Origin of the sequence: Ruminococcus sp. 5_1_39BFAA (assembly GCF_964240875.1) — a bacterium.
Taxonomy (GTDB): Bacteria; Bacillota; Clostridia; order Lachnospirales; family Lachnospiraceae; genus Blautia_A.
On the sequence record NZ_CAXSVO010000008.1, the window covers coordinates 57,672 to 164,475 of the forward strand.

Consider the following 106,804-nt stretch of genomic DNA (forward strand, 5'->3'; position numbering starts at 1 on the left):
GAAAAGATGACAAAGGCGGAAAAAGAAAGCTTTTTGAAGCTTCTTGACAAAGAACCTCGCCGCTTTATTGCACAGGAGGTTATTGATTTTGAAGACCTGGAGATTTTTGACAACGGCGAAGTGGTTGCCAGAAAAGCAGACCTTCGTGCGTTTGTCTTAAGCGGGGACACCACCAGGGTATGGAAAAGCGGACTGACCAGATTTTCCAGAAATCCGGATTCGTTTATTGTAAACTCATCTCAGGGAGGAGGATTTAAAGACACATGGGTATTATCTCAGTAGAACAGACAGACAGGCTTTACTGGCTTGGAAGATATACAGAGCGTGTTTACACCACTATGCGGTTGTACTTTATTACATACGATACGCTCATTGACCAGATTGGAAAACAGTACGGGGAATTCTGCAGAAAGCTGGATATCCCGGAAATCTATACATCGCCGGAGGATTTCATCAGGCGGTATGCTTTTGACGAGACAGACTGCAATTCCATGATGAGCAATCTGATGCGCGCTTACGATAATGCCATTGTGCTCCGTGAAGAGATCGGCAGCGAATCTCTGGCCTATATCCAGCTTGCAATTTATGAGATGCAGAAAGCAGCGGAAAGCGAAGCTCCGCTCATGGAGTTCCAGCGCGTCCTGGATAACCTTATGGCATTCTGGGGAATCTGTGATGACCAGATTTTAAGCGAAAATGTAAGAAATATACTGAAGGTGGGAAAAAGGGTGGAGAGAATCGACCTTTACGGACGCCTTCACAGAGACAGAGAAGATTTAACAAGAGAAATTCACAGATTGACTGGACGAATCGACAGATGTAATTTAAAATACAGTCAGGAAGTCCTGGAGGATCTGAACAAGCTTGTAAAAGAAGAAAACCTGGACTATCCGAAAATCGTTTCGAGAGTGGAACAGATTCTGGAGGTATAGATTTTTGAGGTTGTGGAAACTGACATATGAACTGCAGGATGATTTTAGTTCTCCCGTAACAGGACATTCATACAGTCTTCGGCTATTTCCACGTGATATGATTTCACAGAAGGTTGAATCCTGCCAATGCGCAGTCTGCCCCTGTTCCGGTGAAAGCCGGGGCAGGGATTCTTTTGGGAATCCCATTCTTATAGGCTGCTGCCAGGAGCCTCATACCAGGTTCCAGGTAAAAATGCAGGCATTTGTCATGACAGAGGATACATTGGAGCCGGAAAAGCGGCAGGCATATCAACTGGGAATGTACCGTTATGAGACAGAGCTTACAAAAATGGGAGAATCATTGAAAAAATTTTATGATACGCTGCCGTTGCCTGATGAGAATACAGACGAATGGGCGAGAACGGAGAAGGTAATGGACATACTTTGGACGTCTTTTAGGTATGTAAGCGGCAGCACGGATTTTAATACGAAAGCGGAGGAAGCCTTTTCCCAGGGATGCGGGGTTTGCCAGGATTATGCCCATATCCTTCTGGCGCTTTTGCGCCGTGAAAGGATCACTGCCCGATATGTGGCTGGGGCAATTCCAGGGGAAGGACAGAGCCATGCGTGGATCGAGGTGTACCGTGAGGGCTTTTGGAAGGGTTTTGACCCGACTCATAACCGCATGACAAATGATGAGTATATCCGCTTTGCTGTAGGACGGGACGCAAGGGACTGCTGCCTTAGTCAGGGAATCTTTAAGGGCAGTGCTTCCCAGCTTCAGCAGATATATGTAAAAATGGAGGAATGTTGACTTGATAAAAACAGTAGCTTCCATTCCCCTTCCGGTTATGGAAAAATTGGAGATCCATAAAAATCGTTTGGAATCAGGGGATGGAGATAATAAAAAGAGAATCAGCATCGTCACCGGAATTCACGGAGATGAGCTGGAGGGACAATATGTATGCTTTGAGGTTTCCAGGAGGATCCAGGAGCACCCGGAATATTTAAACGGGATCGTGGATATTTACCCTGCCATGAATCCTCTTGGAATCGATTCCATCACAAGAGGAATCCCGGCCTTTGACCTGGATATGAACCGTGTTTTTCCTGGCAGCGGAGATGGTTCTATGACAGAGTACATGGCGTCAAAGATCATGGATGACCTTGTCGGTTCTGATCTTTGTATTGATATCCATGCCAGCAATATTTTCCTCACGGAGATTCCACAGGTGAGGATCAACGAGCTTCACAGGGATCAGCTTGTACCCATTGCAAAGGATCTGAACATTGATTTAATCTGGGTGCATTCCAACAGTACTGTTTTGGAATCTACTCTTGCATACAGCCTGAACAGCCGGAATACCCCCACTCTGGTGGTGGAAATGGGAGTTGGAATGCGCATTACAAAGTCTTATTGTGAGCAGCTTTCAGACGGCATTTTTCACGTAATGAAAAAAATGGGTATGTGGAGTGGTCCTGCCGTAGAGCCCAGAACTCCTATATTAGCAGAAAAGGAGGATGCGGTGGCCTTTCTCAATGCGCCGATCGCGGGTGTCTTCATCAGCCAGGCTAATCACGGAGATTATCTGAAGGAGGGCGATGCTATCGGCCTGATCGTGGATCCGCTGCAGGGTGCGATTCTGGAGCGTATGAAAGCACCGGTGGAGGGAATCCTGTTTACCATACGGGAATATCCCATGGTGGATGAAGGCTCTCTTATTGCAAGGATCTTAAAGGCAGGGTACCAGGAAGCGCCGGAAAGCTTTGCTGAAAAAAGGACCCGGGAGGGAGAGGAGGTTTCCCATGAGAACTGAGATCATATACGAAAGCCGCTCCCTGTACCGTGATAGTTTTCAGGTGAAGGCATATGTGTTTGGAACCGGAAAGAAGTCTTTGTGCGTGGTCGGCAACATGAGAGGAAACGAATATCAGCAGCTTTACACCTGCTCTCAGCTTATTCAGAGACTGAAAAAAGCGGAGCGGGAGGATATTCTGACGCCGGGCTGTGAGATCATGGTGATCCCTTCGGCAAATCCTTATTCCATGAACATTAAAAAGCGGTTCTGGCCCATTGACAACACAGACATAAACCGTATGTTTCCAGGCTACAGCGAGGGAGAAACAACCCAAAGGATCGCGGCAGGTATCTTTGATAAGATCCAGGGATATGAGTATGGAGTACACCTTGCTTCTAATTATATGACCGGAGAATTTATGCCTTATATTAATGTGATGACAACAGGGCTGGAGGATGTGGAGGCGGCGAAAAAGTTTGGCCTTCCCTATGTGGTCATCCGAAATTCCAGACCTTATGATACCACCACCCTGAATTATAACTGGCAGATCTGGGAGACAAAGGCGTTCAGCCTTTATACCACAGCTACGGAGCGTATCAACAAAGAGAGTGCATTGCGGGGCGTAAGAGCTGTTTTTTCTTTTATGTCATCTACAGGGCTTGTCCGCTGGAAAGACAAAGAGCAGAATGCTTCGAGGGTAGTGGATGATCATGATATCATTTCCGTCCGTTCTCCGGAGGCAGGGCTTTTTGAGCCTGTTGTCCGCGTGGAGCAGGAGGTGAGAAAGGGTGAGCTTCTTGCGGAAATCCTGAATCCTGTGGATGGGGAAGTGCGGGCACATATTTACGCGCCTGTCGACGGAACGGTATTTTTTATGGATTCCGGTCCGCTGATCTACGGTCACACAGCCGTGATAAAAATAATAGGGAAATGAATGGAATTTCCTTAATTTACACATAATACCTCCAGAAATTGAATCTGGAGGTATTATAATGGGCGAAAAAAGAGAGGAAGAAAAAAAGCAGGAGGAGCTGGAGCGGGAAGATAAGCAGAATGAACAGATCAAGGATATGGGTCAGGTGATCCTGGATGGCAATACAAAGAAATACAAGGTGGAGTTGCTTACCATTATCGGTGAGGTGGAGGGCCATGAATCAGCACCCTCCCACAGCAAGACGACAAAGTATGAGCATGTGCTCCCAAAGCTTGCCATGATAGAAGATGACTGCGAGGTGGATGGGCTTCTTATTCTTCTCAACACGGTAGGCGGAGATGTGGAAGCAGGCCTTGCCATTGCGGAAATGATCGCTTCCCTGAGTATTCCCACAGTTTCTCTTGTGCTGGGCGGGGGACATTCCATCGGAGTCCCCATGGCGGTTTCCGCGGACTATTCCTTTGTGGTTCCCAGCGCGACTATGGTCATTCATCCGGTGCGTTCAAACGGAATGATCATCGGTGTGGCACAGACCTACCGCAACATGGAAAAGATCCAGGACCGCATCACCACCTTTATTTCTGATCATTCCAATACAACACAGCAGCGTCTGGAGGAGCTGATGCTGGACACGACGCAGCTCGTTAAAGATGTAGGTACCATGCTGGAAGGAAGAGAGGCTGTGAAGGAGGGTCTGATCGATGAAGTCGGGGGAATGAAAGAGGCTCTTTCGAAGCTGTACAGCATGATCGATGAGCAAAAAAGGGAAAAATCCGGCGCAGGGAAAGAAAAAGAGGTTAAATAGCCTGGAACTAATAAATGGGCAAAACAAAATCTGCATTTTTTGCAGATTTTTGTTTTACTATCCGTGTTTTTTGTGCTATAGTTAATAAGAAAATAACAGGCGCATTCAGGTGTCAGTTAAAAGTTACTGTTCACTTCGTGACCAGTTACGTGAAAAATACATATCAGGAGGGAATTATGTATAAGATTCTGAAAGCAGAGAAGCTCTCTGCAAACGTTTTTCTTATGGACGTTGAAGCCCCGCGTGTTGCAAAACATTGTCTGCCGGGCCAGTTCGTAATCGTAAAGATGGATGAAGTGGGCGAAAGAATTCCGCTTACTATCTGCGACTATGATTCCGAAAAAGGAACCGTAACTATCGTTTTCCAGCCGGCTGGTGCATCTACCACAAAGATGGCAGAGTTAAAGGCAGGAGATTACTTTGAAGATTTTGTAGGTCCTTTGGGACAGCCGTCTGAGCTGGTACATGAGGACATTGAAGAGCTGAAAAAGAAACGCATCGTGTTTGTAGCCGGCGGTGTTGGTACAGCTCCTGTTTATCCGCAGGTGAAATGGCTTCATGAGCATGGCATTACAGCAGACGCTATCGTTGGTGCTAAGACAAAAGACCTCCTTATTCTGGAAGAGCAGATGAGCGAAGTCTGCAACCTGTATGTGACAACGGATGACGGTTCTTACGTAAGAAAAGGTATGGGTACCGATGTTCTCCGTGACCTTGTTCAGAATCAGGGAAAAGAATATGATGTCTGTATCGCCATCGGACCGATGATCATGATGAAGTTTGTATGTCTTCTGACAAAAGAACTGAATATTCCGACCATCGTCAGCATGAATCCGATCATGGTGGATGGAACAGGTATGTGCGGAGCCTGCCGTCTGATGGTTGGCGGTGAAGTAAAATTTGCCTGTGTTGACGGTCCGGAGTTTGACGGACATAAAGTAGATTTCGATCTGGCTATGAAGAGACAGCAGATGTATAAGACCGAAGAAGGCCGTGCAATGCTGAAGCTTCAGGAAGGCGACACACATCACGGCGGATGTGGACATTGCGGAGGTGACAAATAATGGCAGATATTGATGTTTTAAAGAAAGTGCCTGTCAGAGAGCAGGAGCCGGCAGTTCGTGCCACCAATTTCGAGGAAGTATGTCTTGGATATAACAAAGAAGAAGCGATGGATGAAGCATCCCGCTGCCTGAATTGTAAAAAAGCAAAATGCGTGGAGGGATGTCCGGTTTCCATTAATATCCCTGCATTTGTACATGAAGTAAAAGAAGGAAACTTTGAGAAAGCATACCAGATCATCAGCGAGTCCAGTGCACTTCCGGCAGTCTGCGGACGTGTCTGCCCGCAGGAAAGCCAGTGTGAAGGCGTTTGTATCCGCGGCAAGAAGGGCGAGGCTGTTTCCATCGGTAAGCTGGAGCGTTTCGTAGCAGACTGGGCAAAGGAAAACGGCATTAAGCCAACTCCTGCAGCACAGAAGAACGGACGCAAGGTAGCAGTGATCGGTTCCGGTCCTTCCGGACTTACCTGTGCCGGAGACCTGGCTAAGCTTGGCTACGATGTAACCATTTTTGAGGCGCTTCACAAAGCAGGCGGCGTTCTTGTATACGGTATCCCGGAATTCCGTCTTCCAAAGGACAAGGTTGTAGCTGCTGAGGTTGAGAATGTAAAATCACTTGGCGTTAAGATTGAGACAAACGTTATCATCGGCAAATCCGTGACCATCGATGAGCTTCTTACAGAAGAAGGCTTTGAGGCTGTATTCATCGGTTCCGGTGCAGGTCTTCCGATGTTCATGGGTATCCCGGGCGAGCAGGCAAACGGTGTGTTCTCCGCAAACGAGTACCTGACCAGAAATAACCTGATGAAAGCGTTCCGTGAGGACTATGATACCCCGATCGCACACGGCAAGAAGGTAGCGGTTGTAGGCGGCGGAAACGTTGCAATGGATGCAGCCAGAACAGCACTTCGTCTGGGCGCAGAGGTACATATCATCTACCGTCGTTCCGAGGCAGAGCTTCCGGCGAGAGCAGAGGAAGTTCATCACGCAAAAGAGGAAGGTGTGATCTTTGACCTTCTTTGCAACCCGGTAGAGATTCTTACTGATGAAAAAGACTGGGTAACCGGTATCAAGTGTATCCGTATGGAGCTTGGTGAGCCGGATGCTTCCGGAAGAAGACGTCCGGTTGAGATCCCCGGCTCTGAGTTTACCATTGACGTGGACACTGTGATCATGTCACTGGGAACCAGCCCGAACCCGCTTATTTCCTCCACCACGATCGGTCTGGATGTAAATAAGAGAAAATGTATCATTGCCGATGAGGAGTTTGGAAAGACCTCCAAAGAAGGTGTATACGCAGGCGGAGATGCTGTAACAGGAGCAGCGACCGTTATTCTCGCCATGGGCGCAGGAAAAGCCGGCGCACGCGGAATTGACGAGTACATCAAGGCAAAATATGCAGAATAATGTAACAACCTGTTACACGTTATAAAGATCAGCGGAACCGATGACTGTGAAAATCTCACATGTTCATCGGTTCTGTCGTATAAAAGTCCTGTTGGGAAAAGGACGATCAGGAGGAGAAGACGATGAAAAAGATGATCCGCAGGCTGCTCATTCTCATATGTTGTATGAGTCTGCTTTTTATTCCCCAGGAAACAAAAGCATCCGGAAACAGCGAATTGCGAAAATGGCAGACCATCAATGGAAAAAAATATTATTTTGATAAAAACGGCAAAAAACTGACGGGATGGCAGAAGATAGGGAAAAAATGGTACTGGTTTAATAAAAAAGGCGTCTACAGCGGTGTGACAAAGAAAAAGACCATTGTGCTGGATCCGGGTCACTCCGGCGTGGTAAAACCAGGAACAGAACCGCTGGGTCCCGGCTCCAGCCAGCAGAAAGCAAAGGATTCCGGCGGAACAGAAGGAATCGTGACAAAGGTGCCGGAGTATGCGCTGAATATGACCATTGCCAAAAAAGTTGCTACAGAGCTGGAAAGGCGTGGCTACCGTGTGATCCTGACACGTAAAAACAATAAAAAAGGTCTGAGCTGCAAAGCGCGGGCGGAGATTGCAAATACGGCAAAGGCGGACGCTTTTATCCGGATCCATGCCAATGGAAGCGACAACACCAGCATAACCGGTGCTATGACGATCTGTACTACATCCAACAGCCCCTTTGTGTCAAAGTCACTGTCAAAGAAGAGCAAAAAGCTTTCCCAGGTCCTGCTGGACTCCTATGTAAAGGCAACCGGTGCGAAAAAGGAATACGTTTGGGAGACAGACAGCATGAGCGGAAACAATTGGTGCAAGGTCCCATGTACGATCCTTGAGATGGGATATATGTCAAATCCGGGAGAAGACAGAAAGATGCAGAAAAAATCCTACCAGAAAAAAATAGTCCGGGGGATCGCAAACGGTATTGACGCGTACTTCGGGTATTGATCCTGCGGAATTTAGTTGTGCGGTTTGGGAATCCATGGTAAACTAAGCTTGGCTGATAACAGATGATATGCGCGGAATAGTAAAAGTGGGAAGGATCAAAGAAGCTTGAAATATATATATAAATACAGATATGTGTTGGCGGCAGTTGTGCTGGTACTCTGTGTTGCTTTTGAACTGAGCGGCTCCTCGATCGGGGCCTGGAATAAATATCTTGGAAATGTGGATGAAGAAAGCATGGAAAAGGATCTGTTGGGAACATACAGGGAGATCCGCAGCGATGAGTGGGCGTTGAATACACCCATGGCGTTTTCTCAGTATTACAATAGGGATGGAGAATTTCCATACTTCTCCAGTACACTGAGGGGGACGGATACCGATACTTTTATTGTATACGGGCAGCCGGTGAAAAGCTGGGAAGTGATATTCCGTCCTTTTCATTGGGGGTATTTATTCCTGTCCCCGGCCAAAGGACTTTCCTTTTTCTGGTGTGGGCGGTTGTTAGCCCTTTTGCTGGTGTCCTTTGAGTTTGGACTGTATCTGTTTCATAAAAGGAAATCCTATGCGGCAGTTTATGCCGTGCTGCTTTGCTTTTCGCCGGCAGTACAGTGGTGGTTTGCCATAAATGGTCTTGTGGAAATGCTTGTCATGGGACAGGCTGCACTGCTGATCGGAATTGCTTATCTCAGGACAGAGTCATACAAAAAGCGGGCTTGTCTGGTATTTCCGCTGGTTCTCTGTATGGGAGGCTATATTCTTACCTTTTATCCCTCCTGGCAGTTGCCCCTGGGATACGTGTATCTGGCGCTGCTCATCGGAATTGTGATTCGTGAGAACCGTCCCGGAATGCTGTCGTGGAAAAAGGACATTCCTATTTTGGCTCTGTTTTTGATACTGCTGGGAGCTGCCATGGGAAGCATTTTCCTGAAATCCTGGGACACGGTACAGACAGTGCTGAACACCGCATATCCTGGAAAACGTTCCTTCCATGGGGGAGATACGCTGAAAATTCTGCTGAATTGGGCCGGAAATATTATATTTCCATATAGAACTGCCAACCTGGGTATCTCAAATGTGTGTGAAGCTGCCAGTATGTTTTCGTTCTTTCCGCTGGGAATCCTGGCAGCTCTCTGGGTGCTGATAAAAGAAAGAAAAAAGGATCCTATGCTGATTTCGATTTTTGCAGGGACTGTGGTCATGAGCCTTTACTGTATCACTCCCTGGCCCTCGTGGCTGGCGAAAATCACGCTGTTTTCCATGAGCCAGTCAGAGCGGACCGTATTGGCTGCCGGACTTTTCAATCTGCTTCTGCTATTGTATGCGCTGCATATTTCGGAAAAGGCTATTCCGGTAAAATGGTGTCTCGCCTGTGCGGGATTTCTCAGTATTTTCAGTGTAGCATGGCTTAGCAGACAGTACCCGGATCTGTATACGGGAATTGCCGTACCGCTTATTTTCGGTATTTTTTTCACGGGATTTTTTCTTGGATCGGCTGCTTTGGGAAAGAAGGGTTGCAAATTTCTGGCAACTTATAGTATGATAATAGCTGTAGCCGGGGGGGGGGGGGTTATGGTGAATCCGCTGCATTCCGGTGCTGATGCAGTCCTTGAAAATCCGGTTACGCAGGCAATCCGTGAAACGGTACAGGAGGATCCTGAGAACGGCCTGTGGATCGTGGAGAATATGGGAAATCCATATATCAACCTTCCCATTGTGGCAGGGGCACCTACCATTAACTGCACCAATACGTATCCGGCTATAGAACGTTGGGAAAAAATCGATACAAAAGGAAAACGCCGGGATGTTTATAACCGGTATGCACATATTGAGATTGTCTTAAGCGGAAAGAAGAAGACTTCATTCAGAAATCCCACTGTGGACGGTATGTTGGTGAAGCTGGCGGTAAAAGATCTGGAGACTCTGGATGTAAAGCACATTTTTACGGACAGAGCTTTGGAAGAATACGAAACGGAGAACATTTCTTTCCGTGTCAGAAAACAGATCGGGACATTTTATATTTACGATGTGATATACGGATAAAGTGTCTGTGAGATACTTATGAGATTTTAGTACAAAGGAAAAGGAAACGAAACTATGTCAGTGTTGCATGCAATAATTTTGGGAATCATACAGGGAATCACAGAGTTTCTTCCTGTGAGCAGCTTTGGTCATCTGGCTGTTGTGGAGAATGCGATGGGAATCGAGCGCAGTACGGCGGTCCTGTTTGAAGCGCTTCTTCATGTGGGAACCCTTGCCGCAGTTTTTGTGGCATTTTGGAGTGATATCAGACGGATCGGGGAAGAGCTTGCGGGAATGATCATGGATCTGGTGGGAAATCTGAACATTTACCTGCACAACAAAAGAACAGGGGATAATCTCCATTACGCAAAAATTGTTTATGGTACCTATCGGAAGTTTGCAGCAGCTATGGTGGTTTCTTTTCTGCCCACGGCGATTCTTGGATATACCTCCAGACGCCTTGTGACAAAGGCTGCCATTTCTCCGCTCCTTCCGGGAGCCTGTATCCTGATCACAGGGATTTTCCTGCTTGTAACGGATCTGGGCAATATCGGGGGAAACAAAACGCCGAAGGAGGTTACCTACGACAGTGCCATGTGGATCGGCATCTGCCAGGGAATCGCTGTGTTCCCTGGAATCTCCAGAGCCGGAATGACGATCTGTGCAGGATTGCTCTGCGGCTACAGCCGGAAGTTTGCTGTAAAATATTCTTATATTGTAAGTATTCCGGCCATCATTGGTTCTTTATTCATGGAGCTTTCTCAGTTTACCTCGCCTAAAATGACAGTGGGACTGGGCTTTACTTATCTTCTGGGGATGATCGTGGCAGGAGTTGTAGGCTATTTTGCCGTACATTTATTCTTCCGGATCCTTCAGAGGACAAAATTACGTTACTTTGCATTTTACTGTTTCCTGGCAGGAGCACTGGCTCTGATCGGGAACTTTGCCTGACAGAAATCATAGAGGGGAGTCTTTTCATGGCAGCGTCGAAGACGACTAAAAAGAAAACTACAAATTCAAAAACGACAAATAAAAAAAAGACCGGGTCCAATGGCTTTCAGAATGAAATCATCCTGCTGGTGATCCTGGCGGCATCGGTGATTCTGCTGGTGAGCAATTTCGGTCTGGGAGGTTTTGTGGGAAGCGCGATCAGCCAGTTTTTCTTTGGCGTGATGGGGCTTATGGCATATGTTTTTCCCATTGTCCTGTTTATAGGAGCAGCCTTTCTGCTGTCCAACAGGGCCAATCCTCTGGCATATAAAAAGGCCGCTGCGCTGATCGTGTTTTTACTGGTTATGTGCGGTCTGCTGCAGCTTCTTACAGAAGGCTATGTAAGCAGCAATACTCTGATGGACTACTATAAGCTGTGTTCGGACTATCGTACAGGAGGAGGGATCATCGGAGGTGCCCTTTGCATCTCAACCACTTCAGCCTTTGGAACTGTTGGAGGCTATGTGATCATCATTCTGGTGCTTCTGGTGTGCCTGATCATCATTACCCAGAAGTCTTTTTTCGGTTTTATAAACAAAATCCTGGACTGGATCATCGCTATGGTAAAGGGCGGTCAGAAACGATATGAGGATGGACGTCCGGAGAGAGAGCTTAAAAAAGAACTGAAGAGCCAGCAGCGGCAGAAGGCGGCACAGGAACGCAGAGAAGAGCGGATACGGAAGCTTGAGGAGGCGCTGGAAGCAGAAGAAAAAGAGGAATCTGTTCCTGCTGCTCCCAAAAAGAAAAAGTCTTCCGCCAAACGAAAAGAAAGTCATTTTCTGGAAGGGACAGAACTTCTGACGAGTAGAAACGGGGAATCTAAAGAGCCTGAAGGAGATACCCTGACGATAGACACCAGGGATGGGGAAGAGGAGTCCCAGATGTCCTTTGCCATCCACAGGGAAGAGGCTCCTGCTGCGGATGCAGAGGAATCTATTGGAGGATATGGTGAAGCGGGAGCGGCGCAGGAGGCTGAAACGCCCCCTTTTGAGCCGGAGAAGGCCCACCGGCAGCCTTCTCGGAATCCAAAATCCTCGAAGCAGGAAATCGAAAGCGGAATTGTAAATATACAGCATGAGATCAATCAGCAGGGAGCTACTGTAAAAAAAGAGTATCAGTTTCCACCGCTGAAGCTTCTAAAGCGGGGAAGCGGAAAAGCACAGGGTGATTCGGATGCCCATTTGAAGAGGACAGCCCAGAAGCTTCAGGAAATCCTCTATAATTTCGGCGTGAACGCAACAGTCACCAACGTAAGCTGCGGGCCTACTGTTACCCGGTATGAGCTGCAGCCGGAAATGGGAGTCAAGGTCAGCAAGATCGTAGGTCTTTCCGATGATATTAAGCTGAATCTGGCGGCGGCTGATATCCGTATCGAGGCCCCGATTCCAGGCAAAGCGGCAGTGGGGATCGAAGTCCCAAATAAGGAAAACAGTCCGGTCATGCTTCGGGAGCTGATTCAGTCTCAGGAGTTTCAAAACGCAAAATCAAAGCTCTCCTTTGCAGCCGGAAAAGATATTGCCGGAAAACCGGTGGTGGCGGATATTGCAAAGATGCCCCATCTGTTGATAGCAGGAGCTACAGGCTCCGGTAAATCCGTGTGTATCAACACACTGATCATCAGCATTCTTTATAAGGCATCACCGGAGGAGGTTAAGCTGATCATGATCGACCCGAAGGTGGTGGAGCTGAGCGTGTACAACGGTATTCCACATCTGTTCATTCCGGTGGTTACAGATCCAAAGAAGGCGGCAGGGGCTTTAAACTGGGCTGTTTCCGAAATGAGTACCAGATACAATACTTTTGCGGAATACGGTGTGCGTAATCTGGAGGAATATAACAAAAAGATAGAGGGAATGCGCATTCCGGAAGGTGAGGAACGTCCTGAGAAGATGCCGCAGATCGTCATTATTGTGGACGAGCTTGCGGATCTTATGATGGTAGCTCCGGGTGAGGTGGAGGACGCAATCTGCCGTCTGGCACAGCTTGCCAGGGCTGCGGGTATCCATCTTGTTATCGCCACACAGAGACCGTCCGTTAATGTCATCACAGGATTGATCAAGGCAAATATGCCGTCCCGTATCGCGTTTGCTGTTTCCTCCGGTGTGGATTCCAGAACTATTCTGGATATGAATGGCGCAGAAAAGCTTCTTGGAAAGGGTGATATGCTTTTTTATCCCCAGGGCTATCAGAAGCCGGCCAGACTGCAGGGCGCTTTTGTTTCGGATGAGGAAGTCAGCAGCATTGTTGAGTTTCTGGCAAACAAAAATCCTGCGGCTGAATACAATACCCGGATCGAGGAGCAGGTGAATACGGCGGCATTTTCCGGTGGAGCATCGGGAAATGAGGAATACGACGTTTATTTTGAGGAAGCGGGCAAGTTTATCATTGAGAAGGAGCGTGCTTCCATCGGTATGCTTCAGCGTATGTTTAAGATCGGCTTTAACAGAGCGGCGCGCATTATGGATCAGCTCTGCGATGCCGGTGTGGTTGGCCCTGAGGAGGGGACAAAACCCAGAAAGGTGCTTATGACCATGGAGGAATTCAGCGCCTATGTAGAGGAAAACAGATAATAATGGATATGAAGGAGGAAATTGATATGGTAAAGCATATGGTATTATGGTCATTCAGAGAGGAGCTTTCTCAGGATGAGAGGAAGGCTGCAGCAGCAAAGATCAAGGAGGGACTGGAAGCGCTTGTGGGCGTGGTGCCGGGACTTTTAAGTGCAACTGTGGTTACGGAGCCGATCAGTTCAAGCACCCATGATCTGTGCCTGATCACAGAGCTGGACACGCCGGAATCCTTAAAGGCTTATGCAACCAATCCTGATCATGTAAAGGTCGCTACTTTTGTGAGAAGCGTTACCTGCAACCGTGCAGCTATGGATTTCGTGGAATAGGATTTTCTTTGTGTTATGGAAATCCGTATTCTATCTGTTGGGAAAATTAAAGAAAAGTATTTAAATGACGGCATTGCCGAGTATGCCAAGCGACTGGGAAGGTATTGTAAGCTGTCCTTTATCCAGGTTGCAGATGAAAAGACACCGGACAAGGCTTCTGATGCCCTCAATCGCCAGATCAGGCAGATTGAGGGTGAGAGGCTTTTAAAGCATATCCGGGAGCAGGATTATGTGATCGCACTTGCCATTGAGGGAAAAATGCTGGACTCCGTGGAACTGTCCGGCCTTCTTGCACGCCTTGGAGTGGAAGGAAAAAGCAGCATTGATTTTGTGATCGGAGGATCCCTTGGATTAAGTGAGGAGGTTCTGGCAAGGGCTGACTATAAGCTGAGCTTTTCCAGAATGACCTTTCCCCACCAGCTCATGCAGATGATCCTGCTGGAGCAGATCTATAGGGGATATCGTATTATGAACAACGAGCCGTATCACAAATAGAAACAGAAGAAAAGCGCTCTGTGCGAGGATGGGGCAAAAGAGAAAGGGTTAATAAAATGATACGAGAGATTCGAAAAATGATATTCTGTCCCATGTCCAAGGAGCATGAAGAAGATTATACTTTGTTGTGTGCCAGGCATGTTCTCCGCTATGATCCTGTTTTTCTGTGGCTGATCATATGCATACAGGTATATAATATTTTATATACATTACATTATACCAATGGGACACTGCATAGTGCTGCCAGCCGGGTTTATACTATACTTTATGTAATATTGCTGTCAGTGGCTGCTGCAGGTCTGCTTGTATGTAAGTACATGGGGAAGCGCCTGCCGGATTCATCCGGACGGATCATGGGGATGCAGTTCTTTTTTGGCCTTTTTCTGATGATATGGAGCGCTTGTGTGACCATTTATGATCAGCGGGTTTCCGATAATATCAGCGTCTATCTTATTACAACATTTACGGTTGCTGTATTGGTTTATATGACCCCTTTGCAGGCTTGCGTTGTGTTTTTGGGTGTACAGATTTTTCTCTGCCTGGGATTACCGGTATTTTGCGCAGAACCCATAGATATGTATGGCTCCAAGGTTAATACTACCATTATGAGCATTATATGTTTATCAATCTCTGCACGCCGTTATGTTTTAGACCGTAAAAGCTACCTGATGCAGGAGGAAATGAAAGACAAAAACCGAAAACTAAGCCATATTGCAAACCATGATGCTTTGACAGGTCTTTTGAACCGGAGAAGGCTTAATGAGAAAATGGACAGTCTCTATCAGCACTGTGCCGAAAAAAAGCTTGCAATGACTGTAATGATGTTAGATATAGATTCATTTAAAGATTATAATGATATTTACGGACATCAGCAGGGGGATGAATGCCTGCGGCGTATGGCATGGTGCCTGAACCAGGAGCTGGATCCGGAACATGAGTTTCTTTTTCGCTATGGTGGAGAGGAATTCCTTTATGTAGGAGCCGGTCTGTCTGGAAATGCACCAGCCGAAAAAGCAGAAAGATTTAATACAGTTATCCGCACCCTGATCATTGGCCCGTCTGAGCAGGATCCGCGAGGTATTACAGTCAGCATTGGCATTTATACCGGCTTTCCCGCTTTGGAGCAGGTGAAGGATAAAGAATGGATGAGTTACATTTCAGAAGCAGATAAAGCTCTATATAAGGCAAAAGCAACAGGTAAGGACAGATGGGTTGATTTTTCTGTGCAGTGATATGAGATTTGAGTAAAGAAGGTTTAGAATTATGAAAACAAAGTCAGCTTTGGTGACAGAAGCGCCGGGGCGCGCACTGTTCCTTTTTGCACTTCCCATGATCGTGGGAAATCTTTTTCAGCAATTTTACAATATGGCAGATTCCATCATTGTAGGAAATCTGGTAGGGGAGGATGCGCTGGCGGCAGTAGGCGCATCTTATTCTTTTACCACGGTGTTTATTATGATTGCCATCGGAGGCGGAATCGGAGCTTCCGTGCTTACCAGCCAGTACCTTGGAGCGGAACGGTATAAAGAAATGAAAAGCTCCGTATATACATTCCTTATTACTTTTTTCGCAGTCAGCATATTGCTGGCTGTTTTCGGGCTGATCGCCAATCCGGCTATTCTGCGGCTTCTAAAGACTCCCGACAATATCATGGGGGATGCGGTTTTATATTTGCAGATTTATTTTATGGGCCTTCCCTTTATGTTTATGTATAATATTCTTTCATCGGATTTTAATGCTTTGGGAAAATCCAATATTCCACTTGGGTTATTGATCTTTTCTTCCATCCTGAATATCATCATGGACCTGTGGATGGTAGGAGGTCTGAAGCTTGGAGTGGCTGGAGCTGCCATCGCCACGGTTATTGCACAAGGGATTTCCGCGGTTATTTCCCTGGTGATCCTTCTGCGTTTGATGAAAAACTATCCAACAGAGGGAAGGGCTCCTGTGTTTCGCAGAGACATGTTGTGGGCAGGCACGAAAATTGCCATTCCCTCCATTATACAGCAGTCTATTGTCAGTATCGGAATGCTGCTCACCCAGTCTGCAGTGAACCAGTTCGGGTCTTCTGCGCTGGCTGGCTTTTCCGCCGGATCAAGGCTGGAGTCCATATGTATTGTGCCTATGATCGCCACAGGAAATGCGGTATCTACCTTTACTGCACAGAATCTGGGAGCGGGAAAAACAGAGCGCGTCAGCAGAGGTTACAGAGCTTCCTATGGTATTATTATCGGTTTCGGTGCTGTACTGATACTGATTTCCCAACTGTTTTACAGGCCAGTTGTCTCAGCCTTTGTAAACGAAAGCAGTTCACCGGTGGCATTTCAGACAGGCACAGCATATTTTCGGTTCGTTGGGATCTTCTTTTCCTTCCTCGGGTTTAAAGCCATCACGGATGGCGTCTTGAGAGGGGCAGGAGATATGAAGGTATATATGATAGCCAATCTGGTCAATCTGGGAATCCGGGTGGCAGTGGCACAGCTCTGTTCGCCGATATGGGGAATTTCCATGATATGGTATGCGGTTCCCATGGGCTGGGGTGTGAATTATCTGATTTCCTGGTGCTGGTACAGAACAGGGCACTGGAAAAAGAAAGTATTAACAGCATGAGGAAAGAGAAATGGAAGAGAAAAACAGAATTTTGATCGTGGAAGATGATGCAGACATTAACAATCTGATCGCAGCAGTTTTAAAAAGAGAAAACTATGAAACGGTACAGTCCTTTTCTGGTACGGAGGCCCTTCTCAGGCTGGAAATGGAAGCCTTCCGTCTGGTCATCCTGGACCTTATGCTTCCGGGAATGAATGGGGAAACGCTGCTTGCAAATATCCGGGATAAAATGAAGAGTGAGGTACCTGTGCTGGTGCTTTCGGCAAAATCCTCCCTCTCAGATAAGGTTTCGCTTCTTACTTCCGGCGCTGACGATTACATGACAAAACCTTTTGAGCCGGAGGAGCTTGCAGCGCGTGTCTTTGCCTGCCTGCGCAGAGGAGAAAAGGGAGCGGGAACTGCTCCTAAAAATGAAAAAGACAGCCTTCAGTTTAAAAATCTTTGTCTTTTTCCGGAATCCAGAAAGGTGACCGTAAACGGAAAGGAGCTTACCCTGACACCACATGAGTATGAGATCTTACAGATCCTGATGCAGACGCCGGATAAGGTTTTTTCGAGAGAAGCCCTGTATGAGCAGGTATGGAAGGGCGGATATTACGGAGAGGACAATACGGTAAACGTACATGTGAGTAATCTGCGGAAGAAGATCAGCGCGGCGGATGCGGAGGAGGAATATATAAAAACTATCTGGGGAATCGGCTTTAAAATGGCATAATATACATCTTTATGATTTCTTTAAACTTTCTTGAGGACTTATTTAAGGGGCAGGTATTATATTATATCCTGTAATCAATGATACTCACGAAAGGAAAGGATAACAAAATGGAAGGCTATGTGACAGAGACAAGACAACTGACAAAGAACTACAAAAGCTTCTGTGCACTGAATAAAGTGAATGTTTCAATCAGACGGGGAGAAATCTACGGACTGATCGGTGATAATGGAGCCGGAAAATCAACCTTTTTAAAGCTTCTGGCAGGACAGATTTTTCCGTCAGCAGGAGAAATTGCCCTGTTTGGAAAAACTCTTCCCAGGGAAGTGAACGAGATGCGTACCCGTATGGGCGTTCTGATAGAAAATCCGGGCTTTTATCCTGATCTGTCTATTGAGAAAAATATGGAGTATTACAGGATCCAGAAGGGGATTCCTGGCAAAGAAGCAGTGGAAGAGGCTTTGGAGATTACAGGACTTCAACCATATAGAAAGAAGCTCTGCAAAACACTTTCTCTTGGTATGAAACAGCGCCTTGGGCTTGCCATTGCCCTGATTGGAGTACCGGAAGTATTGCTGCTGGATGAGCCCATCAATGGTTTAGACCCCAGCGGGATCATCGAAATGCGAAACATTCTTTTGAAATTAAACAGAGACAAAAACATCACCATCGTGGTTTCCAGCCATATTTTAAGCGAGCTGGAACAGATTGCCACCGTATACGGCTTTTTGAAAAACGGCGTGCTTCTGGAGCAGATTTCTGCAAAAGAACTTCATAAAAAGTGTGCGGATTATGTGGAGATCATGGTGTCGGAACCGGAACAGTATGTGGTATTGCTGGAAAGGGAAATGAATCACAGGGATTACCGGATCTTGCCGGATGGTCGGATCCATATCCTGAATGCAGGGAAGAATGCGGAGGATTACGGAGCTCTGGCCAGCAGCGCGGGAATCCGTATCCTGGAGCTGGCGAAAAAGCAGCAGTCCCTGGAAAGCTACTACATGAATCTGAAAAACGGAGGTGCCGAGAGATGTTAAATTATATGAGAAGTGAATGTTACCGAACCCTTAAAGGAAAGAATTTCTATTTCGCAACTGCAATCCTGTCAGGCCTGGTTCTGTTCCTGAACGTGGTCTTGACGATAGCATCACACAATATTCCAAATTTCCGGTATGGGAGCTTTCGGTTCTTTCTGAACATGTATACAGGGAGTATCTACTGTCTGGTGGTTCTGGGAGCGTGTATTGCAGGATGGCTTTTCTGGGATGACAGAAAAAACGGAGTTTTGAAGAATGTGGTATCCTATGGAATCAGCAGGGAAAAGATGTTCCTTGGAAAATGTATTGTTGCCTTTGGATTTACTTTTTTGATGCTGTGCATTGTTCTGGCAGTTTACGTGGGAAGCGCATATCTGCTCCGTCCGGATCCGGAATGGATTGCTTTACGAGAAATGCTGACCGGAACGGCGGCAGTTCTTCCTTCTGCAGCAGCTTCGCTTATTTTTGCAATCGTATTGGGAATCCTGTTTCAGAAGGACTTGACAGCAGTGATGATCTGGGCAGTTGTTTATTATGTGATTCCAATGGCATTGTTTTTTGTAGGATTAAAGGTTGAGTTTGTCAGAAAGATCGTAGAATGGATGCCATACGGATTTACACAGATGGATGCCATTGTGACCTATTCTGATTATTATTGCCTTTGGGATACCGCTGCCGGATTTTCCAGGTGCATCATCTCTGGTTTTGCAGGAATCGTAATCTTTCTGGCACTTGGTATCTGGAGGATCAGAAAGCAAGAATTTTAAGATAAAAAAGGAGGCGGAGCATGCTTTACATTATCATCATAATCTGTCTGGCAGGGGTGAGTCTGTATCTGGCATTTCGCCTTCTTGCTTTGTATAAAGCTATGGAAAAGGCGCAGAAGGAGCTTGAGGAAATTTCAGGGGAGCTATGTGAAAACAGGGTCGTAAAAGTGTCTGCGCCGGATAAAAGACTGGAAAAACTGCTGAAAGCAGTGAACGGGAATCTTATGGCGATCCGCCTGGAAAGACGCTCTTACATGCAAAATGAGAGAAAGCTGAAGGAGCAGATTGAGAACATCAGCCATGACCTGCGAACACCGCTCACGGCTATTCTGGGGTATCTGAAAATGATCGACACGAAGGAAATGGATGAGGAAAACAAGGAATTTCTGGAGATTGCCATAAAAAAATCCTACTCGCTCCAAAACCTGACTGCGCAGTTTTATGAGCTTTCCCGTGTGACCTCCAGCGACTTTAAGCTAAAGCTGGAATCGGTGGACGTGGGAAGGGTTTTAAAGGAAACTTGTCTGGAGCATTATACATTGCTGGAAAAAGAGGGACTTTCGGTAAGTCTTCCTGATTTCGGAAAGGAAACTACGGCAGTGGGAAATGCGGAAGCTTTCCGGCGCATTTTTTCCAATTTGATTCAGAATAGTATCCGTTATGCAAAAAGCGAGCTGATAATCAGTCTGAAGGAAAATATGCAGGAGAAAAAGCTTGTGGTTTCCTTTTCCAATGATATCTCTCCGGAACAGGAAATACAGGAACCGGACAGACTTTTTGAACGTTTCTATATGCAGGAGCAGTCCCGAAGCCATGCCGGCACAGGACTTGGCCTTACCATCAGCAAAACCCTGACTGAGCATATGCGCGGAACCATCCGCGCAGAGTATTCCGGCGGGGAAGAGAAGCGATTTCTTTCTGTCATTATGGAATTTCCACTTTAAATGAGTACAGAAACGTATTATAATCAGGAGAGAAAACACAAGAGGTGGCAGGATTGAAGGATTATATGGCCCCTATGGAGGGGATTACAAATCATATTTACCGCCGTGCGTATCACAGGTTTTATCATCCCATGGACAAGTATTTCACTCCGTTTATCTCAGCAAAGCCGAATAAGCGCCTTAGCTTTAAGGAAATCTGCGAGGTATCCGGGGAAACGAATGAGGGGCTTTGTGTAGTTCCTCAGATTCTGACCAACAACAGCGATGACTTTATCCAGACGGCTCTTCTGCTGAAAGAGGAGTTCGGACACAGAGAAGTAAATTTAAACCTTGGATGTCCTTCGGGAACCGTGACGGCAAAAGGAAAGGGAGCCGGTTTTTTAGGGGAGCCTGAGAAGCTGGATGCCTTTCTGGATGAGATTTATTCCAGACTGGATATGAAGATTTCCATCAAGACACGGATTGGTACCCACTATGAGGAGGATTGGGAATACCTCCTGAACATCTATGAAAAATATCCGGTCAGCGAGCTGATCATCCATCCCAGGATCCAAAAGGATATGTATAAAGGAAGGCCAAGACTTAAAGCATTTCAGAAGGCAGCCGAAAGGCTGTCCATTCCTGTTTGCTATAATGGAAATATCTTTTGCTCGCAGGATTATGAAAAACTGGTACTGCAGTTCCCGGATATGGAGCGGTTTATGTATGGAAGAGGATTAATCGCAAATCCCTGTCTGGTAAGTACGATCCGGAACAAGAAGCAGCCGGATAAAAGGACGCTTCGTGCCTTTTGTGACCAGATCTACGGGGATTATCAGGAGCTTCTTTCCGGGGAAAGAAATGTGCTTTTCCGCATGAAAGAGCTGTGGAACTACATGGCGCCAACTTTTACTAATTATGAAAAATATGCTAAGAAGATAAAAAAAGCCCAGCATCTGCGGGAATATGAGGCAGCAGTAGAAAGCCTTTTCTCACAGCAGGAACTGGATCCGGAAGCTGTACAGGGCGGAATATGAGTGGTGAAAAATTATGATGCTAGATATGGAAAAATTTGAGGAATTTATTGCGAATTATCCCATTTATGAATACAGACTGATCAGGACAGCGGACATTCATGGGGCGGAACGTGTCCGTACTATCTGCCGTGTGGAATGTGAGCGGTACGGAACCACCTGGGCATGCCCTCCGGCGGTGGGAAGCCTTGAGGAATGCGAAAAGAAGATAAAGAGCTATCCCGACGGCGTGTTTTTTTCCAGTGTTGCCGAGGTTTCAGACCTTCTGAATATGGAGGAAATGCTGTCCACCCGACATGCCCATGAACAGATCACAACAGAGATTGGAAAATTTCTGGAAGAGCAGGGATTTTCCATTTACATCCTTTCCACAGAGTCCTGTGATATCTGTGAGCGCTGTGCCTATCTGGACGGCAAACCATGCCGTCATCCGGAAAGAATGCACCCCTGTCTGGAAAGTCATGGAGTGGTAGCACATGAGCTTGTGGAGTCCGGGGAAATGGAATACAATTTGGGCGGAAATACAATTTTGTGGTTTTCTCTAATTCTGTTCCGCTGAGTCATAAAAAGTGTGCGCCTTGGCGCATAAAAAAATACCTCCCGCATAAATTAGTGATAAAGGCCGGGGGGATTTTTTTATGAAAAAAAGAAGAACCGGTAGGAAAAAAGCTTTGAAAAATGACAGACCCTCCGTCCGGGAAAATCTTGTAACAGCGTTGGAGGTTCCGGGAGATCTGGCTTACCAGGATACAATTGTTACCATCACCGGGCCCACCCAGGCTGTCATTGAAAACTACCGCTGTATCCTTTCCTATACCAGTGAAAAACTTGTGGTTCTCACAAAAAGAGGAAAGGTGACGCTCTGCGGAAAGCGCCTGGAAATTCCTTGCTATACGCCTGTTGAAATGCAGGTGCGCGGGCTTATTACCGGGATATTTCTGGAAAGACAGTGAGGTGGCATATGGAAAAATTCCTGAGATTTTTATCCGGATATGTTCACATTACCATAGAGGGAGAGCAGCTTGAACGTTTTTTAAATCTGTGCAGAGGAAGAGGGATTTCCATACGTCAGGTGAAATATGCAGGGGAGAACATGCTCACTGCCATCATATCGGTAGAAGATTTTTTTAAGCTGGGACCCATCAGGAGCAAAACCAGAGTACATATTCACATCCGGGAAAAGCATGGTCTGCCCTTCTTTTTTTTCCGAAATCAAAAAAGAAAAGCCTTTTTTGCCGGGGCCTTTGCCAGTATCTGCATTCTTGCAATCCTGTCCAGTCATATCTGGAATATCCATATACAGGGCAATGTGATCAATTCCACGCCGGAGATCCTTTCCTTTCTGGAAGGGGAGGGAATCACCCACGGGATATCCAAAAACAAGGTAAACTGTTCGGAGATAGCTGCTATGGTACGGAAAAAATACCCGGATATTACCTGGGTGTCGGCCAAAATGGAGGGAACCAGGCTGATCCTTACCGTACAGGAGGGTCAGACAAAGGAAGACATAAAAGAGACTGGGGAAGCCTGCAGTATAACTGCGGATATGGAAGGAGAAATCGTAAAGATGGTTACCAGAAGCGGGACTCCCCGGGTAAAGATAGGGGATGTTTGTCAACCTGGCGATATCCTGGTGCTGGGGCGTGTGGATATCACAAATGACAGCCAGGAAGTGGTGCGCCATGAGTATGTACATGCGGATGCTGATATTTATATCCGGCATGAGCTTGCCTACTATCAGGAGTTTCCGCTGTCATACCAAAAGGAAACGCCCACCGGAAAGGTGCAGACATCTTACTATCTGAAGGCGGGAGAATGGTACCTGGGAACAGGAGCAGAAGCCAGAAAAGGATACAAGACTGCAGTAGAGGAGATTCCCTGGCGCATTACGGAAAACTTTACCCTGCCATTTATTTGGGGTAAGGTCACACGGACACAGTATAAAACAGAAAAAGCAGTCTATTCGGAAGAAGAGGCTAAGGAGCTGGCTGTGAGGATGCTCTACAGGTATGAGGAAAAGCTGATGAAAACGGGGATAGAAATATCTGAGAACAAGGTAAAAATAGAAGTGAATGAAACATCATGCATCAGCCGGGGAAGTCTGACTGTGATCGAGAAAACGGGGAAAGAGACACCCGTAACGGTGGATGAGATTCCGGAGCCTGATTGACTGCCGCAAAGCAGATATAGAATCATTTTAAGATATCATTTGCTTAGCGGCAGCGAATGCGGCATAGGTGAAAACGTATTACCAGCGGGAATGCTTCACCCGCTTGTCCTTTTGTTCCCTGGCCTGCTCATCCTTCTCGAAGGCTTTTACAATATCCCTAACAATGCGGTTTCGCACTACATCCCGGTTATTCAGGGTAATGACGCTGACACCCTCAATGGGCTGCAGGATTTCTGCGCAATGCTGCAGGCCGGAGCTGGAATTTCTGGGCAGGTCGATCTGTGTGACATCACCTGTCAATATCATTTTGGAATCCTCGCCAAGTCTGGTAAGGGCCATTTTCAAGGTGGAAAGGGTGGCATTTTGGCTCTCATCCACAATGACGGCTGCATGGGAAAGGGTCCTGCCTCGCATGTAGGCAAGAGGCGCAATCTCTATAATGCCCCGCTCACGGTATTTATCAGCTCTGTCTTTTCCAAATACGTCATTGAGCGCATCGTATAAGGGTCTGAGATAAGGGTCCACCTTCTGGGCGAGATCACCCGGAAGAAAGCCCAGCCTTTCTTCGCCTGCTTCTATAGCAGGTCTGCTCATTATGATCTTTTCAATCTGGCTGTCCTTTAAAAGCTGTGCAGCGTAGGCAACAGCCATATACGTTTTTCCGGTACCAGCAGGTCCCATACAGATGGTAACAGTGCTTTCCTTCAAAGCATTTAAATACTTTCTTTGTCCGATGGTCTTGCAGCGTATCGGTCTGCCCTTATGGTCAAGGGTGATCTCATCCTTCATGGCATGGCGGATTTCCGTCAATTCTCCTGCACCAGCCTCGTCAATGAGCCTGTATACAGTATCTTCATTGATCTTCTGGCCGCTGCCGGCTAATTCCTGCATGGAATCTATCACATCCACAGCAGCGTTGATATTCATAAAGCTGTCACCGGAAATTTCGACTTTGTCTCCGCGGACATTTATCTGAACAGTCAGCTTATTTTCAATGATTTTCGAAAAGATATCCTGAACTCCGAAAACCTCCTGGATTTCTTCAATGGTATCAAATGGAACGGTTATGGATTGCAAAACAGTACCTCCTTATCATGTCGCAAAATCATCTTCTATTATATTTATTATTCGGCTTTTTTTCAAGCATTATATATGGAGATGGGAGAAAGGCGGTTACAGGGCTGCAGAAAAAATGTGCTATAAATAATAAAGTAAAAAATACACTTGCAAGCAGTCTTAAAATGATTTACTCTTATAGAGTAAGGAGGCTGAAAAATGGTATCAGTACAATATGAATGTGAGACGGATTTTGACCTGGGCCTGGACTGTGAGTCTCTTGCCAGAATGGTTGCGGAGAAGGTTCTGGAAATGGAAGCCTGCCCTTATGATGCACAGGTGAATCTGGTGTTGGTAGACAATGAGGAAATCAAGCGGGTAAATACGGAATTCAGAGGGATCGCGTCCGCAACGGATGTGCTTTCTTTTCCCATGATTCCGTTTGATACCCCGGCGGATTATTCGGCGGCAGAGGAGGACGAATCCTGCTTTGACCTGGATACGGATGAGCTGCTCCTTGGAGATATTATGATTTCTGCACCTCGTGCTGCTGCACAGGCGGAGGAATACGGGCACAGCGTGAAACGTGAGTTCTGTTTCCTTGTTGCGCACAGTATGCTTCACCTTCTGGGCTATGATCACATGGTTCCGGAGGAAGCAGAAGTAATGGAGGCAAAGCAGTCGGCTGCACTTGCGGAGCTTGGAATCAACAGGTAGGACAGCAGCGGCAGGTCGGGTATTCAATGAAAAATAACATACATCATAGAACAAACATGAGAAGGAGTACAAAAATGAAGAAAAAAATGTTGAAGTTTCTTACCGGAATTCTTGTTTCCTGCGCATTGGCAGGTTCAGCAGTGGCAGTCCATGCGGAGGGAGACCTGGTCGACATGGTGGCAAATGACGGCACAGGCACAGAAGGAAATATGGTAAAAAGCTATCTGACAGGCGAAAATGTACCGGAGAGCATCGGTCGGAGACGTCCGATCGCTTTTATGATGGGAAATGATATTAACGGAGCTCCTCAGAGCGGAATCGGAAATGCAGGGGTGGTCTATGAGGCTCCGGTGGAAGGCGGCATTACCCGTCTTATGAGTATTATCGAGGATTACGATTCTCTTGAAAAAATCGGTTCCATAAGAAGCTGCCGTGATTATTATCTCTACTATGCAAACGAATTTAATGCCATTTATTCTCATTATGGACAGGCAGCATACGCCCTTCCGTTTTTAGACCAGCATGTGATCGATAACCTGAACGGACTGAATCTTGGAAATACGTATTTCCGTACTTCGGACCGTCAGGCACCCCACAATGCCTATACAAACGCATCCTACCTGGCACAGGGCATTGCTTCTCTGGGCTACAGCCAGTCCTATAAACCGGAATACACAGGACATTATGTGTTTGCTGCGGACGGCACTGAGACAACACTGGATGCAGGAACAGCAGCCAATGTGGTGCATCTTGATAATTTTTCGGACAACCATCCCTGGTTTGAATATAATGCAGAGACAAAGAAATACAGCCGTTTCCAGTTTGGCGGTGCCCATGTGGACGAATTGACAGGTCAGCAGCTTACCTGCGACAATATTATCCTTCAGTATTCCGCCTACCAGCCATACGACCAGAACGGTTATCTGAATGTAGATACTATTTCCGGAGGTCAGGGCAAGTTCATCACCAGAGGTAAAGCTGTGGACATCCGCTGGGAAAAGGATGCCGTTTGGGGAGTGACTCATTACTATGATGCCAATGAGCAGGAAATTCAGTTAAATCCCGGAAAAACCTGGGTTGAGATCGTTCAGAATGATAAGATCGGTTCCGTAACTTACCAGTAACAGAAGCCGTATATTTCTAAGAATAACGCTGATACTAAGAGAAAAAGGAGCGATGGTCATGCGTAAATTTTTCTATGGTATCAGTGTTATTGTTTTTTTATGCCTTTTATCCCTGGGGTTTTACAGCTCCTATCTGCGGACAGACAGGCGAAATTCAGAATTCCCTTCCAGGCTGTCTGTGGAGGATATCACAGAGGGCGAGCTGGTAAATGCGTCAGGTGACAGCGATGATTATGGGCTTTTTTTCCTGAAGGATAAGGATGGGTTTGTATTGGTCTATGAAGGTGATCAGACTACCGTTTATGAGACGACTGGTATTGCGGTAAAATCCCTGCCGGAAAAGCTGTCACAAGAAATCAGACAGGGAAAATTCCTGAAAACCTATGAGGAGCTTTATAGTTTCCTGGAAAACTATTCAAGCTGAAAGTATGAAATTTTTCTGAAATTTAGTGCAGCGCCAAGAAAAAGCGTGGACGAGGGGCACAAAATGTTGTAAGATAGGGAAATGAAGTATAATGACAAACTGGAGTGGCTAAAATGATGAACTATCGGGAACAGTTGAAAGATAAAAAACGTGTTGTGATCAAAATCGGAAGTTCCTCCCTTGTGCATTCCCAGACCGGAAGACTGAACTTAGGCAAGCTGGAAGTGTTGGTGAGGGAGCTTGGCGATCTGCACAATCAGGGTAAGGATGTGGTTTTGGTATCCTCAGGAGCTATAGCAGTTGGTTCCGTGGCCCTGGGATTAAAGGAAAAACCAACCGACTTAAAGAAAAAGCAGGCATGTGCTTCTGTGGGACAGGCAAGGCTGATGATGATCTATCAGAAGCTTTTTTCAGAATATAATCAGATGGCAGGTCAGATCCTGATGACCAAAAACACTATGGTCAATAACGCCAACCGCAAAAATGCGGAGAATACCTTTAATGAACTGCTGGCTATGGGAGTCATTCCCATTGTAAATGAAAACGACTCCATTTCCACATATGAGATGCAGTCATTGGAGAAATTCGGCGACAACGATACTCTTTCTGCTGTGGTTGCAGCTTTGATCGGTGCAGATCTTTTGATCCTGATGTCTGATATCGACGGGCTCTATACGGATGACCCCAATACCAACCCGGATGCGGAATTTATCCGCACGGTTGACTGTCTGGACGAGAACCTTTTGAATATGGGAAAAGGCTCTACCGGAAGCAAGGTGGGCACAGGAGGAATGGCCACCAAGCTTACAGCCGCCAGGATTGCCACGGCTGCCGGAGTGGATATGGTCATTGCTAACGGGGCGGATTTTCATACGATCCACAAAATTGTCGAGGGAAATGATTGCGGAACCCTGTTCGTGGGACATAAGAAGGAACAGTTTTATCTGATCGATTACATAGAAAAGCTTTTATAAACTGCCATGTATGGGCAGCATTTACAGGAGGAAAACTTTTATGGAAGTCAGCAAAATTGACAGGATCAATGTTCTGGCACGAAAAGCAAAAAGCGAGGGTCTGACCGAGGCGGAAAAAAAGGAGCAGGCGGCGCTCAGAAAAGAATACATTGCAAGCGTAAGGATGAACCTGAGAACACAGCTTGACAATATTAATATCCAAGAGGAAGACGGAAGTATTACGAATCTGGGTGAAAAATATGGAAACAAAACAAGCCATTAGGAAACAGATTTTTGCTGCAAGGAAGACCTGTACGGATGAACAGGTAGAAAAATGGAGTAAAGAGATCACGGAAAAGGTGACAGCGCTCCCTGCTTTTAAAAGGGCGGAGAGGATACTGGCATATGCGGATTATAACCATGAGGTGATGACACGCTTTATCATTGAGGAGGCATGGAAAGCGGGTAAAGAGGTGGCTGTGCCAAAAGTAGAAGGTAAGGATATGGTATTTTACCTTTTGGAAGATTTTGACCAGCTTAAGCCAGGATATTTCGGGATTCCGGAGCCTGAAGGGGGAACTGCGGCTGACTGGGAGGAAGCCCTGATGATCATGCCGGGAGTGGCATTTGACAGGGAGAATCACAGGGTTGGCTATGGCGGCGGTTTTTACGATCGGTTTCTGGAAAAACATCCTCAGATCCAGAGGGTGGCAGTGGCATTTTCGTTTCAGATTGTACAGGAGGTGCCAGTGGAGCCTACGGATATTTTTCCGCAGATTATTGTGACGGAAACAGAAACCTTTTGCAGAAGGGAGGAAATATGATGAATGAGATGCTGGAAAGGCTGGGCGTACAGGCAAAGGAGGCTGAGATTGTCCTTCGAAATTTACATACGGACAAGAAGAATGAAGTCCTGAACGCAGTGGCAAAAAAACTGACGGAAACAGCGGATAAGCTTCTTGCAGCCAATGCTGTTGACGTGGAAAACGGCAGAAAGAACAACATGCCGGAAGGAATGATCGACCGTCTGATGCTCAGTGAAGCCAGAATTGAGGGAATGGCTGAGGGCCTTAGGCAGGTGGCTGAACTTGAGGATCCTATCGGCGAGATCACAGGTATGAAAAAGCGTCCCAATGGCTTGATGATAGGGCAGAAGAGAGTACCGCTGGGCGTGATCGGGATTATTTATGAAGCGCGTCCCAATGTAACGGCGGATGCTTTCGGACTCTGTTTTAAAACAGGAAATGCCGTGATCTTAAAAGGCGGCAGCGATGCCATTCATTCCAACACTGCCATTGTGGAATGTATCAGGGAAGCGCTGAAGGAAAATGGGGTGACAGAGGATGCTGTCCAGCTTATCACCGATACTTCCAGGGAGACGGCAGCAGAGTTCATGAAGCTGAACCGGTATGTGGATGTGCTGATCCCCCGCGGAGGCAAAGGGCTGATCAGTGCGGTAGTAAACCAGAGTACTATTCCGGTCATTGAGACTGGTACGGGTAACTGCCATATTTACGTGGATGAGACAGCAGACCTTCAGAATGCTGCAGATATTGTGATGAATGCAAAGACGCAGCGGGTGAGCGTGTGTAATGCCTGTGAATCCCTGCTGGTTCATGAGAAGGTAAAGGATGAATTTCTTCCTGTCCTGGCTGAGCGGCTGCGCACAAAAAATGTTGAGATGCGTGCTGACGAGGCAGCGAAAAAGCTGATCCCGGATGCTGTACCTGCTGCCGAGGAAGACTGGGGAACAGAGTATCTGGATTATATCCTTTCCATTAAGGTGGTAAAATCCGTGGAGGAAGCCATTGCTCATATTAACCGGTATAACACCGGACATTCCGAGGCCATACTTACAAACGATTATGCTCATGCACAGAAATTCCTGGATGAGGTGGATGCGGCAGCAGTCTATGTAAATGCTTCCACCCGTTTTACAGATGGGTTTGAGTTCGGATTCGGAGCAGAGATCGGCATCAGTACCCAAAAGCTTCATGCAAGGGGCCCCATGGGACTGCAGGCGCTGACTTCCACCAAATATATTATATACGGAAATGGACAAGTTCGTTCCTGATTTGATTTTTTAATACAGTTGTGCTATACTTATGAACAATGTTAATACTTTATGACGGGACTCATTGCGAGGAGGACTATAAATGAAAAAAAAGCAACTTTTAGCGTTATTAATGGCGGGAACCTTATCTATAGGGATGCCCGCTGCCGCATATGCAGAGGCCACAGCAGACGGAGCTGCAGTTGTGCAGGATGTGAACCAGGAAGGAGAGGCTCCTCAGGCTGAGGAAGCTGCGCCAGCCGAAGTAACCCCTGCAGAAGTTCCAGCCGAGGCTCCGGTTGAGGAGCCACAGCAGGAAGCCCCTGCAGAGACACCTACAGAAGCGCCTGTTGAGGATCCTGCAGCAGAGCAGCCAGTGGACACAGTACCAACTACTGATCCGGTACAGCCGATCCCAACAGAGCAGCCTGCTGCGGATACGGCAGATCTGTCAGACAGCTTTGGAGATGCTGAGGAGACAGAAAAGCAGGATGAAGACAAGGCGGATGATCCTGTTGCCAGCGCTTATACGATAAAGATCGTGGGTAAGGACGGTGTGCAGATCGGAGAGGATTATGCTTCTCTGGAGGCAGCGATCGCTGCTGCGCCGGAGGTTGAGGATCCCATAACTTCTGAGGTTACCCAGATTCTGGTAACAGGTATTGTTACATTGGATAAGACCATGGCAATCGGTGCGAAGAAGTCGATTTCTATTGCTGCAGGGGAGGCAGGCACAAGGATTGAGCGTGCCGCTGGCTTTGCCGGCGATATGTTTTCCGTAACAGACGGCGGAGCTTTCCAGTTTGGAAAAGGTGTGGCTGAGAGCGGAGATGTATATGATCTGACTGTTGACGGAGCAGCGTCAGCCGGTGATGGGACAAGCAGCACAGGATCTATTGTTTCCGTAGGTGCCGGAAGCTATTTCGGCATGTCGGATGGAATCACACTTACAGGCAGTATGACCGCATGTGCTGGTTCTGCAATTCGAAATGAAGGCGGAAGCCTTGGACTTTCCGGCGGAACCATTACCAATAACCAGTCAAGTCTTGAGGCAGAGGATGAAAATGGCGGTGGTGCCGTATACAGCACAGGCGAAGTGAGATTGGCCGGAAATATCAGAATCACCGGAAATTCTAATGATGGAAACAGCGAAACGGCTCCGGTGAATGTGGTATTAAATGGAGAAAATGCGAAGATTGTAGTGGTAGGAATCTTAGGAGAATCTGCTGATATAAGCGTTGCAGTTCATGATGCTGCTGCAGGCAGAACCATTTTAGGTACAGCGCCTGATGCAAATAACAGTTCCATGACAATTGAAGAAGTGAAAGCAAAGATAAGCATCAGCATTCCGGACGGTCTGAGTATCGGAGCCGATGGAACACTGGTATCAACTGTTACAGAAGCGCCTTTACCTTCCGGAACACCTACTGATACGCCTACTGGAACACCGACTGATACACCGACTCCTACACCAATTGAAGCTAAAATGGTTCTTACAGGAAAGAGCGCAACATGGGTGGAAACAGACCGCACTGCGGCAGTTGTAAAATTTTTGGGTGATAAGGACGGATACTATTATGTTACCTGGGGCAAGAGAGGTGCGGCTGCACCTGTATATGATGAATCGCTTGCAGTGAATCCGATGTATGCCAGACAGGAAGTTTCTGTGACAGTATCAGGACTTGCGGAAGACAGCAGCATTAATATTTATGTATTTGCAAAGGATACGAAAGGCGTCGCTGCTGAGGCACATAAGATTTTCCAGCTTCGCGATTCACAAAGACCTGCAAAAGAGCCAAGTGTAACCCCGAGCGTAACAACACGTGCACCATACACTCCAAAGGTATCTGAAAGCACTGTAAAAGGTCTCGAGGAGCCGCTGGCCTTCTATCCAGGCAAGACCTATTCCTTCTCTGTTATCGGAGCAGGTACTTCCAATACAGACCCTGTTAAGGGTGATGTGCAGTGGCGTCCTCTGTACTGGAGCAGCTATTCCAAGCCAACCAGCTCACAGAGACAGTCCATCGGTACCATTGGACATAAGTCCGGTATTTCGCGTGCAGCAACTTTTAACATGTACATCTTCTTCCAGAAGTATGTGTATGACGGAACACAGTGGCAGCCTACGGATGTAGTGGAATCTTATACATATAAGTTCCAGTCAAAGGCCATCACCTTTACTACCACACCGTCAGGAACCATTACGCCGACCATTACAAGTTCGGGCGGCTATGGCGGCGGAACCGGAGGCGGCGGTTACGGAAATGATGACGGTGATGGCGATTACAGCGATCCTGAAAACAGGACGGATGACGGCACAGATACAGGTGCAACCAGTACATCCTCCAATGCGGATACAGCGGATAATTCTCCGATCGCAACCATGATGATGCTGGCAAGCCTGTCCCTTCTGACAGGAGGCTACGTACTTGTGAGAAGACGTAAAAAAGCATAAATAGAGTTTTTAGAAAGAGACAGGTCTTTGGGCCTGTCTCTTTTCATATAATTACCCTGTGAGACAATAAGCTTATGAGAGCAGATAGGTAACATAATCGGAAAACAGGGGGAATTAGAAGTGACAAAAACAGATATATTTACCTACGAAAAAATCTACTATACCTTGTGGGAAACGGCACAGAGGTACAGCAGCTTCTGCCAGTTCCGGGTGATCGGGAACAGCCATGATGAGCGTATGATCCCTATGCTGGAGATAGGGCTCGGATCGGAGACCGTTTTCTGTCTTTCTGGTGTAGATGGTACGGAAGTGTTTACTCCGGGATTTATGGCTGAGATGGCAGTGGAATACTGCAGAGCCTACGAGTGCGGCTGGGAGCTGGATGATTTTTATGATGTAAAAAGGCTGCTTGACCGTGTGCGGCTTTGCATGATTCCCCTTTTGAACCCGGATGGCTATGAAATCTGCAAAAAGGGCTTTGGTGCAGTCAGAAATCCCATCTACCGCCAGATGCTCAGAATGCAGAGCATTCCAAGCAAAGAATTTTCCTATAACGCAAGGGGTATGGATATCCGGCGGAATTTTCCGACTGTATTTTATACACGGCAGCGGATCGGGCAGGAACCTGCCAGTGAGAATGAGACAAAGGCGCTGATCCGCATTTTTCAGGAGTACAAAAGCTGCGGGCTTCTTTCCTTTAGCCAAAGCGGCAAAAAAATCGTATATTACCGAAGCAGCCAGGGATATTCCCACAATCACAAAACCTACCGTTTGGCAAGGCATTTGCAGAAACGAGCCGATTATCAGATTGAAAAATCTCAGCCAAAGGAAGTGGAGAAACACAAAAGGCAGGGTGCCATGGGAACGCCCGAGCAGTTTTACCTGCAGACGATCCGGCAGCCTGCCTTTCGGATTGAATCGCCGGAGCTTTTCGGTGAGCAGGAAGATCTGGAGCCTGAACTGAAAAGCGCATATGAGGAGCTGCATCTGCTGCCCCTGGAATATATTTTTTCGCTGATAGAGTAATCAATAGAAGTGTTATTTCCTGGCTCCCTTGACGGACAGATAAAACAGGCAAAGACCCAGTAAAAATACAGGAATGAGAATTCCTACGCCTTTGTTTGCGTTGCCTGTGATCTGTGATACCATGCCTACTAATGTGGTACCAAGGAAGGAAGCGCCTTTGCCGCAAATGTCCATAATGCCGAAATATTCACCGGATTTTTCTGCCGGAATGAGTTTCGCAAAATGAGAACGGGACAAAGCCTGGATACCGCCCTGGAACATTCCTACAAACACTGCCAGGATCCAGAAATGAAGCTGGGTACTCATGAAAAGAGCAAACACTGCAATGCCGAAATATGCCAGGATACATACCATGATCAGCCGTTCTGTGGGGTATTTGGAAGAGAGAACCCCAAATATAATGGAGAACGGAAAGGCTACGATCTGGGTAGCAAGGAGGGCGAGCAGAAGGCCAGTAGTGTCCAGGCCAAGAGCTGTTCCGTATGCAGTTGCCATATCGATAATGGTATAAACACCGTCAATATAAAAGAAGTAAGCAATGAGAAACAAAAGAACTTTTTTGTCGTTTTTCATCCCCTTCAGGGTGTGACCAAGACGTCCGAAGCTCTTTTTCATAAATCCGCTTTCTAAATCCACATAATGAACCTGTTTGTAGCTTTTGATAAGAGGAAGCGTAACCCCTACCCACCATGCGGCAACGATGATAAAGGATATCATCATAGCTGTTTTCATGGAAATTCCAAGACCGTCAGCACCCAAAACGATTCCGAGACAGAATACGAAAGGAATACAGCTTCCAATATATCCCCATGCGTATCCCTGGGAGGAAACCTTATCCAGTCTGTCGGGAGTGGTGATGTCGTTTATCATGGAGTCGTAAAATACAAGACTGGAAGAATAGCCAATCTTGGCAATGATAAAGATTACAAGAAATACGATCCAGGAGGAGGCTGCGCCTAAGAGCAGACATCCCAGAGAACCTACTGCCAGAGAGACCATAAATATGGGCTTTTTAAAGTTTCTGGTATCGGCAAGAGTTCCAAATACAGGACCGATAAAGGCAACGATAAGGGTCACAATGGATGCGGCATATCCCCAGTAAGCCAGATAATCTGCGGAGGAGAGTCCTGCGCTTTCCGAGAGGTAATTAAAATAAATAGGAATAATGGTTGCCACCAGAAGTACGAATGCGGAATTACCCACATCGTATAGGATCCATGCCTTTTCAAGCTTTGTAAATTTCGTTTTCATACTTTTCCTTTCCCGAGTCCCCTCGAGGTATACAGCAGTTGGCTGTTTGGATTTGCAGCAGGTTTACAGGTTTTTCTTTTTGTATATAAAGCGCATGGCGATAAAGGTGCAGACCGCCAGGTATGCGAGGAGAATGATAAATCCTCTGTAGTCCACAGGCTCTCCGGCAGAAATCGCGCGGATCATGCCGCTGGAGGGCGAGAGGGGCAGGAGGGATACAATGGTTTTTAAAATACCGGGCATTTTATCCGTGGAAAAAAAGGTATTGCACATATACGCCATGGGCATGATGAAATAGTTCGAAAATCTGGGCACATCCGCATGGTTTTTTGCCAAAAAGGATACCACAACTCCGATGGCGGAAAAAACGGCTCCGTTTAAAAACATGATGAGAAAGGACAAGCCGTTGAAGATCAGTCCTGTTCCCAGAGGCATGGTGAGCAGCAGTATCACACAGCCTGCATACAGTCCGCGGAGACTTCCGGCAACGATCTGTCCCACAATAAACTGCCATAAGGGGGTTGGCGAGATCATTACCTGGTCAAAGGCTTTTTCGTAAAGGCGCTGAACATTCAGGCTCTGTGCAATGGCATTAAAGCTTCCGTTCATGGTGGTAAGAGCCACTACACCGGGAATCAGAAAGTTCAGGTACGGTTCTCCGTGTGATGTGGTCTGGATGCCAAAGCCGAACACGATCAGATACATTAAGGGTGCAACCATTGCAGCAAGGGTGATCTTATAAAAATCTCTTCGGAATTCCACCCATTTTTCCCATATAATTGTTATTATTCCCATGTCAAATCTCCAATCAGTCATTTTTCAGTATTTTTCAGGCAAGATGGTTTCCGGCAAACTCAATAAACACATCCTCAAGAGTCGTGTCACGGAGGGCCGATTTTTCCTGGATACCGCTGAGAAAGGCAATTGCTTCGCTGCGGTCATGGAAGTAATGGCTCCTGACTCCTTCCGAATGAAAAATATCAACAGCATATGCACCCAGCTTATCAATGAGATTTGCCGGAGAATCTATATCCTTTAATTTGCCGCGGTTCATCAGGGCAACCCTGTGACAGAGTGACTGTGCTTCCTCTATATAATGTGTGGTGAGCAGTATGGTAAGACCGCGTTCATTAAGCTGATGCAGAAGGTTCCACATCTGGCGGCGGGAAATAGCGTCCATACCGGCTGTAGGCTCATCCAGAAGTAGGATCTCCGGGTCAGTGAGAAGGGCACGGCAGACCATCAGCTTTCGTTTCATTCCTCCGGACAGCTTGCGGACACTTCTTTTCCGGTAATCGATAAGTCCGCAGAATTCCAGAAGCTCCTCTGATTTTTGCCGGATCTCCTTTCGGGACATATAATAAAGCCGTCCCTGATATTCCATGATCTCGTCCATATTCATATCCTGGCGCATAGAATATTCCTGAGTGATCACACTTAATTTGCGCTTCAGATCAGAGCGCTTTCTGCAAAGAACTTCCCCATCGATCAGGATCTCACCCGCTGTAGGCAGGAGAAGCGTGGACAAAAGGCTGATGGTGGTTGTTTTACCAGCGCCATTTGGCCCCAGCAGACCGAAAAACTCGCCAGTCTGGATGGTCAGGTCCAGAGAGTCCACAGCAGTAAAATCATCAAACTTTTTTGTAAGGTTTTTTATTTCAATCATATTTGAAAATGTCTCCTCGTAAATTCACTAAGTGTCCCTATTATATTACAAAGTTTCCTTAATTTCAATTCTTGACAGTAGTAATGATTTACATAGGAGCCGGAATATGCTAAAATGTACCGATGAAAAACGAATTAAAAAGGTGAGAACATGAAAAAACGATTTTTTCGCGGTACCGTAGCAGGGCTGGCGGCTGTCTGTATTTTCTGGCTGCCTGCAAATTGCTTTGCAGAGGAGCTGACAAAATACGGAATGCTGCCCATATATGGTATGGACATTGAAGATGGGGTTTATCCTGTACGGGTTCTTTACGGGGATGAAGCTGCTCAGGAGATCCAGGCGGAGCTGACTGTGAGAGACGGAGAAATGGAAGCAGAGGTTACATTTTCAGGAACAGATTTCGTCAGGGTATTCTGCGGCAGTGCAGAGGAAGCTTGGGATGCGGATATGTCCGAATACCTGGAGCCGGAGACAGGAGAGAACCAAAGCCAGATCTGTACGCTTCCGGTCCAGGCTCTTGACAAAGAATTATCTTATGCGGCGTTCCTTGACAGTGCTAATGACTGGGCAGACATTCCACTGGTTTTTGACGCATCCTCTCTTCCCGCTGAGGCGTTGAAGCTTTCTCTGCCGGATTATGATAAGATTGAGGCAGCGCTTACAGCCTACGAGGAAAATGAAGACGAAAATGAAGCAAAAGCAGAAGCTCAAAAGCCCTTTGATCCTGTATCTGTGGATATGGAGGACGGAGAGTATTCGATCCAGGTGGATCTGTTTGGAGGAAGCGGCAAAGCATATGTCAGCTCTCCTGCACTCCTTACAGTCCGGGCGGGAAAGGCGTACGCACGGTTGGAATGGAGCAGCGAGAATTATGATTATATGATCGTAGGCGGAGAGAAATATCTGCCTGTCAACGAAGAGGGAAATTCAGTTTTTGAGATTCCGATTGCCTTGATGGACAGTGATATGTATGTCATTGCGGATACTACGGCAATGGGGGCGCCCCATGAAGTGAATTATGTGCTGGTTTTTTATTCGGACACCATTGGGCCTAAATCCCAGATGCCTCAGGAGGCAGCAAAACGTGTGCTGGTCATCGCACTGATCATTATTGTCGGAGGGGGAATCTTGTCACATTATTGCAAGAAGCGGTATTGACAAAATATTAATTATGACTTAAAATTTATAAATAAAGAATAAAAGGGCACCTTTAGAGTGTCTTGCATGACAAAGAGGTCAAACAATTGGTTTGGCCCCTTTTTGTCAAGCTATAAATACGGCACAGGCGGATGTGCAGCGGAGGAAAACATGAAGGAACCGGTTATCGAAATGCGGAACATTACCAAGCGTTTTGGTGATGTGACAGCCAATGAAGACGTAAACCTTTCTCTTTATCCCGGAGAGATTCACGCTTTGCTTGGTGAGAACGGTGCAGGGAAAAGCACCCTGATGAATGTACTCACCGGAATCTATAAGCCCAACTCCGGAGAAATTTATTATCACGGAAAAAAAGTATCTATCAAATCCCCAAAACAAGCAGTAGATATGGGCATCGGTATGGTGCATCAGCATTTCCGGCTGATTCCTACCTTATCCGTTGCGGAAAATGTTTTTCTATATATGCCGAACTGTAAGGCGATCCTTCGCCAGAAGGAGATGGAGGAGGCTATTGCAGCCTGTTCCCGGGATTTCCATCTGGATGTGGACGCATCTGCGAAGGTTTGGCAGCTTTCGGTGGGCGAGCAGCAGAGAGTGGAGATCATTAAGCTTCTTTACCGCGGCGCTGACATTCTGATTCTGGATGAGCCTTCGGCAGTGCTGACATCACAGGAGGCAGGAGAAATGTTTAAGGTGCTCCGCAGGATGGCGGACAGCGGCAAATGTGTGATCATCATTTCCCACAAAATGAATGAGGTTATGCAGAATGCAGACAGGATCACCGTGTTAAAAGGCGGCCGGGTGGAGGACACCATGGAAGCAAAGGATGCTACGGTTGACCGTCTTACAAAGGCCGTTGTGGGAGATAGGGAATTTGTACCACAGATAAAAGAACGAAGCCGGGACTCACGGGGAACCGTGCTTAAGGTGGAACAGCTTTCTGTAAAGAATGATAAAGGGCTGACTGCCGTAAACGGCGTATCCTTTACCATCGGTGCAGGAGAGATCTTGGGAATCGCCGGTGTAGCGGGAAATGGGCAGAAAGAGCTTACGGAGGCCATTGCAGGGCTTCGAAAGGTGGAACAGGGAAAAGTCACGGTAAAGGGCGAGGAACTGACACACTTAAGCATCCGGAAGCATATTGATAAAGGCGTGTCGTTTATTCCTGAGGATCGCCTTTCCATGGGCCTTGTACCGGGACTGGATCTTACGGAAAATGTTGTTCTGAAGCATTACGGCTGGAAAAAATTCAGCCGTAAGGGAATTCTCCGGAAAAAGTCCATGAATGAGACTACGGAAGATTACATAAAGAAATATGACATTAAGACAGCTGGAATCCATTCCACAGTGGGACTGATGTCAGGCGGAAACCAGCAGAAGCTTCTGATCGCAAGAGAGGTAAACGGAAATCCTTCTCTCCTTGTTGCATCTTATCCGGTGCGCGGGCTTGATATCGGCGCAACGGAGGCAATCCACAGAATACTTCTGGAGGAAAGCAAAAAAGGTACCGCAATCCTGCTTGTTTCAGAGGAGCTGGATGAGATTTTCCAGATGGCGGACAGGATCGGCGTAATGTGTGACGGAAACATGATGGCTGTCCTTGACCGTGAGGATGCGGACTATGATACCATTGGAAGATTAATGTCAGGAGAAACATTATGAAAAAATTTCGATTAGAGAGAAAAGCAGGCAGCTCCGGTATTTCCGTCCTTTTGAACTCTGTTTTGTTCGTTTTGCTGGCGCTGGTGTTCTGTGCGTTTATTATTGCCGGAGTGGGCTTCAACCCACTGGAAGTATATGGGAAAATGTTCAGCAAAGCATTTTTGTCCGCAAGAGGTGTGCGTAAAGCCATTGAATCCGGGCTTCCTCTTATGCTTTGCGGACTTGGAGTATCTATTACCTTCCGTATGAATCTGAATAATATCGGAGCGGAGGGGCAATATGCGGTAGGAGCGATTTTCGGCGGCGTTTTTTCACTGTATGGTCCTAAAATCGAAGGGGTACCGGGAATTCTGATCCTGGCAGTCTGCTGTTTTATAGGAGGCGCAGTTTGGGCGCTTCTCTGTGCAGCTCCAAAGGCGTTCTGGGGTGTTGACGAGAGTATCACCACCCTGATGCTGAACTATGTGGCGCTGATCTTATTAAGCTATCTCTGCCTGGGACCCTGGAAGGCAAAGGGTCAGAATGTAGGGCAGACGGAGAAGATAGCGGAGGGACTTCAGATTCCGGAGATTGCGGGGCTTAAAGTGAGCATGGCATTTCCGTTTGTACTTATCGTGGCGCTGCTTATGTATTTCTTTTACAAATACACCACCAGCGGATATCAGATCAACGTGATCGGCAAAAGCCTGACTGCAGCCAGATATGCGGGTATGAACATCGAGAAAAACATTCTTCTTGTACTGGGACTGAGCGGCGGACTTGCAGGTCTTGCCGGGTTCGTGCAGTACGCAGGAATTACCGGAAGAATCCAGGAAAACATGCCCAATAATGCAGGTTATACGGCCATTGTTATTGCTTATCTGAGCCGTTTTAATCCCCTGGCTGTGATCCTTGTTTCGTTCCTGTTTGCCGGGCTGCAGAACAGCAGTGCAACGGTGCAGGTAATGGGCGTTCCGGCGCAGATTGCCACGATGATGCAGGGTGCGATCATGATCATTGTGATCGCAGGAGACTTTTTCCTGCGGTATAAGATCGTTCCGGCTAAAAAAGGAGGTAAGTCAAAATGAATTTAGTGATATCTCTTTTGTCGGGAGCTATTGTATATGCAGTTTCCGTTATGTATGCCGGTATCGGGGAAACCTTTTCCGAACGTGCCGGAATTATGAATCTCGGTGTGGAGGGCATTATGCTTATGGGTGCTGTTTCCGGTTATATTGCAGCGGTAAAAACCCATAATCTTCCTTTTTCCTTTCTTGTGGTGCTGTTGACTGGTGCGCTGTTTGGACTGATCTTTGCGTTTTTGACCGTAACTCTTCAGGCCGACCAGACAGTGTGCGGTATGGCGATGCTGACATTTGGGACAGGTCTTTCCGGATTCCTTGGAAAAGATGTGGCAGGTGTGGCAGCCAACCTGAAATTTGAAAATATTACCCTTCCGCTGTTGGGAAATATTCCTGTCATTGGACCGATTTTTTTCAGACAGAATCTTTTGGTGTATGCAATGTACTTTATTGTGCCCCTTTCAGTGTTTTATATTTATAAAACAAAGCAGGGACTTTACCTTAGAGCCTTGGGAGAAAATCCTGCTGCGCTTGATTCGGCAGGAATGAACGTGTTTGCCATGCGTTATGCCTATGTCATGCTGGGCTGCGCTATGATCGCTGTCAGCGGTGCCTGCGTTTCACTTGCAAATACCAATTTCTGGAGCAGCGGCATGACTGCCGGAAAAGGTTGGATCGCCTTTGCGCTTGTTGCCTTTTCCTCCTGGAATCCGCTGAAACTGACAATGGGCGCTTTACTGTTTGGATTTATCAGTTGCCTGGGCAGTAACCTGCAGATATATCTTCCGGGAGTTCCCACGGAGATTTACAGTGCCCTTCCATATATTGCAACGATCGTGGCATTTATTCTTGCAACCGGCAGCTTTCGGAAGACTCACACTGCACAGCCGGCGGCTCTTGGCAAACCATATGATAGAGAAAGCAGATAGAAGGTGCAGCTTTGTTACTGCTCACAGCTTACGTGCATATCCGGTCTGAGAACCGGCTGCAGCCCGCAGCAGGCGGGTGATAAATTATTATAAAAAGGAGACGAAAGACCATGAAGAAGAGAAACATCGGCCTTGTATTGGCCGCAGCAGCTATGACGACCCTTTGTGTTGGCGGTGTTAATGTCAATGCAGAAGCAAAAGATGTCAGTGAGCTGGTAATCGGTGAACTGCATTACTCTGTTGTTGAGGACGGCGGCTGGGCGCAGGCTTCACACGAAGGCGTATTAAAAGCCTGTGAGGATCTGGGAATTGATACATCCTCAAACCTTCTGACAATGGAAGAGATTTCTGAGGAGGATCCAGCTTTAATTGAATCCGCAGTAGAAGAGCTTGTTGACAGCGGTGCTGATATCATTATCGGCTGCTCCACAGGTTATGCGGCAACACTTGCTGAGCTTCAGGAAGAGTTCCCTGAAGTGGTTTTCGTGCAGTATAACAATGATGTTTACGAGAACATTATCGAATACCAGATCAGAAGCTATGAAGGTATGTTCCAGGCAGGTTATCTCTGTGCGCTGATGAATGAAGGCTCCGATGAGCTTGGTTTCGAAGCCAGCATGGACGATGCTTCTGTCCGCACTGCAATCAACTCTTTTGCACTGGGCGCAAAATATGCAAACCCCAATGCAACAGTACAGGTTGTCTGGGCAGATAGCTGGTATGACCTTGACATTGAAAGCAACAATGCAAAGACTCTGATCGACAGCGGTATCAAATACATGGGTATGGAGGCTTCCTCTCCGGCAGTTCCTCAGACCTGTGAAGAAAACGGCGCATTCTGTGTAGGTTATAACATTGACATGGAAGCTTCTGCTCCGGGAGCAGTTATGACTTCCTTTACCTGGAACTGGGCACCGATCTTCGAAGATATCTTCCAGAAAGTTGCTGACGGCACCATCGACATTTCTGCAGACTACTATGAAGGCGGCGAGTGTGCGAAGCTTGCAGATTTCAATGCAGATTTAGTTCCGGAGGACATCCAGGCACAGGTTGAAGAGGTTAAGGAAAAGATCGCAAGCGGCGAAATCGTAATTTACGGCGGTGAATTAAAGGATGCAGACGGAAATGTTCTGGTAGCAGATGGCGAGACTATGAGTGATGAGGACATTCTTGCTCAGGACTTCTTTGTTGAAAACGTAAAAGGCGGAAAATAAGTATGGATTACAAAAAGTTTATCGAGCTGTACCAGAGAGGCCAGACTGGGGAAAAGGTCTTAAAGGATGACTGGGATATGGACTATGTCATTGAAACGGTCATGGATCTGAATGATGAGTATGGCTTTTCCTGGGATAAACAGGTGATCATCCCGCAGGATGAAAAGCTGTTTCAGGATATGTTTGAAGCTTCCAAAAAGCTGATCCTGGAAATCGGTATGTACAATCTGACCACCCAGAGAGTGATCTCTTTTACAGAAGAGGAGATTGAAGAGGGAATCAGGAATATGAAACCCTCCCTTGTAATGGGTGAGGGAAAAGACGCAGTTACTCTTGTAGCCAGAAAAATCGAAGATGAGAGAGCGCCGATCATCTGGGCCGGTAATCCGGGCTGCCCCACACCTGAGAGATTGTATTATCCCATTATTGAGAGCGTAGCGAAGGAACCGCTGATCGACCTTCTCACCTGCGGTTCTCTGGTTGATGTTGATGGCTATCCGGTTAGAAACGGAGATGTGACAGAGGTTTTTGCAGTGAGAAGAGAGCTTCAGTATCTTCACAAGGCATTGAAGTCCGTGGGACGTGAAGGAATGGGGCTTCTGGCTGCAGAGAGCGCTGTAACGGAGATAGGCGATTTCGCTGCTTCTTATGACCGCGCGCTGCGTCCCTGCGATTCCCATCTTGTGGCTACCTTTAATGAGCTGATGATCGACAATGGAAATCTGCTCCGTGCAGCCAATTCTTTTGATTATGGCATGAGAAATGCTTCCCTTGCATGTACCATGGTAGGCGGCATGGGAGGAGATGCACCGGGGGCAACGATGGTTATGATCGCATCCATTCTGGCTGCGAATCTGATCTGCAATGCAGACTATCATCTGTGCCATCCGATCCATATTTCGGATGTTGCAACCACTGCAAGAGGCTGTCTGTGGCTGCAGGCTGTGCTTTGCCAGACTTTTGCGACACAGGCTCCTGCAATCATTGTATGCGATCTGTGGCCGGCAAGCGGCGCCATGACAAAGGAGCTTCTCTATGAGGTGGCGGCTAATGCTATCGTGGTAACGGTATGCGGCGGACATCTGGAAGGCATCGGAGCTGCAAACGGCAATGCGCCTAACGGAACCGGGCTGGAGATCCGTCTTATGGCTGAGGTCGGAAAGGCTGTTGCAAGACAGCATATGACCAGAAGCCAGGCAAATGAGATTGTCCTGAAGCTTTTGGATAAATATGAGTATGTCTTTCGTAAGGAAGGCGGAAATCCGGGCGTACCATTTGATGAGGCATATGATATGGAGACGATCACACCGCTTCCACAGTGGGAACAGATGTATGAAGAGGTGAAGGCAGAGCTGATTGGGATGGGATTGGAACTGTAATTTAAAAAATTCTATATAGTCAGGAATCGGAAAAGGTATGGCAGGAACTGTACCTTTTTCTGGCTTATAAGGCATAAAGCAAAAGAATCATAAACACTTTGACAGTTCAGCACAAATTCTGTACAATATACATTATTTATAGAATATGGAAAGGATTGATAATACTTGAGCCAGTCAACTGAAACACAGGTGCAGTTAAGCTATATGAATAAAATCACAGAGATGCTTCCGGATTTGTACCAGGGCAGGAAGCCTACCTTCCGAATCGAAAACGAAGGATGTCAGATGAATTCCCTGCAGACGGAATCCATAGCTGCCATTATGGAACAGATCGGTTATGAAAAGATCAGCAGTGAGGAAGCGGACGCTGTTATTTATAACACATGTACTGTGAGGGAAAACGCTAATCTGAAAATATACGGACATCTCGGACATCTTAAAAGCATTAAGAAGAAAAATCCGCATATGAAGATCATCCTTTTTGGCTGTATGATGCAGGAGCCGCATGTTGTGGAAACGATACAGAAAAAATACCCGTTTGTGAATCTTGTATTCGGTACCCACAACATTCACAAATTCCCTGAACTGTATTACAGGACTTTAACCTCCGACAGCCAGATTATTGATATCTGGAAGGAGTCGGATGAGATTATCGAGGGAATGCCTACTTCACGGAAATACCCGTTTAAGACAGGCGTAAACGTAATGTTTGGCTGCAATAATTTCTGCAGCTACTGCATCGTGCCGTATGTCCGCGGACGGGAAAAAAGCCGGGAGCCTCAGGCGATCATCAATGAGATCAAAGCTTTGGTGGAGGACGGCGTAACGGAAGTGATGCTGCTTGGGCAGAATGTAAACTCTTATGGAAAAACGCTGGCTGAGCCGGTATCTTTTGCACAGCTTCTTACCGAGGTTGAGAAAATTGAGGGGCTGAAACGAATCCGTTTTATGACTTCCCATCCAAAGGATTTATCGGATGAGCTGATCGAAGCTATGGCAAAAAGCAAAAAGGTCTGCCATCATCTGCACCTTCCCTTGCAGTCCGGCAGCAGCAGGATCCTGCAGAAAATGAATCGGAGATATGACAAGGAGAAGTACCTGGGTCTTGTGGAAAAAATTCGGACAGCCATTCCGGACATTTCCCTTACTACAGACATCATTGTCGGTTTCCCAGGCGAAACAGAGGAGGATTTTCAGGAAACCCTGGATGTTGTAAGAAAATCGGAGTATGACACTGCCTTTACCTTTATTTACTCGAAACGCACCGGAACACCTGCCGCCAGTATGCCTGATCAGATTCCGGAGGATGTGGTGAAGGAGCGTTTCAACCGTCTCCTTACGCTCGTGCAGGAAAACGGACGAAAAGCGTCATCACGCTTTACTGGGGACGTTAAGGAAATCCTTGTGGAAGAGGAGAGCAAGGAAAAAGGAATGCTTACCGGACGAACCGAACACAACCTGCTCGTACATTTTGAGGGAACACCTGATCTGATCGGACAGTATGTTCAGGTGAAGCTGGATACGTGTAAGGGATTTTATTATTTCGGGCATATTGTTTAAAATGATCACCTAAAAACACCGCTTAATCACCTGATTCGGATGATTGAGCGGTGTTCGCGTATAGAAGGATCTTATCGGATGACTAAAATAGACAAAACATATACAATTTATGGCTAAAAGCGAAGATTTAAATTGAAAATAGGTAGAATAAAGTAGCCCAAACATATATTTTTGATAAAATAATGTTGACAAAATAATATACATAATGTATAATTAAGGCATAAAGAAACTTTAGACATAATTACAGAACGGAATGATATAAAGTTTTCCATACCTGCCGCTCAAAAAAATTGGAGGTTAATGTTATGTCTGATACGGGAAAAAGGGTTTTGAAATATCAGAAAATCAAACAAGCGATCATGCAATGGATTGATGAGAGAGAGCAGGAAGAGATTGACAAATGTCTGCCAACAGAGAATGAGCTTTGTGAGATGTTTCATGGAAGCAGAATGACCATACGAAAAGCGGTTGATGAGCTTGTGGAAGAGGATGTGTTATACCGGATCCAGGGAAAGGGAACCTTTGTCAGAATGAAAAATATCATCCGGCAGCCGTTACAGCGTTTGACCAGCTTTTCTGAGGATATGAAGGAAAGAGGAATGTCTGCAGAATCCCAGGTTCTATTATGTGAAAAGGTTGCTGCTAACGGAGAGATTGCTGAAAAGCTGAATATTCAGGTGGGAGAGGATGTGATTTTACTTAGAAGGCTCAGGCTGGCAGATAAAGCGCCGATTGCCATTGAAAACACCTATCTGATTGCGGCAATGTGTGACGATTCTATTTACGATCTATCCAACGCTTCGTTGTATGAGTATATGCGGGAGCAACTGCATATTTGTCCTAAATGGGCAAAGCAGAGTATTGGGATCGGAAAGCTAAACAAATGGGAAGCCCAGCTTTTGGGAAATCCTGAGCTAACATTTGCACTGCTGACACACCGCCAGACCTTCGATGAAAATGACCGCCCTATAGAATATGTTGTTTCAAAGTATAATGGGGAACGGTACCAGTATCATACGGAACTGCATTTGTAGTATGTTTAACGGTTGATCAGGATATAAGTATATATCCTTCATTAAAATCATTAAGGAGGTAAAGGTATGAAGAGTAAACGAGTAAAAAAAGTGTTGGCATTGCTGCTGGCAGGGGCCCTGGCCTGCTCCGGAGCCATAACGGTATCGGCGGAAGAAGGCGGCGATCAAAAAACTTCTGTTATCCTGGCGACGTCAGGAGAGCCGTATCGTTTTTATGCGTTGTCTGACCAGGGCTGCGCAGGAGATGACAACCTGGTACTCAGCAATGTCTATGACTGTCTGACTTTCCTGGAGCCGGACGGAAGTATTTCGCCGGGCCTTGCGGAGAGCTGGGATCTTTCGGAGGACGGAATGTGCTATACCTTCCACCTACGTGAAGGCGTAAAATTCCATAATGGCGATGACTTTACAGCAGAGGATGTGAAATTTACTTTCGACAAAGGCGCAGCAGGTCCTTTGGGAAGTGCACTGTTTGTAAATTATGACAGTTGTGAGATCGTGGACGACTATACTATTGATATGTACCTTACCGCACCTTATGCTGCTTTCCTCTATGGAGTGGCTTCCCGTCTTGGCGGTATCTGCAGTAAAGCCTACTTTGATGAGGTGGGAGATGAAGGATATATGGAAGCTCCGGTTGGTACCGGGCCATATAAGTTTGTTTCCGCAAGCAAGGGCGAAAAGGTTGTGATGGAAGCAAATGACAATTATTGGAGAGGTGAGCCTGCGATCAAAGAAGTCACCATTCAGATCGTATCAGACGTGTCCACACAGGTGATCGGTCTGGAAAACGGAGACTATGATGCGATCCGAAATCCAGCCATTGAAACCTGTACAAGATTTGACAGCGTTGACAACATATCCTGGGACAGCACAGATTCAACAGGAAGAATTACCCTGTATCTGGCAGCATGGGGCGGAAGAAACGGAGAAGACAAGAATTTCCGTAAAGCAATTCAGAGCGCGATCAACAAAGAAGAGGTCAATATTGGCACAAACAGCGGATATGCAACCATCCTTGATATTGATATGTGTCCAATGTATGGCGGTTATCCTACTGAAGGAATCGTTAAGGTAGAGTATGATAAGGATGCGGCAATTGCGTATCTGGAAGAATCCTCTTACGACGGCGGCCCGTTTGAGATCCTCTGTAAGAGCGGAACCACCTTTGAGACCGCGGCAAAGATCATCCAGTCCCAGTTGATGGATATCGGTATTGATGCGCAGATCACTGCAGTTGATAACACTACATACTCAGAGTTGGAAGTAGGCGGAAATTTTGATGCTATCATCAGAGAGCAGTTAAGCTCCATGGTTGACGCTGACGGAGCCTCCTCATACTTTAACACAACAGAGGGCTTTGCATATACCATGAACTGTAAATACCCCACAGCAGAAGAGATTTATCCTCTGTTTGAGAAAGGGCGCGAGGTACAGGGCGAAGATCGTATTCCATATTATACGGAAGCGTGCAACATGATCACAGAAGAAGCTTATCTGGTACCGCTTTACAATGGAATTATTACAGTTGCCTTTAATTCGGAATTGCAAGGTGTTGAAGCACATTGTCTGGGAACATATAATTTCTACTATTGGCACTGGTAAAACAGTGGTCTGAGGGAGAAGGCGGCATACAAATGAATGCTGCCTTCTCTTTTTGGATTCGTAAGGAAAAGAAAGGGGAAAACATGAATCTGTTAAAGTATTCGCTGAAACGCCTGCTGATGCTGATACCTGTGATCATCGGCGTTACGTTTATATTGTATTTTGTCATGTCCCTGTCTCCAGGCAATCCGGCGCTTCAGATTTTGGGAGCCGACGCGTCACAGGAACAGCTTGCTGCCCAGGAAGCGCTTATGGGACTGGATAAACCGATCATCGTTCAATATGCCAATTATATGCTGGGAGTATTGCATATGGATTTTGGAACCTCCTGGGTAAACGGTAATGATGTTCTTACAGAGTTTGGGCAAAAACTGCCTATCACGCTGATCCTTGCCGTGCTGTCAACTTTATGGCCTATTGCTCTTGGCATTCCCATTGGGATCTATTCGGCTGTGAAGCAGTACAGTATATTTGATTATGGCAGTATGGTTGTTGCCATGCTTTTATTCTCACTTCCGGCTTTCTGGCTGGGCCTTATGTGCCAGATCTTATTTTGCCTTACCCTGAAATGGCTGCCATCGGCTGGGGTGGGAACGTGGAAGCATCTGATCCTTCCTTCTGTGATCCTGGGTGCAAGTACCCTGGCATCTATGATACGAATGAGCCGTACCAGTATGCTGGATGTGCTGAAGCAGGATTATATACGGACTGCACGCTCGAAAGGGGCTTCGGAACGTATTGTAATCTTGCGCCATGCTGTGCGAAACAGCCTGATCCCTGTGATCACGCAGATTGGGATCTGCTTTGCCGGCTGTATAGGAGGAGCTGTCGTGACAGAGACCGTGTTTGCCTTGCCGGGAGTGGGCGCTCTTTTGATCAATGCGGTAAAATCCCGGGACATTCCAATTGTTATGGGAACAGTGATCTTTATTGCGATAATTGTAGGTGTGATCAATCTGATCGTGGATCTGATCTGTGCAAAAGTTGATCCGCGGATCGACCTGGCTGCATAGGAGGGGTTGCAATGGGAAAGAAAAAAAGACAAAATAAAAAATCGTTGTCCGAGTGCAGCTCATGGCAGTTGATCGCATTCCGTTTCCGAAAAAACAAGCTTGCAATGGCAGGAGTATGTATTCTGGTCACTATGTCTCTTTTGATCTTGATGGCTCCTCTCTATATGCCATATGAAAAGGTTATCCGTCAGGATGTTCTGAATAAGCTTCAGGGACCCAGTGCGGCGCATATTTTCGGTACGGATGAGCTGGGGCGTGATATGCTGGCCAGGATCATTTACGGAGGCAGGATCTCCCTGTTTGCCGGCATTGCTACAATTGCGATCGCTTTTATCGGCGGATGTATTGTGGGCGGTGCTGCCGGATACTTCGGGGGTAAGGTGGATACGGTGCTGATGCGTATCGTGGATATGCTGATGGCGATTCCGTCTGTTCTTCTGGCAATGGCAATCGTGACGGCTCTTGGAAACGGAGTGTGGAATCTGATCATCGCTCTGGCGGTGAGCCAAATACCGAGATTTGCCAGAGTCGTGCGATCATCTGTTCTGACTTTGAGGAACCAGGAATACATAGAGGCAGCCAAATGCTACGGGATGAGTTCGCTGAAAATCATTGTAAAGCATATCCTTGCCAACGGCATTGGACCCATTGTAGTGTCCGCCACTCTGACTCTTGGCCAGACAATCCTCAGCATTTCATCCATGGGATTTCTTGGACTGGGCGTCGCGTCCCCTACACCTGAATGGGGTACGATCATTTCGGAGAATAAGCTGAATATCAGATATTATCCGTATCTTGGGCTTGTGCCTGGAATCTGTATCTGTGTTGTGGTAATGGCTGTTAATTTTATCGGTGACGGACTGAGGGATGCATTTGACCCGAAGACAAAGAATTAGGAGGTGTTTTGATGGAACAAATGAGCAGAAAAAATGAAAACGATAATCTGTTGGAAATCAAAAATCTCCATGTACAGTATAATACGGATGATGCCGTAGTCTATGCGGTAAATGGGCTGAATCTGAAGGTAAAGCCTGCGGAAAAGCTCGGCCTTGTAGGGGAAACAGGGGCAGGAAAAACCACGCTTGCATTATCTGTCCTGAGATTGCTGCCTGCAAAAATCGGTGAGATAACAGAGGGAACGATCCATTATGGCGGTGATGATCTGCTGGAGCAGAATGAAGCATATATGCTTGGGCTTAGGGGCAAACGTATTTCTATGATCTTTCAGGATCCCATGACAAGTCTGAATCCGATCGTTTCTGTGGGAAACCAGATATTGGAGGTATTGAACCTCCACTTTCCTCAGATGGCAAAGGAGGAAAAGAACAGAAAGGTTGATGAGATGCTGTCCATGGTTGGGATTCCGCCGTCCCGAAAAGGCGATTTTCCACACCAGTTTTCGGGAGGAATGAAGCAGCGTATCGTGATCGCTATGGCGCTGATCGCCGAGCCGGAGCTGCTGCTTGCGGATGAGCCTACTACGGCTCTCGATGTGACGATCCAGGCACAGATATTGAATATGATGAGCGAACTGAAAGACAAGCTGAATACAGCGGTGATTTTGATCACGCATGATCTGGGCGTGGTAAACGAGTTCTGCGACAGAGTGGCAGTTGTCTACTGCGGGCAGGTGATTGAGCAGGGAACGATCGAACAGGTATTTTCAAGGAAGAAAAATCATCCGTACACAGCAGGCTTGTTTAACTGTATACCCGATCTGGAAAGCACTCTGGAGCGGCTGATCCCCATTCCCGGACATATGGTGGATCCGACAAATCTGCCCGAAGGATGCTGTTTTGCAGAAAGATGCCAACACTGCATGGGGATCTGCAGAAAGGAAAAGCCTGAGGTGTTTGAGGAGAACGGCCATGAGATCATGTGTCATTTGTTTAAGGGAAAGGAGGGGAAGGTATGACGGCTCCGCTTATTGAAACAGTGAACCTGAAAAAATATTTTAAGACCTCCAAAGGTATGCTGCACGCAGTAGAAGATGTAAACCTGAAAATCTATCCGGGAAAGACCCTTGGGGTTGTAGGCGAGTCTGGCTGCGGTAAATCCACTCTTGGCAGGACCATATTGCGGCTTCATCAGGCCACCTCCGGCCAGGTTCTTTTTGAAGGCCAGGATATTTTGAAATATAAGCGCAGGGAAATGAAAAAAGTTCATAAAAATATGCAGATGATCTTCCAGGACCCTTACAGCTCCCTGGATCCCAGAATGTCCATTCATAATATTATTGCCGAACCAGTCCGTGAAATGTATGGAAGCTACGGAAATAAAAAGGAGCTGGAGGAAAAAGTGCATCATATAATGGAGCTGTGCGGCCTGCCGCGCCGTTATGCAAACAGTTACCCACATGAGCTGGATGGCGGGCGCCGTCAAAGAGTGGGACTGGCACGGGCAATGGTAGTAGAGCCAAGATTTATTGTATGCGATGAACCGGTGTCTGCTCTGGATGTTTCGATTCAGGCACAGATACTAAATCTTCTGATGGATCTGCAGGAACAGCGGGAGCTTGCCTACATGTTTATTACTCATGATCTATGTGTTGTAAAGCATATCAGTGATCATATTATGGTAATGTATATGGGGCAGGTGGTGGAATATGCGTCCAAAGAAGAATTGTTCCGAAGACAGTTTCATCCATATACAAAAGCCTTGCTTTCCGCAATTCCCACGACAGAGTTAAACAGGAGAAAACGGGAACGGCAGACTTTGACCGGGGAGGTAACATCTCCTGTAAATCCGCTGCCCGGATGCCGTTTCGCGCCGAGATGTCCTTATGCCACGGAAAAATGTAAGGCAGAATATCAGCTTCATGAAGCTGCACCGGGGCATTTTGTAGCTTGTAACTTATGTTGAGATCCTGACTCGCAGGTGAGATAAAGGAGGGTGTATGAAGCAGGTAGTTGATTTGAAAAAGCTCACAACAGAGCAGAGAAATCCCAAAAGTATGAATTTGGATTTGCAAAGCCCTTACGAAATTGTCAAGCTGATGAACGAAGAGGATTTTTGTGTGGTACAAGGCGTCCAGGCCGTTCTGCCTGAGATCGCAAAAGTAATTGGATGGACCACAGATGCTATTGCAAAAGGCGGGCGTCTGATTTATACTGGAGCAGGAACAAGCGGCCGGATCGGCCTTTTAGATGCAGTGGAATGCCCGCCTACCTTTGGGGTTTCTCCGGAGGTCGTAGTTGGGCTGATTGCAGGAGGGTCCGGCGCATTTATTAAGGCAGTGGAAGGCGCGGAGGACAGCTTTGAGCTGGGGCAAAAGGATCTGGAAGCCCTTTGTCTGGATCAGAAGGATGTTGTGATCGGGCTTGCGTCCAGTGGGAGAACACCTTATGTCATAGGAGGGCTGAAATATGCGTCCTCCATCGGATGCCATACCGTATCAATTTCCTGTAACCATGACAGTATGGCCGGACAATATGCCGATATTTCCATTGAAGCCGTATGCGGTCCGGAAGTATTGACTGGTTCCACCCGTCTGAAATCAGGCACAGCGCAAAAAATGATCCTCAATATGATCTCTACCGGAACCATGGTGGGTTTGGGAAAGGTTTATGAGAATTTGATGGTGGATGTGCAGCAGACGAATCTTAAATTGGTAACCAGAGCGGAAAACATTGTGATGTCGGCGGTGGATCAGGACAGAGAAACAGTAAAGGCAGCTCTGGAAATGTGCGGCGGTTCTGTGAAACAGGCGATCATTACACTGAAAACGGGCTGCAGTACAAAGGAGGCAAAAGAAGTTCTGGATATTACAGGCGGCAAGGTGCGGGCTGCTCTTGCACTTCAAAATTCAAAAAGCCAGAAAAGAGAAGCCTATCTTTTGGCGATTGATGGCGGCGGGACAAAAACTGCCGTACTTGTTTCTTCTCTGGAGGGAAAAATTCTGCACCGGATTCTGGGAGGCCCGCTGAACTGCAACGGTTCCACAAGAGGACATGTATCAGAAACACTAAAAGTAATTTTTGAAGAGCTGCGTGCTATGGGTTTTAATCCGGAGTTATGTACCGGGGTAGGACTTGGTGTGGCGGGGATCAGCAACATAGATAACAAAACCTTTTTGACCTCGGAATTCAGAAAGGCAGGCTTTATGTGCCAGCTTGGCTTTTGGGGAGATCAGGATACGGCCCTGGTGGCAAATTTCGGGCTTCAAAAGCCAGGTATCCTTTTGATTTCAGGGACAGGGAGCAATTGTGTAGGCCGAAACAAGGATGGGAATTTTGTCAGAGCCGGAGGCTTCGGCTCGCTGATCGATGATGCGGGAGGCGCTTACAGCATTGCTTGTGATGCCTTGAATGCAATATGCAGAGGGGAAGACGGCCGGGGACCTGAAACGGATCTGAAAAATCATATCCTGGATGTGCTGGGGCTTTCGGATATCCGGGAATTGATCCAGTATATTTATGATGGAAAGCGGACCAAGGAGGAAATTGCGGGGCTTTCTGTGACAGTGGCAAAGGCGGCTGAGGAAGGAGATGCCTGTGCAGTATCCATTATCAACCATGCTGCAGAGCAGTTGGCTCTTTTGGTAAATACGGTCAGGCTCAGATTAGAATGTCAGGCACAGGTGGCTTTTAGCGGAAGTGTCCTGCTAAATAATGAGATGCTGAGAAACAGGGTCGTTGAGCTGCTTGAGGAGAGAAACGCAGAATTTTCCTGGAAAAATGCTTCGGACGATGCGGCTCTAGGCGCTCTGTATCTGATCATGAACCAGTTAAAGCTGGATGTGGTAAAGGAAGTCTGAAGGAGTCATTTATAAATGGAAGGAGCAAACGATCATGCCGGCAAAGGATATGTCGCTGGAACAATTGAAGCAGTATAATGGGAGCAGTCCCTGCCCGGGAGATTTCTGGGATTTTTGGGTCAGGCAGAAAAAGCGGGCATGGGACTGTCCGCTGCGTTACAGATTGGAAAGGGCAGAAATCCCCTGCACAGAAAGGATTGAATTTTACGACCTTTGGGTGGAGGGGGTGAATGGGGACGATATCCATGCCAAGTATATCAGACCTGTGCGGGAAGATAAAATACCTGTGGCACTGCAGTTTCACGGGTATCCCGGTGCTGCAAGGGGATGGTTTGAGCTTAGCTCTCTTGCCGGAGCAGGTTATGCCGTGCTGGTGATGGAATGCACCGGGCAGGGCGGAAGCAGCTTCGACGAGGGAAAAAGAGCGGGAACCATGTCGTCTGATCATATTGTGATGGGGATCGACGGGCCTGTGGAGAATATGTATTACGTGGAAATGTTTTTAAACACCTGTCTGATGGTGCGGATTGCACTGGATTTGCCGGAGATCAATGCTGAGCGTATTTATGTCAATGGAGCCAGCCAGGGAGCGGCATTGGGGCTTGTCTGCACAGCGCTGAATCCGGCATATATCAAACGGTGTGCCGTGCTCTATCCTTTTTTATCCGATTATAAAAGGGCCTGGGAGATGGACAGGGATCTGATTGTATATGACGGACTTAGGTATTACGGACGTTATTTTGATCCTGCAGGAGTAAGGCGGGATGAGATGTTTATGAAGCTAGGATATATTGATGTGCAGAATTTTGTGGAAAGGATTACCTGCCCTGTATTGTTTGGAACGGGACTTTTGGATGATATTTGCCCGCCGTCCACGCAGTTTGCCGTATATCACAAGATCAGGGCACCGAAGCGGCACTTGATATTTCCGGAATACTCCCATGAGGAAATCGGTTATTTCGATGATATGATAATTGAATTTCTGGGAAAGGAGGATGATGGGTCATGCCTGGAACAGATATGAGCCTGGAAAAGCTGATAGCATATCAGGGAACAACACAGGAGCCGGATGATTTCTGGGAGTTCTGGGAAAGAGCCTGGAAGCAGGTACAGCCGCTGGGGGACACGCTGGTGCTGGAAAGGCGTAAAAGCAGTCAAAGGGAAATGGAATTTTGGAATGTGACTATTCGTGGGCTGGACGGCCTGGAATTAAAAGGAAAATTCATCCATCCTGTAAACATTTCCCATACGCCGCTTGTAGTCCAGTTCCACGATTTTCCCGGAGGATCAAGAAGCTGGATGCACCTGTCAAGGTATGCGGCGATCGGATACAGTGTGTTGGCAATGGACTGCAGAGGCCAGGGCGGACTGTCAAACAGTCCTTATGTGCAAAAAGGGATCACGGCATATGGACCTCTGTTTCACGGACTTAGCGGAAAACCGGAAGAAATGTACCTGTACAAGCTTTACACAGATGCTCTTACCGCAGTCTCAGCAGCGAAAAAACTTCCGGGCATTGATCCGGAGCAGTTGATCTGCTACGGGGAGGGACAGGGAGCTGCCCTTGCTCTCGCCTGCGCTGCTTTTGAGCCTTCTGTAACAAAATGCGGTCTTCATTATCCCTGTCTCTGTGATTACAGAAGGGTTTGGGATATGGATTTTGACAAAGGATATTATGAAGGACTTCGTTATTACTTTAGATGGAAGGACTCTCTGAACGAGAAGGGGGACGAGACATTCGCGAAGCTTGACTATATGGATGGGGTAAATTTTGCATCTTATGCAAAAACCTCCGTGCTGATGAGTATCTGCCTGCAGGATTTGGTATCTCCGCCCTCCTGCCAGTTTGCGGTATACAACCATCTGAATTGTCCCAAGATAGACAAGATTTATCCGAAGCATGGGCATGAGCTTAATAATTTTTTTGAAAATGAATGGCTTAAGTTTTTGCTTACTTCAACGTTTTGATAGGTCATCGGCAGAGATACTAAAATTGTCAAAAGAGAGAGTATATAGCACACAGCAGAGTGTTATTACTCTCTTTTTGAATTTATGTTAGATGACAGTTAAAGATGTGAATTGACAATTGCCGGAATTAGTGAGAAGCTGGAAATGCCAATCCCTAATTGGAATATGACCAGAAGCAAAGAGTCGTATTCCGGAACAGAAAAGCTCCGTATCCTCCGACATAACCATGGAATTTTTAGAGGAATATCTACAATAGAGAGGAGAAAAATATGAGTCAGCAATACAACACGATTGAAGAGGCAATTGAGGAGCTGAGGGCAGGCAATTTCCCGTGCGGGATGCAAATCCGGCAACAAGGGATATGACTGTGCTTTATCTGCCATTGAAATGGTGAATTTACTGGGGCAGGGGAATGTATCCGGAATGTCGGAAGGCTTTTGCATGGATGAAAAATGCTTGACGGATGATCTCCATATGTTACAATAGCAGTCATAAATATACCGGACAGAATTGTAGCATACGGAGGAAATGATGGACGAGATTCAGGTTATCCATACAACAGGCAGGAACAACTGCGGCGGACGCTGCGTGATACATGTGCATATGCGGAATGGAAAAATAGAAAAGCTGACTACAGACAGTAAGGAGGAATGCCAGGGCATTCCTCTAACTGCATGTGTACGGGGAATGAACTACCACAAAACCTTTCTGGGAGAGGACAGGCTCCGTTATCCCATGAAACGGGTCGGAAAACGGGGAGAAGGAAAGTTTACCCGGATCAGTTGGGAGGAGGCTGTGGATATCATCGCATCCCAGTGGATCAGAATCCGGGATACCTATGGCCCTGGATCCCGGTATGTGAACTATGCCTGGGGTATTTCCGCCCTGTTTCGCGCGCCGACGCTGGCAAAGCGGCTTCTTAGCCTGGACGGAGGCTTTCTGGATTACTACAACTCCTACAGTACAGGATGTATCCGTCCTGCGACGGAGCTGATGTATGGAACTACAGATACAGGACAGGATACCAGCGACTGGATGAACGCAAAGCTGATCCTGCTGTGGGGACATAATCCTTCCGAGACGAAATTTGACAGCGTTACCATGTATCATTTGCGAAAGGCAAGAAAATCAGGAATTCCCATTATTGTCATAGATCCCCGAAAAAACGATACAGTGCTGGAACTGGACGCAGAGTGGGTTCCTCTGCGCCCTGCCACGGACAGTGCGCTGGCGGATGGTATGGCGTGGGTGATCTGGAAGGAGGGGCTGCTGAATCAGGAGTTTCTGGATCGCTGCTGTCTGGGATTTGACCGGGAGCATATGCCGGAAGGCGTAGACCCTTCGGAATGCTATCTTTCCTATCTGACAGGGGAAAAGGACGGCATTTCCAAAACACCGGAGTGGGCGGAAGGGATCACGGGAGTGCCCGCCGAAAAAATACGGGAGCTTGCCATACGTTATGCTACAGCAAAGCCGGCTGCGCTGATCCAGGGCTATGGGGCACAGCGTCACGCCTATGGAGAGCAGGCTGTCAGAGGCGGGATCCTTCTGGCGTGCATCACCGGAAATGTAGGAATCTCCGGGGGATGGGCAAGCGGTACAGGAGATTTCTCACGCCATAAGAAACCGTTTTTTCCTATGCCGGAAAATCCCTATGGCAGAGAGATTCCGGTGTACGCCTGGACGGATGCTGTGCTGCGCGGACATGAGATGACCTCCTTTGACGGTGTGAGGGGCGGAGAGAAGCTGGATCAGGATATCAAGATGATCCTGAATCTTGCCGGAAATTGTCTGATCAACCAGCATGGGGATATTAACCGTACCATCAGCATTCTGCAGGATACATCCAAATGTGAGTTCATTGTTTGCAGCGACCTGTTTATGACACCAAGCGCCAAATTTGCGGACATTTTGCTTCCGGGTGTATCCATGTTTGAATGTGAAAATATTACCATGCCGTGGAAATATGGTGATTTTCTGGGCTTTAACAATAAGGTCATAGAGCCCCTGTATGAGTGCAGGGCGGAATATGACTGGCTGACAGAGGTGGCGGACAGACTGGGATTGAAAGAATCCTTTACCGAAGGAAAAACAGAGGGAATGTGGCTGGAATATATGTATAAGGAGCTGCAAAAGACAGAGCCGGAGCTTCCAGCCTATGAGAAATTTAAAAAGGCGGGAATCTATCGCTATAAAAACAGTCCCTATGAAATCGCCTTTGAAAAAGAATGCCGTGATCCCGGGAAATATCCTTTTCCTACAGAAAGTGGAAAGATTGAGATATTCTCAAAGAAGATCTATTTTTCCCGATATCCTGAATTTATGCCCGCGATTCCACGGTACACAGAGCCGCCGGAAGGATTCACAGATCCTTTGAGGGAAAAATATCCCCTGCAGTTGATCGGATGGCATACAAAGCGCCGCTGCCACAGCATTCACGATAATAATACTTCTATGCACAAGCTGGATCCACAGCAGTTGTGGATGAATCCTGCAGACGCACAAAAACGGAATATCCGCAGCGGTCAGTTGGTTGATGTATGGAACGACAGAGGAAAGCTCCGTATCCCGGTCAAGGTTACGGACCGGATCATGGAAGGGATCACCGCCCTGTCCCAGGGGGCATGGTACCGGCCGGACAAGGATGGTACTGACCTGGGAGGTTCTATTAATGTGCTGACCTCCCAGCGCATGACTCCCTATGCAAAAGGAAATCCCCAGCACACGATCCTGGTTGAGGTAAAGGCATCGGATAAGTGATATGGTAAGCCATTCTTACATACTCCGCCGCTGGCAGCATGCACAAGATCCTTGCGGCGTTTTCCGGCTGAATTATCTTTACGATTCAACTTGACAGAAGAATTTTCTGATAGTATCATTTTAAAAGAGTCAGTTTTACGTGAAAGATACTACAGGAATGCCTAATGCAAATTTCTGAAAGAGAGGAACCAATAAATGGCAAAAGAACATGGAGAACAGATAAGGATCGTGCAGGAAACCGTGGCAGGAAAAGAGATCACATTTGCACATGTGATGGGCGGCCCGGCTCCCATCATATACCAGAAGCTTGGGTTGAATCCCCAGTTGGACTACCGTTCATCGGCGATCGGAATCATGAATATGACTCCGCCGGAATCTGCTGTAATCGCATCGGATATTGCAGTTAAAAGCGGAAATGTATACCTTGGATTTGCGGACCGGTTTACAGGAACACTGATCATCACCGGAGAGATCGCGGATGTGATTTCCGCTATGACGGAGATTGTGGACTATTTCCGGGATTCTCTGGGATATGTTGTCTGCAATATTACAAAGAGATAGGAAGTGGAGCCATGGAGCGGATCACAAAGGAAGAATTGTTGGAAAAACTGTTCCAGGATGATTATGAGAATCTGAAGGGAAAAAAGCTGCGTATGACTCGTGTCCGGGTTCCGGGAAAGGAAGTATGCCTGGCGCATGTGATCAGTCCGTCACAGGAATGTATCTACCAGAATCTGGGTCTTCATATTGGCGTTCACGAAGGGGAGGATCACAGAGGTGAATCCATCGGTCTGATACGTTTTACACCATGGGAGGCTGTTGTGGTGGCTGCGGATGTGGCTGTGAAAAGCGCAGACGTACAGATCGGTTTTATGGACCGGTTCTGCGGGTCTCTGATCATCACCGGAGGACTGTCGCAGGTACAGACCGCTGTGGAAGAGGTGGTCAGATTCTTTCATGAGGTATTGAATTTTAAGACCTGTCAGATTCAAAAAAGCTGAGAGCAGGGAAGGATAGCAAATGAAAAAGTTATTTTTGATGGGCAGAAGCGAAGCGGGAAAAACTTCCCTGACCCAGGCGCTAAAGGGCGAAGAGCTTCATTATGTGAAAACACAGTATACAAATACAAAGGATGATACCATCGATTCCCCTGGAGAGTATGCGGAATCCAAGCGGTTCAGCGTGGGTCTGGCCTGCTTTTCCTTTGAGGCAGACGTTGTGGCGATCGTCCAGGCAGCGGATGAACCTTTTAATCTGTTCAGCGCAAGCCTTCGTTCCTTTATTCTCCGTCCACTGATCGGCATTATCACAAAAACAGATTCCCCCTACGCCAATGTTCCCATGGTCCGGCAGTGGATGATCAATGCCGGGTGCGAGCGGATCTTCCTGGTGAATAATGTGACGAGAGAAGGCATCAGCGAGCTTATGGAATATCTGGAGGAGGATCTTCCGGAACTGACCATGGAGCAGGCAAGATTTAAGCAGAGCCTTGGGCTAAACGAATGGGATACACTGCCGGAGGGTGTGGAATATCCTAATGGCATTTGATTTTGGAAAATGTATATAAAAAAAGCGCGAAAATGCGCAGATAAAGGAGCGGTGGAGATTAATGGCGTTGTCACCGATGATGACGGAATATTTAAAAACAAAAGAAGAATATAAAGATTGTATCCTTTTTTACCGGCTGGGGGATTTTTATGAGATGTTTTTCGATGATGCCCTGCTGGTGACAAAGGAGCTGGAGATTACCCTTACGGGAAAGGACTGTGGTCTTGAGGAACGGGCACCTATGTGCGGCATTCCCTACCATGCAGCGGAGACCTATATCAACAGACTGATTGAAAGAGGACACAAGGTAGCAATCTGTGAGCAGGTGGAGGACCCCAAAAAGGCAAAGGGCCTTGTAAAGAGAGAGGTTATCCGTATCGTGACACCGGGTACTACCCTGGATGCCACTTCTCTGGATGAGAGCAAGAACAATTATCTGATGTCCATTGTTTCCGTGGAAGACCATTTCGGCTGCGCCATAGCAGATATAACGACAGGAGATTGCTTTCTCACAGAAGTGCCCAGTGCACAGAAGCTTCTGGATGAGATCAACAAATTCACTCCTGCGGAAATCATCTGCAATGACGCTTTTTATATGAGCGGCATAGATGCCGAGGATTTGAAAAGCAGGCTGGGAATCTGCATTTTTTCGCTGGATTCCTGGTTTTTTGATGATGACTCATGTAGACGGGTATTAAAAGAACATTTTCATGTCAGCAATCTGGATGGGCTGGGGATCCAGGATTATGACAGCGGCATTATTGCGGCAGGAGCACTTTTTCTGTACCTGAAAGATACACAGAAAACAGCTCTGTCCCAGATGACCAGCATCCGTCCCTATTCAGCGGAAAAATATATGCTGATCGACAGCTCCAGCCGCAGAAATCTGGAGCTGGTGGAGACACTTCGGGAAAAACAGAAACGAGGCTCCCTTCTCTGGGTGCTTGATAAGACAAAAACGGCAATGGGCGCCAGAACCCTACGCGCCTATGTGGAGCAGCCGCTGATCGATGCGGAGGAGATCAACCGCAGGCTTACTGCTGTGGAAGAATTAAACAAGATGCCTATGCTCCGGGACGAGATCCGGGAATATTTAAACCCGGTTTATGACCTGGAACGTCTTGTAAGCAGGATCAGCTACAAATCCGCCAATCCCAGGGATCTGGTGGCGTTTGCCTCCTCACTGGAAATGATACCTTACATCAAACAGCTTCTAAAAGATTTTCAGGCGCCTATCCTGCAGCAGATCAATGAGGACATGGACAGTCTGGAGGATGTGACAGAGCTGATCAAAAGCGCTATTGTGGAGGATCCTCCTCTGGCGCAGAAGGACGGCGGCATCATCCGTGAGGGCTATAATGAGGATGTAGACAAATTCCGTCGTTCCCGTACTGATGGCAAAAAGTGGCTCACGGAGCTTGAGGCAAAGGAACGGGACCGTACAGGGATCAAATCACTTAAGATCAAATTTAACCGTGTATTCGGCTACTCCCTGGAGGTTACCAACACCTTTAAAAACCAGGTGCCGGACAATTATATCCGTAAACAGACGCTTGCCAATGCGGAGCGCTATATCACAGAGGAATTAAAAGAGCTGGAGGATCTGATCCTGGGCGCGGAGGATAAGCTTTATGCCCTGGAGTATGAGCTCTTTTCAGAAGTACGCGACAAGGTTGGAGATGAGGTGCTGAGGATCCAGCGGACAGCAAAGGCCATTGCAGCGCTTGATGTATTTGCTTCCCTTGCATTGGTGGCAGAGAGAAACAATTTTGTGCGCCCGAAGGTTAATGAGAGCGGCGTGATCGATATCAAAAACGGACGTCATCCAGTAGTGGAGCGGATGATCGAAAACGATATGTTTATTGCAAATGATACTTATCTGGATAGCGGTAAAAAGCGGGTATCTATCATTACAGGACCGAACATGGCAGGAAAATCCACTTATATGCGTCAAACCGCTTTGATCGTTCTCATGGCGCAGATCGGAAGCTTTGTGCCTGCAGAAAAAGCTTCCATCGGCATTGTGGACAGGATCTTCACCCGTGTGGGGGCCTCCGATGATCTGGCAAGCGGGCAGAGTACCTTTATGGTGGAGATGACGGAGGTTGCCAATATCCTGCGCAACGCCACTGCCAAAAGCCTTCTGATCCTGGATGAGATCGGACGTGGTACTAGTACCTTTGACGGTCTTGCCATTGCCTGGGCGGTGATCGAGCACATCAGCAATACAAAGCTGTGCGGGGCAAAAACCTTATTTGCCACCCATTATCATGAGCTGACAGAGCTGGAAGGAAAGATTTCAGGCGTAAACAATTACTGTATTGCGGTGAAGGAGAAGGGTGACGACATTGTTTTTCTTCGAAAGATCGTAAAGGGCGGAGCCGATAAGAGCTACGGTATCCAGGTGGCGAAGCTCGCAGGAGTGCCGGAGCCTGTGATCCAGAGAGCTAAGGAGCTGGTGGAAGAGCTGAGCGATGCGGATATTACGGCAGCCGTGAAGGATCTTACCGCGCCGAAGAAAAAGCAGAAGGTCGTCTATGACCAGGTGGATATGGCACAGATGTCTCTTTTTGATACGGTTCAGGACAATGATATCATCGAGGAGCTGAAGAACCTTGATATCGGCAACCTGACCCCGATGGAGGCGCTGAATATCCTGTATAACCTTCAGAATAAGATTAAAAACAGATGGTGATGAATTTGAGAAAAATCGCAGTTTTAGATCAGCATACCATAGATAAGATCGCTGCCGGAGAGGTAGTGGAGCGGCCCTCCTCCGTGGTGAAGGAGCTTGTGGAGAATTCCATTGATGCGGGAGCAACTGCCGTGACGGTAGAGATTTCCGACGGCGGCAAAAAGCTGATCCGTATTACAGATAACGGGAGCGGCATGGAGGCGGATCAGGTCCCGGTAGCGTTTTTGAGCCATGCCACCAGCAAGATCGAAAAGGTGGAGGATCTGGAAAACATTGTGTCTTTGGGCTTTCGCGGCGAGGCTCTTTCCAGTATTGCGGCGGTTTCCCAGGTGGAGCTGATCACGAAAACGCCTGCCGCTTTAAGCGGAGTCCGCTATGTGATCGAGGGAGGCGTACAGCAGAAGATTGAGGAGATGGGCGCACCGGAGGGGACTACCTTTTTGGTGCGGAATCTGTTTTACAATACACCGGCCCGCAGCAAGTTTCTCAAGTCAGATATGACGGAAGCCAATTATATCGCTTCCCTGATGGAGCAGCTTGCCCTTTCCCATCCGGAGATTTCTTTTAAATATATCCAGAACAAGCAGGTGAAGCTTCACACATCCGGAAATTACAGTGTGAAGGATGTGATCTACAATATTTACGGCAGGGATATCACAAAATCTCTGATGGAGGTTTCCTACGAAAATGACTTCATGAAAGTGGAAGGGTATGCCGGGAAGCCTGAGATTTCCAGAGGAAACAGAACATTTGAGAATTATTACGTAAATGGCAGATATGTAAAAAACAATATTATCACAAAAGCCATTGAGGATGCTTATAAAGGCTTTGTGATGCAGCATAAGTTTCCCTTTGTGTCTCTTCATATCCAGATGACGGGAAATGACCTTGATGTGAATGTACATCCGCGAAAGCTGGAAGTGCGTTTTGCAAGAGGGACAGAGGTTTATGAAGGGATTTACGAGGCGGTGCGAAAAGCGCTGACCCACAGGGAAATGATCCCGGTAGTCCCGGTGGGCAGGGAGGGACGCCCCGAAAAATCGGTTAAGCTTAAGACCGGGGCGGTTCCGGAGCCTTTTGAGGTGAAAAGGCGTGAACAGACCATGCCTGCGCCGCAGCCTGTACAGCACACAGCAGCCCCGCAGAGCGTGCGGCCCCAGCCTGCAAGCACCCAGCCGTCCTGGGATATGCAGCGAGCTTCTGTTTTGCGGGAGAAAACGGAATATCAGAACGCACCCTTCACAAAGGAAGAGGAGGAGCTGTTTGACGGAAGCCTCAGAAATCCTGTAAAGAAGGCTACAGAGGCAAATCTGGAGCCTCCAGTCGAAAAAGCAGCACCAATAGACTCCAAAATAGAGTCGATCAACCAGAACATAGAGTTGGCTAGCCAGAATGCAACGCCAGCAGCCCGGAAGTTGGAATCGGCAGAAGAACCAGAACACAAATCTCTGCAAACAGAAAAAATGCCGGAGATGTCGATGTTACCGGAACCGGAAGCTTCTGAAGCGCAGCCCAAACAGCTTGAACTGTTTGAGGAAAAGCTGTTGGCACCGGAATCAAGAAGCCGTCATAAGCTGATCGGTCAGCTTTTTGACACCTACTGGCTTGTGGAATTTGAAAACAATTTTTATATCATAGACCAACATGCAGCTCATGAGAAAGTTTATTATGAGCGCTTTGTGAAAAAATTCAAGGAACAGACCATTGAATCCCAGTATTTAAGTCCGCCTTTGGTGGTGACCTTAAATATGGAGGAGGAAGCACTTTTAAACGCCAATCAGAAATATTTTCAGGAGTTTGGTTTTGAAATCGAGCCTTTTGGCGGAAAGGAATATTGCATCAGTGCCGTGCCATCCAATCTGTATGGCTTTGATGAGGAAAGCCTGTTCCTGGAAATGCTGGATCATCTGGCTGGAGAAGGTGCCAAGGATGCACTGGATCTTTTTACCGCAAGGCTTGCGACAATGGCATGCAAGGCAGCAGTGAAGGGAAACCATAAACTTTCTCCAATGGAAGCAGATAAACTGATCGATGAGCTTCTCACACTGGAGAATCCTTATCATTGTCCTCATGGCCGTCCTACCATTATCGCCATGACAAAAACAGAGATAGAAAAGAAATTTAAGAGAATCGTCTGAATTTAACTTTGGAGGTCGCGATGAAAAAGCCTTTGATAGTTCTCACCGGACCCACGGCTGTGGGAAAGACAAAGCTGTCCATTTCCCTGGCAAAAGCTGTGGGTGGTGAAATTATTTCTGCGGATTCCATGCAGGTCTACAAATACATGGATATCGGTTCCGCCAAGATCCGTCAGGAAGAGATGGAGGGAGTGCCCCACTATTTAGTTGATGTGCTGGAACCGGAGGAGGAATTCCATATTGTAAGATTTCAGCAGATGGCAAAGGATGCCATGAAAAAGATTTACGCCCATGGACATATCCCGATCCTGGTGGGTGGAACGGGCTTTTATATCCAGGCAATTACAAGAGATATTGATTTTACGGAAGCGGTCCAGGAGGACGGCTACCGCAAGGGGCTGGAGGCTCTCGCCGCAGAAAAAGGCAATGAATTTCTCCATCAGATGCTGAAGCAAGTGGATGCCAAAAGTGCAGAGGAAATTCATGCAAACAATGTGAAGCGTGTTATCAGGGCGCTGGAGTTTTATCATCAGAACGGTACCCCCATTTCCAGCCACAACGAAGAACAGAAAGAACGGACAAGTCCCTATAACCTGGCATATTTTGTGCTTAACGCCCCAAGAGAGCTTCTTTATGAGCGGATCGACAGGCGGGTGGATGAGATGATGGAGAGCGGTCTTGTAAAAGAGGTGGAGGATTTAAAAGCCAGGGGCTGTAAAAGGGGAATGGTTTCCATGCAGGGGCTTGGCTATAAAGAAATCCTGGATTTTCTGGATGGGGAGTATCCCCTGGATGAAGCGGTGCGCATTTTGAAGCGGGACACCAGGCACTTTGCCAAACGTCAGCTTACCTGGTTCCGGCGGGAGCCGTCGGTCACCTGGGTCAATAAAAATGAGTTTGAATACGATGATGAAAAGATTCTGGAATATATGCAGGAATGCTGCCGGAAAAAAGGCATCATCAATGGATAAGGGAGACGATTATGAAGGAATTATACGAACAGCTTGGGATTTCTTCCCAGGTCTATGATTTTTGCCATAAAATTGAAGAGGGCTTAAAGGAACGATTTAAAAAATTCGATGAGGTAGCGGAATACAACCAGATGAAGGTCCTGCTTGCCATGCAGAAAAACCGGGTCAGTGAGGAATGCTTTGGTTCCTCCTCCGGCTATGGCTATAATGACTATGGACGGGACACGCTGGAAAAGGTTTACGCAGATACATTTCACACCGAAGCCTGCCTGGTGCGTCCTCAGATTGCCTGCGGAACACACGCACTGGCGATCGCCCTGTTTGGAAACCTTCGTCCCGGCGATGAGCTTTTGGCTCCGGCAGGCAAGCCCTACGATACATTGGAGGAGGTTATCGGAATCCGTCCGGCAAAAGGCTCGCTGGCTGAATACGGTGTTACCTATCGCCAGGTGGAGCTGCTTCCTGACGGAACCTTTGACTATGAAAACATCCGAAAAGCGATCAATAAAAAAACTCGACTTGTGGAGATCCAGCGGTCAAAGGGATATCAGACACGACCGTCTTTCTCTGTAAAGCAGATCGGTGAGCTGATCGCATTTGTAAAGAGCATCAAGCCGGATGTGATCTGTATGGTAGATAACTGCTACGGGGAATTTGTAGATACCATTGAGCCAAGCGATGTAGGAGCAGATATGATCGTTGGATCCCTGATCAAAAATCCGGGAGGCGGTCTTGCGCCTATTGGCGGTTATATTGCAGGGACAAAGGAATGCGTGGAAAATGCTTCTTACCGCATGACCTGCCCGGGACTTGGAATGGAGGTCGGTGCATCCCTGGGTGTGAACCGTTCCTTTTACCAGGGGTTTTTCCTGGCGCCTATGGTGACAAAAGGCGCGTTGAAGGGCGCGGTATTTGCTGCCAATGTTTATGAAAAACTGGGATTTCCCGTAGTTCCCAATTCTACAGAGCCACGTCAGGACATCATCCAGGCAGTAACTCTGAAAAGTCCAGAAAAACTCATTGCCTTCTGTAAGGGAATCCAGGCTGCAGCCCCGGTGGACAGCTACGTGGATCCGGAACCATGGGATATGCCGGGCTATGACAGTCAGGTGATCATGGCTGCCGGAGCCTTCGTACAGGGCTCCTCCATTGAGCTTTCTGCTGACGGCCCGCTGAAGGAGCCGTATGCCGTATATTTCCAGGGCGGTCTGACCTGGGAGCATGCAAAATTCGGCGTTATGATGTCTCTGCAGAAGCTGGTGGAAAAGGAGCTGGTACAGTTACCATGAGCAGAAAAAAAGTGGTAGTGGCAGGCGGCGGCGCAGCCGGATTGACGGCGGCGATCATGGCAGCCAGAAAGGGCGCAGAAGTAACGGTTCTGGAGCAGAATGAAAAGCCAGGCAAAAAAATATGCGCCACAGGAAACGGAAAATGCAATCTGAGTAATACGAAGCTGCCCAAAGATGCCTACAGAGGCAGCCATCCGCAATTTGTCCAAGGGGCGCTTTCACAGTTTTCCCAGCAGGATACCCGAAGCTTTTTTGAAAAAATGGGCATATATTTTACGGACAGGGACGGCTGTCTCTATCCCAGAAGCGGTCAGGCTCAAAGCGTGGTGGATGTCCTGGTTTTGGAAGCAAGGAGCCTTGGAGTAAAAATAAAAACAAATGAAAAGGTGACCGGAATCCGGCGTGAAGAGTGCTGGAAGGTTTATACAGAAGGCTGGCATTACCCGGCAGAGGCTGTGATCCTGGCTAACGGTTCCAAAGCCTCTGCAATTTCCGGTTCAGACGGAAGCGGTTATCTGCTTGCGGAGGCTCTTGGGCATCATGTGATAAAGCCTCTTCCTGCACTGACTGCACTAAAATGCCAGGGAAAGGGATTTTCAGCCTGGGCAGGGGTGCGTACAGAGGGAGAAGTGACTCTGTGTATCGACGGAAAACCGTTGTACAGGGAGCGAGGAGAACTGCAGCTAACGGAATACGGGATTTCCGGGATCCCTGTATTTCAGATCAGCCGTTACGCGGTCAGAGCGCTGGATGAAAAGAAAGCAGTTTCTCTGAATGTGGATTTTCTTCCTGAGATTGCCGTGGAAAGTTTCCCGGGATTTCTGGAAGAGCGCCGGAAAAGCTGCCCGTATAAAAGCGAAAAAGAGCTTCTCCTGGGAATTTTTCCGGATAAGCTGATCAAGGTCCTGACAGGACAGAAAAACCTTACGGAAGCGGTCAAGGCATTTCCGCTTAAGGTTACAGGGGGAATGTCTTTTGCCCAGGCGCAGGTGTGCTCCGGCGGAGTGGACACCGCAGAGGTTGACTGCATGACCATGGAATCTGTGCTGAACAAGGGGATTTATTTTGCCGGAGAGCTTTTGGATATTGACGGAATGTGCGGCGGTTATAATCTGCAGTGGGCATGGTCCAGCGGTGCCTGCGCAGGATCTCATGCCGCAGAGATTTTATCATAAACGGAGAGTATGCTATGATTCGGATTTCCCAATTAAAGCTGCCCATCAGCCATACGCAGAAGGAGCTTCAGAATAAGATTGCAAAATCCCTGCGCTGCGGCGGTACAGATTTTACTTTCGAAATAAAAAAGCAGTCATTGGATGCAAGGCATAAGGATGACAAAAAATTTGTCTATACAGTTGATGTCACTTTGAAAGACAAACGTATGGAAGGGAAGCTTCTAAAAAAGGTTCGCAATAATAATATTATGTTAATTGACGAGAAGCCATACCTTTTTCCGGAACCGGGAGAGGAGCCTCTTGCTCATCCGCCCGTCATAGTAGGAAGCGGACCGGCAGGGCTGTTTTGCGCCTGGTACCTGGCCAGGGCAGGATACAGACCACTGGTACTGGAAAGGGGCGAGGAAGCCTCAAAGCGTCAGCTTACCGTGGAGAAGTTCTGGAAAGACGGCGTTCTCGACCCGGATTCCAATGTACAGTTCGGAGAAGGGGGTGCGGGTACCTTTTCAGACGGGAAACTGAACACCCTTGTGAAAGACCCATTCGGACGGAACCACGAGGTCTTAAAGCGGTTTGTGGAGGCTGGCGCGCCTGAGGAAATCCTTTACCAGCAAAAGCCGCATCTTGGAACCGATGTGCTTATCGGGATCGTGGAAGCCATGCGCCGCCAGACAGAAGAAATGGGCGGTAAATTCCTGTTCCGTTCCAAGGTGACAGACCTGATCTTTGAAAACAATGTACTGAAGGAAGTGGAAATAAACAACTCCAGACGGATTCCAGCCCAGATTTGCGTGCTTGCTCCCGGGCACAGTGCCAGGGACACCTTTTCCATGCTGAATGGGAAGGGACTCTATATGGAACCAAAATCCTTTGCCGTAGGAGTCCGCATTGAGCATCCACAAAACATGGTAAATTTTGCGCTGTATGGCGAAGAAGAAAATGAGAAGCTTGGAGCTGCCAGCTACAAGGTGACCCATACCTGCAAAAATGGCAGGGGTGTGTACTCCTTCTGTATGTGTCCGGGCGGCTATGTGGTAAATGCCTCCTCGGAACAGGAGATGCTGGCAGTAAACGGAATGAGCTACCAGGCACGGGACAGCAGAAATGCAAACAGTGCTATGATCGTGACTGTGACGCCGGAGGATTTCCCGGAAGAAGGACCTTTGGGCGGCGTGGCATTTCAGCGGGAGCTGGAAAGAGCTGCCTGGAAAGCCGGAAAAGGAAAAGTTCCGGTGCAGCTTTTTGAAGATTACAGACAGCACAAGCCAAGCGAAACGCTTGGTGAGGTTTCTCCCTGTATCAAGGGCGGATATACTCTGACAGATGTGCGTGGGCTTCTGCCGAAGGAGGTAGGCGATTCTATTGAGGAAGGCATTGTTGCCTTTGGAAAAAAGATCCCGGGCTTTGACCGCCCGGACGCGCTGCTGAGCGGGGTGGAAAGCCGGACCTCGTCCCCTGTGCGCATGGTACGGGATAAAGACAGCCTGCAGGCAAATTTAAGCGGGATCTATCCCTGCGGAGAGGGTGCAGGATACGCTGGCGGGATCACCTCCGCTGCCATGGACGGCATAAAAATCGCAGAATCCATTTCTAAAAAGTTTAGAAATTTTTAGGAGAGAGTGTACATCTCTCCTTTTTTATGCTAAAATAAGTCTGCAATTTATCATCGGGGCAAAAGGCATATGTGTCTTTTTATGAGAAATTGCGAGTTTTCCGAACTGCTTTGAGAGCGGCAGGATAATATTTATGAATCATGAAATGGTAAAGGATACCATGAAGGAACTGCCGGAGGCACAGAGACCGTATGAGAAGTGTATCCGCGAGGGAGTGGAGGCTTTAAGCGACAGCGAACTGCTTGCTGTGATCCTGCGCAGCGGTACACAGGGGATGAATTCTCTTACTCTGGCAAACAAAGTTCTGAGTCTTACAAAAGATACTGCATATCCCGGACTTTTGGGACTGATGAGACTGTCCCTCCAGGATTTGATGAAGGTAAACGGAATCGGAAAGGTAAAAGCTATCCAGCTAAAATGTATCGGGGAGTTATCGAAGCGGATGGCAAGTGCGGCAGCAAAGCCGCGTATTTCTTTTCGCGATCCCGAAACAATTGCCAGATATTATATGGAACGGCTCCGTCATGAAGAACAGGAGCTTTTGTTTGTGATGATGTTTGACAACAGAAACCATTTGCTGGGGGAGCATTTGGTTACAAAAGGAACCGCCAATGCCACCCTGGTAACACCCAGGGAGATTTTTTTAGAGGCGTTGAGATATCGGGCCGTGTGCCTGATCCTGGTTCACAACCATCCAAGCGGAGATCCGTCGCCGAGCGACTGTGATATTGCGGTGACAGAGCAGATCTTCAAAGCCGGAGAGCTTGTGGGGATCAGTCTTCTGGATCACATTATCATTGGCGACCAGAGGTATTTCAGTTTCCGGTCACAGGGGTTAATGAAGGAATATTTGTGATGAAGGGACAGATATATGCTGTTTGATAAAACCTATGGAATCGACCTGGGAAGCAGCTCCGTAAAGGTCTATTCCTCTATTCGTAATAAGAGCTACGTCGAGAAAAATATGATTGCGTCCAGGGGACGCAGGATCATAGCCGTGGGCAACGAAGCGTATGAAATGTTCGAAAAAGCACCGACAGACATTTCCGTGAGTTCGCCGATGGCTTTTGGCATGATAGCCAATCTGGAACTGCAGGAGATCGTACTTTACAGTATGATGAGAAAAATTGATAAAATCCTCAGTATTGGTTCCGTGATGTATTTCTCCGTGCCTCTTGATATGACTGCTGTTGAAAAACGCGCCTACTATCAGGTGGCAAACGGCCACTGGCTCCGCAAAAACCGCGTTTACATGGTTGAGGCTCCCATTGCGGATGCCCTTGCCATGGGTGTTGATATTGAGAAAAACGAGGGAAGCATGGTGGTAAACATCGGTGCCCAGAGCACAGAGTTTTCCATCATCACCGGAGGAAAGATCATCATCAGCAAAAAAATACCCATAGGTGGACGGCAGATGAACGAGGCAATCTGCAGTGAGGTGCGTAAGCGTTACAACCTTCAGATCGGCACCCGCACCGGGAAGCGTTTAAAGCTTGTAATGGGACGGCTGGCTGACCAGCATAAGCAGGCACGGAAGGTTGTGGGAATCGACAGTGTTTCCGGGCTTCCCAGAGAGGAGATCGTGTCGTCTTATGTGGTAAATGCAGGAATTATGAACTGCGTAAATGAGATCGGTTCGGAGATGAAGACATTTCTGGAGAGGACACCTCCACAGATTGCCTATCAGATTGCAAAAGAAGGGATTTACCTGACAGGCGGAAGCACCAGGATTCCTCATATTGATACATATCTTGCAAGCTACACCGGTTTTGCCTACAATCTGTCTGATCTGTATGAGACCTCTGCGGTAAGCGGTCTGGAAAAGATCATCCGTGATAAGGAGCTGAGTAAATGGGCGCAGCCTATTACACAGAGAAAATTATAGTTTTTTAGGGGTACCATTGATGAAAAACCTGAAAAAGAAAGTTCATTTTCGAATTAATTTAAAAAGTAAACACTTGTTGGCGATCATGACCATGTTTTGCGGCTGCTGCATTGTGGCTACCTTTGCGTCCGGCGTGACCTCTGCACCGCTGCAGGAAGCTGCCGGAGTTCTTGTGGTACCTTTTGAAAAAAGTATCAACGCGATCGGAGGTATGATCACAGATATCAGAAACAGTTTCCGGGATAAGCAGGATCTTCTGATGGAAAATGAAGAGCTGCAGGCAGAAATTGACAGTCTGACTGCCCAGAATAACCGGCTGATCCAGGACCAGGGGGAGTATCTGCGTCTGAAGGAGCTTTACAAGCTTGATGAGGAATATTCGGAATATCCTAAGGTCGCGGCAAAAATCATCTCCAAGGATCCAGGCAACTGGTACGATACTTTTATGATAAATAAAGGCTCCAATGACGGAATCCGTGTAGACAACAACGTAATTGCCGGAAAGGGACTGGTAGGTATTGTCACAGAGGTAGGTCCAAGCTGGGCCACTGTCCGCTCTATCATTGATGACAGCAGCAGTGTCAGCGCTATGACGGTAAGCACATCGGACAACTGTGTGGTCCTGGGTGACCTGGAGCTGATCGATGAAGGAAAGCTCCGGTTTGAGCAGCTTTACGACCAGGAAAATAAAGTGACGGTGGGAGAGCGTATTGTTACTTCCAATATCAGTGAAAAATATGTGGAGGGGCTTTTTATCGGCTATGTAAATGAAGTGGAACAGGACAGCAATAATCTGACCAAAAACGGAACGATTGTAACGCCTGTGGATTTTCTGCATCTCAAGGATGTGTTTGTCATTACTGTGAATAAACAGGACAGCATTACCGGGGAAACGACTGCAGCGGACAGTACGGAGGGAGGCACGGATGAAGAGTAAGGTTGTTCTTTTCTTTACGATCATCATATGCTTCCTTTTACAGTGTACGGTCATGGATCTGATCTCTATTGGTTCCATTACGCCGAACCTGCTGTTGGTGCTCTGTGTATCCATGGGCCTGATGAGGGGGAGAAAGAGCGGGCTTTGGACAGGTTTTTTTTCCGGCCTCTTAGTGGATTTGTTTTATGGCTCTCTGTTTGGTTTTTATGCACTGATCTATATGTATATCGGCTTTTTCAGCGGATATGCCCACAGGATCTACTATGACGATGATGTCAAGGTTCCCATGTGCCTGGCAGCCGTTGCAGATCTGGTATATAATCTTGCGGTTTACGGACTGCAGTTTCTTCTCAGAGGGCGATTGGGGCTTGGAACCTATTTGTACAGGATCATCGTGCCGGAGATTTTTTACACAGTCATCCTTACTCTGCTGGTGTACAGGGCTTTTCGTCACATTAACTATCGGTTTATGAGCATCGCAAGGAAAGAAAGTGAGTCAATTTGGGTATTAAAATAAAAAAACTATTTAAGAAAATAAGCTTGAAACGAACCACTGTACTGGCATTGGTTTTTATTTTCATGTCCTGCATCCTGATCCGCCAGCTATTTAACCTGCAGATCATTCAGGGAGAGACTTATATCAATAAATTCCAGACCAGAACCACCAAGACACGTACCTTAAAAAGCACCAGAGGGAACATTCTGGACCGCAATGGAGAGGTGATCGCATCGAATGTACTGTCCTATTCCCTGACCTTTGAGGACAACGGCAGCTACAGCACCACCAGGGAAAGAAATCTTACGCTGAACGGTATTGCTTACCGCGTTTTGCAGATCCTGGAAAAGAACGGCGACAGTATTTCCCATACCTTTCATATTGAGGTGGATGAAAACGGAGAATATGTTTTTGATGTGGGAGAGGGCTTTACACTCAGCCGTTTTAAAGCAGATGTATATGGTTATCCTCTTATTGATGAGCTTACCGACGAGGAGGCGAACGCGACTGCCGCAGATATGGTGGCTTTCTTAAGCGGCTCCTCAAAGTTCGCTATTGTTCTGGAAGGGGAGAACGCTTATACCCAGGAAGAGCTGGAATCCCATGGGCTGCCCATGGAGCTTACGAAACAGCAGATTCTGGATATTGCGATCATCCGCTACGAATTGAATACCAACAGTTTTAAGAAATATATGGCAGTGACCATTGCCACAAATGTAAGCGAGGAATCCGTGGCTGCTGTGGCGGAGAATAAGAGCAGCCTTCAGGGAATTGAGGTAGTGGAGGATTCCATCCGCCAGTATATTGATGATGAAAGTATGGCTCCTATCCTGGGATATACAGGTAAAGCTTCCTCAGAGGAGCTGAAGGAGCTGCGCGAAAAAAATCCGAATTATACAAACGATGCCATTATCGGAAAAGCGGGAATTGAACAGTATATGGAGCTTACCCTTCAGGGAACAGACGGAAAAGAAACGGTTTCTGTAGATAATCTGGGAAAGGTGTTAAAGATTGACGAGAACACCAAGGTGGAGCCTGTGGCAGGAAACGACGTGCAGATCACCATTGACACAGACTGGCAGTCCGGCATTTACCAGATCCTGAAGCAGAGGGTTGCCGGCATCCTGCTTTCCAAGATCGAGGCAACCAAGAGTTTTGATTATGAGGCGGTTCAGGATGCTTCCCAGATCAAGATTCCTATTTATGATGTCTACAATGCTCTGGTGGAGAACAGCGTCATTGATATCCGAAAATTTGACGAAGAGGAAGCTTCTGATACAGAAAAAAATTTATATGCCAAGTTTCAACAAAAGCAGCAGCAGGTTTTTGATACAATAAGCAGTAGGCTTAACGGAGACAACCCGCCTGCATATAAAGATGAAAGTGACCAGATTCAGGAATACCTGTCCTATATCTGTAATGACATGCTCCGAGATACACTGAATATCATCTCAAGGGATGCCATTGACACTTCTGATGCCACTTATAAACAGTGGTTTTCGGAAGAGAGCATCAGCCTGAAGGATTATCTGACCTATGCCATCAGCCAGAACTGGGTCGATATTTCCAAGTTTTCTCCGGATGGTGAATATCTGGATTCCTCAGAAATTTATCAGGCGCTGACAACCTATATTACAGATTATCTGAAAACAGATCTGGGATTTTCCAAGCTGCTTTATAAGTATATGCTGCAGGAGGACACCATTTCCGGTCAGGAGCTTTGTCTTGTGCTCTATGAGCAGGGTGTTTTGTCAAAAGATGACGGTGTTTACGAAAGCCTGGTTTCCGGTACCATCGGGGCTTATGATTTTATGATAAATAAGATCGCAAACCTTGAGATCGAGCCTGCCCAGCTTGCTCTGGAACCCTGCTCAGCGTCTGCAGTTATTACAGATGTGCAGACTGGCGAGGTGCTGGCTCTGGTATCTTACCCGGGCTATGATAATAACCGTCTGACAAACAATATGGATACGGATTACTATGCGAAGCTTGCACTGGATCTGTCAAGCCCGTTTTTTAATAAGGCTACCCAGCAGACTACGGCTCCGGGATCTACTTTGAAACCTCTTTCCACCATTGCAGGAATGCTTGAAGGCGTTATTGATGACAGTACATATATTGAGTGTACCGGAAAATTTGAGTATGTGGACCCGCCTATTAACTGCTGGAACAGAGAAGGACACGGTCATATTGAAATCCGTACCGCTATTGAGCAGTCCTGTAACTACTACTTCAATATGGTGGGATTCCAGCTTGGCAAAACAGCAGATAACCAGTTTTCAGAGGCACAGAGCTTAAATAAGCTTCAGCAGTATGCCTCGCTGATCGGACTTGACAGAAAATCAGGAATCGAGCTTTCTGAAGCAACCCCAAAGGTTTCGGACAGCTATGCGGTTCCTTCCTATATTGGACAAGGTAACCATTTGTATACCACTGTGGGACTGGCAAGATATGCCACGACCCTTGCCACATCCGGTACGATATATGATCTGACTCTGCTGGATCAGGTATCGGATTCCAAGGGTCAGGTGATCGAGGATTACCAGCCGCAGATTGACAGTACCATAGATGTTCCTGATAATGTCTGGGATGATATCCATGACGGTATGTACCGGGTGATTCAGACCCACGAGCAGTTTTACGGACTGGGCGTGGAGGTAGCCGGTAAGACCGGTACGGCGGAGGTTGATATTTATCACCCCAACCATGCACTTTTCATTGGATACGCCCCGGCCACGGAGCCGAAATACGCCATTGCAATAAGAATTGCAAATGGATACAGCTCCGGTAATGCTTGTTTGGCAGCTAATGATATTTTTAAATACATTTTTGATTTGGCAGATAAGGAGTCCATTATCACAGGTATTGCTTCCAGTGATGTAAGTGATATCTCCAATGACTAAAAAACCTAAGAGAATACCAGGATTTTGGAACATTTTGTTTAGGAGGATTCAGAGAAAATGAGTGAAGTCATTGTCATTACTTCCGGGAAAGGCGGCGTGGGAAAAACAACCACAGTTGCCAATATTGGAACCGGACTGGCTATGATGGGCAAAAAGGTAGTGGTGGTTGACACCGATATCGGTCTTCGGAACCTGGATGTGGTTCTGGGACTGGAAAACAGAATTGTATACAATCTGGTAGATGTGGTAAATGGAAGCTGTCGGATGCGCCAGGCTCTGATCAAGGACAAGCGTCATCCTGAGCTTTACCTCTTGCCGTCTGCACAGACAAAGGATAAAACCGCGGTTTCTCCGGAGCAGATGATCAAGCTTACGGAGAGTCTGCGTGAGGAGTTTGATTATGTACTGCTGGACTGCCCGGCAGGTATTGAACAGGGCTTTAAAAACGCCATCGCAGGAGCGGACAAGGCTCTTGTGGTGACAACACCGGAGGTTTCCGCCATTCGCGATGCGGACAGGATCATCGGGCTTTTGGAGGCAAATGACCTGCGGGATATCCATCTGATCATCAACAGGCTTCGTCCTGATATGATAGCAAGGGGCGATATGATGTCAGTGGATGATGTGATCGAAATATTGGCAGTAGATCTGATCGGAACCATTCTGGATGACGAGCAGATCGTAGTAGCCACCAATCAGGGAGAGCCCTTGTCTGGAAAAAATTCCCAGGCAGAGCAGGAATACCGGAATATTTGTAAGCGGCTTATGGGAGAAGAGGTACCCTTTGCCGATATCCACCAGAAAAAGGGCGTTCTGAAACGCTTAAGCGGGATGTTCAGGAAATAGTGTTTTTTAGGAGGGAATCCATATGAGATCCTTTTTGCGAGACAAAAGGCGTTCTGCAGGATATGCCCGGGACAGAATGAAGCTGCTCCTGGTTTCAGAACGGATCGAGTGTTCTCCGCAAATGATAAAAATGCTGAAAAACGACCTGGTACATACTGTAAAAAAGTACGTAACGATTAAAGAAGACGAGGTACGAATACAGATTTCACAGGAACCGCCTGTACTTACGGCATATATTCCTGTGATCCAGAAGAAGGACAGATAATTTATGATAAAACAGTATAAGCTGCGGTTTTACAATTTCAGAATGGTGCTGCTTCTGATCGCGATCAGCTCTATTGGTGTGATTCTGGTTTCCAGCGCCAGGGCTGATCTGCGGAATAAGCAGATCATGGGTGTCGTGATGGGAGTTGTGATCATGGTGATTCTCTCTCTGATTGATTATTCGTGGATTTTGAATTTCCAGTGGATCATGTACGGAGCGAATATCCTGATGTTGCTTGCCGTATATGCTTTCGGCTCCAGCAGTAACGGAGCTGCGCGGTGGATCGATCTGGGATTTATCCGTTTCCAGCCCACTGAGCTTTCAAAAATTATCATCATTCTGTTTTTTGCGAAATTTTTTATGGACCATGAAGATGACCTGAATACGTTCCGGGTCCTGGCAGAGTCGGCGCTGCTTCTGGCAGTGCCTCTTGTGCTGATTTATATTCAGCCGGATATGAAAAATACGATTACAGTTATTGTTATGTTCTGCATTCTTCTTTATGTGGCAGGACTGAGCTATAAGATCATCGGTGGCGCGATCCTGATTGCAGTACCGCTGCTCGTTATTTTTCTTTCCATTGTGGTGCAGCCGGATCAGAAACTGATCCGTGACTACCAGAGAGACAGGATCATGTCCTTTCTTTACCCGGAAAATGAGGAGTATTCCGATGATATTGAGCAGCAGAATAACTCCAAGACAGCCATTGCTTCCGGTGAGCTCTTAGGAAAAAAATTGAGCGGCGATGAGACAGCTTCATCCGTCAATGAAGGTAACTTTGTAGCGGAGAACCAGACAGATTTTATTTTTGCAGTAGCGGGAGAGGAGTATGGCTTTATCGGCTGTACGGTTATTGTTCTCCTTTTGCTGTTTATCTGCCTGGAATGCATCCGTATGAGCTTGCGGGCAAAAGATATGGCAGGGAAAATCCTGTGCTGCGGCGTAGGAAGTATTGTGGCCATCCAGAGCTTTATCAATATCTGTGTTGCCACAGGCATTGCGCCGAATACAGGAACACCGCTGCCCTTTGTAAGCTATGGACTGACATCCATTGTTAGCCTCTTTATCGGTATGGGGCTGGTGCTGAATGTGGGTCTGCAGAGCAGTTTGTACAATAAGGAACTGAAGAGAAAAGAGATTAACGAGAAAGAGGAATATTTATGACAGCCAGAAAAGAGAGCAGAACGGATAGAATGACATCCAGAAGCAGTACGGCTTCCGCTCGGAATAAATCCTCCCGTATGAAAAGGATGCGGAGGAGAAGGATACGAAATACAATTCTCCTTCTTCTGCTTCTGGTAGTTTTGGCGGGAGGCGCCATGGGAGCACTTTATTTCATCAGAACCGGCGGCTTCTTTACGGAAATGAATATGCCTTACTCTGCTGCACAGGAATTTGACAGCATTCTGCAGGCGCGTGATAGTCTGCGTGCAGAGCCTTTTGCAAAGAATCTCTGCGTGGTGGAAGGAGATGTTCCATTGGAAGGAGCATCCCTGGGCGAAGAGCAAAAAGGAGTTCTGCTAAATCTGGATACGAAAAGCGTACTTTATGCAAAAGGTGCGTTTGACCGGGTATATCCTGCCAGTATCACAAAGATCATGACCGCCATGCTTGCGCTGAAATATGGAAATATGGACGATACCGTGACCATCAGCCAGGAAAACGTAACGTTGGAGGAAGGCTCCCAGGTATGCGGCTTTCAGGCAGGAGACAGGTTGAGTATGGATCAGCTTCTACGATGCCTTCTTGTGTACTCCGGTAATGATGCGGCTTCTGCCATTGCGGAGCATGTGGGAGGAAGTACCCAGACCTTTGTGGACATGATGAACAGCTACGCAGCACAGCTCGGATGTACAGGAACCCATTTTACGAATCCTCATGGCTTACAGGATGAAAACCATTATACGACTCCCTATGATATTTATCTGATGCTGAAGGAGGCGCTGAATTATCCGGAATTTACGGAGATCACCCAGCTTCCCTCCTATACGGTGGAATATACCAGAGCGGACGGCTCGGCTATGAGTACCGCACTGGCGGCAACAGACCATTATCTGACAGGAGAAGCGACAGCCCCCAAGGACGTTACGATCCTTGGCGGAAAAACAGGAACCACCAGCAGCGCAGGAAACTGTCTGGCACTTCTCAGCCAGAATGCTTTTGGAAAGCCTTTTGTTTCCATTGTGACAGGAGCTTCTACAAAGGAAGAGCTTTATGTGCAGATGAATTCGCTGCTGCAGAATATTAATCATTGAATTTGTTCCGGGGAGAGTGCCAGTTATATATCTGCCAGGCAGGTATATAACTGGCATTTTCTGCGTATATGCGCGTTCATGGTCAATATTACAACTGCTTTATAAATCTGTCCGAAAGATTGATAGATAAATTGCATGAAATGTATTGACAAATACATAGATAAATGGTATTTTTGAATAAATAATAAACAAAGTTTATAAATAAGGACGTACAAACAATGTTAGTTGGAAAACCACAGTTATTGAAAAATTTAAATTCAGATATTGTACGTGACCTGATTTATAGAGAAGGCCCTATTTCAAAACCGGAGATTGCAGAACAGACCGCTTTGAGTCTTCCAACTGTAAAAAAGAGAGTGGATCTGCTTTTACGGGAGGGATGGATCCGGGAGACCGGAAGAAGCGGCGAGGGAGTGGGGAGAAAAGCAATCATGTATGAGGCTGACCGCTCCCACAACATGATCCTGCTGCTGTATGACCGGGATGGTTTTATTGCTTCTCTTGTGGATATTACGGGGATGATTCACCATAAAGAAAGGTACGTGTATGCGGAAAGCGGCGCGAGAGGATATATGGAATTTTTGTGCGCCTGTATCGAAAAGCTGATGAAAAAAGTATCCGGTACCGTGCTTTCCATTGGTGTGACCGTTCCGGGTGTTGTGAGAAGCAGCGGCATGATCAAGCATATTCCCGAAATTCCGGAATGGGAAAAATACAATCTGCAGGAGGAACTGCAAAAGAGATACGGTGTGGATGTGCTTGTAGAAAACGACATCCGTATGATGACCCTCGGCTATTATGAAAGCAGGATCCGGGGACAGTATTCGGATATGGTATATATTTTTGCGGATGGAGCGCTGAGTGCCGGTATCATTATCAACGGACGGCTGCACCGTGGACTGGAAAACTTTGCCGGAGAGCTTGGATTTCTGATCTTCCATGAGAATCTCAGCAGCAAAAATCAGCCTGTAGACGGGCGCGGAGATTTTGAAACCTCTGTTATGGAGGTATTGGAACAGATCGAAAAGGATAAAGAAAACAAGGAGCTGCTGGAACGGTATTACGACCTGCTTGTAAAGGGCATCGTGAGCGTGGGATGCGTGACAGCACCGGAAATCGTAGTCATACAGGGAAATCATCTGGATGACACGGTGCTGGAGTACATCACAGAGCGCATCCGCCCGTATTTTCCAAAGGATGTGCTACCGGAGCTGCGGATCAATACAGAATATGGCTGCGATGCACAGGGACTGATACAGGAATGTGTGAGACATTCCATCGAGAAAAGTGCAAAGCTTGGAAGGATTACCATTGGTGGAAAGACAGACAGTTAAAATGGGAGGCGTAAGAAGCATGAAAAGAATCGTAGCAGTAAATTCCAACTGTTATCACGGATATTCCATTGAGGAGGCTATCAAAGGTACGGCTGCAGCAGGCTTTCAGTATATGGAACTGACTGCCACTAAGGGGTGGACGGAGCATGTATTTCCGGATCAGTCATTCAGCCGGCTTTTAAAGGTAAAGGACATGCTGAGGAAGTATGACATTACACCGTTTTCCATGAGCGGACACTGTAATCTGATGGACACGGCACGAATGGCAGATTTTATTGAGAACATCAAGCTGGCTGCTTTTTTCGGCTGTGATTACATTGTTTCCTCCATCGGAGAAGCCCATCTTGCCAATCAGGCTGTGGCATCCAACGAGACGGTAGCAGAGCACATAGCGGCGTTCCTGCCATATCTGGAGGAGGCTGACATGAAGCTGATGCTGGAGGTTCATGGTGAGCACGGGGACGGCAGAATCATGAAGGAGATCGTCCGGCTTGTGAACAGCCCCAGGGTCAAGATCAACTATGACACAGCTAACGCGATCTTCTACGGCGGAGTGGACGTTGCAGCAGATCTGGAGGGTTGCGTGGATGAAGTGGCATATATCCATCTTAAGGACAAGGCAGGTGCGCAGAAGGAATGGAATTTCCCGGCGCTTGGGCAAGGATATATAGATTTCCCGGCAGTTTTTGAGATATTGAAACAGAAAAACAATCTGTGTCCGTTTTCTGTGGAGATTGAATTTACGGAAAAAGGCCCGAAGGATCTGGAAGAGATCAACGAGGCTGTGAAAGTTTCCGGTGAGTATCTGAAAAAAGCAGGATTTGAAATTTAGAATAGAGAAAGGATGAATGGCATGGAAAAATTAAGAGTTGGAGTAGTGGGAATCGGTTTTATCGGAGCGGCTCATGTGGAAGCACTCAGACGCCTTGGCTATGTGGATGTAGTGGCTGTGGCAGATCAGAGCGGCGGCGCTAAGAGAGCAGAGGCAGTTTTTGTGGAGCATGGCTATGATGATTACCGGGAAATGATCGAGAAGGAAAACCTGGATGCGGTACATATCTGTACACCGAACAATACCCATTATGAGATGGCGATGTATGCAATGGAACACGGACTGAGCGTCATGGTAGAAAAACCATTTACTATGACCGTGGAGCAGGCGGAAAGCCTGTGTGCATATGCAAAGGAGCATAACATTGTAACAGCCGTAAATCATTCCCTGCGCATGAATCCTCAGGTTCAGCAGATGAAGGCAATGGTCAGAAGCGGAGAAGTGGGAAAAATCTATGCGGTAACAGGAAGCTATCTGCAGGACTGGCTGTTTTTGGAGAGTGACTGGAGCTGGAGGCTTGACCCGAAGCTTTCCGGAAAAACGAGAGCCTTTTCCGATATCGGAACCCATTGGATCGATATGGTGGAGGATATTATCGGAGAGAGAGCTGTTGAACTTCTGGCTGAATTTGATATTATGCACAAAACACGTAAAAAACCGAAAAAGGAGGTTGCTACCTTTTCCGGTATGGCACTCCGTCCGGAGGATTATGAGGACGTTCCCATTGAGACAGAGGACTGGTGCAGCATTCTGTTCCGTTTTGAAAACGGTGCTATCGGAAGCTTAAATGTAAGCCAGGTAACAGCAGGACGTAAAAACCAGCAGATCATTTCTATCAGCGGCAGCAAGTGTGCACTGCACTGGGACAGCGAGGATTCCCAGGAGCTGTGGATCGGACGCCGTGAAACATTTAACCAGAAAGCGCCGAAAGACCCGTCCATTCTTTCCGATGAGGCACAGAAGGTGATCGGTTATCCAGGCGGACATGTGGAAGGCTTCCCGGATACCTTTAAGATGCAGTTCAGTAAATTCTATCAGGCAGTGAGGGAAAAAGACACCTCAAGAAAAGAATTTGCAAACTTTGAGAACGGTCTGCGGGAAATGATCCTGAATGAAAAGGTATATGAATCTGCACAGAAACGTGCATGGGTAAAAATCTGAGAAAAAAGGAGGACGAAGCTATGATGAAGCTTGGATTACATACTGCGATACTGGCAGAGTATTCCTTTGAACAGGTTGTGGATTATGCGGCAGAGGTAGGCTTTAAAAGCCTGGAGGTATGCTGCTGGCCCAATGAAAAGGCAGCTCGCAGATATGCCGGGGTTTCCCACATTGATGTAAATGGTATGACAGAAGAGTCTGCCCGTAAATATCTGGATTATGCGGCTTCCAAGGGAGTTGAGATCGCGACTCTTGCATATTTCCCAAATCCTATGTCGGACGATGCAGAGACAGCAGAGAAATCCCGTGAACATCTGAAAAAAGTAATTGATGCGGCAGCGCTGATGAATGTGAACCTGGTAACCACCTTTATCGGCAAGGACAAGACAAAGACTGTAGAGGAAAACCTGGAGCTGATGGAGCAGGTATGGCCTCCGATCCTGAAGCATGCAGAGGAAAAAAATGTAAGAATCGCTATAGAAAACTGCCCGATGTACTTTACAAAGGATGAATGGCCGGGAGGAAATAATCTGGCATCCACTCCGCAGGTTTGGCGCAGAATGTTTGCAATGAGCCCAAATATCGGACTGTGTTTTGACCCGTCCCATATGATACTTCTTGGCATGAATGTATGGAAACCGGTTGTGGATTTTGCAGACCGTATTTTCCATGTACATTTCAAAGATTTGCAGATCGACCAGGAAAAGGTGGAAGAGTACGGAAGATTTACTTATCCGGGACTGTGGCATACACCAAAGCTTCCCGGATACGGCGATGTGGATTTTGCGAAGCTGATCACAAAGCTTCATGAAACAGGCTATCGTGGTTCTGCATGTCTGGAATGCGAGGACCGGGCATTTGAAGGTTCTATGGAGGACACCAGAGAGGGAATTGAGATTGCGTACCGTTATCTGCGCACGCTGATGTAGGAGATGCTATGATCCGGATAGGAATTGTTGGTACGGGTGGTATGGGCACCGTACATTATACCAATTATCAGTACATAGAAGGCTGCGAAGTGGCTGCTGTCTGCGGAAACGCAGAAAAAGCAGCAGGCTGGGGACTTCCCTGCTATTCCGATATTTCCAGAATGGCAAAGGAGGAACGGCTGGATGTGATCGATGTCTGTACCCCTACATTTTTGCATTACGAACAGGTAAAAGAGGCTTTGCAGTGGTGTCATGTGATCTGTGAAAAGCCGTTGACGCTGACCTGCCGGGAAGCAGAGGAGCTGTTCGAGGAGGCACAGAACAGAGGTCATCACCTTTATGTTGCCCAGGTGCTGCGCTTTTTTCCGGAATATAAGGTGCTGGAAAAGGTTATTGGTGAGAAGACCTATGGAGAGATATTGGACGGCTACTTCTGGCGGCTGTCTGCCAGACCGAAATGGACAAGCGGCGGATGGATGACAGATAAAAGCAAAAGCGGGCTGGTGCCTTTTGATCTTCATATTCACGATCTGGATTTTCTGGTAAGTCTGTTGGGAATGCCAAAGAAGGAGCATTATACCACAGCGCAGGCATCGGGAAAGGATATGGCGCAGCAATACCGGTTCCTCTATGAATTCGGCCGTGGTAAAGGCAATGTAAATATTTGCGCTGAGGCATCCTGGTATACAGGAAATTATCCCTGGTCGGCAGGATACCGTGTATGTTTCGAAAAGGCAGTTTTAGAGGCAAGAGCCGGAGCCTTGACGGTTTACCGGGAGGACAGGGAGCCGGAGAATCTGGATATTACGGAGAAAAGGCAGATCCCAACGGGAATCAATATTCCGCCTACCGGAGTATATCTGGAAGAGCTGGAGCACTTTATTTCCTGCATCCAAAGGGATGAAGACTCTGATCTCATAAAAAAGGAGCAGATACTTGGCGTACTTTCAATCCTGGAAAAAATGAATGACAATTTATAAGAAGCTAAAAGCGGACACGCTTTAGTTATAAAAAAGCATATGTGAAAGGAGACACAAACATGAAAAAAGCTTTATCAATGGTATTGGCACTTGGGATGGCAGTTGGATGCCTTTCCGGTACAGGAGTAACCGTAGCTGCAGAGGAAACCAGCGATTACGTGATCGGCGTTCTGGCACCAGAGGTAACCCACGGATGGGTAGCAGCCGTTGCTTATTATGCTGAAGCAAGATGTAAGGAAATGAAAGAGAGCGGAGCAATTAAAGATTACATCATTGCAACAAGCGGTAATGCAGAAGATATGACAGCAGACCTTGATGACCTTCTGACCCAGAATGTGGATGCAATCGTTGCATATCCGCAGTGGGACGGTATGGAAGCTTCTCTTCAGAGAATTCTGGATGCAGATATTCCGCTGGTATGCTTTGACCTTGAGTTTGATCTGAACGGCTATTATCTTGTAACAGGCGATAATAAGGACATGGGTGTGCAGGGTGCAAACTATATCCTGGATAAGATCGGTCCGGACGGCACAATTATCGCACTTACCGTTCCTACAGCAGGTTCTGTAAATGACCTCCGTATGGAAGGCTTCTATGAGCAGATGGAAACTCTGGAGCAGAACTGGGAAGTCATTGAATACGCAACTGAGTTTACACGTGAAGCTGGTCTGAAGGACTTTGCTGATATCCTTGTAAACAATCCTCAGATTGACGCTGTATATTCTCTTGATGATGAAACATCTATCGGTGTTCTTCAGGCAATCAAAGAGGCAGGCAGAAGCGATATCAAGGTTATTACAGGTGGCGGCGGATGCCAGGAATACTTCAATCTGATGCCGGAATACGAAGATATCAATGTTGCATCTGCAACCTATTCTCCAGCCATGGTTGAGACGGCAGTAGATGAGGCTGTACAGCTTCTGAACGGCGAAACTGTAGAAGAGAAACTTGTTATCCCGACAACAATCGTAGATAAAGAGAATTACGAAGAATTCCTTGACGCTTCTTCTCCATACTAATTCGTATGTGACGGAATGTGGAAGGGCTGCTGCAGATTTTGCAGCAGCCCTGTTTAGAAGGAAATCTGGAGGGTAAACTATGAAACTGGAAATGAAAGGGATCACAAAATCTTTTGGCGCAAATAATGTTCTGCAGGGAATCGATTTTTCACTTTCCGGTGGAGAAATCTGTGCGCTGCTCGGTGAAAACGGAGCAGGAAAATCCACACTCATGAATATCCTGGGAGGCGTGCTGCAGGCAGATCAAGGAAGCATTTCCATTGACGGACAGCAGGTGCAGTTTGCAACCCCGCTGGATTCCCTGAATGCAGGCGTTGGATTTATTCATCAGGAGCTGAACCTGATCAATGATCTTGCTGTGTATGAGAATATGTTTATCAGCAGAGAGATCCGGAAGAAAAACGGACTTCTGGATATCGATGCAATGTGTGAAGAAACACGAAAAGTTTTTGAGCGAATCGAAGTTGATATTAAACCGAAAACAATGGTGCGGGATCTGGATGCGTCCTACAAGCAGATTGTGGAGATCGCCCGGGCGCTGATGATGAACGCAAAAATGATCATTATGGATGAGCCCACCACATCTCTGACGGAACCAGAGATCGAGCATGTATTTGACATGATGCGAAAGCTGAAAAAGCAGGGAGTAGGCATCGTATTTATCTCCCATAAACTGCGGGAGGTTATGGAATTCTGTGACCGCTATACCGTGCTCCGTGACGGTCAGCTGGTTGCGATGGGAAATGTTTGTGATACCAGCATTAACGAGCTGGCAAAATTCATGGTTGGCCATGAGGTGAGGACAGAATCTCTTCAGCGGGAATGTAAGCCGGGAGACGAAGTTCTCCGCCTGGAAAATCTGTCTCTTGAGAAAAAATTTGATAATATATCCCTGTCGGTCAGAAGAGGAGAGATCGTAGGGGTAACGGGACTTCTGGGAGACGGAAGAACAGAAGTATTCCAGACCGTATTCGGATGTTACCGGGAATACACCGGTAAAATCTATGTGGAAGGCGCGGAACAGAAAATTACAAGTGTCCAGCAGGCAATGAAGCTGGGAATCGGCTATGTTCCCCGTGACCGCAAGGAAAATGGAATCATTAAGGATTTGAATATTATGGAAAATGCGTCCATTGCAGTTCTTCCGCAGTTGGCGCGGCATGGAATTATAGACAAAGCCACACAGAAACGGGAATTTGAGAAATTTGTAAAAAACCTGAGGATCAAGCTTGGAAAGGGAACTGATCTGATCGGAAGCCTTTCCGGAGGAAATCAGCAGAAGGTTGTTCTGACAAAATGGCTGATGGCAGATCCCAAGCTCCTGATTCTGGACAATCCTACCCAGGGTGTGGATGTTGGGGCAAAGGAGGATATCTACAATATCATTCTTGAGCTTGCAAAACGGAATATCGGTGTGGTCATTCTCTCAAGCGAGGCACAGGAAATTATCAGGATCTGTAACCGGTCTGTCGTCATGTATCATGGAAAGATCCAGGATGAGCTTTCCGCAGATGAGATGACGGAAGAAATCATTATGCGGCTTGCAACCGGTGGACACAAATAATCAGGAGGGCATTACGATGAAAGGTAAAGAAAAACAAAACGGAAATTTCCTGAGCTGGCTGACAGGCCAGTGGAAAAATAATTCATTATTCAGCATTGGCCTTGTATTACTGTTTATGATAATTCTTCAGACCTTTGCCCTGAATTATTCAGCGTGCAGTACCTTTGGTGATTGTCTGATGCTATGGGTGCGTAATTTTACAAATGTGCTGAGAAATAATGCAGGTATCGGAATCATATCACTTGGTATGACCTTTGTTATCATCTCTGGCGGAATCGATCTGGCGGTAGGTTCTACTCTGGTAGCAGTAGGTGCGATCATGATGGTGATCATGGATGCAGGAACGATCGGTACCCTTTCCAATTTCGGCATTACAGGAGTTCCGGCGTATATCATTGCAATCCTCATTGGAATCGTGGCAGGTATCCTTCTGGGTGGTTTGACAGGCTCCCTTGTATCCTGGGGAATGATCCCGCCGTTTATTGTGACTCTTGGAACCCAGAAAATTTTCCGCTCTGTAACCCAGCATTTCATGCAGAGTGTCAATCCATCGGTTCCGACGCCGTTTTGTAAGCTGGCAAATGCGGAAATCGGCGGTTTTATGCTTCTGCCCATCATTTACTGGATCATCATTGCCGTGATTCTTTATATCGTGGCACAAAAGACAGTATTTGGACGCCAGGTGTATGCGGTAGGAAGCAATGAGCGTACAGCTCGTCTTTCCGGTGTAAATGTAAATAAAGTGAAATGCAAGGTTTATATTTTAATGGGCTTTCTGGTGGCGTTGACTGCGACTCTGACCATTGCACGTATCGGTTCTATGGACTATGCAAATGCCGGATCCGGTTATGAGCTGGATGCCATTGCCTCCGTTGTAGTGGGCGGTACAAGCTTTTCCGGAGGAAAAGGAACCATTCAGGGTACAGTTATGGGTGTTATGACCATCGCCATTATGAACAATCTTCTGAACCTGTGGGGCGTTCCGCCGTTTTTGCGGGAGGCATTCAAAGGTGCGATCATTATCGCTGCAGTTCTGCTTCAGAAGAAGGATAAAGCCTGATTCTGTACCAGAACGAAAAGAAGGAGGTGCGGGATGGAAAAGTATTGTCTTGGAATTGACATAGGTGGCACCTCGGTCAAGTTTGGCTTATTTGATATGGATGGGGCATTGCTTGAAAAATGGAGCATTCCAACGAATATCGAGCAAAATGGCATCCATATCCTGCCGGATATTGCGGCTTCCGTAAACAGCAAGCTGAAGAACCGGAAAATCACACCGGAACAGGTTTCGGGAGCAGGCGTAGGAGTTCCGGGACAGGTAGCAGAGGATGGAACCATATTGTTTGCAGAGAATCTGGGCTGGGTCCATGTACCACTCACCAGGGAATTATCCAGAATGACCGGCTTGTCTGTCCAGGCGGAAAACGATGCAAATCTGGCGGCATTGGGTGAAATCTGGCAAGGCAGCGCGGAGAACTGCCACAGCATGATCTTTGTAACCCTTGGTACAGGAATTGGCTGCGGAATCGTCATGAAGGATAAGATCCTTTCCGGTGCAAATGGAGCAGCAGGAGAGATTGGACATATGCACATTGAGGACAATATGACGGAGCAGTGCAACTGTGGGAAGTACGGATGTCTGGAGCAGCTTGCATCAGCAACCGGGCTGCGACGGCTTGGTAAGATGGAATTGGAAGCATCAGAGGAGCCGTCGCTGTTAAGACGGTCAGAAGTGTCTGCAAAGACGATTTTTGAGGCAGTGAAGAAAAAGGATGCGCTTGCAATCCGGGTTGCCGAAAAATTCGGGGAATATCTGGGCAAAGCACTGGCCAATTGTACTTGTGTGCTAAATCCTGAGATTGTAGTGATCGGCGGCGGTGTGTCGAAGGCGGGAGTTGTCGTACTGGAATATATTCAGAAGTATTACCGTCAGTATGCCTATCCGCCCTGCGTGGACACGGAGTTTCGTCTGGCGGCCCTGGGCAGCGATGCCGGGATTTACGGAGGAGCCAAGCTGGTGATAGAGGAAAATTGAAACGTATAAGGCTGGAATGTAGTTTTAATGACATTCCAGCCTTTTTAACTCCGGCAGGACCGTACACAGCATTGTAGTAAAGCAGAGGATTCCTCCAATCAGATTGGAGATGGGCTCTGCCATAAATACCCCGTCTGTTCCCATTTTTCCAATGTGAGGAAGCAGGTATGTCAGCGGCACCACCAGGATGATTTTTCGAAAAATGCTGAAAAAGATGGCCTGCTTCTTTTTATTTAAAGCTTTAAAAACCGTTTGTCCGCTGTATTGCAAAGACTGAAAGACAAAGGCAGAAAAGTAAATATGTAAAGCTGGCACGGCATCCATCTGCAAGGTGTGATCGGTACTGAAAATCGAGATAAACATGTCTGGCTTCCACTCAATAGCAATCCATACCAGTAAGGTGTAAAGAACAGACACGGAGGTCATGATCGCCATGGTTTTGCGCACACGGTCCGCCCGTCCTGCACCATAATTATAGCTGAGAATAGGAGAAGAGCCTTCTACGATTGCGGAAACCGGCGTATCAAGAATCTGACGTACCGAAGACACAATGGTCATAATGGAAACGTAAAGCTCATTGCCAAAACACATCAGTACATTGTTGCAGGCAATCTGTACAAGCGAGTTGGTACACTGCATGATAAACGGAGCCGTACCAAGAGCCGCAATATCCCCTGCATATGGAACATAATCGCGGATATGCTGCTCTTTTTGGAAGAAAATACGGCATTCCAGCTTCCTACCGAAAAGATACCAGCAAACTATCAAAACAGACAGAAACTGTGAAATCACAGTGGCAATTGCAGCTCCGTTTACCCCAAGCTTTAAAGTAAAAATAAAAAACGGGTCTAAAATCAAATTGGAAACAGCGCCGATCACAACCGAGATCATCCCGATCCTTGGAAAACCCTGTGCATTGATAAAAGGATTCATACCTGTGGTGATCATGGAAAACAGGGTTCCCAGAAGATAAATGCGAAGATACGTGAGAGCATATCTCATGGTCAGATCAGAGGCGCCGAATAAGCGGAGAATAGGCTCTGAAAATAATTCGCCGGAAGCCATAATGGTCAGCCCGGTGAGAAAGAGAAGGCGGAAGGAAGTATTCATGATCTTTTCTGCTTTCTCTTTATTTTTTTTGCCAAGCTCCATTGCAAAAAGAGGGGAACCACCCATTCCGAACATATTGGTAAAACCACCGATCAGGACAATAACCGGAAAACAGAGCCCCACCGCGCCAAGTGCAGTTGTTCCATCATGGGGAATCCGTCCAATATAGACACGGTCTACAATGCTGTAAAGCAGATTCAGCATTTGCGCCACCAACATGGGAAATGCCGTCTGCGCGATATTCTGTGCTATTTTTCCATTCGCAAAATCAACTTGCTTCATATCCAAATTCCTCCCTTAAAAATGCCATTATAAATCTTAGCCTTTCCTAAAGTAATTGTCAATAAAAAACAACTCCCGGTCTAATGGGTTTATCCGGTTACAAAACGGTTACATATAAAAGAAAAGTGATGTGGTATACTTGCCACATGAGGCAAAGCCCCTGGATTTTGTGTAGGAGGTGCTTATGAAGGCGCGTATTTTAGTAATAGAAGATGAAGCGGCTGCTTCCCGGAAAGGATGGCTTTCAACTGCTGCCGGAGCTGAAGCGTTGCGGGATTCCGGTAATCTTTCTGACAGCAAAAGCAGACCTGTCCAGTAAAGTAAAAGGATTAAAGGACGGAGCAGAGGATTATATCGTAAAGCCATTTGAGATGCTGGAGGTCCTGGTACGGCTGGAGAAGGTATTGGAACGTTACCGTACCAATCATGAAATCATAAAAATACTGGACGTGGAGATTGACGAAGAGAAACGTCTGGTAAAAAAGAAGGGACAGGAGATCTATCTGAAGCCTATGGAGTACGAGTGCCTGTTGACATTTGTACATCATAAAAATAAAGCGCTGACAAGGGAGCAGCTCCTGGGAATGCTGTGGGGGATTGAGTTTGCGGGGGAAACCAGAACGGTAGATGCCCATGTGGGAAGGATCCGAAAAAAACTTGGATGGCAGAATGTGATCAAAACCATTCCCAGAATCGGATATCGTCTGGAGGTGGAGGAATGAAGCTTTTCAGAAAAATTTTCCTGCAGGTTTTTGCGGGATGTATCCTTTTGACCATGGTTCCTCTTTTATATTTTCTACATGAATCGGAACGGCAGAGTTTGACGTCTGTGTATCTGTATGAGAGAAAAAGCATGAGACAAGCTTATTGTCAGTTTCGTGAAACGCTGGAATCAGCCTGTCATGGAGAAAATGAACAGACCATATGGGATGTGGTGGCAATACAGGAGTTTAAGTCCCTCATCGGAAGTAACGGTGCTCTGTATCGTGAAGGCGAGGAGTTGTATAATGTCTCTCCCTACGAATTTGATGTGAAGGGAGTTCAGGACATAGTAAAGAAAACAGGCTATGCTGTGGAAGGAACTGCCAAAGAGTCAGGCATCGGCTTCCGCGACTGTATTCAGCAAGCTGGTGAAAGCAAGCTCATGCTTTTGGTTGAGGAGTGGGGAGAAGTAAACATACCTTCCTATTTCATCATTTATTATAAAGATGTAACCTATATCTATAATCAGACCAAAATCCTGTTTTTAAAAGGAATGTGTTTGGCAGCAACACTTTTGGCGATGACCGGAGTCTTGCTTTATCTTGGTATTTACCGGAGCATCCGCCCCCTGACAGAGCTGAAACAGGCAGCCTCGGCTATTGCGGAGGGCGCCTATGGAAATCGTGCCAAGGTGCGGGGAAAGGATGAAATCGGGGAACTGGCGGTGAGCTTTAACCAGATGGCGCAAAAAGTAGAGGAGCATGTGGAAGAGCTTTCTGATATTAATTATAAGCAGACGCAGCTTATCGGGAGCCTGGCTCATGAACTAAAAACTCCTCTGACTGCCATCATCGGCTATTCGGATACCATGCTGACAGTCCCTCTCAGTGAAAAAAGGAAGATACAGGCACTGCACTATATTCAAAGTGAAGGGCAGCGATTGGCACGGCTGTCTGCAAAAATGATGGAACTGACCGGGCTTTATCGAGAGGAGCTTTCCATTTCCATAAAAAAAGTGAATGGGGAGGAATTTTTACAGCGTATAAAGGCACTGACCGCTTATCGGCTAAAAGAAAAGAATATCTGTCTCGTTGTGACATGTACTCCAAAGGATCTTACTTTTCAGGCAGATGAGGATCTTCTGACGAGCCTGCTCCTGAATCTGATCGACAATGCTTATAAGGCTTCCAAGCCGGAAAGTACCATTACCATATCTGCAGACAGCTCCGGTATTTCTGTGAAGGATCATGGAAAGGGAATCCCGTCTTCTGAACTGGAACGGGTAACCGAGGCGTTTTACATGGTAGATAAATCACGCAGCCGTACAGCAGGAAGTGTGGGACTGGGGCTGACCTTCTGCAAGCAGATTGCAGAGCTTCACGGAGCAGACCTGATCCTGGAAAGCGAGGCAGGAAAAGGAACACGGGTCAAGATGCGTTACAAAACGGTTACACATTAAGGAAGATTTGGAGAAGAAAAGGATGCTATGATAAGCCAAGCATCAGTTCTGCGGTCATAACCGGAACGATGACTGAGAGGAGGCAAAGATTAATGATGAAACAGAAAGCAATTGTTATGCTGCTTGGCGTTTTTTTAGGGGCTGTTTTTCTTACCGGCTGCGTTCAGACACCGGAAGAATCGTTGGTAAAGCAAAAGGGAGAGGCGAGTCTGAAAAACTACGCAGAAGGGCAGACGCTGAAAGAAACGAATATTTTGCGGCAGGCGCTCGGGGCACCGGAGCATTACAAGAGCGAGACATCAGACGAGACGGGCAAGCTTCAGATATTGACAGATGCGGATGTAGAAATCCCCGATAGTGACAAGGTATCTGCCATTGCAGTGAGCCAGCATCCTTTTGACCAGACGGTAATGGACAGGATTACGGATGCTTTTTTCCCGGATGCTGAAATTTACAGCAATGACAGTTACAGTCAGTGGACAAAGACAGACTACCAGAAGGAGATTGAAAAGCTGAAAGGCTATGTGGCACAGGGGAATCTGGATCCGTTTCATTTAGGTACAGATGAGAATGGAAATTATGTATACGATATTTATCAGAATATTGAGACATATGAACAGGAAATGCAGTCAGCGCCGGAGGAACGTTCACTGGAAAAAGTGCATCCTCAGTATGAGCAGGGCGGCAGTCAGTTCTGGGGTGTGGCCTGCCAGCCGGACGGAACTGCTTATAACTATATCATGAAGACCTATGGCAGTATGCCTATGGAGGTTAGGCTGGAAAAGAGACGGGAAATGCAGGAAGGCAGTGTGGCAAGGTGGTTGGAGTACAGTAGGGCTTCCAATAGTAATTTTTCAAATGTACCGAATGAGACAGAATTGGAACAGTCTGTGGGAATTACGCTGGAAGAGGCCAAAAAGGCTGCAGATGCTAAGGTAGATGCGCTGCAGCTTGAAAACATGGAGATGACCGCCTGGGAATACGGAATCTGTTTTGAAGAAGACATGAATGTGTCCGGCAAAGTGGTTGATACAGGATATATGCTCCACTACACCAGAAAGCTCAATGGAATCCCCATTACTTATACAAGTGAAACAGGCGGCAATCTGGAAGACATGAATAGTGAAATGGAATCCTGGGGCTATGAACTGCTGGATATTATTGTAACAAAGGACGGAATCGATACAGTACACTTTAACAATCAGTACGATATTGGTGAAATACGGACAGAGAATCTGAATCTGATGTCCTTTGATAAGATTATGGATGTTTATCGGAAAATGATGGTGATCCAGAATGCAGATGTCTTAAACTATGCGGTTTCTGAAACATACCGCATCGACAGGATTACCTTTGGTTACAGCCGTATCTATGAGCCTGCGGCAGACAGCCAATCCGGATTGCTGGTACCTGTGTGGGATTTTTTCGGAAGCTGCGAGACTGTGTATGACAATGAAGGACAGCAGGAGAACAGCAGCAATACAATGAAGTATCGAAGCTATCTGACTATCAATGCCATTGATGGAAGCATCATTGACCGCGGGCTTGGCTATTAGGGAGCGGAAGGGAATGCGACAGATCGTAGCAGTGGTCCGGTTTAACTTTATGGGGTTTTGGAAAAATCCCAAGGTTATTCTCACCTTTTTGCTGGGCCTGGTTCTGAGCTTTTTGTTGAGCAGCCGTATTATGGTAGTGATCGGGAATTACAGGACGCCGACCCAGGCAGTAGAACCATTTTTATGGACCTTTGGGGATTCCACGGCAGTTTTACTTGCTTCTTTGTTACTGTTGCTCTTATTTTCGGATCTTCCTAAGCTGACAGCAGCATCACCCTTTTATCTCCTGCGGATGACAAAAAGAAAATGGATGGCTGCACAGCTTTTCTATGTGGTTTGCGTGGCTGCAGTTTATACACTCTTCATCTTTTGTGTTACTGTGCTGCTTTGTATGAAAACAAGCTATGTGGGCAATATCTGGAGTGAAACGGCAGCCATGCTTGCGTACTCTGAGCTTGGAAAGGATCTGAGCGTGCCTTCCACGGTAAAAGTGATGGAGAGTATTACCCCTTACGGATGCGCACTGCAGGTGACAACGTTATTTTTTCTGTATACCGGAACCTTGAGCTTTGTAATACTGGCAGGAAATCTTTGGCTTGGAAAAAACAGGGGAATGGTTCTGGGACTTCTTTACAGTCTCTACGGTTTTCTGCTTGACCCTTCCGTTCTTGGAAAAATCCTGGGACTGGAAGCCTATGAAATGTATAAGATCAATGTGTTGTCCGTCTGGATCAGCCCCTTGAATCAAGCGGTTTACGGAAGGCACAATTTCGGTTACGACAGGCTTCCTACAGTGGGGCAATCCTGCCTGGTGTTTCTGGTTCAGCTTTTGGTACTGGCGATGCTCTGCATGACCGCACTTCGCCGCTATCACTTTCATTTTACAGGAGAAAAAACATGAGTGCAGAAATCAATAGAATGCTTTCCGGAAAAGGCTTTCTTTGGGCTATACTTCTGGGAGGCATGGGAATTGTCTTGGGTGCCCCTTATCCAAAAATGGATAAGCTCTTGCAGCCCGGGAGTTTTCTGGCCTTGGAAGGAACTGCCTTGTATTCACAAACCGCGAGTTTTTTTCTGCCTATAATCGCGGTACTGCCCTGGAGTGATTCCTTCCTGGAGGAATGGAAAGGCGGTTATCTCAAATCCTGTCTGCCCAGAACAGGGCGCAGGGAATATGTGGAGAATAAAATATTGACCGTAGCTCTTGGAGGCTTTCTCGCCTGGATGACTGCCGGAATCACAGTTCTGTTTTGCTTTTTTGTAGTCTTTTTTCCTTGTGAGAAGCAGGGCGGGATTTCGCCGGAAGAGGTATCTGCCCTCTTTGCTATTATGATCCGCGGTGGAGTTATCGCAGCCATTTTAGGCTCCCTGGGAGGGCTTTGCGGCGCTATTACAGGTTCTGTCTATATGGCTTATGGGCTACCGTTTGTAGGCTATTATTTTTGTATGATTTTGTATGAGCGATATTTTCCGAAAGCATTTTGGATTTACCCAAAGGAATGGATTGCCGGAAGCCGCTCATGGGGAAAAAACGACCAGGGATTGTGGCTGTTTCTGCTGCTCTTTTTGGCAGTATCCGTGACCGTGCACAGAGAGATTCTGTATGAGAAGCTGGAAGAAATCTGAGCAGAAAGGAAGGGCATATGTCCGGTATGGAAAAAAAAGGACCCTGTGTGGAACTCGAACATGTGACGAAACGCTTTGGACAGGATCAGGTATTGAAAGAAGTGAATTTAAAGCTGCAGACAGGGAAGGTTTATGGAATTGTAGGAAATAACGGTTCCGGAAAGACAGTACTGATGAAATGCATCTGCGGCTTTCTTCCGGTTACAACAGGATGCGTGCGCGTATTTGGAAAGCGTATTGGAAAGGATGTGGATTTTCCGGAAAGCCTGGGGGTGATCATTGAAACACCCGGGTTTCTTACCCAGCTTACAGGACGGAAAAATCCGGAGATTCTTGCAGATCTGAACCGCCGGATATCGCGTGCAGACATCCGGCTGGTTCTGAAGAAGGTAGGACTTGATCCGGATCTGAAAAGACCTGTCAGCAAGTATTCCCTTGGAATGCGGCAGCGTCTGGGAATTGCCCAGGCAATTATGGAAAATCCGGGTCTATTGATCCTGGATGAGCCCTTTAACGGGTTGGATAAACATGGAGTGGAGGAAATCCGAAGGCTTCTCCTGGAATTGAAGGCAGATGGTAAAACCATTCTGCTGGCAAGCCATAATGAGGAAGACATCCGGATTCTGTGTGATGAGGTGTATGAGATGGATGGAGGAGTGCTGACCTTTATGCGGTCCGAATGTGAGGATAAGGAGGCGGTGAATTGCAACAGTTAAAATCAGGAGCAAAATTCCTTCGGGTAGCTGCGTTGATTTTTTTTGTGCACATTGTAGCTATAGGAGAATACATGGGTTCAGAATTTTTCGCAGGATTTTTTTGCACAGTCGTGCAGGCGGAAGAAATGGAGGATGGGGAAGAAACATCATCCGGGGATTTTACAGATATACCGCTGGCGGAAACACTGCCGGAGGAAAATGTAACTTCCGTAGAGCCGGAAAACAGCGCAGAAGAGCCTTTGTCTGAGGAAGCAGGAGGATTTGTGGATGCTCCGGATGCAATACCGGATACCCCGGCTTTTCCGACTGACAGCCAGATTCCCGGGAATCCGGAAACAATGGATACCAAAGTATATCTGGGACTTGACAATCTTCATATTTATGAGGGAATGGAACAGTCCTTTTCGGATGGATACAGGCCTACCGTAAAGGACGGAATCCTGGAACTGGTAATCCCATACGTTGCCAGCGGAAGCCTGAAGGGTAGTAAGCTGACCGTCAATCTGGAATTTCTCAACCAGAAGCAGTCACCTGTTGAGCTGAAAAACTACCAGAAAGATATTTGGAAAAAAGGATATTTTCCGGCAGAGGATATCATGCAGGAGGATATGGAAGGGACAGCTAAGGAAGCCATGGGCTATACGGAAACCTATCTGTATGTATGCAGGATCCCCATACGCAAAGATGCAGAGCCGGGCCAATATTCTCTCACAGCCAAAGCGTGGGGCTATACGGAAAACATGGAAGAAGTTTCGTTGGAGCATAATATCTTTTTCTATATCCCGGATACAGCAGCCAAAGATAATCCCAAACAGAAGGTTCAAACTGCAAATGATGACAGCAGATATGCAGGTGGAGGCGGTGAACCGTCGCAGGAAATCATCCGTCAGCCGAAAATGCTGCTGGAATCCTGCAGTCTGTCAGAAAAAGAACTGGAAGCAGGCAGTACCAAGCTCCTACAGGTATGCTTAAGAAATCGCAGCCAGACCCAAAGTATGTATAACCTGAAAATTACACTTCAAACAGGGTCTGCGTCCTTAAAACTGGAACGGAATTCCTTTTACTTCGAGAAAGTGGCTCCTGGAGAGAGCATTTCTTTGGAAGGGAAAGTAAAAGTCGCACCGGATGCAGAGGCAGGCATCGTGCCTCTGTCCTTTTCTTTTGAGTATGAGGATAAAAAGGGTACTTCCGATACCGGCTCGGAGCTTGTAAATCTTTCCGTTTCTCAGCCTGTGAAAATGGAGCTTGAAAAGTCGGAAATTCCGGCAATTCTTTATGCCTCCGATACGGTTGAGATACCTGTTGAGGTGCTGAACCTGAGCAGGACTGACGTGTACAATGTCAGGGTCCGCCTGGAAGGAACCGGGCTTTTTCCGACTGCTGATGTGTTTATCGGAAACATGGAAGCAGGAAGCAGTGGGAGCGGAAGCATGAAGGTGTATGTGGGAACGAAAACTATGGAGTCCATTGGCGTGGACAATGGAACAGAGGAAAAGGAAAAATACGGGGCAGTAAGCGGAAGATTTGCCTTATCCTACGAGGACGCTTCAGGTAACACCTATGAGGAATCCCGTGAGTATCAGACGGAGATTAAAAAGGCACAGGTCTTGTCTCTGAAGACTGATGAGGAAACGGAAAAAGCAAATCCGTGGTGGATTTCTGTTTTTGCAGCGCTGATTCTGGGCATGACAGCGATGCTGCTTTTGCTTTTAGCAAAGCTTCACCGGAAAAATATTTTGCTGGAGGAATCGAGAAAGGTGTAGGATGATGGGAAGACACGGAAGAAGACGGATATCCATTTTGGTTTTATCATGTGCACTGGCGGTAACTATCGTGGCGCTGGTGTTTTCCCTTCTGTTGGAAAATAAGGAAGAAGAACAGTGTTTCCAGTTTGCCGCCGACCTGGGCGGAACCACTTATGATGAGAATTTCCTGGAGAAGGCCTCGAAAATAAGGGGAATCCGTCAGATCTGCCCTATTCTGGAGATTCCGGTACGCCTGAAGCTGGAGGATTATACCATGGATACAGTATGGATGGCAGTGGATGCAGATGTGCTTGAAAAAAAGGTACAAAAAGCCAGAGAGGTTCCGCTCGGAACTACCCCGGTGCTGCTTCTCGGAAAGAACTCTCTGGCGGAAATGAAGGATTCCAATGAACATAAAATTTCAGAGAATCAGCAGAAAAAATTTCTTGATAGTTTTGAAAAACTGGAGCTGAAGTATTCTGTAGCCTCTCAAAAAGCTGATGCGGAGAACGAGATTGGTGAAGTACAGTGGAAGGACTGCATCGTTGCGGGAATTTTGTCCTCCCCGTCAGAAGGCATCTATCTTCCCTACGCCCAGGGCAGAATGCTGTGTGAAGCTTTCGCAGATTCAGAAATAAAAAAAGCTTTGATCACAGTTCAGGGAAAAGAGAATTATAAGAAAGCACAGTCTTATTTTGAAATCCAATAGCTGAGATCATTCAGGACAAAATGAAATACTTTCACGTCGTATAGCAATTGCATATAATAAACCTCTTGACAGCGTTTGGGAAGAGATGTTAAGATAGTTTTACTAAAACCTGATGTGGATTTTTCTGGAGCAATCTACTTTTCGCCACACAACTATTTTCGTATAGTTGTGTGGTTTTTTTTGTTTCAGACAGAAGAGGAGTATTTAGATATGGAACAAACATTTATGAAAGAACGACCAATCTTCCCATTGATGCTGTCAATGTCACTTCCAATGGTTCTGTCTATGCTGGTGAATTCACTCTATAATATTGTGGACAGCTTCTTCGTGGCACAGATCAGCGAGAGCGCCATGACAGCGCTTTCTCTGGTATATCCCATCCAGAACTTTATCAACGCCATTGCAATTGGCTTCGGAATCGGTATCAATGCGGTGATCGCTGTGAACCTGGGCGCGCAGAACCACGAGAAAGCGGATGCTGCTGCCAGTCAGGGCTTGCTGCTGAATACCATACATGGTCTGATCATGACAATCATCAGCATTGCTGTGATGCCTGATTTCTTACGTATGTTTACTTCCGACTCAGTGGTTATTGAATTGGGAATCAGCTATTCCCGCATTGCATTTGGCTTCGCCACGATCATTGCTGTAGAACTCTGTTTTGAAAAAATCTTCCAGGCGGTGGGAAAAATGACTGCAACCATGGTTGCCATGCTAAGCGGAAGCATCGCCAATATCATACTGGATCCTATTCTGATTTTCGGGCTGGGTCCGGTACCGGAGCTTGGAATCAAGGGCGCTGCGATTGCCACAGGAGCAGGGCAGGTGCTGACACTGTTCATCTTCCTTGCAATCTACTATTCACAGGAGATTCCAGTACATGTCCGTTTCCGGGATCTGAAACCGGACAAAGAAATCTGTAAGAAACTATATTCCGTTGGCATCCCGGCAACTCTGAACATGGCTTTGCCATCCCTGCTGGTTTCTTCACTCAATGCCATATTGGCTGCTTATTCACAGGCATATGTAGTTGTACTGGGTGTCTATTATAAATTACAGACATTCCTTTACTTGCCAGCCAATGGCATTGTACAGGGGATGCGCCCGATCATTGGCTATAATTACGGGGCGAAAGAGACAAAGAGGGTGAAAAAAATATATCGGACAGCGCTGATTTTAAGTGCATCGATCATGCTTTTAGGAACCGCCACATGTCTGGCAATACCAGGACAGTTGATCGGTTTATTTACAACAAATCCCCAGACGATCGAAGCAGGAACAAGCGCACTTCGAATCATAAGTGCGGGATTTATCGTATCCGCGGTCTCCGTTACATCTGCCGGAGCTTTGGAGGGACTTGGAATGGGAACACCATCTTTGCTAATTTCTCTTCTTCGGTATGTAGTGATCATTATTCCATGTGCATTCATTTTAAGCCGATTGATTGGGGTAACAGGAGTATGGAACGCTTTCTGGGTTTCAGAGCTTGTGACTGCGGTAGTAGCGTATCGTATGTTTGCCATAATCGCATAACATCGTCATAGTACGGAACCTTCCAATAAATCTTGCCAATCATATTTTATCGTGATACGATTAATGCGACCCGCCGCAGGCGGAATATGGTTGCTGGCGCAACGGCGCTCCGACACGAGTGTGCGCCAAGGCGTACACTTTTTTGTGATCAACCATGTTCCGTGTGATGGAACGTTGAGGATTTGAAATAATAGGGAGATAAAAGATGATTAAAGTAGATTTGATCACTGGTTTTCTGGGAGCAGGGAAAACAACTTTTTTAAAAAAATATGCAAAGTATTTGATGGACCGCGGCAATCGTATATGTATTTTAGAAAACGACTATGGTGCAGTCAATGTGGACGTCATGCTGCTTCAGGATTTAGAGGGCGAACAATGTGAACTGGAGATGGTATCCGGCGGCTGCGACCGAGATTGCCATAAGCGGCGTTTTAAAACAAAATTGATCTCTATGGGCATGAGCGGCTATGACCGGGTATTGATCGAGCCGTCCGGGATTTTCGATGTGGACGAATTTTTTGATGTTCTGTATGAAGAACCATTGGACCGCTGGTATGAAATCGGCAATGTGATCGCCGTGGTAGATGCAAAGCTGGATGAAAAACTGTCGGAGGAGTCGGATTATCTGCTGGCTTCAGAAGCAGCAAATGCCGGCCTGGTCATTTTCAGCAAAAGTCAGGATGCCACAGAAGAAGACCAGGAAAGGACTCTGAATCATTTAAATCGTGCGATGGAACAGGTGCGGTGTAAACGGAGGTTTCAGGACAATGTCCTCAGAAAGCCCTGGGATTCTTTGACCGATGAAGACTGGAAAGGGATTTCCTCCTGTGGTTATGTGTTGGAATCCTACGAAAAATCCGTATTTGAGAATGATGAAGGATATACCTCCCTCTATTTTATGAATGTACATATGACTGTTCAGGAATTACGCTCCAGTGTGAAAAGCCTTATGGCTGCGTCAGACTGCGGAAATATTGTCCGGATCAAAGGATTTATGATATCAGAGGATGGTACCTGGATCGAATTAAATGCAACGCATCAGAGCACTGCAATACAGCACGTTGAAAAGGGACAGGAGATAATAATTGTGATCGGGGAAGGATTGATAAGAGATAAGATTAGTGCATTTTTTCAGACGCAAACTGAATAATACAATGTTTGTTTCATATGTGCTACGATAAACCTATAAACTATGCTTGATACTTGATGTAAGAAAACACTGTTCGTTGTAAAAGGTCTGAAAGGAGAAACGTATGAGAGGAAAAAGAATTGTTAGAATTTTTTTGTTATGCCTGTGCTTATGCTGCACAACATTGTCGGCTGCAGCCGCAGAAGTAAGTACTGGAACGGTTACCGGGAGCCAAACGGAAACAACAAAAAAATCAGGTTGGTTCAACAAAGGAAAATACCGCTATTACCGTATGAAAAACGGAAAGCTGTGCAAAAAATCTTTTGTAAAGATAGGAAAATACTATTATTCCTTTGACTCAAAAGGAAGAATGAAGAAAGGCATTGTAACGGTTCCGAAAAAAGGAAAAGCATACTTCAGTAAAAAGAACGGCAGATTTTTATGCTTAGCAACGGAACTCAAGGTGATGAAAAAATACAAAAATGAAGTTCTGGTTGCCGGAAAAAACGCTGCAGACCGTTACTATGTTCCATTAAAAAACGTAGCGCTGCTGGACAGTAAGGGAAAGAAGATACTCCCGAAAGCAATAAAAAAAGGATGCCGGATCCTGGTATTTGCGACAGGCGATATTTTAGAAACGTATCCAGCACAATTTTCGGAAGTGATAGCAGTACAGAAATTATAAGTAAAACAACCGGCATATTTTTATCGCCGGAACCACACAAAAGATATGGAGTTGGTAAAATTCCATATCTTTTGTATTTATGCAGCCTTTTCAACTGTATTTTCTGGAAAAATCCCTATAAGATCTATGGTGATGGATTTGAACCGCTGTGGAATCAAGTGAGCTGCTTAAAATTTCCCAATATTGCTATTGACTCTATTATTCTAATAGAGTTTAGACTTATAGTGACAGAGTAAGATTCTGTTGTTACATAAGGAAAATGAAGATGAAATGAAAGGATGAAAAAAATGGGAAAACTAGAAAAGATTGAAAAATATGCAGCAAAAGGAAAGGCAGATAAACTGGCAGCGCTTGCGCATGACAGTGATAAATCGGTTAGACTGGCTGCAGTTTCCAGTTTGGGAAAATTAACTTCGAATGAGGTATCCTTGAACACCTTAGTAGGGATGATGGATGATAGTGACGCAGATATCCGTAAAGCTGTGGCGGTTGCCCTGGGTGAATCCCGCGGAAGCTATGTTGAAACACAGCTTCGATACTGTCTTTCTCATGAAAAGGATGAACAGGTCCTCGAGGCTGCACGGAATTCACTGGAGAAAATAAAGAATTCATAACGTTCTTTAGCTACGCTCTCGCCTGTAGGCAAAGAGTATTTTGGAGGCAAATACAGGAAACATACTTTAGTCAGCGGTAACTCAGGACGCATGATGGTAATAAAGATTTTTATTGACTAACAGCGGACCCTGATTTTACAATAATATCAAGAGATAAAAGATATCTGGCGATATTGAGGTTCTGAAAGAATCATGACTACGGAGGTGTTGAGGATGCTGGCATTGTCACAGGCGAAGCAGGGTGAGACGTATACGGTTAAATGGATGTTCGGAGTACCGGAGGTTCTTGATTTTATGCGAGATTGCCATATTGAGGAAGGCTCTGTGATCCGTGTGATCGGAAAGAGCGGTAATGGACTGATCGTTGCGTCAAAGCAGAAGCGGGTCGCTATCTGTGCTGAGGTCGCAGAACGGATAAAGGTCTGAAGAAAGGCAATTCTTTTAAAAGACATTATGAAGCTGGCGGTATTGAACGGGCGGTGTAAACTAGGAAGCATTCTACATGATTCTGGTGGTGATCTAAAAAAAGCCCAATCTGAATTATATGCACTGGAAAGTGATACAATTAGTAGCATATTAGACGATTACAGACCAAATGTGAAAAGAATCGTGATTGAAACACTGGTCACCAACATCCCTGTACCATACGCCAATCCTGTGAGCATCTTTTGTAATATGCGAGATATCAAGACGGAAATAGAGAAATGCCAAAAATATAATTGGTTTTATTTACTACGAGATATCAGAAACACAGCTAAGGATTATTCATAACAGCAGACACGAAAATAGCATAGCGAAACACCCCAAAGCATCTGGAGAAAATATATTCCAGATGTTTTTTTCATTCCGTGTGTTTTCTTTCGAAGCCGATTGATTGGAGCAGCAGTATGGAATTCCTTCTGGATAGCAGAGATTGTGACGGCGGTCATCGCTTAAAAATAAATCACACTTGTTCTAATCTGGAGTAAGGACTATAATGTTATTAATGAACTTTGGTCTACGGACGTTTGATCAGGGAAATTGTCTCGCAAAGTTCTGTGCTTATATAGTACTGATTTTCAGAGAAGAAAATAAGTTTATTAATTTTTCTAAAATGGTAAAGGCGGTTGATTTCATATAATGGAACGAGACGTATATAGAATTGCTTATAATCAATTAAGTGATAAGGAACAAAAAATATATATAAAAACAGAAGCCGCAATAAAGAGATATGAAACGCATATATTACTTGAAGTATCGCCGACAGTAATGAATAAAATATTCAAAGCCATTTTAATAGATTGTCCTGAAATATTCTGGTTCGAAGGAAAGTGGAAAAAAGATGTATTAAATCAATACGATATTGCAATCCCTATATATACGATGAATTCTTATAAAATCAATAATGCAGAAGGGGTTATTGATACAAAGATACGAGAACTACATTTTTGGAGAAAACTGGATGAGTATACCAAATCAAAGAATGTTTATATGTGGATGATTGAAAATATTAAGTATGGAATGCAACAGTCAAGGGGACAAACAATCTATGATGCGCTGGTAAATCAAGTTGCTGTTTGTAAAGGAATTGCAAAAGCATATCAGATTATTTTACGGGAACTTGATGTTCTGTCAACATTAAAAGAGGGAAGTATTGATGGCAGTTCGAAGCATGTTTGGAATAGGGTTAATATTAATGGGCAATGGTACAATGTAGATGTATGTATGGGGTACGATCGTTTCTCATATATGTTCAATGAACGTGAAAAGAGAAACGCGCTTCGAGGGTTTGCGCTCTCAGATTCGTATATCTCTCAAAACTATTATATGCGGCAATATTAAGAATAACGATTAGATGAGGAGGACTTTAGATGAAAATAGAAAGGTGTAAAAACGGACATTTTTTTGATGCGGAAAAGTTTTCTAATTGTCCTCATTGCAAGTGGAATGATAATAATGAAATAGATGATGCAAAAGACGAATTGCCAGAGCGATTTAAACAACTGGGAGCAATTACAAGAATTGGACAGGGATCTGTAGGTGTTGTATATCGGATTTCAGGTGTGAATCAATATGTGGTAAAAACTATTGTATGTGATGATAATGCCCACAAATTAGCTAATGCTTTAAAAGAGATAAAGATAATGCAGGCTCTTAAGGGTGTATCTTCAGCCGTCCAGGTGCTCGACACAGAAATTGATTCTAATAATACGGTGTTTATATTAGAAGAATGTTTGGAAGATTTTTCGAAGTATTTGAGCAGACAGCCAGTTTCTTTATTGGATATTGTAAAAATACTAAGTAAGGTTTGCGAAGCGGCTATTGAATGCAGAGATGCAAATGTTGCACATTTGGATATACAACCCAAGAATATTTTTTTCAGAGAACAGGATAGCAGAATTGTGTTGGGAGATTTTAGTTCATCATTGTTTCTGGATGAATTAAAAAGTAATAAAAATATGCGCGGAACACTTGCTTATATGGCGCCTGAGGTATATAGGGAGGGTATTTGCAGTGAGAAGTCAGACATATACTCGATTGGATTATTACTATATTGCTTGTTAAATGAAAAAAAACTGCCATTCACGGATCAGGATGAGTATAAAGTTGCAATTTATAAGCGATTAGCGGGAACACCTTTACCTGAATTGGAGAAAGATGATCTTCCACAGGAAATTAATAGAATCATATGTACAGCATGTGCTTTTGAGGCATGTAATCGTTTTCAACGATTTGAAGAATTACAGAGTGCTCTCGATGTGATTTTACATGGATTATGTGAGGGAAAAATTAATAATCCCGTAGTATTTCATGATAATTTATTTTTGAGAAGAAGTACGATATACAATAAAATAAGCAAAATATATGATGCGGATGAGGTTGCCAAATCTACATTGCTGATACCAGGAAAAAATCATACACATAAACCAGATGGTTTGTCAGGCTTAAGTGGCTGGGCGGATACGGAAATTACATATCAAGGAAACAATATGTTTAACGCTGACAGCATGGCAACAACGGTGGCACTTAACGAGAATTCAGATACTATTAACGTTCAATCAGAAAAACCGGCAGGTAAATATAGACAATGTAGAGCTTGTGGTACAGTCTTTCATCGGAAAATCCATTTCTGCCCAAGCTGTGGAACAGAGGTGCTTGTAGAGAAAGCGAAGCACTACCCAACCTATGACGCAAAGGCGTTGGTAGAACAAAGGAAGTTAGATATAAGCAAGGTCCATTTTTCGGCAGTTGCACCAAAGACATTTATCAAAGGAGAATATACGATTATTAATATCGTGATGTATGAGGAATCATTTAGAAAAATAGTCAATGAAATCATTTCCAATTCCGAAGTTCCAGTTAAAGAAACCCGTTCTGGGACAATTAATGTATCAGATAACTCCATAATTAAAATTCAATTGTATTCTCCTGATATTTTAATTGAGGATAACGAAGAAGAACAGATTTGGCAACGGGAATATTTGAACTTTAGTTTTGCAATAATGCTTCCAGAAAACTATACGAAGAGGCAAATCCTTTTCACAGCAACAGTTTATATTAATGATGTGATAGCGACTAGTACAAAATTGCATTAATTTTTGAGTAATATTTCTATGGAAAATATTTCTAATATATGGAATAATTAAAAGAAAACGCAAGGAGATCATTCATATGCCATTTGTTGCTGCCCCTGTTAAAATACCAGAAGACATCCGCCA

Annotated in this window: 97 protein-coding genes and 1 pseudogene (1 of these 98 running past the window's edge); 93 read left to right on the forward strand and 5 right to left on the reverse strand. The window is 46.5% G+C overall.

The features are described 5' to 3' along the window. From ACESZH_RS10685 to ACESZH_RS10800, 24 genes are all read left to right on the forward strand, one after another. On the forward strand, positions 1–282 hold the final stretch of the coding sequence (locus tag ACESZH_RS10685; RefSeq protein ID WP_373215080.1) for a circularly permuted type 2 ATP-grasp protein. It extends 1,029 nt beyond the left edge of the window; the window shows 282 of its 1,311 coding nt (coding positions 1,030–1,311); its start codon lies beyond the left edge, outside the window; the stop codon is at positions 280–282. Beyond that, positions 264–932, forward strand: coding sequence for an alpha-E domain-containing protein (locus ACESZH_RS10690; RefSeq protein WP_373214886.1), 669 nt, complete (start codon positions 264–266; stop codon positions 930–932). The genes ACESZH_RS10685 and ACESZH_RS10690 overlap by 19 nt, the downstream gene beginning before the upstream one ends. Before the next feature lie 4 nt (positions 933–936). Beyond that, positions 937–1,725: a transglutaminase domain-containing protein gene (locus ACESZH_RS10695; RefSeq protein ID WP_373214888.1), complete on the forward strand. Its 789-nt coding sequence runs from the start codon at positions 937–939 to the stop codon at positions 1,723–1,725. Between the two features lies 1 nt (position 1,726). Next, a complete protein-coding gene (locus ACESZH_RS10700) occupies positions 1,727–2,728 on the forward strand; it encodes a M14 family metallopeptidase (RefSeq protein ID WP_373214889.1) in 1,002 nt (333 codons plus the stop codon). Then, on the forward strand, positions 2,718–3,644 hold the full coding sequence (locus tag ACESZH_RS10705; protein WP_373214890.1) for a succinylglutamate desuccinylase/aspartoacylase family protein: 927 nt from the start codon (positions 2,718–2,720) through the stop codon (positions 3,642–3,644). The genes ACESZH_RS10700 and ACESZH_RS10705 overlap by 11 nt, the downstream gene beginning before the upstream one ends. Before the next feature lie 58 nt (positions 3,645–3,702). Continuing rightward, a complete protein-coding gene (locus tag ACESZH_RS10710) occupies positions 3,703–4,449 on the forward strand; it encodes a ClpP family protease (protein WP_373214891.1) in 747 nt (248 codons plus the stop codon). 176 nt (positions 4,450–4,625) lie between these two features. Further along, positions 4,626–5,513 carry a sulfide/dihydroorotate dehydrogenase-like FAD/NAD-binding protein gene (locus ACESZH_RS10715; RefSeq protein WP_373214894.1) on the forward strand — a complete coding sequence of 296 codons (888 nt, stop codon included), beginning with the start codon at positions 4,626–4,628 and terminating at the stop codon, positions 5,511–5,513. Further along, positions 5,513–6,916 carry an NADPH-dependent glutamate synthase gene (gene gltA / locus ACESZH_RS10720; RefSeq protein ID WP_373214896.1) on the forward strand — a complete coding sequence of 468 codons (1,404 nt, stop codon included), beginning with the start codon at positions 5,513–5,515 and terminating at the stop codon, positions 6,914–6,916. Before ACESZH_RS10715 ends, gltA begins: the two co-directional genes overlap by 1 nt. Positions 6,917–7,038: 122 nt before the next feature. After that, positions 7,039–7,896, forward strand: coding sequence for an N-acetylmuramoyl-L-alanine amidase (locus tag ACESZH_RS10725; protein ID WP_373214898.1), 858 nt, complete (start codon positions 7,039–7,041; stop codon positions 7,894–7,896). A gap of 105 nt (positions 7,897–8,001) precedes the next feature. After that, on the forward strand, positions 8,002–9,933 hold the full coding sequence (locus ACESZH_RS10730; protein ID WP_373219910.1) for a hypothetical protein: 1,932 nt from the start codon (positions 8,002–8,004) through the stop codon (positions 9,931–9,933). Between the two features lie 54 nt (positions 9,934–9,987). Continuing rightward, positions 9,988–10,863 carry an undecaprenyl-diphosphate phosphatase gene (locus ACESZH_RS10735; protein WP_373214903.1) on the forward strand — a complete coding sequence of 292 codons (876 nt, stop codon included), beginning with the start codon at positions 9,988–9,990 and terminating at the stop codon, positions 10,861–10,863. A gap of 26 nt (positions 10,864–10,889) precedes the next feature. Beyond that, a complete protein-coding gene (locus ACESZH_RS10740; RefSeq protein WP_373214905.1) occupies positions 10,890–13,472 on the forward strand; it encodes a DNA translocase FtsK 4TM domain-containing protein in 2,583 nt (860 codons plus the stop codon). A gap of 26 nt (positions 13,473–13,498) precedes the next feature. Next, positions 13,499–13,798, forward strand: a complete 300-nt coding sequence (locus tag ACESZH_RS10745; protein WP_373214907.1) for a Dabb family protein — start codon at positions 13,499–13,501, stop codon at positions 13,796–13,798. Between the two features lie 15 nt (positions 13,799–13,813). Then, positions 13,814–14,293 (forward strand): 23S rRNA (pseudouridine(1915)-N(3))-methyltransferase RlmH, encoded by a 480-nt coding sequence (gene rlmH / locus ACESZH_RS10750; RefSeq protein ID WP_373214909.1) that lies wholly within the window; start codon positions 13,814–13,816, stop codon positions 14,291–14,293. A gap of 56 nt (positions 14,294–14,349) precedes the next feature. Continuing rightward, on the forward strand, positions 14,350–15,525 hold the full coding sequence (locus ACESZH_RS10755) for a GGDEF domain-containing protein (protein ID WP_373214911.1): 1,176 nt from the start codon (positions 14,350–14,352) through the stop codon (positions 15,523–15,525). A gap of 31 nt (positions 15,526–15,556) precedes the next feature. Further along, positions 15,557–16,903: an MATE family efflux transporter gene (locus ACESZH_RS10760; RefSeq protein WP_373214913.1), complete on the forward strand. Its 1,347-nt coding sequence runs from the start codon at positions 15,557–15,559 to the stop codon at positions 16,901–16,903. Between the two features lie 10 nt (positions 16,904–16,913). Further along, positions 16,914–17,618, forward strand: coding sequence for a response regulator transcription factor (locus ACESZH_RS10765; protein WP_373214915.1), 705 nt, complete (start codon positions 16,914–16,916; stop codon positions 17,616–17,618). Between the two features lie 107 nt (positions 17,619–17,725). Further along, positions 17,726–18,652 carry an ABC transporter ATP-binding protein gene (locus ACESZH_RS10770; protein WP_373214918.1) on the forward strand — a complete coding sequence of 309 codons (927 nt, stop codon included), beginning with the start codon at positions 17,726–17,728 and terminating at the stop codon, positions 18,650–18,652. Continuing rightward, positions 18,646–19,419, forward strand: coding sequence for an ABC transporter permease (locus tag ACESZH_RS10775; RefSeq protein ID WP_373214920.1), 774 nt, complete (start codon positions 18,646–18,648; stop codon positions 19,417–19,419). Before ACESZH_RS10770 ends, ACESZH_RS10775 begins: the two co-directional genes overlap by 7 nt. A 20-nt stretch (positions 19,420–19,439) precedes the next feature. Continuing rightward, positions 19,440–20,363, forward strand: coding sequence for a sensor histidine kinase (locus tag ACESZH_RS10780; RefSeq protein WP_373214922.1), 924 nt, complete (start codon positions 19,440–19,442; stop codon positions 20,361–20,363). Positions 20,364–20,416: 53 nt separating this feature from the next. Continuing rightward, on the forward strand, positions 20,417–21,379 hold the full coding sequence (locus tag ACESZH_RS10785; RefSeq protein ID WP_373214924.1) for a tRNA dihydrouridine synthase: 963 nt from the start codon (positions 20,417–20,419) through the stop codon (positions 21,377–21,379). A gap of 13 nt (positions 21,380–21,392) precedes the next feature. Further along, positions 21,393–21,935 (forward strand): DUF2284 domain-containing protein, encoded by a 543-nt coding sequence (locus tag ACESZH_RS10790; protein WP_373214926.1) that lies wholly within the window; start codon positions 21,393–21,395, stop codon positions 21,933–21,935. A 79-nt stretch (positions 21,936–22,014) separates the two neighbouring features. Continuing rightward, entirely contained in the window at positions 22,015–22,329 is a 315-nt protein-coding gene (locus tag ACESZH_RS10795) for a YabP/YqfC family sporulation protein (RefSeq protein ID WP_373214927.1), read from the forward strand. Positions 22,330–22,337: 8 nt separating this feature from the next. Then, on the forward strand, positions 22,338–23,546 hold the full coding sequence (locus ACESZH_RS10800) for a sporulation protein YqfD (RefSeq protein ID WP_373214929.1): 1,209 nt from the start codon (positions 22,338–22,340) through the stop codon (positions 23,544–23,546). Positions 23,547–23,624: 78 nt separating this feature from the next. Here ACESZH_RS10800 and ACESZH_RS10805 read toward each other — a convergent pair whose 3' ends face one another. Next, positions 23,625–24,623 (reverse strand): PhoH family protein, encoded by a 999-nt coding sequence (locus tag ACESZH_RS10805; protein WP_373214932.1) that lies wholly within the window; start codon positions 24,621–24,623, stop codon positions 23,625–23,627. 198 nt (positions 24,624–24,821) lie between these two features. Here ACESZH_RS10805 and ybeY point away from each other — a divergent pair, with 198 nt between their 5' ends. The 9 genes from ybeY (at position 24,822) to ACESZH_RS10850 (ending at position 33,354) form a co-directional block, all read left to right on the forward strand. After that, positions 24,822–25,319, forward strand: a complete 498-nt coding sequence (gene ybeY / locus ACESZH_RS10810; RefSeq protein ID WP_373214935.1) for an rRNA maturation RNase YbeY — start codon at positions 24,822–24,824, stop codon at positions 25,317–25,319. 74 nt (positions 25,320–25,393) lie between these two features. Further along, entirely contained in the window at positions 25,394–26,443 is a 1,050-nt protein-coding gene (locus ACESZH_RS10815; RefSeq protein WP_373214936.1) for a DUF3048 domain-containing protein, read from the forward strand. A gap of 58 nt (positions 26,444–26,501) precedes the next feature. Next, on the forward strand, positions 26,502–26,867 hold the full coding sequence (locus ACESZH_RS10820; protein ID WP_373214937.1) for a hypothetical protein: 366 nt from the start codon (positions 26,502–26,504) through the stop codon (positions 26,865–26,867). 116 nt (positions 26,868–26,983) lie between these two features. Continuing rightward, on the forward strand, positions 26,984–27,841 hold the full coding sequence (gene proB / locus ACESZH_RS10825) for a glutamate 5-kinase (protein WP_373215083.1): 858 nt from the start codon (positions 26,984–26,986) through the stop codon (positions 27,839–27,841). A 40-nt stretch (positions 27,842–27,881) separates the two neighbouring features. Next, positions 27,882–28,103, forward strand: coding sequence for a DUF896 domain-containing protein (locus tag ACESZH_RS10830; protein ID WP_373214939.1), 222 nt, complete (start codon positions 27,882–27,884; stop codon positions 28,101–28,103). Continuing rightward, positions 28,081–28,644, forward strand: a complete 564-nt coding sequence (locus ACESZH_RS10835) for a 5-formyltetrahydrofolate cyclo-ligase (RefSeq protein WP_373214940.1) — start codon at positions 28,081–28,083, stop codon at positions 28,642–28,644. Before ACESZH_RS10830 ends, ACESZH_RS10835 begins: the two co-directional genes overlap by 23 nt. Next, a complete protein-coding gene (locus ACESZH_RS10840; RefSeq protein ID WP_373215086.1) occupies positions 28,644–29,894 on the forward strand; it encodes a glutamate-5-semialdehyde dehydrogenase in 1,251 nt (416 codons plus the stop codon). Before ACESZH_RS10835 ends, ACESZH_RS10840 begins: the two co-directional genes overlap by 1 nt. Positions 29,895–29,976: 82 nt before the next feature. Next, entirely contained in the window at positions 29,977–32,328 is a 2,352-nt protein-coding gene (locus ACESZH_RS10845; RefSeq protein WP_373214942.1) for a hypothetical protein, read from the forward strand. A 120-nt stretch (positions 32,329–32,448) separates the two neighbouring features. Further along, positions 32,449–33,354: a M14 family zinc carboxypeptidase gene (locus ACESZH_RS10850; protein ID WP_373214944.1), complete on the forward strand. Its 906-nt coding sequence runs from the start codon at positions 32,449–32,451 to the stop codon at positions 33,352–33,354. Positions 33,355–33,366: 12 nt separating this feature from the next. Here the strand turns inward: ACESZH_RS10850 and ACESZH_RS10855 are convergent, their stop codons facing one another. From ACESZH_RS10855 to ACESZH_RS10865, 3 genes are all read right to left on the reverse strand, one after another. Beyond that, positions 33,367–34,605: an MFS transporter gene (locus tag ACESZH_RS10855; RefSeq protein WP_373214945.1), complete on the reverse strand. Its 1,239-nt coding sequence runs from the start codon at positions 34,603–34,605 to the stop codon at positions 33,367–33,369. 63 nt (positions 34,606–34,668) lie between these two features. Beyond that, on the reverse strand, positions 34,669–35,400 hold the full coding sequence (locus ACESZH_RS10860; RefSeq protein ID WP_373214946.1) for an ABC transporter permease: 732 nt from the start codon (positions 35,398–35,400) through the stop codon (positions 34,669–34,671). Between the two features lie 34 nt (positions 35,401–35,434). Then, a complete protein-coding gene (locus ACESZH_RS10865; protein ID WP_373214947.1) occupies positions 35,435–36,271 on the reverse strand; it encodes an ABC transporter ATP-binding protein in 837 nt (278 codons plus the stop codon). Positions 36,272–36,421: 150 nt separating this feature from the next. Here ACESZH_RS10865 and ACESZH_RS10870 point away from each other — a divergent pair, with 150 nt between their 5' ends. From ACESZH_RS10870 to ACESZH_RS11090, 45 genes and pseudogenes are all read left to right on the forward strand, one after another. Next, on the forward strand, positions 36,422–37,429 hold the full coding sequence (locus ACESZH_RS10870) for a hypothetical protein (RefSeq protein ID WP_373214948.1): 1,008 nt from the start codon (positions 36,422–36,424) through the stop codon (positions 37,427–37,429). 150 nt (positions 37,430–37,579) lie between these two features. Continuing rightward, entirely contained in the window at positions 37,580–39,091 is a 1,512-nt protein-coding gene (locus tag ACESZH_RS10875; RefSeq protein ID WP_373214950.1) for an ABC transporter ATP-binding protein, read from the forward strand. After that, positions 39,088–40,158 carry an ABC transporter permease gene (locus ACESZH_RS10880; RefSeq protein ID WP_373214952.1) on the forward strand — a complete coding sequence of 357 codons (1,071 nt, stop codon included), beginning with the start codon at positions 39,088–39,090 and terminating at the stop codon, positions 40,156–40,158. Before ACESZH_RS10875 ends, ACESZH_RS10880 begins: the two co-directional genes overlap by 4 nt. Beyond that, positions 40,155–41,081: an ABC transporter permease gene (locus tag ACESZH_RS10885; RefSeq protein ID WP_373214954.1), complete on the forward strand. Its 927-nt coding sequence runs from the start codon at positions 40,155–40,157 to the stop codon at positions 41,079–41,081. The genes ACESZH_RS10880 and ACESZH_RS10885 overlap by 4 nt, the downstream gene beginning before the upstream one ends. Before the next feature lie 110 nt (positions 41,082–41,191). Next, complete coding sequence (locus ACESZH_RS10890) at positions 41,192–42,295, forward strand: BMP family ABC transporter substrate-binding protein (protein WP_373214955.1); 1,104 nt, start codon at positions 41,192–41,194, stop codon at positions 42,293–42,295. 2 nt (positions 42,296–42,297) lie between these two features. Then, positions 42,298–43,674, forward strand: a complete 1,377-nt coding sequence (locus tag ACESZH_RS10895) for a monomethylamine:corrinoid methyltransferase (RefSeq protein WP_373214956.1) — start codon at positions 42,298–42,300, stop codon at positions 43,672–43,674. A gap of 204 nt (positions 43,675–43,878) precedes the next feature. Beyond that, positions 43,879–45,234 carry a tRNA (N6-isopentenyl adenosine(37)-C2)-methylthiotransferase MiaB gene (gene miaB / locus ACESZH_RS10900; RefSeq protein WP_373214958.1) on the forward strand — a complete coding sequence of 452 codons (1,356 nt, stop codon included), beginning with the start codon at positions 43,879–43,881 and terminating at the stop codon, positions 45,232–45,234. 305 nt (positions 45,235–45,539) lie between these two features. Continuing rightward, on the forward strand, positions 45,540–46,268 hold the full coding sequence (locus ACESZH_RS10905) for a GntR family transcriptional regulator (RefSeq protein WP_373214960.1): 729 nt from the start codon (positions 45,540–45,542) through the stop codon (positions 46,266–46,268). Between the two features lie 66 nt (positions 46,269–46,334). Continuing rightward, on the forward strand, positions 46,335–47,873 hold the full coding sequence (locus ACESZH_RS10910) for an ABC transporter substrate-binding protein (RefSeq protein WP_373214961.1): 1,539 nt from the start codon (positions 46,335–46,337) through the stop codon (positions 47,871–47,873). Positions 47,874–47,956: 83 nt separating this feature from the next. Continuing rightward, positions 47,957–48,886, forward strand: a complete 930-nt coding sequence (locus ACESZH_RS10915; protein WP_373214962.1) for an ABC transporter permease — start codon at positions 47,957–47,959, stop codon at positions 48,884–48,886. An 11-nt stretch (positions 48,887–48,897) separates the two neighbouring features. After that, positions 48,898–49,782: an ABC transporter permease gene (locus ACESZH_RS10920; protein ID WP_373214964.1), complete on the forward strand. Its 885-nt coding sequence runs from the start codon at positions 48,898–48,900 to the stop codon at positions 49,780–49,782. An 11-nt stretch (positions 49,783–49,793) separates the two neighbouring features. Beyond that, the gene (locus tag ACESZH_RS10925) at positions 49,794–50,801 is read left to right on the forward strand and encodes an ABC transporter ATP-binding protein (RefSeq protein ID WP_373214966.1); all 1,008 of its coding nucleotides are present in this window, start codon (positions 49,794–49,796) and stop codon (positions 50,799–50,801) included. Continuing rightward, positions 50,798–51,748 carry an ABC transporter ATP-binding protein gene (locus ACESZH_RS10930; protein ID WP_373214968.1) on the forward strand — a complete coding sequence of 317 codons (951 nt, stop codon included), beginning with the start codon at positions 50,798–50,800 and terminating at the stop codon, positions 51,746–51,748. The genes ACESZH_RS10925 and ACESZH_RS10930 overlap by 4 nt, the downstream gene beginning before the upstream one ends. A gap of 34 nt (positions 51,749–51,782) precedes the next feature. Beyond that, positions 51,783–53,642, forward strand: a complete 1,860-nt coding sequence (gene murQ / locus ACESZH_RS10935) for an N-acetylmuramic acid 6-phosphate etherase (protein WP_373214971.1) — start codon at positions 51,783–51,785, stop codon at positions 53,640–53,642. 34 nt (positions 53,643–53,676) lie between these two features. Next, positions 53,677–54,666, forward strand: coding sequence for an acetylxylan esterase (locus ACESZH_RS10940; RefSeq protein WP_373214972.1), 990 nt, complete (start codon positions 53,677–53,679; stop codon positions 54,664–54,666). Beyond that, complete coding sequence (locus tag ACESZH_RS10945) at positions 54,648–55,610, forward strand: acetylxylan esterase (RefSeq protein ID WP_373214974.1); 963 nt, start codon at positions 54,648–54,650, stop codon at positions 55,608–55,610. Before ACESZH_RS10940 ends, ACESZH_RS10945 begins: the two co-directional genes overlap by 19 nt. A 318-nt stretch (positions 55,611–55,928) precedes the next feature. Then, positions 55,929–56,018: pseudogene (locus tag ACESZH_RS10950) on the forward strand (6,7-dimethyl-8-ribityllumazine synthase); the annotation flags it as partial. Positions 56,019–56,138: 120 nt separating this feature from the next. Further along, positions 56,139–58,370 (forward strand): DMSO/selenate family reductase complex A subunit, encoded by a 2,232-nt coding sequence (locus tag ACESZH_RS10955; protein ID WP_373214976.1) that lies wholly within the window; start codon positions 56,139–56,141, stop codon positions 58,368–58,370. Positions 58,371–58,565: 195 nt separating this feature from the next. Then, positions 58,566–58,931, forward strand: coding sequence for a BMC domain-containing protein (locus ACESZH_RS10960; RefSeq protein ID WP_373214977.1), 366 nt, complete (start codon positions 58,566–58,568; stop codon positions 58,929–58,931). 11 nt (positions 58,932–58,942) lie between these two features. Continuing rightward, entirely contained in the window at positions 58,943–59,371 is a 429-nt protein-coding gene (locus tag ACESZH_RS10965; RefSeq protein WP_373214979.1) for a BMC domain-containing protein, read from the forward strand. Between the two features lie 19 nt (positions 59,372–59,390). Continuing rightward, the gene (locus ACESZH_RS10970; protein WP_373214980.1) at positions 59,391–59,918 is read left to right on the forward strand and encodes a EutP/PduV family microcompartment system protein; all 528 of its coding nucleotides are present in this window, start codon (positions 59,391–59,393) and stop codon (positions 59,916–59,918) included. Positions 59,919–59,979: 61 nt separating this feature from the next. Continuing rightward, the gene (mutS, locus tag ACESZH_RS10975) at positions 59,980–62,613 is read left to right on the forward strand and encodes a DNA mismatch repair protein MutS (protein ID WP_373214982.1); all 2,634 of its coding nucleotides are present in this window, start codon (positions 59,980–59,982) and stop codon (positions 62,611–62,613) included. A 5-nt stretch (positions 62,614–62,618) separates the two neighbouring features. Then, entirely contained in the window at positions 62,619–64,751 is a 2,133-nt protein-coding gene (gene mutL, locus ACESZH_RS10980; protein ID WP_373215088.1) for a DNA mismatch repair endonuclease MutL, read from the forward strand. A 20-nt stretch (positions 64,752–64,771) separates the two neighbouring features. Then, a complete protein-coding gene (gene miaA, locus ACESZH_RS10985; RefSeq protein WP_373214984.1) occupies positions 64,772–65,722 on the forward strand; it encodes a tRNA (adenosine(37)-N6)-dimethylallyltransferase MiaA in 951 nt (316 codons plus the stop codon). A gap of 11 nt (positions 65,723–65,733) precedes the next feature. Next, positions 65,734–67,011, forward strand: a complete 1,278-nt coding sequence (locus tag ACESZH_RS10990; RefSeq protein ID WP_373214986.1) for an aminotransferase class I/II-fold pyridoxal phosphate-dependent enzyme — start codon at positions 65,734–65,736, stop codon at positions 67,009–67,011. Further along, positions 67,008–68,186: an NAD(P)/FAD-dependent oxidoreductase gene (locus tag ACESZH_RS10995; RefSeq protein ID WP_373214988.1), complete on the forward strand. Its 1,179-nt coding sequence runs from the start codon at positions 67,008–67,010 to the stop codon at positions 68,184–68,186. Before ACESZH_RS10990 ends, ACESZH_RS10995 begins: the two co-directional genes overlap by 4 nt. Before the next feature lie 14 nt (positions 68,187–68,200). Further along, positions 68,201–69,799, forward strand: a complete 1,599-nt coding sequence (locus ACESZH_RS11000; protein ID WP_373214990.1) for an NAD(P)/FAD-dependent oxidoreductase — start codon at positions 68,201–68,203, stop codon at positions 69,797–69,799. Positions 69,800–69,932: 133 nt separating this feature from the next. After that, positions 69,933–70,655, forward strand: coding sequence for a DNA repair protein RadC (radC, locus tag ACESZH_RS11005; protein WP_373214992.1), 723 nt, complete (start codon positions 69,933–69,935; stop codon positions 70,653–70,655). 15 nt (positions 70,656–70,670) lie between these two features. Continuing rightward, on the forward strand, positions 70,671–71,684 hold the full coding sequence (locus ACESZH_RS11010) for a rod shape-determining protein (RefSeq protein WP_373214994.1): 1,014 nt from the start codon (positions 70,671–70,673) through the stop codon (positions 71,682–71,684). Between the two features lie 19 nt (positions 71,685–71,703). Further along, complete coding sequence (gene mreC / locus ACESZH_RS11015; RefSeq protein ID WP_373214996.1) at positions 71,704–72,621, forward strand: rod shape-determining protein MreC; 918 nt, start codon at positions 71,704–71,706, stop codon at positions 72,619–72,621. Then, positions 72,611–73,138: a rod shape-determining protein MreD gene (gene mreD / locus ACESZH_RS11020; protein ID WP_373214998.1), complete on the forward strand. Its 528-nt coding sequence runs from the start codon at positions 72,611–72,613 to the stop codon at positions 73,136–73,138. Before mreC ends, mreD begins: the two co-directional genes overlap by 11 nt. Positions 73,139–73,161: 23 nt before the next feature. After that, positions 73,162–76,020: a penicillin-binding transpeptidase domain-containing protein gene (locus ACESZH_RS11025; RefSeq protein WP_373215000.1), complete on the forward strand. Its 2,859-nt coding sequence runs from the start codon at positions 73,162–73,164 to the stop codon at positions 76,018–76,020. Between the two features lie 57 nt (positions 76,021–76,077). Next, complete coding sequence (gene minD, locus ACESZH_RS11030) at positions 76,078–76,866, forward strand: septum site-determining protein MinD (RefSeq protein ID WP_373215002.1); 789 nt, start codon at positions 76,078–76,080, stop codon at positions 76,864–76,866. Positions 76,867–76,888: 22 nt separating this feature from the next. Next, complete coding sequence (gene minE / locus ACESZH_RS11035) at positions 76,889–77,131, forward strand: cell division topological specificity factor MinE (RefSeq protein ID WP_373215004.1); 243 nt, start codon at positions 76,889–76,891, stop codon at positions 77,129–77,131. Between the two features lie 3 nt (positions 77,132–77,134). Further along, on the forward strand, positions 77,135–78,295 hold the full coding sequence (locus tag ACESZH_RS11040) for an FtsW/RodA/SpoVE family cell cycle protein (RefSeq protein ID WP_373215007.1): 1,161 nt from the start codon (positions 77,135–77,137) through the stop codon (positions 78,293–78,295). Continuing rightward, positions 78,292–79,386 carry a D-alanyl-D-alanine carboxypeptidase family protein gene (locus ACESZH_RS11045; RefSeq protein WP_373215009.1) on the forward strand — a complete coding sequence of 365 codons (1,095 nt, stop codon included), beginning with the start codon at positions 78,292–78,294 and terminating at the stop codon, positions 79,384–79,386. The genes ACESZH_RS11040 and ACESZH_RS11045 overlap by 4 nt, the downstream gene beginning before the upstream one ends. Positions 79,387–79,604: 218 nt before the next feature. After that, a complete protein-coding gene (locus ACESZH_RS11050; RefSeq protein WP_373215012.1) occupies positions 79,605–80,720 on the forward strand; it encodes an ROK family transcriptional regulator in 1,116 nt (371 codons plus the stop codon). 19 nt (positions 80,721–80,739) lie between these two features. Continuing rightward, positions 80,740–81,552, forward strand: coding sequence for a sugar phosphate isomerase/epimerase family protein (locus ACESZH_RS11055; protein ID WP_373215014.1), 813 nt, complete (start codon positions 80,740–80,742; stop codon positions 81,550–81,552). Positions 81,553–81,573: 21 nt separating this feature from the next. Then, positions 81,574–82,713: a Gfo/Idh/MocA family protein gene (locus ACESZH_RS11060; RefSeq protein WP_373215017.1), complete on the forward strand. Its 1,140-nt coding sequence runs from the start codon at positions 81,574–81,576 to the stop codon at positions 82,711–82,713. A 20-nt stretch (positions 82,714–82,733) separates the two neighbouring features. Continuing rightward, positions 82,734–83,642, forward strand: a complete 909-nt coding sequence (locus ACESZH_RS11065) for a sugar phosphate isomerase/epimerase family protein (protein ID WP_373215019.1) — start codon at positions 82,734–82,736, stop codon at positions 83,640–83,642. A gap of 8 nt (positions 83,643–83,650) precedes the next feature. Further along, positions 83,651–84,622 carry a Gfo/Idh/MocA family protein gene (locus ACESZH_RS11070; RefSeq protein WP_373215021.1) on the forward strand — a complete coding sequence of 324 codons (972 nt, stop codon included), beginning with the start codon at positions 83,651–83,653 and terminating at the stop codon, positions 84,620–84,622. Between the two features lie 59 nt (positions 84,623–84,681). Next, positions 84,682–85,641, forward strand: coding sequence for a substrate-binding domain-containing protein (locus tag ACESZH_RS11075; protein ID WP_373215023.1), 960 nt, complete (start codon positions 84,682–84,684; stop codon positions 85,639–85,641). A gap of 79 nt (positions 85,642–85,720) precedes the next feature. Then, the gene (locus ACESZH_RS11080) at positions 85,721–87,205 is read left to right on the forward strand and encodes a sugar ABC transporter ATP-binding protein (protein ID WP_373215025.1); all 1,485 of its coding nucleotides are present in this window, start codon (positions 85,721–85,723) and stop codon (positions 87,203–87,205) included. A 16-nt stretch (positions 87,206–87,221) separates the two neighbouring features. Beyond that, complete coding sequence (locus tag ACESZH_RS11085; RefSeq protein WP_373215028.1) at positions 87,222–88,265, forward strand: ABC transporter permease; 1,044 nt, start codon at positions 87,222–87,224, stop codon at positions 88,263–88,265. Positions 88,266–88,298: 33 nt separating this feature from the next. After that, positions 88,299–89,240, forward strand: a complete 942-nt coding sequence (locus tag ACESZH_RS11090; protein WP_373215030.1) for an ROK family glucokinase — start codon at positions 88,299–88,301, stop codon at positions 89,238–89,240. A gap of 24 nt (positions 89,241–89,264) precedes the next feature. On the opposite strand, the gene ACESZH_RS11095 is transcribed toward ACESZH_RS11090, so the two are convergent. After that, complete coding sequence (locus ACESZH_RS11095) at positions 89,265–90,632, reverse strand: MATE family efflux transporter (protein WP_373215033.1); 1,368 nt, start codon at positions 90,630–90,632, stop codon at positions 89,265–89,267. Between the two features lie 212 nt (positions 90,633–90,844). On the opposite strand from ACESZH_RS11095, the gene ACESZH_RS11100 reads away from it, so the two are divergent. The 15 genes from ACESZH_RS11100 (at position 90,845) to ACESZH_RS11170 (ending at position 106,681) form a co-directional block, all read left to right on the forward strand. Then, positions 90,845–91,354, forward strand: coding sequence for a response regulator transcription factor (locus tag ACESZH_RS11100; protein WP_373215035.1), 510 nt, complete (start codon positions 90,845–90,847; stop codon positions 91,352–91,354). Further along, positions 91,351–92,793, forward strand: coding sequence for a sensor histidine kinase (locus ACESZH_RS11105; RefSeq protein WP_373215038.1), 1,443 nt, complete (start codon positions 91,351–91,353; stop codon positions 92,791–92,793). Before ACESZH_RS11100 ends, ACESZH_RS11105 begins: the two co-directional genes overlap by 4 nt. Positions 92,794–92,885: 92 nt before the next feature. Further along, positions 92,886–94,349 (forward strand): DUF6034 family protein, encoded by a 1,464-nt coding sequence (locus tag ACESZH_RS11110; RefSeq protein ID WP_373215040.1) that lies wholly within the window; start codon positions 92,886–92,888, stop codon positions 94,347–94,349. A 13-nt stretch (positions 94,350–94,362) separates the two neighbouring features. Continuing rightward, on the forward strand, positions 94,363–95,250 hold the full coding sequence (locus ACESZH_RS11115) for a hypothetical protein (RefSeq protein WP_373215043.1): 888 nt from the start codon (positions 94,363–94,365) through the stop codon (positions 95,248–95,250). Further along, positions 95,247–95,975, forward strand: coding sequence for an ABC transporter permease (locus ACESZH_RS11120; RefSeq protein WP_373215046.1), 729 nt, complete (start codon positions 95,247–95,249; stop codon positions 95,973–95,975). The genes ACESZH_RS11115 and ACESZH_RS11120 overlap by 4 nt, the downstream gene beginning before the upstream one ends. 26 nt (positions 95,976–96,001) lie before the next feature. Further along, positions 96,002–96,691 carry an ABC transporter ATP-binding protein gene (locus ACESZH_RS11125; protein ID WP_373215049.1) on the forward strand — a complete coding sequence of 230 codons (690 nt, stop codon included), beginning with the start codon at positions 96,002–96,004 and terminating at the stop codon, positions 96,689–96,691. Positions 96,692–96,762: 71 nt separating this feature from the next. Further along, positions 96,763–98,454: a COG1361 S-layer family protein gene (locus ACESZH_RS11130; RefSeq protein ID WP_373215051.1), complete on the forward strand. Its 1,692-nt coding sequence runs from the start codon at positions 96,763–96,765 to the stop codon at positions 98,452–98,454. Position 98,455: 1 nt separating this feature from the next. Further along, entirely contained in the window at positions 98,456–99,145 is a 690-nt protein-coding gene (locus tag ACESZH_RS11135) for a hypothetical protein (protein WP_373215054.1), read from the forward strand. A gap of 210 nt (positions 99,146–99,355) precedes the next feature. Continuing rightward, positions 99,356–100,678: an MATE family efflux transporter gene (locus ACESZH_RS11140; protein WP_373215057.1), complete on the forward strand. Its 1,323-nt coding sequence runs from the start codon at positions 99,356–99,358 to the stop codon at positions 100,676–100,678. Positions 100,679–100,883: 205 nt separating this feature from the next. Further along, entirely contained in the window at positions 100,884–101,828 is a 945-nt protein-coding gene (locus tag ACESZH_RS11145) for a GTP-binding protein (protein WP_373215060.1), read from the forward strand. A gap of 103 nt (positions 101,829–101,931) precedes the next feature. Then, a complete protein-coding gene (locus tag ACESZH_RS11150) occupies positions 101,932–102,492 on the forward strand; it encodes a hypothetical protein (RefSeq protein WP_373215062.1) in 561 nt (186 codons plus the stop codon). 287 nt (positions 102,493–102,779) lie between these two features. Further along, positions 102,780–103,106 carry a HEAT repeat domain-containing protein gene (locus ACESZH_RS11155; RefSeq protein WP_373215065.1) on the forward strand — a complete coding sequence of 109 codons (327 nt, stop codon included), beginning with the start codon at positions 102,780–102,782 and terminating at the stop codon, positions 103,104–103,106. A 213-nt stretch (positions 103,107–103,319) separates the two neighbouring features. Continuing rightward, on the forward strand, positions 103,320–103,532 hold the full coding sequence (locus ACESZH_RS11160) for a ferrous iron transport protein A (protein WP_373215068.1): 213 nt from the start codon (positions 103,320–103,322) through the stop codon (positions 103,530–103,532). Between the two features lie 693 nt (positions 103,533–104,225). Continuing rightward, positions 104,226–104,927: a transglutaminase domain-containing protein gene (locus ACESZH_RS11165; protein WP_373215071.1), complete on the forward strand. Its 702-nt coding sequence runs from the start codon at positions 104,226–104,228 to the stop codon at positions 104,925–104,927. Positions 104,928–104,956: 29 nt separating this feature from the next. Continuing rightward, positions 104,957–106,681, forward strand: coding sequence for a protein kinase (locus ACESZH_RS11170; protein WP_373215074.1), 1,725 nt, complete (start codon positions 104,957–104,959; stop codon positions 106,679–106,681). The last annotated feature ends 123 nt before the right edge of the window (positions 106,682–106,804 follow it).

Excerpts from the sequence above, each read along its gene's own strand:
- ACESZH_RS10960 (WP_373214977.1), top strand. The coding sequence starts at position 58,566 with ATGGCAAAAGAACATGGAGAACAGATAAGGATCGTGCAGGAAACCGTG.
- ACESZH_RS10755 (WP_373214911.1), top strand. The coding sequence starts at position 14,350 with ATGATACGAGAGATTCGAAAAATGATATTCTGTCCCATGTCCAAGGAG.
- ACESZH_RS10915 (WP_373214962.1), top strand. The coding sequence starts at position 47,957 with ATGAATCTGTTAAAGTATTCGCTGAAACGCCTGCTGATGCTGATACCT.
- ACESZH_RS10870 (WP_373214948.1), top strand. The coding sequence starts at position 36,422 with ATGAAAAAACGATTTTTTCGCGGTACCGTAGCAGGGCTGGCGGCTGTC.
- ACESZH_RS11110 (WP_373215040.1), top strand. The coding sequence starts at position 92,886 with ATGATGAAACAGAAAGCAATTGTTATGCTGCTTGGCGTTTTTTTAGGG.
- ACESZH_RS11145 (WP_373215060.1), top strand. The coding sequence starts at position 100,884 with ATGATTAAAGTAGATTTGATCACTGGTTTTCTGGGAGCAGGGAAAACA.
- ACESZH_RS10795 (WP_373214927.1), top strand. The coding sequence starts at position 22,015 with ATGAAAAAAAGAAGAACCGGTAGGAAAAAAGCTTTGAAAAATGACAGA.
- miaB (WP_373214958.1), top strand. The coding sequence starts at position 43,879 with ATGAATAAAATCACAGAGATGCTTCCGGATTTGTACCAGGGCAGGAAG.
- ACESZH_RS10885 (WP_373214954.1), top strand. The coding sequence starts at position 40,155 with ATGAATTTAGTGATATCTCTTTTGTCGGGAGCTATTGTATATGCAGTT.
- ACESZH_RS11155 (WP_373215065.1), top strand. The coding sequence starts at position 102,780 with ATGGGAAAACTAGAAAAGATTGAAAAATATGCAGCAAAAGGAAAGGCA.
- ACESZH_RS10925 (WP_373214966.1), top strand. The coding sequence starts at position 49,794 with ATGGAACAAATGAGCAGAAAAAATGAAAACGATAATCTGTTGGAAATC.
- ACESZH_RS11170 (WP_373215074.1), top strand. The coding sequence starts at position 104,957 with ATGAAAATAGAAAGGTGTAAAAACGGACATTTTTTTGATGCGGAAAAG.
- ACESZH_RS11160 (WP_373215068.1), top strand. The coding sequence starts at position 103,320 with ATGCTGGCATTGTCACAGGCGAAGCAGGGTGAGACGTATACGGTTAAA.
- ACESZH_RS11140 (WP_373215057.1), top strand. The coding sequence starts at position 99,356 with ATGGAACAAACATTTATGAAAGAACGACCAATCTTCCCATTGATGCTG.
- ACESZH_RS10780 (WP_373214922.1), top strand. The coding sequence starts at position 19,440 with ATGCTTTACATTATCATCATAATCTGTCTGGCAGGGGTGAGTCTGTAT.
- ACESZH_RS10965 (WP_373214979.1), top strand. The coding sequence starts at position 58,943 with ATGGAGCGGATCACAAAGGAAGAATTGTTGGAAAAACTGTTCCAGGAT.
- ACESZH_RS10725 (WP_373214898.1), top strand. The coding sequence starts at position 7,039 with ATGAAAAAGATGATCCGCAGGCTGCTCATTCTCATATGTTGTATGAGT.
- ACESZH_RS10940 (WP_373214972.1), top strand. The coding sequence starts at position 53,677 with ATGCCGGCAAAGGATATGTCGCTGGAACAATTGAAGCAGTATAATGGG.
- ACESZH_RS10710 (WP_373214891.1), top strand. The coding sequence starts at position 3,703 with ATGGGCGAAAAAAGAGAGGAAGAAAAAAAGCAGGAGGAGCTGGAGCGG.
- ACESZH_RS11055 (WP_373215014.1), top strand. The coding sequence starts at position 80,740 with ATGAAAAGAATCGTAGCAGTAAATTCCAACTGTTATCACGGATATTCC.
- ACESZH_RS11135 (WP_373215054.1), top strand. The coding sequence starts at position 98,456 with ATGATGGGAAGACACGGAAGAAGACGGATATCCATTTTGGTTTTATCA.
- ACESZH_RS10865 (WP_373214947.1), bottom strand. The coding sequence starts at position 36,271 with ATGATTGAAATAAAAAACCTTACAAAAAAGTTTGATGATTTTACTGCT.
- ACESZH_RS11100 (WP_373215035.1), top strand. The coding sequence starts at position 90,845 with ATGAAGCGGCTGCTTCCCGGAAAGGATGGCTTTCAACTGCTGCCGGAG.
- ACESZH_RS10920 (WP_373214964.1), top strand. The coding sequence starts at position 48,898 with ATGGGAAAGAAAAAAAGACAAAATAAAAAATCGTTGTCCGAGTGCAGC.
- ACESZH_RS11125 (WP_373215049.1), top strand. The coding sequence starts at position 96,002 with ATGGAAAAAAAAGGACCCTGTGTGGAACTCGAACATGTGACGAAACGC.
- ACESZH_RS11115 (WP_373215043.1), top strand. The coding sequence starts at position 94,363 with ATGCGACAGATCGTAGCAGTGGTCCGGTTTAACTTTATGGGGTTTTGG.
- mutS (WP_373214982.1), top strand. The coding sequence starts at position 59,980 with ATGGCGTTGTCACCGATGATGACGGAATATTTAAAAACAAAAGAAGAA.
- ACESZH_RS11165 (WP_373215071.1), top strand. The coding sequence starts at position 104,226 with ATGGAACGAGACGTATATAGAATTGCTTATAATCAATTAAGTGATAAG.
- proB (WP_373215083.1), top strand. The coding sequence starts at position 26,984 with ATGAACTATCGGGAACAGTTGAAAGATAAAAAACGTGTTGTGATCAAA.
- ACESZH_RS10735 (WP_373214903.1), top strand. The coding sequence starts at position 9,988 with ATGTCAGTGTTGCATGCAATAATTTTGGGAATCATACAGGGAATCACA.
- ACESZH_RS10830 (WP_373214939.1), top strand. The coding sequence starts at position 27,882 with ATGGAAGTCAGCAAAATTGACAGGATCAATGTTCTGGCACGAAAAGCA.
- gltA (WP_373214896.1), top strand. The coding sequence starts at position 5,513 with ATGGCAGATATTGATGTTTTAAAGAAAGTGCCTGTCAGAGAGCAGGAG.
- ACESZH_RS11080 (WP_373215025.1), top strand. The coding sequence starts at position 85,721 with ATGAAACTGGAAATGAAAGGGATCACAAAATCTTTTGGCGCAAATAAT.
- ACESZH_RS10945 (WP_373214974.1), top strand. The coding sequence starts at position 54,648 with ATGCCTGGAACAGATATGAGCCTGGAAAAGCTGATAGCATATCAGGGA.
- ACESZH_RS10970 (WP_373214980.1), top strand. The coding sequence starts at position 59,391 with ATGAAAAAGTTATTTTTGATGGGCAGAAGCGAAGCGGGAAAAACTTCC.
- ACESZH_RS11105 (WP_373215038.1), top strand. The coding sequence starts at position 91,351 with ATGAAGCTTTTCAGAAAAATTTTCCTGCAGGTTTTTGCGGGATGTATC.
- murQ (WP_373214971.1), top strand. The coding sequence starts at position 51,783 with ATGAAGCAGGTAGTTGATTTGAAAAAGCTCACAACAGAGCAGAGAAAT.
- ACESZH_RS10840 (WP_373215086.1), top strand. The coding sequence starts at position 28,644 with ATGAATGAGATGCTGGAAAGGCTGGGCGTACAGGCAAAGGAGGCTGAG.
- ACESZH_RS11120 (WP_373215046.1), top strand. The coding sequence starts at position 95,247 with ATGAGTGCAGAAATCAATAGAATGCTTTCCGGAAAAGGCTTTCTTTGG.
- ACESZH_RS10705 (WP_373214890.1), top strand. The coding sequence starts at position 2,718 with ATGAGAACTGAGATCATATACGAAAGCCGCTCCCTGTACCGTGATAGT.
- ACESZH_RS11095 (WP_373215033.1), bottom strand. The coding sequence starts at position 90,632 with ATGAAGCAAGTTGATTTTGCGAATGGAAAAATAGCACAGAATATCGCG.
- ACESZH_RS10745 (WP_373214907.1), top strand. The coding sequence starts at position 13,499 with ATGGTAAAGCATATGGTATTATGGTCATTCAGAGAGGAGCTTTCTCAG.
- ACESZH_RS10995 (WP_373214988.1), top strand. The coding sequence starts at position 67,008 with ATGAGCAGAAAAAAAGTGGTAGTGGCAGGCGGCGGCGCAGCCGGATTG.
- ACESZH_RS11045 (WP_373215009.1), top strand. The coding sequence starts at position 78,292 with ATGACAGCCAGAAAAGAGAGCAGAACGGATAGAATGACATCCAGAAGC.
- ACESZH_RS10740 (WP_373214905.1), top strand. The coding sequence starts at position 10,890 with ATGGCAGCGTCGAAGACGACTAAAAAGAAAACTACAAATTCAAAAACG.
- ACESZH_RS10845 (WP_373214942.1), top strand. The coding sequence starts at position 29,977 with ATGAAAAAAAAGCAACTTTTAGCGTTATTAATGGCGGGAACCTTATCT.
- ACESZH_RS10930 (WP_373214968.1), top strand. The coding sequence starts at position 50,798 with ATGACGGCTCCGCTTATTGAAACAGTGAACCTGAAAAAATATTTTAAG.
- ACESZH_RS11040 (WP_373215007.1), top strand. The coding sequence starts at position 77,135 with ATGATAAAACAGTATAAGCTGCGGTTTTACAATTTCAGAATGGTGCTG.
- ACESZH_RS10790 (WP_373214926.1), top strand. The coding sequence starts at position 21,393 with ATGATGCTAGATATGGAAAAATTTGAGGAATTTATTGCGAATTATCCC.
- ACESZH_RS10815 (WP_373214936.1), top strand. The coding sequence starts at position 25,394 with ATGAAGAAAAAAATGTTGAAGTTTCTTACCGGAATTCTTGTTTCCTGC.
- ACESZH_RS10895 (WP_373214956.1), top strand. The coding sequence starts at position 42,298 with ATGGATTACAAAAAGTTTATCGAGCTGTACCAGAGAGGCCAGACTGGG.
- ACESZH_RS10770 (WP_373214918.1), top strand. The coding sequence starts at position 17,726 with ATGGAAGGCTATGTGACAGAGACAAGACAACTGACAAAGAACTACAAA.
- minE (WP_373215004.1), top strand. The coding sequence starts at position 76,889 with ATGAGATCCTTTTTGCGAGACAAAAGGCGTTCTGCAGGATATGCCCGG.
- ybeY (WP_373214935.1), top strand. The coding sequence starts at position 24,822 with ATGGTATCAGTACAATATGAATGTGAGACGGATTTTGACCTGGGCCTG.
- ACESZH_RS11065 (WP_373215019.1), top strand. The coding sequence starts at position 82,734 with ATGATGAAGCTTGGATTACATACTGCGATACTGGCAGAGTATTCCTTT.
- ACESZH_RS11085 (WP_373215028.1), top strand. The coding sequence starts at position 87,222 with ATGAAAGGTAAAGAAAAACAAAACGGAAATTTCCTGAGCTGGCTGACA.
- ACESZH_RS11070 (WP_373215021.1), top strand. The coding sequence starts at position 83,651 with ATGATCCGGATAGGAATTGTTGGTACGGGTGGTATGGGCACCGTACAT.
- ACESZH_RS10855 (WP_373214945.1), bottom strand. The coding sequence starts at position 34,605 with ATGAAAACGAAATTTACAAAGCTTGAAAAGGCATGGATCCTATACGAT.
- ACESZH_RS10820 (WP_373214937.1), top strand. The coding sequence starts at position 26,502 with ATGCGTAAATTTTTCTATGGTATCAGTGTTATTGTTTTTTTATGCCTT.
- ACESZH_RS10910 (WP_373214961.1), top strand. The coding sequence starts at position 46,335 with ATGAAGAGTAAACGAGTAAAAAAAGTGTTGGCATTGCTGCTGGCAGGG.
- ACESZH_RS11000 (WP_373214990.1), top strand. The coding sequence starts at position 68,201 with ATGATTCGGATTTCCCAATTAAAGCTGCCCATCAGCCATACGCAGAAG.
- minD (WP_373215002.1), top strand. The coding sequence starts at position 76,078 with ATGAGTGAAGTCATTGTCATTACTTCCGGGAAAGGCGGCGTGGGAAAA.
- ACESZH_RS11010 (WP_373214994.1), top strand. The coding sequence starts at position 70,671 with ATGCTGTTTGATAAAACCTATGGAATCGACCTGGGAAGCAGCTCCGTA.
- ACESZH_RS10775 (WP_373214920.1), top strand. The coding sequence starts at position 18,646 with ATGTTAAATTATATGAGAAGTGAATGTTACCGAACCCTTAAAGGAAAG.
- rlmH (WP_373214909.1), top strand. The coding sequence starts at position 13,814 with ATGGAAATCCGTATTCTATCTGTTGGGAAAATTAAAGAAAAGTATTTA.
- miaA (WP_373214984.1), top strand. The coding sequence starts at position 64,772 with ATGAAAAAGCCTTTGATAGTTCTCACCGGACCCACGGCTGTGGGAAAG.
- ACESZH_RS10890 (WP_373214955.1), top strand. The coding sequence starts at position 41,192 with ATGAAGAAGAGAAACATCGGCCTTGTATTGGCCGCAGCAGCTATGACG.
- ACESZH_RS10955 (WP_373214976.1), top strand. The coding sequence starts at position 56,139 with ATGATGGACGAGATTCAGGTTATCCATACAACAGGCAGGAACAACTGC.
- ACESZH_RS11050 (WP_373215012.1), top strand. The coding sequence starts at position 79,605 with ATGTTAGTTGGAAAACCACAGTTATTGAAAAATTTAAATTCAGATATT.
- ACESZH_RS11090 (WP_373215030.1), top strand. The coding sequence starts at position 88,299 with ATGGAAAAGTATTGTCTTGGAATTGACATAGGTGGCACCTCGGTCAAG.
- mreD (WP_373214998.1), top strand. The coding sequence starts at position 72,611 with ATGAAGAGTAAGGTTGTTCTTTTCTTTACGATCATCATATGCTTCCTT.
- radC (WP_373214992.1), top strand. The coding sequence starts at position 69,933 with ATGAATCATGAAATGGTAAAGGATACCATGAAGGAACTGCCGGAGGCA.
- ACESZH_RS11075 (WP_373215023.1), top strand. The coding sequence starts at position 84,682 with ATGAAAAAAGCTTTATCAATGGTATTGGCACTTGGGATGGCAGTTGGA.
- ACESZH_RS10880 (WP_373214952.1), top strand. The coding sequence starts at position 39,088 with ATGAAAAAATTTCGATTAGAGAGAAAAGCAGGCAGCTCCGGTATTTCC.
- ACESZH_RS10905 (WP_373214960.1), top strand. The coding sequence starts at position 45,540 with ATGTCTGATACGGGAAAAAGGGTTTTGAAATATCAGAAAATCAAACAA.
- ACESZH_RS10715 (WP_373214894.1), top strand. The coding sequence starts at position 4,626 with ATGTATAAGATTCTGAAAGCAGAGAAGCTCTCTGCAAACGTTTTTCTT.
- ACESZH_RS10765 (WP_373214915.1), top strand. The coding sequence starts at position 16,914 with ATGGAAGAGAAAAACAGAATTTTGATCGTGGAAGATGATGCAGACATT.
- ACESZH_RS10760 (WP_373214913.1), top strand. The coding sequence starts at position 15,557 with ATGAAAACAAAGTCAGCTTTGGTGACAGAAGCGCCGGGGCGCGCACTG.
- ACESZH_RS10835 (WP_373214940.1), top strand. The coding sequence starts at position 28,081 with ATGGAAACAAAACAAGCCATTAGGAAACAGATTTTTGCTGCAAGGAAG.
- ACESZH_RS11150 (WP_373215062.1), top strand. The coding sequence starts at position 101,932 with ATGAGAGGAAAAAGAATTGTTAGAATTTTTTTGTTATGCCTGTGCTTA.
- mreC (WP_373214996.1), top strand. The coding sequence starts at position 71,704 with ATGAAAAACCTGAAAAAGAAAGTTCATTTTCGAATTAATTTAAAAAGT.
- ACESZH_RS10990 (WP_373214986.1), top strand. The coding sequence starts at position 65,734 with ATGAAGGAATTATACGAACAGCTTGGGATTTCTTCCCAGGTCTATGAT.
- ACESZH_RS10875 (WP_373214950.1), top strand. The coding sequence starts at position 37,580 with ATGAAGGAACCGGTTATCGAAATGCGGAACATTACCAAGCGTTTTGGT.
- ACESZH_RS10860 (WP_373214946.1), bottom strand. The coding sequence starts at position 35,400 with ATGGGAATAATAACAATTATATGGGAAAAATGGGTGGAATTCCGAAGA.
- ACESZH_RS11130 (WP_373215051.1), top strand. The coding sequence starts at position 96,763 with ATGGGTTCAGAATTTTTCGCAGGATTTTTTTGCACAGTCGTGCAGGCG.
- ACESZH_RS11060 (WP_373215017.1), top strand. The coding sequence starts at position 81,574 with ATGGAAAAATTAAGAGTTGGAGTAGTGGGAATCGGTTTTATCGGAGCG.
- ACESZH_RS10690 (WP_373214886.1), top strand. The coding sequence starts at position 264 with ATGGGTATTATCTCAGTAGAACAGACAGACAGGCTTTACTGGCTTGGA.
- ACESZH_RS10800 (WP_373214929.1), top strand. The coding sequence starts at position 22,338 with ATGGAAAAATTCCTGAGATTTTTATCCGGATATGTTCACATTACCATA.